Here is a 115343-nt window from a genome sequence, read left to right as displayed (position 1 = left end):
GGTAGAAGTACCAGGTAACAATGCATTTTACTACAAAGATATTAAAGTGAAGAACAACGTATCTTTAGAAGTTCAAACTTCAAACCCATCACATGCTACTGATGACGTAGATCTATATATCTTTGATTCTAAAGGTAACCAGGTAGCTTACTCTGCAGGTGCGACATCTGATGAAAAAGTTTCATTGACTTCTTTACCGGATGATACGTACACAATTGCCATTGAAGGCTATGCAACAATGGATCCGACGACAACTCTTGATCTATCAGTCAATGAGTTTGGCGTACTGTCCCCTGGTGAAAAAGGGAAAGGGAAAGTAGAAGCCAATGCTTCACAAAACCTTAAAGTTGGAAAATCTTTAACTACTGATGTTAAGATTACAACTCCTTCAGAATCAATGAGTTCAATCGGAGCCGTATACCTTTTAGATGCGAAAACGGACGAAGTATTATCACTGCTTCCAATCAAGGTAGACGGTGACATCATCAATGAAGTATCAGGTCAAGACCGTGTCGGAACTGCGATCGAAGTTTCCAAAAAGCTTCATATGGATGGCTTCGCCGATGACCATGAATACAAAACTGTTATCCTTTCAACTGGATACAACTTCCCTGATTCATTATCTGCAGGTCCATTAGCATCCGCAATCGATGCGCCAATCCTACCTGTAGGCAGCAATGGGAAGCTTTCTAAGGAAGTACTGAATGAAATCGAACGTCTTGGTGCAGAAAATGTGTATATCCTTGGTGGAGAAGGTGTCGTATCCAAAGAGGTATTCACACAATTGAACAGCATCTCAATTAATTCTTCTGATATCGAACGCTTAGAAACAGATGGAATGCCAAACCGTTACGGTACAAACCTTGCCATCGTTTCGAAGCTTCAAGAGCTTGGATTCAAAGGAAACGGTGTATTCGTTGCAACTGGTAAGAACTTTGCAGATGCTCTAAGTGCTGCGGCCATTGCCGGTGCGAATGATATGCCAATCGTTTTAACAGATGGAAAAGATTTATCTGCTGAAGCGAAAGCCATTCTTGAAGACGAGAAAGTCTATGTGCTTGGTGGAAAATCAGCTGTTCCTGAAAATGTAGTAGCTCAAGCTAAGAAAGTAGCTGTCGATGTTAAAGTACTTTCTGGTGTGAACCGTTATGGTACACTGGCTGCAATCCTAGGAGAGTTCGCCAATAGCACAGACAAGTTATATGTTGCCAGCGGTAAGAACTTCCCAGACGCGTTATCTGCTGCACCACTTGTAACAGATAACTCAGGATTATTATTACTGACAGATCCAAACGGATTACCGAAAGAAGTAGATGCGTTCTTAACGAAATATCTGTACCAGAACAAAATCACTTCTGTCACTGTACTTGGTGGTAAAGGTGCAGTAGGTGAAGGAGCAAGAGAAGACCTTCAAGGAAAAGTATCAAACTAATAGAGTTTAATAGGGTCACCTGCTATTTATAGCGGGTGGCTTTTTTTTATTTTCTCTACCAAGCACAAGATTCCCCGGGAAGGAAGTCAAGCCTTCTCGATGTTCTCTCTTTCTGGTCTAAAGTTGAAAACCAGATCTACTAAATTCCCTCACCATACAACTCACACTTGATTGACAGAGCCCAGGCAGGAGAGCTATTGGCAAAGAGGGTTGTTTATACTTGTATCTTGCTTAAAAAGTTGATTGCAGCAGAAGGATGGAAGCGCAGCTGAGGAGGACAACCGTCAGCCCCGCGGAAAGCGAGCATCCTGTAGCAGAAATCAACTAATGCTTTCTTATTTAAAATGGCAACAGATGCGAAAAGAAGTTTTTTAATATAAACATAAAGGTCTTTCAGCCTATTATTCTGAAAATTTCTTGAATTCATGGACAGGCCTTCCACCATCTTATATACTTTTTACAGATGATGTAAATGACATTCAACTGAGAGAGGAGTGGCTTAATGAAAATGAGAATAATCACTTCTATTATCTTCTTATTTGGTTGCATCCTGCTTCCAAACGGATTTGCGCAGGCGGATGATGAGAAGAAGGTTCAACTTTTGGTGGTTCACAAGGATCAAAAAGGTGAAGTGTCGACACAGTCTTCGGATACGGAAGAAGGGAAATTAGAAGTCATAGAAGTTCCTGCTAAAGACGTTCCTGGAACTCTATCCAAATTAAATAAAAATAAAAACATAGAATATGCAGAGGTCGATCAGCTCGTCTACACACAAGCTGCCGCGCCAAATGATACATATTTTAATAATCAATCCCAAGACTTTCAGGTAATGAAGGTTTTGGAGGCCTGGGAAAATTACAATCCCATAGAAGAAGTCACCGTGGCGATTGTCGATTCAGGTGTTGATTTGAAACATCCTGAGTTGCGCAGTAGATTAATAGAAGGAAAGAACTTCATTAATGAAGGTGAGCCCCCCGTCGATGCGTCAGGACACGGGACCCATGTTGCTGGTCTTGTAGGGGCTGTGACCAATAACAAGATGGGGATTGCTTCTGTTGCTGAAAAGGTGAAGCTCATGCCTGTCAAAGTGTTTGAGGGTAAGACCACCTATATGTCAACGGTTATTCAAGGCATCCGTTATGCAGCGGACAATGGAGCTGATATCATCAATTTGAGTCTCGGCAGCTATAGTAATATGCAAGCACTAGAGGATGCAATTGATTACGCTGTGGACAAAGGAGCTTTAGTGGTAGGTGCGGCAGGTAACGATGATGAACACGCGGTTCTTTACCCGGCAACTTACCCGGATGTCCTGGCTGTAGGAAGCGTGGATTCTGCAACATTGGCTAAATCGACGTTTTCAAACTTTGGGGCCACAGTAAATGTATCTGCCCCGGGAACGAACATTTTCAGCACATGGATGGGTGGCTATGAGACATTGGATGGTACCAGTATGTCAACAGCCATTGTAAGTTCGATTTCCGCCATGGTTAAACAGCAATACCCTTTTCTAAAAGGTATGCAGGTAAAGGATGTTCTTGAAAACTCCACTACCCCATTACCTGAAGTCGAAAGGCTTGGAACGGGTTTGATCAACGCAGAAAAAGCGCTGAGCTATGTCCAAACAAAAAATCGTCACTACGGACTGACTTCTGTGGAAACAGCTGTAGAAATATCTAAGAATGGCTGGACCTCACTACAGGAAGAAGAGTTGACGATCGATGGCAACAAATTGTATGGATCGTTTGTTGTCTTAGCAAGCGGTGATTCCTTCCCGGATAGTTTAGCAGCTTCCCCGTTGGCATCTCATTTGGATAGTCCGATTCTATTGGTTAAGAACAATCGATTAAGTGAATCCGTCAAGGAAGAACTGAGAAGGTTGAACCCTTCTCATGTTTTGATGATCGGAGGAAAAAATGCCATCTCTCATGAAGTGGAAAATGAGATTAAGAATCTATCAATCGAGACAAAAAGACTATTTGGCGTGGACCGTTATGAAACGGCCGTAGCGATCAATGACGCGATTCCATACACAACCAACAAGGCATTTGTCGTCTCGGGTCAAAACTATCCTGATGCCTTGTCGGTCGCTTCCTATAGTGGCAGTATGCAATATCCTGTACTCTTTGTTGAAAAAGAGAAGGTTCCACAGTCGGTTCGTACGTATATGAAAGAGAATGAAATTTCCAAGACGTACGTGATCGGCGGTCAGGGTATCCTTACAGATAAGATGGTTGATCAATTGCCGGGACATTTTCGAATTTACGGTCTGGATCGTTATGAAACCAATTATAAGGTTCATCAGACGTTCGCTACGGAAGATTCGGATTCAGTCTATTTTGCCACAGGAGGGAAATTTCCCGATGCCCTTAGCATAAGCCCGCTGGCTGCAAGGACCGATAGCCCGGTTGTATTGGTGGATCAGCAACCTAGCCCTTACTTACAAAAATCGATAAATGTATTTTCCAATAGGAACAGTTATCATATTTTAGGTGGACCGGGTGCTTTATCCATAGAAAAAGCATGGGAAATTGATCATTATATGATGAACGAGTGAGATAGAGAGGATTCCTCTCTATCTTTTTTTTGCCAATGAAGGGTTATAGTTTACTAGATACTATGATAAGATGGAATAAAATAACATTAAAAGGGGAACGCAATGAATCTAAAAATGAAGAAGCTTGTATCCGGAATAGCAGCGGTGGCACTTACTGCGACACTGGCGAGTCCGATCAATTCGAAGGCAGCGGGGTATGAAAACCCATCAAAATATGAAATCAATAAACTGTTGACGGAAGCAGCAATGAAGTATGACGTTCCGGCAGAAATCGTGAAGGCAATAGCTGCAGAAGAGAGCGGTTGGAAGCAGTTCACGGCAGATGGAGAACCGAATATTTCGGGTGATGGCGGGATCGGGATCATGCAGGTCACTGATACAGCAGGCTATGACGTTGAACGTTTGAAAAGTGACATCGCCTTCAATATCGAATCAGGTATCAAAATCCTGAACGAAAAGTGGGAGCTTGGTGAGAAAGGCATAACCAACTGGAATCGCTCTACCAGCATCCCTACTGTCGGAGATAATGAGCGAGACGTTATCGAGAACTGGTATTTTGCCCTATTAGCTTACAATGGACAAGTGCAGGAAAATAGTCCGATCAAAATGGCGACAGGTGAAAGGAACTTCGGAAGCTATCAAGAACGGGTGTATGCAGAGCTTGTAAGTGGGAATCCTGGTATTTTCAAGAATGACAGAGTCGAGTTTTCTTTTGCCAAAGAGGATTTTACCTATACAGGAGAGCCAAACTATTATTTATTATTCGATAAGAAACAGTATGAGGTGGATGGTCTTGCCCATACGACAAAACATACGTATCAAGCAGGTGACCTTGTGATTTCTGCGGATGGATCACGTTTTAGAGAACAGCCAACTTCTGAGTCCAAGGAAGTGTCTGCGAAACTTCCAAGCGGTGAAACGGAAGTGCTTGAAATCCTTAAAGGGTTTGAATACGATCAATCCAAGAATCCGAATCACTTCGTCTGGTACAACGTCGAACGTGAAGACAATAAGCAAGAGGCATACGTTGCTTCAAGCGAACTAAATAAGATCGGTGAACGACTTTCAGGGACCGATCGAATCAAGACAGCCGTGGATATTTCACAGGCTGGCTGGGAGCAGGCTGAAACGGTCGTTCTGGCACAAGGATATAACTTCCCGGATGCATTAACGGGTGGCCCGCTTGCTTATAAGAAGGATGCGCCACTCCTATTAACCGACAAAAATAAACTGACTGAATCAACGAAAAGTGAAATCGAACGTTTGAAAGCTTCCAACATCATCATTCTAGGTGGGGAAGGGGCAGTCAGCAAGGGAGTCGAAGATGCTCTTACAGGAATGGGATTAAAAGTTGAACGAATCGGTGGGATCGATCGCTACGAAACAGCACAGCTTATTTCAGAGCACGTAAATCCGAATCCGGATAAAACCATCATTGCTTCAGGCAAGAACTTTCCGGATGCTCTTTCAGTTGCGCCATATGCTTCTGTCAAAGGGTACCCGATCCTTTTAACAGCGAAGGATTCTGTTTCATCTTATACGAGTCAGGCTCTAACTGGAGTGAATAGCACGATCGTTGTCGGAGGGGCAGGAGTCATCAGTGATGGCGTCATGAAAAAGGTGAAAGCTGAGCAGCGGGTAAGCGGAGTGGATCGTTACGAAACGTCCCTTGAGATTGCGAAGAAGCTTCCCCTGGCTAACCCAGAGGAAAAAGCTCTTCTCGCAAGCGGTAAAAACTATCCTGACGCGTTATCGGGATCAGTGTTGGCTGCGAAGCAAAAGGCACCACTTCTTCTATCTAATCCGGAACAACTGCCAACAAGCGTCAACAACTTTATCGCAGCTAAAGAATATAAAGAGTTCTTCCTGCTCGGAGGACCAAGTGCAATGAATGTGGAAGACGAGCTTGGAGATTTATACAAAAAGCTGTATTATTAATATAGTAGACTTCAATACTAAGACTCTATCGATCATCGGTAGAGTCTTTTTCAATTAGATTATTAAACAGAGATTACATTTATGTAAGATTCTATTTTTTTAATCTATTTCATGATAAAATTATTTTTCGTATTGATCTTCGATTTGAAAGGTGAAAAACATACATGAAGACTCGTAATGACTATAGACAGCGGATGAGAAGAAGAAAGCGATTCTTCCGCATATTTCTTGCACTTTCTTTCTTAGGACTAAGCATTGGAACAGCGTATTTTCTCTACCAGTATCAAACCGGAAAAATGAATGCCGGTAAAACACAGGCGGCATCCGAAGAGATTCCTGAGTTTAATGGTAAAAAAGATGAACACGGAAAGATAAATGTGTTACTCCTCGGATCGGATACGAGAGGTGAAGAAAAATCACGTACAGATACGATTATGATTGCTCAATATGATCCTGAAAAAGGTGAGGCCAGATTGGTATCATTGATGAGGGATATGTATGTAGATGTTCCGGAATACGGAAAGTATAAATTGAATACTTCCTATTTCCTTGGAGGGCCAGAGTTACTTCGTCAAACGCTGAAAGAGAACTTCGATATAGATGTACAATATTATGCGTTAATGGACTTTAAAGGATTTCAGAAGGTTGTAGATGCACTGGCACCGGATGGAATCGAAATGAATGTAGAAAAGGAAATGTCCACAAACATTAATGTGACACTGGAACCAGGATTGCAAAAATTGAACGGTAAGGAATTACTGGGCTATGCCCGCTTCCGCCATGACGCGGAGGGAGACTTCGGCCGCGTTAAGCGCCAGCAGGAAGTCATCAATGCTTTAAAAGACGAGATGCTGTCATTAAACGGCGTATCCAAAATCCCTAAACTGATGGGGACAGTCTCACCCTACATCGAAACGAATATCGGATCCATGGACCGCATCAGTCTTGCAAAAGAATTTGTCCTGAATCCGGTTGATAATATCGAAACAATGACAGTACCGATCGACAATTCGTTTGAAAATGCCCGATATGAAGGTGCGGGCGCTGTGCTAGACGTAGACCTGGATGCGAATACTGAAGCTTTAAAAGACTTTTTGAATGGGAAAGAACCAAAGTCGTATGCAGAGTATGTCGAGGAAGAATCATTGAGTGACGATGCCGTGGCTGAGGACTCGACTGGTGTGGAGGATACCTATGAGGACTCGACAGAAACTGAGGATTCTGGTATTTATGAGGACTCTACAGAAGCAGAGGATTCAAGTAGTTACGAGGAATAGAGATTAAAGTTCGAACCCATGGAGTAAGTCATGCTCCGTGGGTTTTTTGTAGGTGTTAAGTATATTGAGGCATCATGCGGGTATCGGTAATGAAAATTCGACACGGAGGATCAATTAATTGAAATAGGGATTGATTAATCATATCGAGGATTGAAAAAGCTGAAGCAGGATCAATTATCGTGAACCGGGATCAATCACCTCCCGATCAGGATCGAATCCCCCGCGACAACCACTCCTTATCCCAAGTTCACCAACTTGATCGGCGTGCAATCTAATCAAATGGCATATTCCCAGCTGAAAAATGGACAATCTTAAGCTAAACGCTTACAAATGAAAGGATTTTATCAAACGCTACTGCTCAATAGGAGAATCCAAGTGTGAAAGTTACGCTTTTTCAGCTACGGGTCATTTACCTGTTAACGGCGGAGGGAGCTTGAGGCAGAAGGGCTTGAAGCGTACGTATGGAAACACAATTCGACACGGAGGATCAATTAATTGAAATAGGGATTGATTAATCATATCGAGGATTGAAAAAGCTGAAACAGGATCATTTATCGTGAATCAGGATCAATCCCCTCCCGATCAGGATCGAATCCCCCGCGACAACCACTCCTCATCCGATATTCAACCCCCGGATCGGCCATCAATCCAATCAAACAGCACATTCCCAGCTGAAAAAGGACAATCTTATGCCAAAACCACTCCAGGATTGAATGAAAACTGGCAAAACGGTCACTATTCTATAGATGGTCTGACAGTTGACGGAGTTTCTAGCTTCAAATTGCGTCGATATCCGTGTACCAGGTACAACTCCCACGAAATGTACCAGGTACAACAGCCTCCAATTGTACCAGGTACAAACAAACTAGCCACTCCATCTCCCCCCAAAAAAAATCCCCTCAATATCATTGAGGGGATTTTTTCAATCGACGCATAACAAGCTCGCGTATACCATTAATATTCAATGCCAGTACCACCGCGCCATAAGCTACGATCCCGACGGCAATTTGCACGATAAATCCGAAGATGCCACCAATGGACAATGCCGGCCAAACAAGAAGCGCCATCACACCAGTCGCAACAAAGATCTTTCCGACCTCCTTGAACGGAAACGTGAGCGGGAAAATCTTCTTCCCGATTAAGGCACTCAACAGTACCGATACCACATATGAAATGATGGTGGCATAGGCTGATCCGAATATACCGTACTCTGGTATCAATAGTAGGTTAAGGACTACATTCAGGGCAGCTGCAGCCAGCACAGGCCAAATCTGAAGCTTCGTATTTTTACCAAGCTGAAAAGCAAGGTCGAAATAGTACATTTTAAAGCCTTGTATAAAGATCGCAAGGGCAATCAGTGAAAAGATTGTCGCTGCTTTTCCCTGATAGGATTCCCCCAGGAAGATCCCGGTAAAGGAGTCGCTCAGCATGATCATTCCCGTTGTCGCCGGGACCGATACAAGTAATAGCAGGGACGTGTTTTCATTCAATTGTTTCTGACATTCTTTGATTCCGCCTGTTTCAAGGGCCTTGACCACAAGTGGGTAAGCGGCCAGGTTGATGATCATCATCAGTAAGAACAGAATTTGTTTGGCAAGGTCGTATGAAACGGCATATATTCCGACAGATGCCTTGTCCATTAACCAGCCTATCAAGTAACGGTCTGTATTCAGGATGATGGCTTCCATCGAAAGAGCTGCAATAAATGGAATGGAATACTTCACGACTTCTTTAATCATGTCCCGGTCAATCAACTTAATGTCAATTAAGTGAAGGTACTTCGGAATAAAGAAGACAATCGACAGGAAGATCCCGATGATCAGTCCAAGGATGATTCCTTCTGCCCCGAACCCGAAGAATTTGATCAGAACGACAGCGGCGATAAGGGATAAAACCACTTTTAAAGCTGTCACAACTCCGAATAGTTTCGACGAAAGCTCTGAACGCAAGTATTCAGTGAATAAGTCGAACATGCTTTGCATGGTGAGTAATCCAATCCCCAGAAACCATAACAGAGCCATTGAATGAAATGGAGTATAGACAATGAAAGCTCCTGTACCCAGGAAAACAGTCAGGATGGTCATGGAAATGAATGTAGCTGTGATCGAGCTGATGAACATGGCTTTCTGATTGCCTTCGTATTTAGGGTTATAGCGGAGCAATCCTAATCTAAGCCAGTGGAACAAGGTAGTGTTCACAAATGTTACAGCCGCAATAACCAGTGCGTATTCACCGTACTCACTTGGTGATAGTAGACGTGTATACAAGGCGATGGCCACAAAGTTGATGATCCCGGGCACACCTTTAGATAGAAAATAGATAAACGTATGTTTAAACATGGAAATACCTCTCTGAACGGACAATTTTTATCACTGTGATTTAACAAAATTTATATAGTTTTTACAAATAAATTCAATTTAATCGCTTTTTATATTATGATAAGAAGTATCAAATCAATTAGTATATTATATCACAAACGATATTATTGAATAGATTTCTTTTGGCAGTCGATTTTTAAGAGCTTGTCAATCATGTCAGCAAGCCAGTAGTAAAAAAGAGAGTGTGGTACCCGAGTTATGAAAGTTTTATTATTAGCACCAGCGAATAATGTACATACGAAGAAATGGCTTGATTACTATAATTCGGTTGGTATCGAGGTCATCAATATTAGCTTAGAGAACCATAAAGACTCTTCTGAACACATCCCTTGGGAGAATGTAAGCAGAGTCTATTTAAATCTGAAATTGAATCACAAGATTTCTTATTTATTTACGGTTTCAAGGCTCAAGAAGATCATCCGACACTATAAGCCTGATCTCATCCATTCCCATTATGCTTCGAGTTACGGATTAATAGGAGCTTTAACAGGGTTCAGTCCTTACATTTTATCGGTATGGGGGTCTGACATCTATGATTTCCCCAAGCGGAACGTGATGAATCGAATCATCCTCCAGTACGCCTTGAGAAAAGCGGACTATATTTGTTCAACGAGTCCAGCACTTGAACAGGAAACAAAAAAATATATAGATGAAAGTAAGCCATTGTCCATTACGCCCTTTGGTGTTGATATTACACAATTTAAACCTAATCCGACGAAGAAGGTTGAAGGGCAATTCAGAATCGGAATTGCTAAAGGAATGGAGCCGAAATATGGCATTGAATATCTACTGAAAGGCTTTAAGCTTTTTCTCGATACACTGGGATCGGAGCGCCAATACGTTGGTCTGCAACTGGCCGGGGACGGACCTTATCTTGCGAAATATATGAAACTGACAGAAGATCTGGGCATTAATGAGAATGTAGAGTTTTTAGGAAGAATCGCTCATGAGGATGTTCCTGATTTTATTTCATCTCTTCATATATTTGTCATTTCTTCCTTAATTGAAAGCTTTGGGGTTTCAGCTGTAGAGGCACAGGCTTGTGGCGTACCCGTTGTCGCAACAGATGTCGGTGGTCTTCCTGAAGTGGTGCTGGATGGAGAAACAGGGTATCTGATCCCCTCTAAGAATCCAGCTGCCTTAGCAGAAAAACTATTATACCTCTATAAGGATTCCTCAGAACGAGAGAAATTAGGGAGAAAAGGCAGGGAACATGTAATCAATCATTATGACTGGGAAGAGAACTCCAAGAGAATGGTAGATCTGTATAATGAAATAATAAAAGTACAAAGATAAATTTCTCTATTGAGGTATGCTACATCATTCTTTTTCAATATATAGTAAAGACACTTTACGATCCTAATATAAGGAGAGTGAGTGTCTTTTTTTGTGTGTTTATGTAAAACTTTACGAAAACATGTCAAAAGTATGTCAACTGTTGCCGATAATAATGGTAGAATAAAGGAAAATTTTAATATAATGGAGGAGAATGCAAAAAAATGAAGAAAAAGATTGCGATGCTTGTTGTTACAATGACGATGTTTCTAGTCATACCGATTCTGGCATCGGCTGAGAAGAATGTAGTCATTGACCCAGGTCACGGTGGTTGGGATTCAGGTACAACAGGATATTCTGGGAGTTCAACTGGTTTTTATGAAAAGCATGCCAATCTGGCAATCTCTGAAAAATTACGGGATAAGCTGAAAGCAGCGGGATTCAACGTGTATATGACTCATAATGATGGTACAAAGTATTTGAGTCTTCAAGAACGTACAGACCTAGCCAATGCATTTGCGAAAGGAAAGAATGATCAAACAGTATTCGTCTCGGTCCATCACAATGCGGCCCCTACAAACCCGTATGTACGTGGATTCGAATCGTATCACTATGATAATAAATATGCCTGGGAAGCGGAATATCCGCCCGATCCCATTCAGGTAGCGTATGGAAGTGAATCCAAGAGATTAGCAGAAACGGTTCACCCGAGTACGGTGAACGCCATCGGTCTGACGGACAAAGGAATGAGAAATAATCAGGCGTTTTATGTGATCCGTAACACGCAGATGCCATCACTCTTATTGGAGATGGGGTATATGTCGAATCCGACAGAGGAAGCCCTGATCAAGACATGGACGTTCCAAAACAATGCCGCAGAAGGTATCAAGGATGGAATTGTCTCCTATTTTAAAGTATATGAAGTTTACAACGCAGACAATAAACGACTTAAGATTTACGAGACGAAAGAAGAAGCGATTCAATATTCCAAGTCTCAATCGAATACATATGTGTTTGATAAGTATCAGCAGAAAAAAGTTTACGAGAATTTAAATGAATATGGTGTCTATCAAAAGGGGAATGAAAAGCTCAAAACCTACCCGATCAAAGAAGATGCCATTCAATATGCAGAGGATTTAGCGAATACAAGAGTAGTAGATGAACATACTGATAAAATCTTATGGTCAAATTATTTACCAAAAAAATATAGTGTTCAAACCGAAGCTGGCAAGAGTTTATGGTCTTATTACGATGTCACAAGTGCAATCGATTACGCTAAATGGAAGGCAACACCTTTAAAAGTAGTTGATATCGATTCAAAAGGAGTCATTTGGTCGAGTATCGATGGGGTTAAAATCAATCGTTTCATTAATGATACAAACTTAATCGGCCTCGATCGAATGGAAACAGCGATTAAGGTTTCCAAAGACCTTTATCCTAACGGTTTCTCAAGTTCCAAAGCGAAAAAAGCCGTAGTACTTGCCACTGCTTATGACTTCGCAGACGCACTTTCAGTAGGGCCTCTGGCAGCTCAATTGGATAACGCTCCTATTCTCTTAACGAATAAGGAACAGCTTCCTTCACAAGTAGAAAAAGAGCTTACGAGATTGAACGCGAAAGAAGTATACATGATAGGTGGTAAAGGAGCCGTTTCGAATGCGGTTCAAGAAAGGTTAGCGAAGCTTGGTATGACGGTTACAAGAGTGGGCGGCGCTGATCGATACGAAACGAACCTTCTTATCAATAAGAAGCTGACGAATGTAAAAGGTGCGTTTGTAGCATCAGGTAAAAATTACGCCGATGCACTGGGTGCTGCACCGATCGCTTCAGCTAATCAATGGGCCATCGTGCTATCCGGCAAGGACAGCATCAATTCTTCCGCACTCACTTACTTGAAAGGAAAGCAAGTGAAGGTTCTGGGTGGAGGAAGTGCCATTTCTTCAACGGTCGAACAATCGATTAAACGCTATTCAACAAATGTTGAAAGACTATCCGGAGCAGACCGGTATAAAACACTTGCAAAGGTTCTGACGAAATTTAAATCAATGATGGGTTCAGACAAATTCATCGTTTCAACGGGAACGAATTACCCTGACGCTCTAACGGCATCTGCGCTATCTGTTAAAACAAAGGCACCGATCGTCTTGGTCGGAGGTTCATTAGATGGTCACTTAGAGGATTTCATCCTTGAATATCAGCCATCCACTGGTGTAAAAGAAGTGATCAAAGTAGGCGGAAAAGTCGATGACAGCATCATTGAAAAAATGAAGAATGTCTTGTATTAAGGAGGATGTCCCATGTTAAACAGTCGTAAAAATGTCTTTCTGGTCGTACTGCTCATCTTGTCTATGACTGTCGTTACGGCATGCAATGCTTCCTCACCGAGTGAGAAAACAACGAAGGAAAAACCGGATACAACTGAGGTTGAAAGCGAAACGTCGAATGAAGATGCCTCTGTAGAAGAAGAAACAGAGGCATCGGCTGAGCAGGAAGAAGAGGCGGTTGAGGACACAGAGGTGCCTTCTGAAGATACTTCTTCAGAAGAAGAAGCGGATGAAGAAGTCAATGATACAACCGAAAAAGAAGAAGTAAACCTGTTGATCCAGCAGCTCAAACCTGAAAAAAACATGGTCAAAACCTTTGAAAATAAGGATTTCAGCTTAACGGAGACCGTAGTGGATCACAATGACACACATGTTCAACGTGTATTTAAAGTAGGGGATATGGTCACTCTTCAAGTTCTGAAATGGGATCAAGATGCCATTCAAGTCGTTTATGAAGAGAGTAATCCGAAGAACCCGAAAGAGAGCATACTGAACGATTTCAATCCGGACAAAGAGGCGAAATCACTGGCAGACATCAATCATACTGGTAAAGGGGACACCACTCGCTGGGAAATCATCAGTGAAAACGAAACAGTTGAAGTTCCCAACGCTACGTACGAAAATGTCGTAGCTGTTCGCAGCACAGTGAAAAACGGAGACGTGAATACCATCAATACCATGTACTACGCTCCGGGGATTGGCATGATCAAAGAAGTTTATGAAGAAACCGGAAATAACGGATATAAAATTGAATCCGTATTGAAAAAGGTAGAAGCACTTTAAACATTCAGAAGGTGCCCTGTAACAAGGGCGCCTTCCTCATTACATATCCCAAGGAGGAAAAACATTGAAGAAGAAGTTACTTTCTATGCTGGTTCTTTCCACAATGGTTACAGGACTAATGGCAGCACCGGTAAATACAAGTGCAGCCGGAGAGCCTATTTCTGTAAAACTTCAGAATTATATCGGAAGTAAGAGTTCACTTCCGTTTACGACAAGCGGCGACTATCAAGTGAAGGGAACATCGATTTTCATCCAGCCCGGGGCTGCCTACACATTCAAGGTTGAGTCCGGGAATCTATCTCTTTACAAAGGTACTACACTAGTGAAAAAATTCGATGGCAACGTGTCCATCATTCCGACGATTACAGAAGCGATGGATCGTTCAATGACGATCAAAGGCAATTACGACAAGAGATACTTAGGTGAAGTGGAGTTCACAGTGGAATCCGGTAAATATGTAAGACCAGTGAATCATATTAATCTGGAAGACTACTTAAAAGGCGTGGTCCCAGCCGAAATGCCTGCTTCCTGGGGCGATAACGGCGGACTGGATGCCTTAAAGGCTCAAGCTGTCGCAGCCAGAACCTTTGTATTGAAAAAAGGAAACTGGACGATTTATGATGGCCAAAGTGATCAAGTGTATAAAGGGTATGATTGGAATCCCCATACTACTCAAGCAGTTAATGAAACTCAAGGTGAAGTTCTGAAAAAAGACGAAGACTATGCCGAAGCATTTTATTCTTCATCGAATGGGGGAAGGGTATTCTCGAATCAAAATGTTTGGGGATCACCTTTAGTTCCATACCTGGAGACGAAGCCGGACATTTATGATGCGAAAATCTCACCACACAGCGATTGGAAGGTCACTCTCTCAAAAGCACAATTCGACACCGACGAATTAGATCTAAAGAAGCCGGAATCCTGGTGGTCGGATGTGAAGGAAGTAGATCAAACAATCATTTCGAACATGAAATCATGGTTGAAAAATAAAAATCATATTGATAATAAGAGTGACATTAAAATAGTAGAGATTAAGAATGTCTCATTTGATATTCCAGATTCCTCTTTCACTTCAACAGATGTATTGAAAGGGAAGGTTTCTTTTACTTATTTTGAGAAAAAAGACAGTGGATTTGTGAAAAATGAAGATGAAACAATCAAGCTGCAAACGAAAACGATTGATGACCGCTCTTATAATATTCGTTTCATGCTGGGGACATCGATTATGAAGAGTCCATATGTTAAGAGCCTGGGCAGCAATGATGAGTCATTCATGATCAATGGCGGAGGTTTCGGCCACGGAATCGGGATGAGCCAATACGGCGCTTACCAAATGTCCAAAGAAGGAAACAACTTCAGAACGATCCTTGGCTACTACTATCCAACCACAACGGTGAATAGAGAACTGGACTTAAACGACTATTCCCACGAGCTTGAAGGAGACGACCGTTACGAAACAAGCGTGAGTGTATCGGATTACGGCTGGGAAAATAAATCGAAGGCCGTTGTCATCGGCCGAGGCGATTTATCGATTGATGCGTTAACAGGAAGTGTACTGGCGAAGAAATTGGATTCACCATTATTGTTAACTACTTCAAAATCGCTTCCGGATACAGTACTGAATGAGATTAAGCGACTTCAACCTGAGGAAGTCTACTTACTGGGTGGAACAAATGCCATCAGCACGAACGTAGAGAATCAGCTGAAAGGCTTATCTGATATCACTCGTATCAGTGGAAAAGAGCGTTACGAGACAGCGGTGAAAGTAGCAGATCAAATTCATAACAACAATGAAATCTTTGTGGTGACAAAAGACGAAAAATCCCCGGATGCCTTGTCGATTGCATCGTATGCAAGCATGATGCAGATCCCGATTTTGTACACGTCAAAAGATACTCTGCATGAAAGCGTTGAAGCTTACATGAAAGAAAATACGATCAATAAGGTAACGATCATCGGTGGTCAGTCTGCTGTTTCTTCTGAAGTAGAGCGCCAATTAACTGCCCTGGCACCGAATGTATCACGTGTGTACGGGTTGGACCGTTACCAAACGAGCTTGACGATTGCAGAAAAATATCGTGATCAGTTTGAAGAGAAGACACTATTCTTCGCACGAGGAGACGTCTTCATTGATGCCCTGCCTGCTTCAGCACTTGCATCGGCAATGAAATCTCCATTGATACTGACACGTAAAGATGCTTTGCCTGACAATGTAGGAAAGTGGCTGGACGAGCGCACGGTCCTGGCCGATACGTACTTCCTGGGTGGTAAAGGGGCGATTGCAGAATCTGTCCGCCGCGACATCCAACAAGCATTTGCAAATTAATTGAATTACGAGGCTGCCATTCTTAGGGATGGCAGTTTTTTTATGGGATCTGAGGTTTTTTTCACTTAATGGCTTTAGGTTATCTTTTTTTAACAGGGAATGTGATTTTAGACAGATTTAAAGTCGATTCGAGTGGTGAACGGATGACTTAAAGGCGTCTTCGAGGGCTGATCGATCCCGTTTTGGAGGTAATTGATCCTGATCCAAGATAATTAATCCCGATTTGGATTGATCAATCCTGAGTATGATTTATTGATCCTAATTTCAAATAATTGATCCTCCGTGTCGAATTTTCTTTAAATATGTACATGATGTGCCCATTCGGCTCAACATTCCACCCAGATGACCAGTGCTAAAAAGAGTAACTTTGGCTTAAATAGATCAATCTTCCAAAAACATGACTATAAAACACGTTTGTAACACATATTTAACATAACGGAATCATAGAGAACTTGCGTGATTTTCCAGTATTGACAAGGGTGACAAAGTGTATCGGGGCAGGGAACAAAGCATTTTCAAATGATGGGTTTTCATGTATAATTTTTTATTGTTGTTTGAATTATCAAGACTTAACAGGGTGCGTCCCCTTTTTACATAAGAAACAAGGAATTTGAAAGAGACGATGGTCCTCATAGGAAAGGAGTTTGTAATGAAAAGACAGTTTGCCGTTCTACTAATTTTGATTACTCTATTCTTAAGCGGCTGCGGTGATCAGCCATTGAAATTCAGAAACCTTCTGGAAGCTGATCAATACATTCGCAATAATATTGAAAACACGGATTGGGCTACCTTTAAATACATGTTGAGTCCGGATAACACAGTGACAGAAACGGACTTCAACTATCTGAAAGAGAAGCTTACATCTCAACGGAAAAGTTATTTTCATACCGAAGCCGTCAATAGGTTCTATCGGTTTAATAAAGAAAATGAATTGGTTTATATGACCGAATGGGAGAAGAAGGACGGAATACTTTTACTGAAGGATATAGATTACATTCAATGAGGCGCTTGACGAAAGCCTTCCATAAACTAAAAAGACAATGAGGAGTTTAGTATGAATTTTTCCACACTCATGAACAAGTATGAGCCGAGGCTGAAGCAAATCATCTTGATTTTAGTGGCCGGATATTTGTTCTTCGCACAGTTCTCTACTCAAGCTAAATACATCAAGCTTCTCCCCGTACCCGTTCCAGCGGTATTGACACTCGGGGTTGGCTCATTATTATTTCTGTATTACTTACTCAATCGAAAACGTTTGACCCAAACCTCAGAGTTTGATAAATACTTAAAACGCTTCCTGATTCTTTTCCTTATCTCATTGGCACTGGCTATTCTTTCTGCCTTTTATACTGCTACAGTCTTGAATAGTGTAGAGTATATGAACTACTTGAAAAGCTCGATGATTACGCGGGTTGCTTATTATCTCAGCTTTTTCATGTTTGTGTACTTTGGCTACCGTTTGCTCGTGAATGAGCCGAAAGATAACGAAAGTATCATCAAAGTCTACCCTTTGTCGATAACATTATTAGTGGCTGTTGCCTTTTGGCAGCTTGCCTATTTCATGTTCAACATTCCATTTCTTAATTTAAATACACGTTCCTTTGTGCATAGTGTGGAAGGAGTGACCCTGTTCGATTTCCGGATCACCTCATTCACAAATGAACCAAGCTATATGGGACCGTTCTTGATCGACCTGATTATTTTGGCATTCCTTTTTGTGAAACGTAAATGGGTGTACGCAGTCGTCGTGGTTATTCCGACTTTATTCATACTGGCCTTTACGTTTTCCGTGAGTGCCTATTTCAATCTGGTACTGGTGATAGGATTTTTAATGGTCTACTTAATGTTCCATCCTAAATTCCCGAAGAAAATACTATGGATGATCCCGTTGGTGGGTATCATCGGGATCGCCGGCCTTTATCTGGTGAACCCGGACCTGCTGGCGAAATTCTTCTCTCCGATTTGGGGAAGAAGAGATAACCTTTTTGATCCGACACAATCAAGCCGGATCTATATGTACGTCATGCCATTCCAGTGGCTGTTCGATCATTCCATCGTATCAGGTCTATTCGGATATGGCCCGGGAGCTTATGAGTTCCTGGCAGGGACCAAGATTGTGCCTCATACCCAAATGAGCCTGGCGATCTCGGCGAACAATATGTTTATTGATGTCCTATTCGAGCAAGGTGTCATCGGACTACTTCTATTACTGGCAGGTTTGATTTCCATCGCCGTATTCCTGTTGAAGAACGGCATGAAGAATATGTACTACTTCATTGCATTAGTGGAGTACTTTCACCTGATGGTCACATCTTTATACAGAGCGGATTATGTTACACCACGATTCTGGGCAGTTCTATTAGTTATCGCCGTGCTAGTGAAAATCGGTGAAATGAAACACAAAGATAGCAAAATGTAACGGAGTGATACAGTTGAGTTCATACAAAATCTTTCTTTCATATCTGATCTTTGTGGTTCTTTTGTTCGGCATCATTGTAGGCGTGAAAACAAAAGAGGTGCAAAAAAGTGAATATAAATCGGTCGGAAACGAATATTCACTCCTGAATTTCGGCTTAGGTGAAAGGTACCAGGAAGTATATAAGGTACTGGAAGATCCTGATTCCAAGGATGAAGTACTGGATGATTCAGAACAGAAGCTTCGCGTTCACTTCACTGGCGGGGAAGCAGACTATCTGATCACATCCAATAAAAAGTTCAAGATTTCTGACACGATCAATGTAGGAGATAACCTGCAAAAGGTTATTGACAACAACTTAGAGCTGGACATGTTTGAATACAAAGCAGATGAAAATGCTGCACAATCGTACGTGTATATGATCATCAAGAAACAAAGTATTGTATTCGAAGTAGAAGAGGGCAAGATTACAAAAATTCTATTAGCCCAAGAAGAAATTCCGATTGTCGAGTTAATAGGTGCTTTAAATGAGGATGTTGCGACGGATGAGTTTTTGGAGTTGACAGACGAAGAGCTACTTAAAAAGTCCGGAACGCTGAGCTTCCGAATCGATTACGAAAAGAACAACCGAAAAGTCCTATCGGATGAATTCCTACAGTACGTGGACGCAGGTCTTCTACCAGAAACGCCTCTTCCAATCGGGTACTCAGAAAAGAACCTGTTCAATAAGTATGGTGATCCTGTTTACATCTTTGAAGGGAAAGGCGATGTTGAATTCTTCTACTATTACAAGGAGTTCAATTCCTTTGTTGGATTGAACGAAGATAAGCGACTAGTGGAAATCAAGTTCCCGGTAAACATTCCGGCAGCTGAATTCGAAAAGATTCACGGAGATCTTGAAAATGAGCTGGACCTCGAACAAAATGAGCTGGAGTTAACGAAAGAAAATGACATGATTACGGAAGTCATTTTAAAAGAGAAGTGATTTCATGAGGTGCACCCGGGGAAGTGGGGTGCATCTTTTTTATTCTGGATTCGCAGATGATTTGCAATAGAATCTGTTGATGGAAACGGTACGGTTGGAGGATAAAAAAAATTCGACATGAAGGATCAATTCATTGAAATTAGGATCAATAAATCAAATTCAGGATTGAAAAGGCCAATAGGGGATTAAATATCGTAGATCAGGATCAATTACTTCCATATAGGATCAATCTATGCTGCGAAAGTTACTCAGACCCGCAGATTTCCCCCTCAAATCGGCCTGCAATCTACCCAAATAGCACATTCCCACCCAAAATGGACAATCTAAATGAAAAATCCATCCAAAACGAACGAAAATCGATTTACTATAAAATACAATCTGGCATCTATCACAAACTAAAAAACGGCAGGCGCCCACAACCGGGCACCTGCCGAAAAATCAAATCAAACAAACACTATTTCTTCTCATACCTGAAAATCTCTCTGAACGCTTTACCGTAATAGCTAAATGGCTCATCTAAATGACGGTACTTTTTTAACGTGAAGAGAGTCAATAGCACCACTGCAGTAGGGGTATTGTACATTCTCTTAAACAAAGGACCTTTTCCGATAAAGGACTTTTCATACAAACGGGTTTGCATCTCAGGCTTCTCATGATTAACGACAACCTTCGGAAAATAGCTGATAGACTTATGATTTCTGGCTAAATCAAATAAGAAGACATTCTCTTCCCCTGAGGGATAGATTGCACCCAAGCCGAATTTCTCGTCGAATTGAATCAGTGAACGCTCGATATTGGCCGTCTGGATAAAGATCTCGATAGAAGACTTCTTCAACAGCTTACCGGTTGTAACCTGTTTCTGCTCTTCTTCGTCATATTCTTTATAGTAAACGCCTTTGATCGGATCATAGATCTGGAAGCAAGCGACATCGGTCTCGAGATTCTCGTTAAAATAATCAATAACAAGCTGGAACGAATCGTCATTATACCAGCAGTCATCATCCGAAAACGTCAGAATGCTTCCCTTGGCATGCTCGATACCAACGTTTCGTGCAAGTGACAACCCTTTGCGATCAATTTCAATATGATTGTATTTAAAGTTAACATCTTTTAAAACGGATGTAATATAATTGTGATTGTCTTGTGATACAATAATGACTTCGAAGTCTTTATATACTTGATTATTAAGACTTTCAAACAATCGTTTCAGTTCCTCTGGTTTCGTTCCAAGAGTTGGTACGATTACACTAATCATTTTCTTCATCCTCACATCTGAAATTACTCGCTATATTATAGCACAATAAACCTGTGAGATTAAGAAATCAACAACATATGGTATAATACTCGTGAAATTTAATGATTTTGACTCAGCGATTGAAACGAACGTTTCGATCGCCATTCAGATTTCTCTTCAAGAGGCGTAAATGAGCCAAAATCTGCAGACACTATTTAAAAAGACTTCGAGGCAGAATAAGAACAATTGATTTACACAAAACTAAGAGGTGAGTTCTTTGAGAGTGAAAAAAGCGATTATCCCGGCTGCGGGTTTAGGTACTAGATTCTTACCAGCAACAAAGGCACAGCCGAAAGAAATGTTACCAATTGTAGACAAACCTACAATTCAATATATTATCGAAGAAGCCGTTCATTCAGGGATAGAGGATATCCTGATTGTAACAGGCCGTGGAAAACGTGCCATCGAAGATCATTTTGACAAGTCTTTAGAGCTTGAAGAAATGCTCGCAATGAAAGAAAAATACGATGAGTTAGAGCAAATCAAACAAATCTCTCATCTTGCGGACATTCACTACATTCGTCAAAAAGAGCCAAAAGGACTTGGACATGCCATCTGGTGTGCCAGAAAATTCATCGGGAACGATCCTTTCGCAGTCTTACTTGGAGACGACATCGTGATCTCTGAGAAACCTTGCCTTAAACAACTGATCGATGAATTCGAAGAAAAAGAATCGAGCATCATCGGCGTACAGGAAGTTCCTGATGAGGACGTATCCAAATATGGTGTCATCGACGTAGAAGACCCTTCGAATGAAGGTCCGCTTTTCAAAGTCAAAGGACTCGTGGAAAAGCCAAAATTGGAAGATGCTCCTTCTAATATGGCGATCATGGGCCGTTACGTACTAACTCCGGATGTTCTTGATATTCTAGGAAACCTGGAGCCGGGTCAAGGAAATGAAATTCAATTGACAGATGCTCTTCAAGAATTAAACACTAAGCAAAATGTTTACGGATATTCTTTTGATGGTAAAAGATATGATATTGGAAACAAATACGGCTTTGTTCAAGCAACAGTAGAGTTTGCTTTAATGAGAGATGACCTTAAAGGTCCATTGAAAAGCTGGTTAAAAGACATCATTTCAGAATGAACAAGGAGAAATTAAGATGAACATTTGTGTAATTGGTACAGGTTATGTAGGACTTGTTTCAGGCGTGTGCTTCAGTGACGCAGGAAATAACGTGACATGCCTGGATATAGACGCTCAAAAAGTAGAGAACCTGAAAAATGGAATCATTCCTATATACGAGCCGGGATTGACCGAATTAGTAGAAAAGAATATCAGCGAAGGCCGCTTATCCTTCACAACGGATTATGCTGATGGGATGAAGGATGCGGATCTCGTCATCATTGCGGTTGGAACTCCTCCAAAGGAAAATGGTGAAGCGAACCTGCAATATATCGAAGCGGCTGCCCGCTCGATTGCAGAGCACCTGCATGACTATAAAGTGATCGTTACGAAGAGTACGGTTCCAGTGGGAACAGGTGCCATGATCAAAAGTGTCATCCAAGATGTTGTCGGACATGACGAATTCGATGTCGCTTCCAACCCTGAATTCCTGCGTGAAGGATCGGCTATTTACGATACGGTGAATATGGAAAGAGCGGTCATCGGTGTGGAATCAGAGAAAGCGGAAGCGATCCTGAAGGAATTACATGCTCCTTTTACCAAGAATATTGTCGTGACAAACATCGAAACATCTGAAATGATCAAATATGCATCCAATGCGTTCCTGGCAACGAAAATCAGCTTCATCAATGAAGTGGCAAACGTATGCGAACTAGTTGGAGCAGATGTGACGAAGGTGGCAGAGGGAATGGGGTATGACCCTCGTATCGGCCCTCAGTTCCTGAACGCAGGAATCGGTTACGGAGGTTCTTGTTTCCCTAAAGATACAAGTGCACTTGTGAAGATTGCGGATCAAGTAGGGTACGATTTCAAGATTGTCAAAGACGTTGAAGAGGTGAATGGTCTCCAGCGATTTAAGGTTGTAGACAAGCTGGTGGAAGCCTTCGATGGCGACCTGAAAGACAAGAAAATTGCCGTCCTTGGTCTTGCATTTAAGCCGAATACAGATGACATGAGGGACGCGCCTTCTGTTGATGTCATTCCGAAGCTGCAAGAGCTTGGAGCGGATATCATCGCTTATGATCGCATTGCAGAGAAAAATGCGAAGACGCTTATTCCGAACCTGCGTACAGGTCAAGATTTATATGAAGTCATTCAAAACTCTGATGCCATCCTCATCTTAACGGAGTGGGATGAAGTGAGAGAGCTTGATTTAGAGAAAGTATCTACGATTGTAGACAGTAAGATCATTGTGGATGGACGTAATATCTTTGATCCGGCTCACATGGAAGAGAACGGATTCTACTATGCGTCAATCGGAAGAAAAACGGTCAAAGCATAACATGATAGGTGGATCCTTCATCAGGGTCCACCTTCAATTGGTAATAAGGATAGATGAGAGGAAGTCATGACATGATACTAGAAATAATCTTTTGGCTGCTGATACTCCTTTCGGTTTATATCTATGCCGGTTATCCGATCCTGCTGAAGCTCATATCAGGAGTTGTCAAAAAGGATCAAATCACGGATACAGGCTATGAACCAAAGGTAACGCTCTTTATCGCAGCGTATAACGAAGAGAAAGTCATCGCTGAAAAAGTACAAAACTCTGTGGATCTTGATTATCCGCAGGACAAGCTTGAAATCATCGTTGTGTCAGATGATTCTTCCGACAGAACGAATGACATCGTCAATGAGTTTGTGGCAAAATATCCGAACGTGAAGTTGAACGTCGTAAAAGGAAGACAAGGGAAGACCGCTGCACTGAACAAGTCCGTCCCTCTGGCAACTGGAGAGGTCCTTGTATTTTCCGATGCGAACTCGCTTTACAATAAGGATGCCGTTCATCATTTAGTGAAGCACTTTAAAGATGAAGAGATCGGTGGAGTTTGTGGAGAGCTTCGTTTGACGAATCCAACCAACTCATCCATCGGAGAGTCAGAGGGTGCTTATTGGAAGTATGAAAAGCTCCTGAAAATGCTTGAGACGGCAACAGGTACGACAATCGTAGCAAATGGTTCAATCTATGCGTTGCGCAAAGAGTTGTTTAAAGAAATGAATCCGAACGTCGGGGATGATATGCAGAACCCGCTGATCATCATCAACCAGCAAAAGAGATTCGTTTATGAACCGAATGCGATTACGATGGAAGAGACATCACCAAAATCATCAGAAGAATTTGGCCGGAAAGTCCGTATCGTAACACGGAGCTTCACAGGAATCATGAGCTACAAGCATGTGTTGAATCCGTTCAGGAATTTCGATTTCTTCTATAAATACATGTCTCATAAATTCTTAAGATGGCTTGTTCCATACTATATGATTGCTATTTTTATCATGAATCTTTTCCTGTTGGATCAACCATTATATCAAGTCATGTTTGGCTTACAATTGGCATTCTATATTCTCGCACTATTAGGCAAAGTGACGAGCAACAAAATAACGTACATTCCTTACTACTTCTGCCTGGTAAACTATGCAGCTTTCCTCGGTACACTGAGAGCAATCTCGGGTAAGAGACAGGCGACATGGACACCAACTAGTAGATAATGGAAACAAAACCCGGTTTGAGACTCTTCAAACCGGGTTTTTTCGCGTGTATACGTATCGTGACCATCTCTAATAATGTCGATTTCAATAATAAAATGTCATACCCTGACTTTATAAGTAAAAGGAAAAGTGTTAAAATTTTATTACAATTATGTAAACGGGGTATAAAGATTATGAATCTAGTAAACAAGTTAAAAGAGGGATTGCTATCCATATGGAAAGACAAGCTTCTGCTCATCTCTGCCATCGGACTTTCCATTAAAGTCGTTTTATTCTATTTATTATTAGGAAAAGGCTTATTCGAAGTGAAAAGCTTATTTGTGACACTTCCGGGCAGTATTTTGATGTTATTTTCTTTTGTGTTTCTGTTTAAGACTTGGTCCAGGAAGACGGCTATCATCGGTCTTAATATCATTGCGACCTTCCTGTTGCTGTCGCAGTTATGGTATATCCGCTATTTTGGAACACCATTATCGTTCTTTGCCTTGCTGCAGACGTCTAATCTATCTGGGTTAGGGCCGAGCATCATGGAACTGATCAACGGGCTGGATGTCCTATTTGTAGTAGATATCATCTTATTGCTTATTCTGACTAAAAAGAAATCATTTTCGATTCCTAAGGTTCAATGGAAAACCTTTATCATACTCTTTCTTGCAGGTTTCAGCATTCTTGCCGTGAAGCCATTGAAGAATCACTATGTTGATGGCACTCCATATGCTCAAATCTTTAAGATCTACGATCGCTATGATTACATATTGAAGTTCAATCCGCTTCAATACAGTGTGCTGGATATGTACCTGTTTTATCAGAACAATCGTTACATTGACTTGAACGAGGAAGAGGAAGCTCTCGTGAAAGATTGGTTCGACAATAAAGATGAATATAGAGAAAAGAGACTGTATTTAAATAATAAGTACGAAGGAGTCGGAGAAGGGAAAAACCTCCTCATTCTCCAATTCGAATCCCTTGAAAATTGGGTGCTGAATAAAAAGGTGAATGGGAAAGAGGTCACCCCCAACTTGAACAAACTGTTGAAGAACAGCATTTATGCTTCCAACTTTTTTCCGCAAACAAAGGGCGGGCGAAGCTCTGATGCGGAGTTTGTTGTGAATACATCCCTGCTGCCGGTAATGGAAGGGAGTACATTCTTCCGATATCCGACGAATGATTACACGACGCTACCCGGTCTATTGAAGGAAAAGGGTTATTCCACCTTTGCTTTTCATGGGGACGAGGGAACGTATTGGAACAGAAGAGAAGCATATCCGCATATCGATATCGACGAATATCATGCCATTGAGGAATTCCATGAAGGCGAAGAAATCGGAATGGGCTTGAGTGATGAAGAATTTTTCCATCAATCGGTTGAATTCTTAAGTAAGAAAGAGCAGCCTTACTATGGCTATCTGATCACGTTAACAAGCCATACGCCGTTCGTGATTCCTGAGCAATTCAGAGGCTTGGAATTTGAAGCGCAATACAGTAACACATCAGCCGCTCACTATCTCCAGTCCATTCATTACACGGATATGGCAGTAGGTAAGCTGTTAGAGGATTTGGAAGCGAAAGACATGCTCGATGACACCATGATAGCCATTTTCGGAGATCACGCAGCCTTCGAAAACAGCTACAAGGATCAAATGATGAAAGAAAATCCTAAGGTTGAGGGGATTGATGAAGAAGGCAGAGTGCCGTTCATCCTCTACAATCCGGGGATGGAATCATTGGAATTAGACAAAGCATATGGTCAAGTCGATATCTATCCTACATTAGCCTATGTAATGGGCATTGAGGAAAAGAAATATGAAGATGTCATAATGGGAAGAAATATGCTTACATCGGACAACAGCTTTGCCGTCATTCCACTCGAGAATATCATTCGTTCAAATCGTGAACTGACAGAGGAACAGAAGGAATACGAATTGAGAGCTCAGCAAGTATCGGATCTCATTATCAGAAGTAATTATTTCGAAGAAAAAGAATAACCACTTAAACACTCCTGTCTATGCGATAGGAGTGTTTTTCTGCTCTGCGATATTCTTCAATTCGTTTGCTCTCATCTCGATGAATGTGTCCATGTACCTTTTTAAAAAGAGGATGTCTGCAAGATTCCCCAACAAGCCAAAAGGAGCCTTATATGTGAAAGTGTCTTTCATTAGTGTGCCATTTTCCTGTTCGTGAAATTCATGGACATGAGTAAAGGATTTAAAAGAACCCTTCACCATCACATCTGTGAACGAATGAGGAGTATCCATTTCGACAATTTGAGCCGTCAATCGCTGTTTGACGCCAAAGTGAACGGCTTCCCATGTGACAAGATCTCCTAACTCTAACAACCCGCTTGTGACGCCTCCAACGGCCCTCTCCTTGGTTCTGGAGGTGGTTTGAGTATGAATCTCCACATTACGGGCTAAATCAAAACAAAGAGGTACAGGAGCGTTTATATAAGTGATATGTCGAATCGTGGGCACTATTGAGTCAACTCCTTTTCTTAATCGTTCATTTTGGACGATTGGTTATTTGAGATAGGGGACGGTCCTTGAGGTATCGAATGCTTATATGAAGAAATTCGACACGGAGGATCAATTAATTGAAATTAGGATCAATTAATCAGATTTAGAATTAAAAAAGCCCAATCAGGATTAATTATCGTAAATCTGGATCAATACTATCCCAATCCGGATCAATTATCCCGCGAAGACCAATTTAACTCGCAGTTTCTTCACCAGAATCGGCCTTCAAACTAATATTAGATCACATTCCCGGCTAAAAAAAGGACAATCTAAAGAAAATCTCCTATTATCAGCCTATTTGAAGTCAATACTGGTCAGTTTCTAATCAGATAAATAAAGAAAACCTTGGATAATCATCCAAGGTTTTCTACTAATCTAGTATTTTCCACGCATAAACGGAAGCGTGTGCTTATCTCTCGCGTAATTTCTTCATCGTATTGATCAAAGGTTTATGTTGACCGATCAATCCAACCACTTCTGCTGTTAACTGAATAATAATCACTAGAACAGCGGAGAATAGAATGGCTCCCCAAAGCGTTGATCGAGTGAATAGGATCGCACATAGTCCGAAGAATGCTCCGATCGCATAAATGATCAGGACCGTCTCTTTATGAGAGAAGCCCATTGCCAGTAAGCGATGGTGTAAATGAGATTTATCAGGTGCTGAGATCTTTTGCTTATTCAGGACACGTCTGATGATAGCAAAGAACGTATCGAAAATTGGTATAGCCAGGATGATAATTGGAACAACTAAACTGAAGATCGTCACACTCTTGAACAATCCAAGCAGCGAGATAATCGAGATGCAATAGCCAAGGAATAATGCTCCTGTATCACCCATGAAAATCTTCGCAGGATTGAAGTTGAAGAATAGAAATCCAATGGTCCCACCAATTAAGATAACGGTAAGGGCAACGACCATATACTGGCCATTCATGGCTGCAAGAGCCATAATGGACGTCATGGCAATAACGGATACTCCGCCTGCCAGTCCATCCAGACCATCGATCAGGTTAATGGCATTGGTGATTCCAACGATCCACAGAATCCCGAACACATAACTGAAATTCCCTAAATATATACGCTCTGCCACGAACGGCAAAGTAATGAAGTCAATTTTAAAGTCGGCAAACACGACGATACAAGCTGCCAGGATTTGTCCAACAAGCTTAGCTTTTGGTGACAGGGTAAAGCGATCATCTAGGATCCCTACGATCAGGATGATTCCACCCCCAAGAATGACCGGCCAAAGGGGCCCGATTAGATCATTCAAATACAACAAGCCAGCTGATGCACCGATGACGATCGATAAGCCGCCCACACGAGGCATGAGTCCTTTGTGAACCTTACGATGGTCTGGTTTATCGACAAAGCCAAATCGCTTGGCGAATTTGATTACGAATGGAGTCACTGCTACAGAAACAACTAAAGAAATAGCAAAAGCAATTACAAAATCAATTAGAGAGTACATTCGTTCACCTCTTTTTCTTCTATGGGCACTCCAATTGTAAGAATACCACATATTTAATGATGTGCAACATTTTTTTTAAGGGAACAATTACTAAAATACGTAGTGGGTATTATGTCAAAAAAAGCAGAGGCTTTCTTAGTTAGACGTCGAATTTTAGTGAAAAGTTTCAAAAAGTAACAAGTTAATTTATTACTACCCATTAACCAGATGAATCTAAACGTTAGGTTGTCCAATTAATTTCACCATTGTAGGCGAAAAACGTGTATTTCTCTATCCGTCTAAAGAGTCATTTTTCCGCGTTACTTCTATACAATTAGTATGAGTTTAATGATGGCTTTGTAAGAAAAAAGATTTTTCCAATGTAAAAATTTTTACGAGTTGATGTCAACAGGCATTTCGAGGTATTCCACATCCCCTTCTAGTATGTCAGCCTGTCCATTTGTCAGCTCGGTCATCCATTCAATGAACGAGGTTTTTTTGGCTTCCTCTACATAGACCTCTACCTCTACGGATTCCAAGTACTGAATGTCCTTCAGTTGATAATGAGAAGACCTCACTTCATTTTCCACTTTTCCTAACCAGGTATAATCGATCGTCGCCTTCATGATCCGCATCAGGCTTCTTTCCACAATACCTGTTGCATTCAAGCCTTCTGAGGTCGCACGGCCATATGCGCGGATAAGTCCCCCGGCACCAAGCTTAATCCCGCCGAAATAACGGGTAACAACGACAACCGTGTCTTTAAGGTCCCGTTTTTTTAATACTTCAAGCATGGGTACACCTGCTGTCCCACTCGGCTCTCCATCGTCATTTGCTTTTTGAATGAGGTTGTGTTCACCGATCATATAGGCGGAACAGTTATGATTCGCATCTCCATGCTTCTTCTTAATGTCAGCGATGAATTCCTGGGCTTCTTCTTCATTTTCCACACGATTTACATAGGTGATGAATCTGGAGCGTTCTATCGTGATTTCATTTTCTCCGAAACCCTTGACGGTATTATAGTGATGTAGCAAAACGGTTTCTCCTTTCAGCTTCCTTATGTATGAATGATGGCGAAATTCGCGTTTAATCTTTGTTTGTATTCAATATCTACTATATATAAAAGTAGAACGGATTGCACATAAATAATTAAAACCCTCCCAATATAAACGGAAAAAAATGGTTCTACATGAAATAATGGTAATACAATGTAATCAAACTTTAATCTCCGACAATATGTGACATGGTATAATGGACGCTGAAAGTAATACTTCAGTTGTTCCAAAGCTCTGAAAGGGAAGTCGAATGGTCTAGATAATTCCCATTCATTCTCTAATGTTCCCAGAGCGAATGATCCCTTGGTAGAGGTATTACATAGGAATATGCCTAGATGAATAAAGGAGTTTTATGATTTTACATGGAATTGATAATAGGTAGATGAGTGGTAGGTCCATGGACATAATGAAATGGCTGAAACTCAAGCTGAAACAACCGATTATTGCTATGTGAATATAGTTTTTCATGAAGCTTTATTCTGGGTTGACTACTATAGTGGAACAAAAGAGGGGTGTACCGTGTCACTTAAAAAAATAGACACCAAGATGTTAGATAGCATCCTGAAAAAGATGGTCGATACGGTTGACGAAAGTAAGGATGAAATCTTCCAGATTGGCGAGCAATGTCGAACTGATTATGAAGATTTGATGAAAGAACTGCTGGAAGTAAAAGAAATGGTCTTGAAAGTGATTGATGAAGGAGATCATCTCCAACAGAAATCGAAGTTTGCCCGACTCAGACTTTCTGAAGTAAGCAAGCATTTTCAAACCTATTCAGAAGATCAGGTAAGAGAAGCGTATGAAAAGGCTCATGACCTGCAAATGAAGCTATCCATGAATAGACAGCAAGAAAAGCAATTGAGAGACCGTCGCGATGAACTGGAAAGACGGTTACACGCACTCGGGGACACGATTGAACGGGCAGAAAATCTTTGCTCGCAAATATCCGTGGTTCTCAATTATTTAAATAGTGACTTACGACAAGTGAATGAGGCACTGGAGGATGCGAAGCAGCGCCAGGATTTCGGCCTTCAAATCATCGAGGCACAAGAGGACGAGCGGAAACGCTTATCCCGTGAGATTCATGATGGCCCTGCACAAATGATGGCCAACGTCTTAATTCGTTCCGATCTGATCGAGCGGGTTTTCCGTGAAAAAAGCACAGACGATGCCATCAAGGAAATTCGCGACCTCAAACGGATGGTCCGCTCAGCCCTGTACGAGGTTCGTCGCATCATTTACGACCTCAGACCAATGGCACTTGATGACCTGGGGTTAATTCCGACCCTCAAAAAATACTTGAGTACAATCGAAGAGTATAACCAGGAGACCTCGATTCAGTTTGTGAATATGGGACTCGATATCAGACTTCCTTCAAAATTCGAAGTCGCTCTATTCCGATTAGTACAAGAAAGCGTCCAGAACGCACTTAAGCACGCTGAAGCGACACATATACAAGTTAAAGTAGAAGTAAAGAAAGACCAAATAACAGTTGTCGTCAAAGACAACGGCAAAGGATTCGATAAAGAGAAACAAAAAACAGGATCCTTTGGCATCATGGGGATGAAAGAACGTGTCGACCTTCTTGAAGGAGACATCACGATTGACTCGAAAGTAGGAACAGGAACGGTCATACTGATTCAGGTTCCGCTTAATACGTAAATTTTTCCAAGGTTTAGGGAGGCGAAAGACATGGCAACAAATATTGTTATCATTGATGATCATCAGCTTTTCAGAGAGGGAGTAAAACGAATCCTGGAATTCGAACCTTCTTTCAACGTAGTAGCAGAAGGCGATGACGGTTCAGAAGCCATGAACCTAGTTGAAACACACGAACCAGATGTTGTCCTGATGGACATCAATATGCCTGAAACAAACGGCGTAGAAGCAACACGTGAACTGATGGACAGATACCCGGATACGAAGGTCATCATCTTATCCATCCACGATGACGAAAACTACGTAAACCATGCGTTGAAAACAGGAGCTCTTGGCTACCTATTAAAAGAAATGGATTCAGACGCTTTGGTTGACGCTGTTAAGATTGTCGCTGATGGCGGTTCATATGTACATCCTAAAGTAACGCATAATCTTGTAACAGAATACAAGCGCCTGGCAAACGCCCAAAATTCAGGTGGATTCCAACAATCTGAGGTTCGCCGCCCGCTTCACCTATTAACACGCCGCGAATGTGAAGTACTGCAGATGCTTGCCGACGGTAAAAGTAACCGCGGTATCGGTGAAGGCCTGTATATCAGTGAGAAAACTGTTAAAAATCATGTAAGTAATATATTACAAAAGATGAATGTGAACGACCGTACTCAGGCAGTGGTAACTGCGATTAAGAACGGTTGGGTGGAAGTACGATAATAGAGAGTTGTGTATTGTTAATTTGTTGTTGAGAGAGCGGTCCTTCTTGGTGAAGGGCCGTTTTTTTGTTTTATAATGTGGTTTCGGATGAGTTTAGGGCTTTAGATTGTCTTTTTTCAGCTTGGAGTGGGATCTTCAGAGGGATTGAAGGCCGGAATAGGGGTGGATTTCCTGATCAAGGATACCCTCGCGAAGGAATTAGTCCCTTTGGATAGTTTTCAATCCAGAATCCGGAAATTCAATCCTTGTTGGAATTTATTGATCCTGAATCAAATTAATTAATCCTTTTTTCTAAGAATTGATCCTCCGTGTCGAATTTTCTTTACGCGTAGACATGCGTTAGGCCGTCCAGTACCACTCTCGATCTGCGGCAACGACAAAGGCTATATAAAAAATCCACTCCCCAACCAGGAAGTGGACCCATCCTAATGCTTTCTCCGAGCAAAATCGACGAACCGAAACATATCCAGCCGGTGGCGTGATTCCGTATACTCAAACAATGTGGCATCCTTCAAATGAACAAAATTCTTCACGACAACCACATGGTCATATCTATCTAAATCAAGATACTTCCGGTCCTCATCCGTACACTCTTCCACGACAATCTCTTTTTTGGCAAAATCGATCGGGAGCTCGAGTTCACCCTCCAGATATTCATAAATCGAGTTCTCGCATATTTCTTTCGTCAACAAAGGGACTTGCTCTTTCAGAAAATAGGATTTGTCCAATATAATTCGCTCCCCGCTGATTTGACGGGAGCGGACGACTTTCCATACTTCCGTGTTTGCAGAAGTCTCGAGCTGGGAAGCAACCTGGTCATCAGCACGCATCAGTCCAAACTCATGCACGGACGTCTCAATCTGATCCCGACCCATGGAGGTCTGCAGCTCTTTAAAGCTCACAAGACCTGAGATCGGAAAGCTCATCCGCGACACATCAAGTACGAGGGACCCTTTTCCCCGCAGCTTTTGAATGAACCCTTTTTGAGCCAATAATGTAAGCGCTTTACGAATCGTCTCACGTGAAGTGGCATACATCACCGAGAGCTCGTTTTCCGATGGCAGGATCGAATTCGCTGTGTAGGTGCCATCCTGTATTTTTTCAGAGAGATCCTCGAAGATTTGTTTGTATTTATTGCTTTTCGTCATAATATCACCTGCTATTATTTTACCATAATTAATAGGAAGAAATGAGATTGAACTTGAGTGTTGTGAATATTTTCAATAGAATGGAGATAGCGCAAATTTTAGAAAAGGGTGAAGAGCATTGTCGAAACAGCATTGGAAGAAAATCATGTTGGGAATTGGCATGAGTACATTACTATTGGGTGCTTGTGGTGCAGACGAAGAGAAGAAGGAAGAGAACACAAACAGTACGGAAGAGGTAAAGCCAAGTGAAGACCCGGCAACAGACGAAGCGGCATCTCTGAATCAAATGACCCAAATCGTTGAGGATGCGAGCGAGCTGAAAGAAGCAGAGGGTATCCCGGAAGAAGAGAAAACGGCGATCAACGCAGCCTTTGATCAATATATCAATGCATTTAACGAAGAAGACTTCGAATCATACATGAGTGTCATCTCGAAGACACCGGTGAATTTCGAATACGCGGACGAAGAGCGCTATGTGAAACAGATCTTTGACTCCGTCGATTCGAAGCGTACGGTGGAAAACGTGAAGATCATCAATTATGCAGCTGGAAAAAAAGCAGACGTTTATGCAGAAATTGAAGCGACAACGAAGGACCCGAATAGCGATAAGGAAGTGACCCGTTCAGGGAAGCAGGTAACCGTATTCCATAAAAAAGAGGATGGATGGAAGGTTGCAGCGATTTTCTTCTTGGCTAGTGAAGGGGAAGAGGAAGCAACGGAATAAGATGAAAGGCTGCGTCAACGCGCAGCCTTTTTTTTATTTCAATCGTTGATAACGGTTGAATAGTTCATCAAGTTCCTGACTAAGTTTCACGGTTTCGGGATATGAGAAACCATGGTATAGTGCAAAATGTTTTAGTTCGAGGCGCTTTGTTTCCATTTCTTGCAAGAGAGTTTGAACTTTGGTTGTGCCGTTCATTGCAGGAACTCCTTTTAGCTTTATTATCCCATAATAGAGAATAAATGTTAACTATGTAGTTTATTTGGTTTACTAATTTATATTCTTCTTGAAAAATTTTGAACGCACCAAGAGTAATATGGTGGCAAAGCTATAGTTGAGAATACTCGAAGCAACCAATGCCATAAACGGCTGGTCGGGTAAGTCTCCTCTTGTGAAAAAGTTAAGGCTAATGATAAATAGGGAGAAGGTACCGCTAAGTATTGTAATGATGGCGAAAAGCAATAACCCTGATCGGATGATCTTTCTTGTAGGCTGTTTACCCTGAACAGTCTCCAGCTTACTGCTTACTTTATTTCGTAAATAATGTCTAATCATAACAGCTACTGCACAAAGTCCATAAACGAAGCCGGCCCAAATAAGTATCGCAGGTAGTTGTGAGCGGAGATCATTCTTTGGTATCCCCCAAAATAGTAAAACCAGCAATGTGATTGTAACCATCAAACCGACGAAAATAGAAAAAAGCAATAATGATGATCGGATGATCTTTAGTGGTATTTGGCTATTCACTTCATTTCCCCTTTAAAAAACTTCATTCGTACGATTAATGAAATTGCACATGTACCGTATATGTAAATCCCCATCATGGAAAGAGGGAGGGCTACACTTGAAATTTGGGCTTTTGGGATGACCCATAGCAATAATACAGTCAACATAACGGTCCCGCTTATCCCAATCAGGATTGGGTACAGTAATAACGCGAATTTTATCGCTTTTTTCATTTTATTGTTCATAAGGATCCTTTCAAATGGTAGTTGTATAGAACAATACCCATAATTTTACTAATGCAATCCTAAAAAAATAACGCTTAGGGACCATGCCCTAAACGTTATTTTACCTTATTTAGTTAATCGATACACGACAGACTCATAGGGACGTAGCGTCACATTCTCATACACGTTCGCCGAATCATCATAATTTGATAGCAGAATCTCGCTTGTCCAGCCGTCCACATTTACCTCACCAGGAAGGTTGAATTTAGACTCATGCCCATAAAAGTTATTCACTACAAGTAACTTCTCATCGTTAACATTGCGTACATACGCAAAGATATCAGGATGATCTTCAAGAATCAGCTGATAGTCCCCGTCCACGATGATGGCATATTCCTTACGGAGGCGGTTCAACTTCTGATAGTGATAGAACACAGAGTTTTCGTCTTTCAGCGCTTGTTCAGCATTGATTTCTTTGTAGTTCTTAGCCACAGGAATCCAAGGAGTGCCACTTGTGAATCCGGCGTTCTCTTCACCATTCCACTGCACAGGCGTTCTTGAATTATCACGTGACTTGTGACGCAGAATCTCTAAAATCTCTTCTTCGGATTTACCTTGCTCTTTTAATATATTGAAGATGTTGATCGACTCAACGTCACGGTATTCATCGATGCTTGTAAACTTAGGGTTTGTCATCCCGAACTCTTCCCCCTGATAGATATAAGGGGTACCCTGCATCATATGGATCGTTGTCGCGAGCATCTTCGCCGATTCGTTACGGTACTCACCGTCATCTCCGTAGCGTGACACGATGCGGGGCTGGTCATGGTTGCACCAGAATAGGGCGTTCCAGCCGCCGCCTTTATGCATTTCACGCTGCCAGGTAGAAAGGATGTCCTTCAGCTTCGGAAAGTCAAAGTCAGCAACCGACCATTTCTCACCGTTAGGGTAATCCACTTTCAGATGGTGAAAATTAAACGTCATGCTGAGTTCGTTGCGGTCAGGATTCGAATATTTGATACAGTGATCGATCGTTGTAGAAGACATTTCTCCAACCGTCATGATGTCATATTGAGAGAAGACTTCCTTGTTCATTTCCTGCATATACTGGTGGACCTTAGGGCCGTCTGTGTAAAACTTGCGTCCGTCTCCAGGTGCGACCGAACCGTCATCATCAGGGAAGTCCTGATCTTTGGAGATCAGATTGATCACGTCCAGGCGGAAGCCGTCGACGCCTTTCTTCAGCCAGAAGTGCATCATATCATATAGCTTCTGGCGGACCTCATCGTTCTCCCAGTTCAAGTCAGCCTGGGTCACGTCAAAGAGGTGAAGGTAGTATTGACCCGTTTCCTCATCATACTGCCAGGCGTTCCCTCCGAACTTAGACTGCCAGTTTGTCGGCTCGGAACCATCCGGCTTGCCGTCTTTCCATATATAGAAGTCACGGTACTCGTTATCCTTCGATTTCCGGGACTCAATGAACCACTGGTTCTCCGTGGATGTATGGTTGATGACGATATCCATGATGATCTTGATTCCACGCTGGTGGGCCTGTTCCAATAGCTCATCGAAATCCTCCATCGTCCCGTACTCATCGTGAATATTGAAATAATCGCTAATGTCGTAACCGTTGTCACGCTGAGGACTCTTATAAATAGGCGTCAACCACACCACATCAATCCCAAGCTCCTTCAAATAATCCAACTTCGCCGTAATTCCCTTAATATCCCCAACGCCATTCCCCGACGTATCATAAAAACTCTTCGGATAAATCTGATACACAACCGACTTCTTCCACCAAGGCTGCTTCATATCTTATACACCATCCTAGATATAATTTTGAGGGACGGACCTCAATCGATCTCACTTATATACAATCATGACCGTCAAACATGATTCTGCTGCGATTTTGCTATCTTTAGGTCCGTCCCCGCATCACGGAAGAGGGACGGACCTCCCACACATATTCCTCTGATTTTTCACTAATGAGACTGGACACTCCCCACTACTGCAAGCTTTGAGAAGGTCCGTCCCTAAACAAAAGGGAGACAACCATCCATTACACACAACCTGAATAGGCTTGTGGATAGAATTGATTTGTCCCCCTTAGTTTAACTTGTATATACAAGTTGTTACAACTGTTTTCTTTTTCTATTTATTAGGCTGCTTCGTTTTTGCTGAATTTTGACCATACCATTGTCAGGACGAATGGTACGACGATACAGATGGCCATTCCGATGAAGAAGGATAGCCAGTATTCAGGAATGATCGATAGAAATCCGGGTAATCCACCTACACCGATGGAGAATGCTTTTGTTCCTGTCATCGCTAACAGGACACCACCGATTGCAGACCCGATTAAGGCACTGATGAATGGGTAGCGGTAGCGTAGGTTAACCCCGAACATCGCGGGTTCGGTAATTCCTAAATAAGCCGAGATGGCAGAAGTACCTGCCAGACCACGAAGTTTTTCGTTTTCTTTCTTCGCGACAAACATCATCGCCAGAGCAGCTGAGCCTTGTGCGATATTCGATAGTGCCAGGATTGGCCATAGGAATGTTCCGCCTTGGCTTCCGACCAGCTGTAAGTCTACTGCAAGGAAAGTATGGTGCATTCCTGTGATAACCATCACCGCATACAGACCACCATATAGCAATCCACCTAACCATGAAGCAGAGTCGAATACCCAAACGACACCGTCTGTTAATAGGTTACCGATAAAGAACGTTACCGGTCCAATCAAGATAAATGAAGCAAACCCAGTAATTAAGAGTGCAACTGGCGCAACTACCAATAGCTTGATGGAATCATGAACTTTCTTATCCAGGAACATTTCGATTTTCGCTAATAGATAGGAAGCGAATAGAATCGGTAGAACCTGTCCTTGATACCCAATCTTGTCGACTTCAAAGCCGAATAAGTTCCATGTAGGAATCTTTTCTGCACTTGCATAAGACCAAGCGTTAAGTAAGTCCGGATGAACAAGCATAAGACCTAATACGATACCGAGTAATGGACTTCCGCCAAAACGCTTGACCGCAGACCAACCAATCAACCCGGGCAGGAACACAAAGGCCGTGTTGGCAATCAAGTTAATGATCGAAGCGAAATCAGCCCATTGCTTATGAACATCAATGACCGATTTCTCATCATAGAAAATCCCCGGCCCGGTCAAAATATTATTCAGACCCATCAACAAACCGGCCGTCACGATCGCAGGCAGAATCGGAATGAAGATATCCGCCAATACCTTGATCGCACGCTGCAATGGATTCAGGTTTTGAGTGGCGGCGTCCTTCACATCCTGCTTGGAAGCCTGCTCAATCCCTGTTTCTTCCGCCAACATTTGATACGCTTTATTTACAAGACCTTGTCCGATGACAACCTGGAACTGACCGTTGGAAGAGAATGAACCTTTCACTAGATCAATTGCCTCTAATCTTTCCTTATCAACCTTTTTCTCATCATTCAATACCAACCGAAGACGAGTCACACAATGAGTGGCCGTGCGGATATTATCCTTGCCGCCAATCGCTTCAATAATTTCCAGAACGTCTTCACGTTTCACGCTCATGAAAATCCCTCCCTTAGTTATGGTGCATGGCAACTCTCGAAAAATGTCGAGAGTTGTCTTGAACCCGCTTTCATTTCTATTAATGGAATTCCCCTAAATAGTATGGGAAAAACGCTTCTCTGTATGCTTTCGTAAAAAACTTCAGATAAAACGAAACGCTTTCATTTAATAGGGGTCTTGTTGTATATACAAGATATAGTTTTATTGTATTCATGTATATACAAGTTGTCAATGGAAAAGTGTAGCGTTTTCATATAGTTTTTAGGGGGAAAATAAATGGAACTGACTCTAATTGAAGTAAAATAGTGAAAGAAGAGGAGTATGTAGCATTAAAAAATGGTTGAGTGGCATTTTATTTTGCATCTTCCTATCCGGATGCTCAGCGAGTCAAACAAACAAGGAGACACCCCCTTCAACCCAGGAAAGTGCCTCCAATTAGAATTTATCCTTTACTACCTCTCTCAACTTTATTCCACATATAATAGGTATAATAAAGTTGAGCCAGATGAATAAGCAAGAAGAAGGACAGAAAGATCCATGTATAGAAAACGTCCAGCCCTATTAATCTTAATAGAATATATAAAATAGGGAGAAGCGGGGTCATCCAAAGAGTTCGAATCATCTTCCTTCTATAAGTGAGTTTGAAGTAAACCAGTTCGAATCCTTTGTCTACCTTTTTGGTATGCCCTTCCCACATATAAAACCTCCTTTCGAGTTATAAATAAGACATCTGCCAAACAAAGCAGATATCTTCCTTCAATCAGTCAATCTAAATAAGTACCTTAATTTAAGGCATCAAACATACCAACTGCAATTACACCAATAATTCCTAATATGATCCACACGATATAGGCGATGAGTACAATCCAGCCCAAAACCTTCCTGCCAGTTATGATCCAGTAGATTCCTAATGTGATGAAACTGAACAGCAGTCCAAGAATCCCCCACAACCATGGATTTTTGTCATGTTTTTTCGCATCCATAAATAAGTAGACAGCAATAATAATATTGAACAAATACATCAAAGCTTCCAAAGTACCCCTCCTAAATAGTTTACACTTATATGTAAATTTACCTGTTTTTTCTAAACGTAAACCATTTTTGACATTTAGTTTGCAAATTCAACGAAAAACGCCAGCTGAATACCAGCTGGCGTGCTTTCTTTCATTCCATTCTTCTTTATCCAGATGCCATCAACTGGCCATCTTCACCTTTTTAACTGGATCCTTCTTCTTCAAGAGTGTCTTATAATTGATCATCGAATAAACCACATAAGATATCCCCAGGCAAATCCCGAATATCAGAACCGCATACAGCAGATATTGAACAATCAATAAAGATTCATTCCCCGTGCTCATCCACTCCATCACGTTATTCCACAACCGCTGCCTGATCAACGGATGCTCATGGATCAAATAAACCCCCAATACATATCCGGATATGAAGTTAATGGGCCTTGATACAAACGTAAGCTTCGAGAAGAAGAGGAACAGCGCAAGTGACATCGCCACAATAACTGGGGAGTTATACGACAACAGCTTAAATGGTAATTCCCATGATTGTAGTAAAACCATGGCAGAAACGGCTCCCAGTAAAATGTAAACGCTTAAATAATAGTGCTTGCTTAAGGAAGACAGGAACTGCCCATGGTGTCTTAAATAGCCCGCCACAAAATAGAGGAAGATGAAATGCACGATGCTATAGCCACCGTTCACCCCGAAGCTCCCCAACGGATGGAAGAGCTGCCATACACAATTGATCATAAATAATAGGAAGAGGAATTTTCCGTAATCCTTCTTTGATAGCTGATTGATTAAGATATTTAAATAAGGTGAAAGCAGAAACAATACGATATACACGGTGATGAACCAGTAGGTGGACAGATACACCGGGAATACCGACCTGATAAAGCTGGTATAGGAACCATCCGTTAATTGTAAAACCGTCAATCCGGCAAAAATAAGAACCGAGAAAATGAACGTTTCCCGTACGACCCTTAACGCTTTGCTCATTTTAAATTGTGACTTGCATAAAAAATACCCGCTAATCAGCACATACACATTGACCCCAACGATACAAAGCACCTTTATGAAATGGAATAAATATTGATTCACCGTGCTTAACTCTGATATCGCAATATATTTTGAAAATCCGTAGGTACCGAAATGCAACAAGACGATCATGACCATCGACAGTACCCTGAGAGATTCAAAGTTTGACAGCCTAATTTTCTCCGCCAATCCAACCCGCCCCTTGTATACATAAATATAAATTCTATTCATTTTAATCTATAAAAATAGTCTTGTCATTCAGAATTTTCTTGATGAAATCAGGGAGTGGGTAATAGGGAGGGACTGCATGAGATTGAATGGTTCATAGGAAAGGTGAGAAATCCAATCATCTTGCGACAAATAGAGAGTAAAGACCTATAAAGCCGTCAACTCAGCGATGGAAGCGCAACCATTTATTTCTAAAGTGCGCGAGGCAGAGGGTTACGCGTTCTTTTGAGCAAATAAGGATATTCACCTATTAAAACGATATGTAATAGCCAAGGGCAGACATAAAACTTTTTAGTTGAGTTACCTATTATGGTAATAAAACCATAAATTACTAAACCCTATTATACTGGGGTTTCTTCCTTATTTTTCTTCAGATAAGAATATTAGCCTATTAAACTATCAGTCTCCTTCCTCCATAATGGACAAGCAACAAAATTCGACATGATCAATAAAGGAGACATTTTTTTGAAGAAAACCATTATTGCCTTTACTACTGCTGCGTTACTTTCGTCCGTTGCTGTCAATTCATCGGAAGCGGCTTCTTACCGCGTACAATCAGGGGATTCCCTTTCGGTGATTGCTTATAAATATGATACATCCGTTTCAAACCTGAAGAGTTGGAATAACCTGACCTCCGACATGATCTATGTAAACCAAGTCCTTGAAGTATCAGCGCCAAGCAGTACTTCTGCTAAAACGTATACGGTTCAATCAGGTGATTATCTGTCAAAAATCGGTGCAAAGTTTGATGTGTATGTCGCTGAACTCCGAGCGTGGAACAATTTAAAGAGTGACGTCATCTATCCTGGTCAAAAGCTGGTTGTTTCATCTGGAAGCACGAGCACTCAGCCACCATCAGGCTCTAGTACCTATACCGTCCAATCCGGAGATACCTTATCCCACATCGCTATCCGTTATGATGTGAGCGTTTCTTCCATCAAGTCATGGAACGGATTAAGCTCCGATAACATCTACGTCGGTCAAAAGCTTTCCATTAAGGGAACGTCTGACGGCGGAACGCAAACTCCATCTTCAAGTGTCGTCGACATTGCGAAGAAATACGTAGGAACTCCATACGCATGGGGCGGAACATCACCATCCGGGTTCGACTGCAGCGGTTTCATCTACTATGTATTCAACCAGGCAGGACAATCGATTGCGCGTACCAACACAGAAGGCTACTACAGCAAATCATCCTTTGTTTCGAGCCCGAAAGCAGGGGACCTGGTATTCTTCGAGAATACGTATAAAGCCGGGATCAGCCATATGGGGATCTACCTAGGAAATGGAGAATTCGTTCACGCTTCAGACAGCGGGGTCACGATTTCGAAGTTGAGCAACACGTATTGGAATCCTAAGTTTGTCGGATATAAGCGATTTAACTAATATTATGGAACGTCCTGCCTTGGCGGGGCGTTTTTGATTTGTGTTATTTCCGAGGAAATTCGACATGGAGGATCAAATAATGGGAAAGAGGATCAATAAATCAGGAACAGGATCAATAAACTTCAAACAGGATCAATAATCCGAAATCGGGATTGAATCCTTCTGAAAGGGGATCAATTCCTCCACCAAGACATGCCCAGCCCGAAACTTCATCCCCAATCCGTTCCACAATTCCCGTAAAGGACCACCACTCCAGCTGAAAAAAGACAATCCTAAACAAAATCCCATCAAAAAGCAGGAATTTCCTCAAAAAAGTAGAATAATTCTATATTCCAATCCAAAAGGAGTGTTTCCTTAACAAATGAATGTAAAAAAACGAATACCTCCCCACAAACTCCTCCAAACCGAAGCCTTACTCAAAAGGCTGCAGCCCCCTGATCACCCGAAACGCCCCCTCATCGAACAGGATTTCAAAAAAAGGAAAGCGGGATACGCAGGGGAACGGTCAGTCGATTATCACTTAAGCTTCCTGACGGATAAAAAATATATGATCTTCAACGACCTCAGTCTGCCAATGGAACCGCATGACTTCCAAATCGATAGCCTGCTGGTCACCCCCTACTATTTACTCCCAATCGAAATAAAAAACATTTCCGGCATCCTTACGATAGACCCCGAATTCAATCAGCTCTCCAAGGAGTTCAATGGAATCGAAACCGGCTATCAAGATCCCATCACACAGGTCAACCGCCAGAAACTGCTCCTTCAGAAGTGGTTCCTGAATAATAAGCTTCCGTGTCCCCCAATCGAATTCCTGGTGGTTTTCAGTCATCCGTCAACGATTCTGAAGATGGCTCCCGGTCATAAACGAATCCCTCCTTACGACAAAATCATCCACGCCCAAAACATCGTGAGAGAAATCAGCAAGTTAAACACACAATACACCCGGGAAGTAATCAACATCAAAAAAGTATAGCGACTCCTACTGAATCAACACAAACCTAAGTATTCATCAATACTCACAACCTATCAGTTAACCGAAACAACATCATAAAAGGGGTACAGTGTGAAAAATGCCTTCATATCATGAACAGGAAGACAGGCATATGGCAATGCCCCAACTGCCACCACTTGTCCAAAACAGCCCACCATAACGCCATTCAGGATTACTTCCTTCTCATCAAACCCACCATTACCAATCGTGAACTGCGAAACTTTCTGAACCTGTCATCACCAAAAACCGGCACAATAATCCTGCAATCCCTCAACCTCAAAAAGGAGGGATCCACCAAAGGCACCGTCTACACCAACATCTATACCTAAAAAAACCGCCCAGGATTCAATATCCTGAACGGTATCCCGCCAAACTCTATTTATTACTATACACACCATCCGCTACCCGATCATACTTCCAATACATCCATCCACCAAGCACCACGCAAGGAATCATGACAACCGCCATTCCTAGAAACGCAGAACCGGGCGAAATATCATACAAGAAACCACCGATAAACGTCAGAATCGCCGTACTCAACCCCATACCCAACGGAGTATACACTCCTTGGGCAGCGGGGATATCCTTGCTCTCCAATTCTTCATAACTCAACCGTATAAAAGCATAATGTGTCAATACGAAGGTTAGAGAGTGAAAGATTTGGGTAAAGATGAATACAGGGGTGCTGGGGAATAGGAACAACAAAGTCCAACGCGTCACAGCAGCCCCTGCTGATATCATAAACATGACTGAAATGCTTCGCCCTTTTAACAAACGATCTGAAAACGCAAAGAACAGAATTTCAGGCAACACGGCAATATTTAAAATCATGCCGATATAAACGGCGCTAACATCTAATTCCTTCAAATAGAGCACACCATAATTATAGTATGAAGCATGTGCCCCACTGAATCAAGACAACAATTACCATGGCCCAGACAAACTTACGGTATTTCAGCAAGCCCCGGTATGAAAGCTTTTCCTGACCACTGGTACCACTCATGGACTCCCACCGAACAACAGATAAATCACTGCCCCCTCGGTAAAAATCGAAGTCAAAAACCCAACTGCAAGCAACGCAACCGTATATCCAATCGATCCCCACGACCGGCTCCGGCCATAATCAATGCCATCTTCCTTCATCATCACAGCCGCCATGCTCTCCACCATCGGAAGCATCATCGGGTAAACAAGGCTGAACAACACCATGCACACCAAAATCATACCAAAGGAATTCATAGGCAGGAACAGTAGCAATGCAACCCTGGAAATCAACACAAGCCACCGAGAAAGTCGACCCAATGAAATCGTCTGACTCAACTTCGGAAACAGGAAAAAGCTTGAAAACGACCGGGCAATCATTCCAACTGCAATCACCGTACTTGCAGCCGAAATAGAAAAGTCCTTACTCTCCACCAGCCACGCTGTCCAATAAGGTATGAAAATTCCCCATGTGAAAATAATCGAAAAGAACTGAACGGACAACCATGTCTGATTTTTCAAATCTATCAAAACTCCCTTTATTTAAACTGGAAATCAATTTACAAACATTGAGTAATTATATAGAAGTTAGATGGGGAATACCAACTTAGCGACCATCTCTTTAGGACCATTGAAAAATATGGAAGGATAACAATTCATTTACAAATACTTGCAGGACATTATGCCTAACGAAGAGAAGTAGTACTACAGAAAAATAGAGATTCCATACAGGGGGAGAACCATGCTGCGAAAAAAATCATTCACCATCATAGTGGGAAGCGTCCTGCTCTTTACGGCCATCGGAGTCTATATTGCAGTAAGCAGTTTGAATAATGCAGGCACAACGGATGATATTAATCAAACAGATGTAGTCTCGACAGCGGGTGTAACCACCACTGCACCTCAAACCAAAACGGGCAAAGAAAATCCATTCGGGGAAAAAGTAAAGACACCGTTAAGTGAAGATCTGATTCAGCAATACATACATGCGATGAGTCACCAAAAGGTAGAAGCAGAGGAAAAATGGTCATTCTTTGAGATAACCGATGAACGTATCGATTACTTGTTAGGGCAATTAGAAATCAATAACTATAAAAGTGAACACACCTATAAAGAAATCTTAACGAGCTGGAAAGAGGGGGATTTCTCTGGTGCCGTCAGTGATCATAATAAGATTTGGAGAATGAGGAACGGGAATATCGGAAGAGCAACAGGGTTGCTGTCGACTAAAGAAGAGAAGAAGTATATCGAAAGCCAGAAGAAAGAGAAGCGATAATAGGGGAGTGAAGATGTATCAGGGGGCACGTCTTTTCTGTGGCTCTACCCTATAAACAGATGGAAAAATGAGCTTGAGGCACCAAACCTCAAGCTCATTCTTGTTCACTCACTAATAAAATATTTCACTTAATAATCAGACCACAATACATGCCCTTATTCACTTGGCTCCTCATGACTATCCACCAGAAACAGAAAGAACATATTATTAAAAATGTTTACAAAACACCAGCCACTCCATAATTTAGCATCCTTATGTTTGTGGAAATTCATAAAAGAATCCTATATAAAGGGCACGTTTCCAGTGGCCTTTATATAGGATTTTTTAAAATGTAGTAAAACTTAAATCATTAAACTACCTCCCAAGCCACCCCCCATCAACAGCCACCAAATGCCCATGCACATAATTCGAAGCCTCCGAAGCTAAATAAACGACGGTACCCTTGAAATCATCCGGTTCTCCCCATCGATCAGCTGGAATCCGATCAAGAATCTGTTTACTTCTGACAGGGTCTTCTATCAGAGCAGTATTCATGTCCGTAGCAATATACCCTGGAACAATCGCGTTTACATTGACACCCTCCTTCGCCCATTCATTGGAGAGGGCTTTCGTGAGTTGTGCCACACCGCCTTTTGCTGCTGCATAGGCTGGAACGGTCAATCCTCCTTGGTAGGAAAGGAGGGAAGCGGTGTTGATGATTTTACCTTCTCCCCGCGCAACCATGTGACGACCTGCCTCCTGACACAATAACCAGACGACTTTTAGATTGATATTCAGCACATTATCCCAATCGGATTCAGGGAAATCAACAGAAGGCGATCGGCGCTGAATGCCGGCATTGTTTACTAAAATATCAATCTTTCCAAATGTCGAGATCACACTGGGAATAGCCGATTTCACTTCTTCTTCCTTTTCAAGATCACATGGTATAATGGAGCACTTTCTACCAAACTGTTCAATTTCTTCCTTCACATCAGTCTGTTCCGGATTTCTTTGAAGTAAGGCAATATCTGCTCCGGCTTCTGCCAGGGCCATTGCCATTGACCGTCCAATACCACGCGTAGCCCCCGTGATGGCGGCTACCTTTCCGGTTAAATCAAATAGATTCTTAGTCATATGTATCTCTCCTTCTGCAATTTCTTCTTTTGTTAGATTGATCACTCAATCAAATTAGGAATAAACGTAACAATCGACGGAAACAGCACGATTAAAACGAGTGAAAAACAAAGCACCAGAACATATGGAATGGCACTTTTCATCGCATGATCGAGATTAACGCCGGCGGAGGAGCATGCCACGAACAGGCAGACACCTACCGGAGGAGTCAGTGTTTCAGTGTTCCAATCGCAATGTTAATGACGATCATAACCCAAATACGGTGGATGAATCCTATGCTTCCTGCGCCCTCATCTTCTCCATCTTCTTCCCGAGAAAGTCTATATGGACTTTATCATTACGGAGCTCAAACATATGGTATGCCCGTTGCATATAGAAAAGGGCTTTTTCCATGTCATCCATCAGCTCATAGTTGTAGCCGATTTGATAATGCAGCTCGCCTATTCCCCAAAGAAGTTCTTCCTCAAAACACCACTTGATCGCCTTTAGGCAATAATTTGTTGACTCTTCCAGTCTGTGACAGCGGGTCAGGACTCTGGCCATATTACAGAATAATTTGGTTTTGATGACCTTTTCTTGTAAATGTGCGGTTGTTTTCATGGCTGTTTCAACTTGGTGATAGTAATCGAGTGCTTCGTCATGGTGATGTAGCGTAGCATGAACCGTACCAATGGTTGACAGGATCTCCATTTCTCTTTCGGACATGGCTTTTTTAGTATGGGCGGTAAGATGGTAAGCTTTATGTAAAAGGGTAAAGGCCGATTCGGTTTCTTTCTTCTCTTCATACAAGTAGATCGCTTTATGCCAGTAGAGTAACTGAAGCTTCTCATTATCTTTATAAAATAGGGGATTCTTTTCCTCGATTTTCACGACATCGATCATCCCTTTGTATTGCCGTGTATCTCTTAAAAATCTTAATTGCTTTTCCACTTCCCTGATATAATCCAGCCTGGGCGTGGTTCCGATTTCAAAGAAATAATTGATGTCGACACCAAGTTTAACAGCAATTTGATACAGAGCCGTGGCACTTGGATAAATGTCTCCTTTTTCAATCCTGCTGATGAGTGCCTGCGTACAGATTCCTTCCGCCAGGTCTCCTTGTGTGAGCCCGACCATCTTCCTCATTTCCTTGATTTTTGTTCCAATTACTGAGTAGTCCATAGTAGCACCTCTTTGGGGTATTCATTATTCTTCTTAGTGTAACATGGGGAGGGGTCTTACTGAGGGGGGGGACCGCCCAATTCTTTCAGGACCGATTCAAAAGTGAATGATTTGAAACCGTGAACTGCCTCCTCATTGTTACAAGGTAAATCCATCAAAACCCCGTCTTTTTCCTGGGGAAGCTGCCTTTTGTATTACGGTGAATTTGTTTATCCTCGAAACCACCTCACTTTACATTTCACATAAAAATGGGGGAGGAAGGATAATTTGAGCCATTGTCCCGGGCATAGAACCTCAGATAATAAAAGGACACTGATTCTATTATTGGAGGAATTTTTTTTGATTAAGCATCGTGAGTTCAAAAGTCTGAACCATCAATTAATAAATGAAATACACCGTTCCGTCAATCAAATTTATCTTCAAAGAAAAGACTGCCTTCTCAGCGAAAAAGGCAGTCTCTGTTGCTCTAGTCTTCGTCAGTACAGAAAAATATTATCCATTCCCTTCCAAAAAGCTCTCAACCACACCATTAAACTTCTCACTATACTCCCAAAACATAAGGTGTCCTCCCAATACCTCCACCGATGCTTTAGGGGCTAGTTTGCTTAGGGTGGAGGTCGCGGCTTCTGCCCAGTGCTCGGCTACAACAAATAGAGTCGCTACAGATTCACTGCTCTCTGCCGCCTCCTCACGATAATCAGAAAATAGCCCCGAAGAAAACAAATTGGCCGCAATATAGTAAGGTGTCTTCAGTGATTGATCGACGATCCAGGTCAATTCTTCTTCCTTCAACTCCCGTTGGACCATGACTCCCTCGGCATAAGCAGAGATGAAATCCCGTTGTCCTTTTGGATTGCGAAGGTAGTTCGTGTAGGCCGCAGCCATCTCATCAAGTTTGCCTTCCACCCAATCCTGATCTTGTTGAACGGATAACGATTTTGGCGGCATATCAATGAAAACAAGTGATTTGATTCCACCCGTGCCGAATTGGCGAATATATTCCCAAACCGTTAAGCACCCGAATGACCAGCCGACAAGCGTTACATTCTCTACCTTTAATTGCTTCAATACCTTTTGTAGATCTGTCCCATGCGTGACATAGTCATTCCCGTGGACCGTCATGGTTGACCGTCCATGGCTTCTGGGATCGACCACAATCGTACGGTGGGTTTTTGAAAAATGTTTGACCTGTTCGGAAAAGACTTCAGTCGTAAAGGTAAACCCCGGAATAAAGACAATGGGCTCCCCACTGCCGGCTTCTTGCACGAATAATTCGATTCCTGGTTCCACTTCAATATAGGTGTTCATGGCTGTCCCCCCTGAATTTTGTTAATTTGTTTCTACATTATATTCGTCAAGACGTTGTTTCATATCGGAAATGATTGAAGAATAAAGAATACACTGTTCTAATAATCGAGAATTTCTAAAAAATATTTTTTATAGGGTGTCCTTTTTCACTCTTCCAACCTATTTAAAACATGAATAGATCAGAAGGGTGGAAGAGAAGATGAAATCAGGATGTCAGGTAGTGGATCAAATCGGTGAATTGGAGATCGTGGGGAATATCGTTCCTCATTTATGGTATAAGAACATCACATTTACAAGTGGGAAGGCTCATTTTGTAGCGATTGCGCTTCTCGCGGATATCGTGTATTGGTACAGACCGACGATGATCAGGGATGACAGCGGACTGATCAGTGGGGCCAGGACGAAATTCAAGGGGGATATGCTTCAGAAGAGCTATCAGGCCTTTGCCGATATATACGGATTTACGAAGCGGCAGGTGAAGGATGCCATCGACTTTCTGGTGGAACATCATCTTCTGGTCCGGGAGTTCAGGACGATTTCGTCTTCGAGTATCATCTTGAGCAATGTGATGTGCAGCCGGTTGCTGAGAATGTCAAACGGGTGATGAATGAACGGTGTAACGTGTCTGAGCTTGTTTCCATTTGCCCGCCTGTTACGCCTGAACGTACCACGTCATCCCCTTCGAATGATGGCCAGTCCCATCAGGAAGAGGGGACGTATACAGAGAGTACTTCAAAGAATCCTTCAGAAAATCGTGAACAACAACAAAGCGTGGGTGAGTGTCCGCTCTCCTTTTTCAAAGACAATGGATTCGGCAGACTGGGTTCTTATATTCAAGAGAAAATCAAAACCTGGTGTGAAAATCTTTCCGAGAGCCTCGTCGTCGAAGCGATGAAGCGAGCGGTTGAGCAAGGGAAGCAGTACTGGAGCTATGTGGACGCGATCCTGGTGAAGTGGGAGCAACTGAACGTTCGGGATGTGAAGGATGCGAGGGCGAAAGAGTTTCAGTTCATGTTCGAGAAAGTTCATAAGAGGAAATTGCATAGTGCCGGGAGAAGGCCGATCCGAACGGAAAAGCTGCCGGAGTGGTTCACGGACGAGAGAGAGGAAGTACAGGGAAATGATGAGGAGTTTGAAGCGGAGAAGGCAAAGTTGATGGCGGAGCTTGAAGAGTATCGGGAGCGTAGGGGTTTGGTCATGTAAAGCAATCATGAATGAAAAAAGAATGTTCTATGGTGTCCTTCTGTACCGGATTCTTGTATTTAATGGGGGAAGGAGGAGATGTAAATGGGACATACAGTATGTGTGGAGAATGATGTGGTGGATCATCAGGTGTTTCAATAGCCGGATTTTGCCTCATAGAAAGAAACGAGAAAAAATTCAATTGTGTTATATTAGTACCAGTACTAGCTATTCAAAGGTTGAAAGAGGTACATAAAAAATGAAGAAACTCGCATTAATATTTATGGCCATTTTTCTTTCAGCTCCCATATCTGCTTTACTATCAGTAGGAGCTGATTATTTGTTCACTGAACCAGTTAAACTTCAAGGTTATAATTATAATCCTCCAATTTTGGCAACGGTAGTGGTTGTAGCTTTATATGAAATTCCGGTTTATATTATCGTCGGCATCCCCGTTACTTACCTTATTGACTTTCTTGTTCTAAAGATTTCGCCTCATTCACATCGTTTTAAAGAGTATGTAACCCTTCTAATTAGTTACTCAATAGCCTCTTTAATTTTCTCCTTTTATTTATTAAATAATGATTTTGAAGGGTATTTTACGGTTATCATTCCTGTTTTTACCTATTTTCATATTTTATGGTGTCTGCGAGCTAGATATGGGGATTGAGTGGAAGGTGAAACTGGGGCGGTTCTCACGGAAGAAATTTGTATGAACGTATTCATTTTTCAGTGTAAGAGTACACCGGTTCTTCATTGGAATTTTCGATTCCTGGTTCACTTGTTTCGAAAGTATATTCCTCATTCATATCGGAAATTAGGGAGCGTCGAGAAGGTTCTACCGTTTCTATTCTCAACTTGTTAAACAGGGAATGGAAAAAACACAAGAAAGAGGCCGGCTGCCCGGGCCTCTTATGACTTACTTCAATTTAATTTGGACCGAATTACTGTCCTGCGTATGAATGGTTTTCGGATTCCTCTTTTGCAAAGCGGTCCTTTTAACCGAGCTGGTCACATTTTGTAACATATCACCCACGTCATGAACGGACTCAAGTAAAGGATCAACGGCTTTCATTTTTCCTTTTACATCATCCGAAATCTGGTTGGCTGTATGAATCAATTCTTCTGCTTCCTCTGTCACTCCGTTCACGGCTTTCCTGGCGTCAGACAGCGTCTTTTCCGTTTCAGCAAGGGTTGTCATTACTTTTCTTAATGTCATAATTAAATAGATGACGAGAACGGAGAACGCGACGGCTGCAATAACAGCACTCCACTCAAGCATTGAGACCAACTCCTTTCGATTACTCTAAATCTATGGGAATGGGGGCACGGATATTCCTTTTCCTGGGACATGGGGACAGACACTATTACACAAAAAGTGAGGATGACGAGAGAATTCATTGTACTCGTATTCTTTTGTTCTGGGACAGGGACCTGTCCCTTTGTCCCTTCTCAGCAAATATTAAATAGGGGGGATTCAGATTGGAATCCTACATTGTCAAAATCGAATTAGAAGAGTCCAATCCGTTAATATGGAGAAGGGTGATCTTGCCAGCAGGAGCGACATATAAGAGGCTTCATGATATTATCCAGAACGTGACTAATTTTCTGAGTGGTTATCCTCATGAAGGATATCACCTTTTTGAATTCGACCTGACGGAGGATCAAAAGACTGTCACGGATAATGAAGAAGCTTACCTAGAGCATCAGCATTATAAGAAGAACAAGGCCATGTATGAAGAACGGCTGAAGTCGATACCACATGAAATGCTGGAATTTGAGAAAAATGATCAGGAAAGATTAAAGGTAGAAGTCCGCAAACCCACTGGTTTAAAGATCGATGAGTATCTGGAAAAGCATAAGGAAATCAGGTATTCCTATGATTTTGGTGATGGTTGGCATTTTACTGTAAAGCTTGAGCGGATTGTCGACGATTACTATTTTGGCTTTCCAACTCTTCTTGATGGAGCGGAAACAGCACCACCTGAAGATGTTGGTGGTATACATGGGTTCTATGAATTTCTTGATGCTTATCGTGATGAGAAGCATCCTGAGCATGAGAACATGAAGTCATGGGCTAAATCAGTATATTTCAGGGAATATGATCTTGTGTGGATCAATCAAAAACTCAAAGGGCTTAATTATAAGAAGACTGAGTGGGATAAGATTAACCATGAAAACTACAAAATCATTGAGGATAAATATCGGAAGAGCTAGATTTTTGGGATGGGACGGGGACAGGCACCCACAGTAAACAAATCGGGCTGGATTGAGATTGAATCGATGCTCAAAGGATCCCATTCTGACTTTTTTGTTTGAAAACCAAGGAAAAGTTTGCGGATTTTTAGCTGAGGTGGGATTTTGAGAGTTACATGGGTACATATAGCGGCCAGAAATGATGGTGAGGGTGTCTCTGCTTAAGAATTAACCCTGATCGGACTATTTTTGAACCTCTTTTCGGATTATTGATCCTCTTTTCGATTTATTAATCCTCTTTTTAAATAATTGATCTTACTTGTCGAATTTCCTTTAGGTAGTCAAATAAACTGGATTACTTTTTAACTTAGATGTTATCTTTCTCAGTAATCGAAGAGTCTTTAAGGAGCCTGTGCTCTAAAACTATCATTTTAAGTAGAAACGAGTGGGACTCATCCCCTCGTTTTTAATTTGGTTCTGAAGCCATGAGCCCCTTGTGAATAATAGATTCTTCGTGGGATCCGGCCCCTTGTCCTCCGAAAGAATGGGTCAAAAGTTATGTTTGTAATTAAAATGTAATATTAACCCAAATACATAGTATAATAGACTTGTTGTAAAAATAACCCAAATACTAAGGAGGCAAAATGTGGGGAAAATTCTAAGCAGTCTAAGTATGATTACGATGTTGTTATTATCTGTATGTACAGGGGGAACGGTGAAAGCTGCTTCTGTACAGGGAGATACTTTGGAGAATGCGGAACCAATCAATCTTGACCATGAGTATGAAGGAACACTGGAATCGACTGAGGATGTAGACTTTTACCGTTTTACCCTCGATAAGACTGGAAATACGGTTATTCAATTTAATCGAGTGGAAGGCGCTACGTGGGGTGTGGAAATCACCGATGAAAATGGTGACCCTTATACACATTTCAGTACTAGATTTCATTCAGGGGTCACGGGTGCTGAAGAGGTGAATATCAGCTTGCCTGCGGGGGAATATTTTATCAAGGTGAGCACAGACTATCATAAATCCCCGGGGGTCCCATATACGTTCATGGTCCAGCAAACCCAAAACGATTATTATGAAAAAGAATTCAATGACAAAATGGAAGCAGCATCTTCCATGCAATTGAACAAAACCTACAAAGGTCACATACAAACATATGATGACAAAGATTATTTTACATTTACCTTAGATCGTACCGAGAGAATTGCTTTCAGTATAGCGAGGGATAATGAAGGATCATGGAATGCCCTTCTTGTGGATGAGAACGGGAAGGAATATGTCAACCTGGATACAGACGTCCATTTTGCCGAGTATGGTCCGGATGTAGAACGGCTGGAGCTTCCTGCTGGAACGTACTATGTGAGATTGGAAAACAATTGGGGTACCCCGAATATGCCCTATGCGTTTAAAGTTCAGGAGTTAACAGACAGGATACAGGGAGCGAAGCGCTACGACACAGCAGTGGAGATTTCAAAGCAGGGCTTCAAAACCTCTGACACGGTTGTGTTGGTCTCAGGGAATGACTTTCCAGATGCCCTTGCAGGTGGTCCACTGGCTTATTATCACAATGCCCCGATTCTATTGACGGATAAGGAAAAACTTCCGATTGCCACCTGGAGGGAGGTTCAACGACTCAAAGCGAAGAACGTAATCATCCTAGGTGGTGAGGGAGCCGTTTCCAATCATGTTGTGGAAGAATTGGAGTACCTGGATATTTCTGTGAAACGAATCGGTGGGGATAACCGTTACGAGACAGCTGCGTATGTGGCGAAAGAAATACCCTCGACAAAAGCTGTGGTCGCAAACGGTAAAAACTTCCCTGATGCCCTGGCTGTAGCACCATACGCTTCAAAGAATAGCATCCCGATTTTATTGACTGAAAAAGCTTCGTTACCGGATGCGACGAAAAAAGCACTTGCAGGGAAGGCAAATACCATCATTGTGGGTGCGGCAGGAGCGGTCAGTGAGTCAATAGAGACTCAACTCCCAAGTCCGGTTCGCTACGGTGGAATAAATCGCTATGAAACAGCGAAGTTGATTGTTGAAAACCTGGCACTGGGGAAAAACACGGGATATGTTGCGACAGGAAAGAACTTCCCTGATGCCCTTGCAGGATCTGTGCTGGCAGCAAAAAATAACTCGCCTATTTTGTTGGTCAGCTATACCTCTATACCAAGTCCGACCAAATCCCTCTTGATGGATTATTCTCATTACATGGTATGGGGTGGACCGGGAGCAATCACCGAAAACGTTGTGAAGGAATTGGATACGAATTTGATACAAATTAAATAACATAAAAAGGAAGGACAGGGATATCCTGTGCTTCCTTTTTATCTCTGCCTTTGTTTATTTCATCCCATCTGCAATCGCTCCGAAATCTCATTAATCTTAGTTATAAGAAACGCTATATACACCTTATCTTCCCTTATTTCAAACATATGCAAGGCATGTTTGAAATAAGGAAGGGCTTTTTCATAGTCACCGATCAACTCATAGTTGTAGCCTATCTGATAATGGAATTCGCCCAATCCTCATAGAAGTTCTTCTTCGAAACACAATTTGATGGCCTCGACGCAATAGGCGATTGAATCCACGAGTTCTCCTATTCGTGTCAGCACTCTGGAAATATTGTAAAATAACCGGGCTTTAATGGACTTATCATGTACTAACTTAGTCGTGTGCAAGGCTGTTTCCACTTGCTTAGTGAGGGGGCCAATCCTTCCTTCACCGCACTGCGCAACCTGAAGGAGCTGTCCCTGAGAATTCAGGAGGAAAAAGGGAATACCATTAAAGCGATAAGTAACTTTAGTGAATTAACAGAATGTGGAATTCCTTTTAAATTCAGAAAGAACATCATGAGGTACAGGAGTGCTCTTATAAGATGGAAGAGTTCTTCTGGAATTCTACGGATGATGAAGGGAAAACCATACCGGATGGTCAGTACTATTACGGATATACGAGTATGTTGAATTATGAGGGGGCTGAACCGCAAGTGACCAAGATCCCGATAAAAGTAGATTCCGAGGCTCCTAAAGTAGAAGACATCAAGGTGGAAGAGTTGCCGGGTGGAAACTACCATATCAGCTGGGATCTAACAGAAGACACAGGCACCGGTCCTCTTGGCAGCCCCTGCTTTGGGTGAACGGAAAGTCCCAACGGGTTCAAGATGGGGCATCAGAGTACATTTCCAACGTTAAGCCTGAGCTGGTCACCATCTCTGCCATAGATAATACCCGGAATGTGGGAGTTGCGTACCAGGGGGATGAAACGTATTTAAACGCTGAACCCCTTATTAACTATTTAGGCATCAACAACGCTTCAAGCGTAAGTGGAACCAAGCCGCTGCGTCTGATGCTCTTCGGATGCAAACGCCTCGATTGGCATTTGGAAATTACCGATGCACAGGGGGAACGCTTGAAGAAGCAGACATCTATAATGAACATTCCATTTATAACCTTCCGTGGGTTCCGGATAGTGATTATCCAGATGGGGACTACTACGTGAAGGTTACAATGCAGGATGAGAGTAGATTGACGCTGTCGTCTGAGCCGAGGAAATTCACGGTTAAGCGTTAGATTGTGGGACTGGTGGACAGGCACCGTGTCCCAATAAGTGTTCGAGACGAGGGGGGTGATCCCCTCGTCTTTATTTGGGGTCTGGGATCAGCGACCTGGGCACCCACACTAAACAGGGGAGCGCAGGGACGGTTCTATTGCTTCTATTAAAGGAAGCAGAAGAACCGTCCCCCTGCTTCCCCTAAACCCTACCAAAATCCGATTGACGACTACCCGCTATCCCATTATAGTACTTATATAACGTCTATTTAGCGACAATTTAAAATTGTCAAAAAACAAAGGGGTTTACAAGGGGGATTTAGGATGAAGAAGAAGGAAATGTCTTTTGGGTTGACGATCATTCCGCTCCTCGTCATGATCACGGTCATGGCCATTACGATCGTGGTGTTGGAGCAGGGGCCGCACATCCCGCTTATCATTGGGACAACTACGGCAGCGCTTGTTGCCTGGTTTGCCGGTTTCAAGTGGAAAGAGATTGAGGAGGCGATGTATAAGGGGATCCGCCTTGCGCTTCCGGCCGTTGTCATCATCATGCTGGTCGGACTGACGATCGGTGCCTGGATTGGAGGGGGCGTTGTGGCAACAATGATTTATTACGGGTTGAAAATGATCACACCGTCCCTTTTTCTGCTATCCATTGCGGTAATCTGTGCGATTGTCTCCCTTGCCATTGGGAGCTCATGGTCAACAATGGGGACCATTGGGGTGGCAGGCATGGGAATCGGGATGAGTATGGGGATCCCAGCGCCGATGATAGCCGGTGCCATCATCTCAGGGGCTTATTTCGGTGATAAAATGTCGCCGTTGTCGGATACGACGAATCTTGCTTCGGGTTTAACCAACACCAATCTGTTTGTACATATCCGCCATATGCTGTATACGACCATTCCCGGATTTGTCATCGCCCTTCTAGTATATGCCTATCTCGGTAGGGATTTTGGAAAGAACGGGGTCGATACGGCAGAAATCGAGAAAACGATCGGCGTTCTGCAGGACAGCTTTGTCGTTTCACCTTTCCTTTTAATTGTGCCGCTTCTTGTCATTGTGCTCGTAGCGCGAAAGGTTCCAGCCATCCCGGCCTTGATAGTGGGAATCATCCTTGGGGTCGGAGCACAGGTATTTATTCAGGGTGATTCGTTTGCAGATGCGGTTTCAGCCCTGCAAAGCGGCTATGTGATTGAAACGGGGAATACGATGGTGGATGATTTATTTTCCCGGGGCGGTCTTGATTCGATGATGTACACAGTATCCATGACGATCGTTGCCATGACCTTCGGGGGGATCCTCGAGCATACGGGCATGCTGTCGGCGATTGTCAATCAGATCCTGAAGGTGACCAAAACAGCGAAGGGTCTTGTAGCATCCACTGTCGTTTCGTGCTTTGCCACCAATGCTTCCTGTTCAGAACAGTATATTTCGGTAGTCGTTCCTTCCCGGATGTATGCCAATGCTTATAAAGAAAAAGGACTGCATTCGAAGAATTTGTCCCGGGCTCTGGAGGATGGCGGGACGCTGACGTCGGTTTTCATCCCATGGAATACGTGCGGGGTGTTCATATTAGGAACTCTCGGTGTTCATGCATTTGAATACGCCCCTTATGCGGTACTGAATTTCGTTGTGCCGGTCATTTCCATTATCTACGCATTCACCGGCTTCACCATTGAAAAGCTGAGTGAGACGGAAATGAAGGCAGCGGATCAGGAGGATGCGACGATTTCCTCCTGATGTGCTCAATAGATGGGGAAGGTCAATTCATAGATGGCCCGGGGCCTTCCCTGGGAATAGGTCATTTCTTCTCCGGTGATTTTGGCTGCCCCGTTGTCGACCAGCTTCTTTAAGATCCGTTCCGATGAGCGCCGTGTGATTTGAAGGTAATCCGACAGCTCTGCAGCCGTGAACTCCCGGGAGGAACGGGATTGTTGGAATTGAATGAGCTTGGACAAATTGGCAGGGCTCATTTTCAATTGTTTCGCTAGTGACAGTGAGTTGGGATGATTATTCTTTAATTGTTGCTTTCTCGATTGTGCAGGGTAAGGACCGGACAGTTCTTTTTCTTCATTTAAGATAAAAGCGCAGCTTTCGGCCTTGTTCTGTTCTGCAAATGACAGGGCTGCCTCTGCGTTTGCCCTTGCCTGTTGTGCGGTGTCTCCATAACCGAATCCAATATGAATACTGTACCCACGCTTGAACAAAGTGGTGAACTCTTCCATTTCCAGGAAAGCCTCGATGCTTCCCCTATTGCTGTAGATTATATAGGAATCTTCCTCACTCTGGAGATTCCCTTTCATCAGGCGGGCCAGGGATTCAAGAGGAAGATGGTTTCTTTCATCATGTAAGGAAATAGTGGCAGCTGCGATTGTGGCTGCTTTTCGTTTAGACAGCTCGGCTTGTGAAACTGCTTCATGGATTGTACGTATAAGCGACTTTGTTGGATCAATCATTCTCATACAGGGAATATTCAATTGAATCAGCTGATCATACACCGCATGGATGCTCGTCAAGGCAAGCTCTGTCTCACCTGCTTCATACAGGTGTCTGTGAAATTCCGTAAATTCTCTGATGTCGAAGTGGTGGGGAAGACGTTCCTTGCAGTCCATCACATGGCGGGGCGGATTCTTGAGATGCAGGTCCGATGCAACGTGATCGATGATGGAGGTATCCATCAGATCAATCGATACCCTCTGGGGCTGTATCCCGTGATGGTACAGGATATATAATAAAGAGGTGACCAATGCAGTTTCATCCTGCTCAAGGTAAAGAACAGGTATGGTAATGGAGTTCCATGCCTCTTTTGAAAAAAAGTATGGCAGCGCCCCGGAAAATAATAGCGCATCGCATGGAGTGATCGATGTCAGCAGCTTGCTTGCTTCCGTGGGTTCTGTGTAGACGTAGGGAATCATGTCAATGTCGGGAAGGTCAGGCGCAATGGCAGTTGTCACATGATGGGTGAAATCCTTTGAACCGACCAGGGCGATTTTCGTTTTCATAGGTTCTCCTTTCCTTAATAACGACTATATAACGACATTATACCAATCCCAGCGAAAAGATGTTAGAAGAATAGGAGTGAGTTTGATATGATCATAAAGAAAATCAATTTGTATGCCATAAGACTTCCGCTTAAACAGCCTTTCATTGTCAGTTATCATACGTACGATGACATGCCTTCCATTATCGCCGAGTTGGAGACGGATGAGGGGATCATCGGGTATGGCGAATCCGTTGCTGATGAGCATGTGACCGGGGAGACATGGGAAAGTACCTTCCAGGTGCTCAAATATACGCTTGCCCCGGCATTGATCGGCCGCGACCCTTTTCAGATCGAGAAGATCCATGAACTGATGGATCAAGCGATCTACAACGCTCCTGCTGCTAAGTCGGCCATCGATATCGCCTGTTACGACATAATGGGAAAAGCATTGGACCAGCCGGTTTATCAGCTGTTGGGCGGACGCTACCATGAAGCGTTTCCCTTGACCCACGTGTTAAGTATAACAGAGCCGGCGCAAATGGCAGAGGAAGCGGCCAGGATGATTGAAGCGGGTTTCGCATCACTTAAGATGAAGGTCGGGACAGCTATCGACCAGGATATTGAGCGGATCAGGGCGGTCCGGGAACGAGTGGGCCATGATGTGCCGATCCGGGTAGACGTGAACCAGGGATGGATGAACAGCAGTCGTACTTTGAAGGCCATTCGCTTTCTTGAAGAACTGGGTATCGATTGGCTCGAGCAGCCTGTAGCAGCTGATGATATCGAAGGCATGGTCAGGATCAAGTCGATGACCACTCTCCCTCTGATGATTGACGAAGGTTTAAAGGGAACACGTGAGATGCGTGATATCATCCAAAAGCAGGCAGCGGATAAAGTGAATATTAAATTGATGAAATGCGGTGGAATCTATCCTGCAGTCAAACTCACTCATATGGCCGAGATGGCGGGGATGGAATGCCAGGTAGGGTCGATGGTGGAATCATCTATCGCGTCTGCGGCTGGATTCCACGTCGCGTTTTCCAAAAAAGCGATCACGAGTGTAGAATTGACTGGTCCGATTAAGTTTTCCAAGGATATCGGGGATCTTCAATATGATATTCCATTCATCCGCCTGAAGGGAAAATCGGGACTTGGGGTGAAAGTGGATAAAGGGATATTGAAAGAATTGACCCGTTATACAAGTGACATAGAGTAAGGAGAGGGAAAGGATGGAGCAACTATTCGAAGGCGTTTTGGAAAAGACAGACGAACCTTATACAGTGCGTGTGTTGGGGAGGGAGAATTTACGGCAAATACTCGATCTGCAGGAGACCGTGGTGGAGGAGCTCAATGAAAAAATCGTCTCTTCAGCCCCTGAGTCAAGAGGAATTCATTTATATCTTGGAGGGGAATGGACTGATGATTGGAGCCTTCACAGGGAGTGGACTCATCGCTTTCCGCGCTTTGTTGATCCCTCCCATAGATGATGAGCATCTTGGCCATGATATCGGGTTGGCCGCTGAGGAGCTTCCACAGGTCATCTATCAGGAAATATCGGTCGTACATCCGGTGTACAGAGGGAACCGCCTCCAGCAGACATTGGCGTACCTGATCATGGATGAATTGAAGAACCTTGACCAGACCTTCGCCTATGTCGCCTGCACTGTCGCTCCCTTCAATATTCCAAGCATGAAAGACAAATTCAAACAAGGCATGCAAATCAAAGCCCTGAAACACAAATACAACCAGCAACTGCGCTACATCTTCGTCAAACGACTTGATGGCAAAGGTGATAGAGAGATTTACAAAGTGGAGATAGTACCGATAGCTGATGTCTGGAAACAGCAGGAAATGCTAAAAGCCGGATGGCGTGGAATATCACTCGAATCAGATGACAGTGTTGTATACGGGAAGGGATAAGCAGATGCGAAGGAAGCACCGGGACGGTTCTCGTGCTTCCTTTTTTGAACAATTAATTTGTTGAATCCAAGAGATGAATCTTATTACTTTCATCTATTAATCTTGAAGTGATTGTTTCATCATCAATTCCCGATTCATAAGGAGTTCTCTCCTTCACACTTATGAGGGAGAGAACTCCTTATAGCACCTATCATATGAATCTTCTCCTCCAGCTTCTCATAAATTCGTTCTCAGATTGACAAATAAATAGACTGCAATATTTAAAGATTTACTGTTCATACTTTACAACATTCTCCAAATCAATTGCTTCCTCATACCTTCTCGACTAAATTAAATCTAATCCAACTGCTTTTCTCAACTAATGTAAGCGCTAACAAGTTTAGGAATAGTAGTTTTTAATTTATGAAGGTGGTGAATGTGAACGAGGCAACAAAAGGATTGATCCATTGATAACAGGAGGTCGAGTGGAAGAATGAAGAATGGTTATAAGAGAATTGTTGGTAGTCTCATGTTTCTTATGTTGTTTTTATTTCCTATGGCAGTAATGGCGGAAGGCCCCACTTCTTCTCATTGGTATCCGGAAGGGCTTCTAGAATGGTCTCCTGATCAGGATCCGGACGCAGCCTACAACAGGTCCATGGTTCCTCTGGCGAATCGGGTAGAGTCAAGTGAAGGTACCGACTCTGCACGTGTTGTAGCTTTATCTGCTTTGAACCCTCATACGAGTGGAGTACCTTCTCAAGGAGGAGAGGCGTTTTATGCGAACACATTTGCCTTTTGGCAATATGTAGACGTGATGGTGTACTGGGCAGGTTCTTCTGGAGAAGGAATCATCGTGCCCCCGAGTGCGGATGTAATCGATGCTTCTCACCGTAACGGGGTACCGATTTTAGGAAACGTCTTTTTCCCGCCAAAAGTGTATGGCGGAAAAGAAGAGTGGGTCGATCAAATGTTGACACAGCGGGAAGATGGGTCGTTCCCGGCTGCTGACAAGTTGCTTGAAGTAGCAGAATATTATGGGTTTGACGGCTGGTTTATTAATCAGGAGACCGAGGGTGGTGACGAGGAACAAGCTGAGAAGATGCAAGAGTTTCTTATCTACCTTCAGGATCATAAGTCAAAGGACTTTGAGATTATGTGGTATGATTCCATGGTGAAATCAGGCGAAATAGATTGGCAGAACTATTTAACGGATAAGAATACGTATTTTCTGCAAGATGAGGGCCAGCGTGTATCCGACAGTATGTTCCTGAATTTCTGGTGGAGGGGTGAAAGTCAAGAACGCTCGTATGAGAAGGCATTGGAAATTGGACGATCACCATACGATTTGTATTCAGGAATAGATGTGGAAGCAAATGGGACAGAGACCTCTGTCAATTGGGACAACCTATTCAGGGAGGACGGTTCTCCTTGGACATCTCTTGGTATTTATCGACCTGATTGGGCATTTAAATCGTCAAGTGAGATGAACGAGTTTTATCAAAAAGAAGAAGCGTTTTGGACAGGGGATCCTGAAGTGAATTGGCCTGGAATTTCAAGTCATTTTTCTGAAAAGACAACGATTCAGTCCCTTCCATTCACGACGAACTTTAATACGGGAAGTGGAGAATTCTTTGCCGTTGACGGAGAAAAGTTATCTGAACGGGAGTGGAATAACCGAAGTCTCCAAGACATTTTACCGACTTGGCGTTGGAAAGTGGAAGGTGAAGGCGAATTATTGAATCCAACCTTTGATTGGAGTACGTCATACTATGGTGGAAGCTCATTGAAAGTTCAAGGCACGCGTGATGAGAATAGCAAGACGACTCTGTCTCTCTATCAAACAGATGTGGAGATTACCAAAGACACAGAGTTTTCAATTACGTATAAAACGGATGAAAAGAAACCAGAGATGGACATACAACTAGACTTTGATCATGATAAGACTTCCTTGATGAGAGTGAAAAAGAAGAGTCACGGGGATTGGGTCACACAAACGTTTAAGCTAAAGAAATATAAGGGACGTCAACTTTCCTCCGTTTCTCTTCATTTCGATAATGTAAAAGAACCTGCGGATTATGAAATCCATATTGGAGAAATGAAGATTTACAATGACAAGGATGAAAAAGATAAGCCTCACAAGCCAACAGGGCTTAAGGTTTCTCAACTCGATTTTATAGATGGTTTATATGCAGATGTCAGGCTGTCATGGAATAAAGTAGATAAAGTTAAACATTATGAGGTGTACAGAATTCATTCAGATAGTTCAAAAGAATGGGTAGGGTCAACTCCAAACCATGTCCTTGCTTTAAATGATATAAAAAGAGATGGAAAAGAAGTGGCTACTTCTTTTGAGGTGGTATCAGTTAGTGAGGAGCTTGTAAAAGGAAAAGGCAGTGTCGTCACGTTGGATTGGCCAGCCTATCCAAAGCCGGAAGCAGACTTTCGGGTCGATCAAACGGTTATACGCCCAGGTGATAAAGTACAATTCTTTAGTGAAGCTTCAGAAGTCACGGAAGAGTGGGAATGGCAATTCGAAGGTGGCCAGCCGGCGGTTAGTTCAGAGGAGAACCCTGTTGTTCAATATCTCGAGGAGGGGTTATTTTCAGTTACGTTGACGGCTCGGAATACCTCAGGCGAAGATGTCATGACGAAACAAGCTTATATTTTCGTCTCTGAAGACGCAGTTGCGATTGAAAATGTTGCCTTGAATAAAGCAACTGAATCAAGTGGTGCCTGTGCTCCGAGTGAAGGAGCGGATAAGGCTGTTGATGGGGTAGTGGAGAATAACAGTAAATGGTGTGCGCTTGGTACGGATCAGTGGATGGTGGTGGATTTAGAGGATACGTATCATTTATCCAAATTCATCGTGAAACATGCTGAAGCAGGAGGAGAAGCTCCGGCGTTTAACACGAAATCCTTTGTTATAGAGACAAGTATGGATGGAGAAACGTGGGAAGAGAACGCAAGCGTGGATGATAATCAGGCCTCTGTGACCGAGCATACGATACCCGTGACAGAAGCTCGCTTCGTTCGTTTATCGATAAACGAACCTACTCAAACAGGGGATCAGGCTGCAAGGATTTTTGAACTGGAGGTTCATGGATATTAAATATTTTGCTAATATTGAATAGAATTTTGCCAAAATCGGCTGTCGGTTTTGGCTTTTTTTATAGAAGGCTACTGGGAACTGGTAGTCAATAAGATGTAAAGTGATTGGGGAAGATAATGACAAGAAGGTGGAGTGAAGCGATCATTCGGAATATGCTACTGCGGATGATCGATTGTCAGTCAATGAAAGAAGATTGAACACTATTTCGTACTTGATAGAACCTACATTATGTAAGACAATCAATTGGGAAGAGTTAATGAGCCTTAAGATTGATGAAATGGTTATCAATGAGATAAGAGATCGGAGCTCAAAAGAATCACTGGATCGTTGATAAGATTAGTGAAATCGTACAAGTACATACTATAAGTGAACATTAGGAGGCAACCATGAACCAACCACTATTTCTACAACCCGTATTCCAAGAAAGAATTTGGGGAGGTACGACGCTGAAAGACCAATTCAATTACGACATTCCCTTTGATATCACTGGAGAATGCTGGGCCATATCCGGCCACCCGAATGGACAGAGCACAGTAGTCAACGGTGAGTTTGCCGGAAAGACGATTGGCGAGCTTTGGAACGAGCATCGTGAGTTATTTGGGAACCATTCTTCACCGGTGTTTCCATTACTGACGAAAATTTTGGACGCAAACGCAGATCTTTCTGTGCAGGTGCACCCGGATGATCCCTATGCGAAAGAACATGAAAACGGTGAACTGGGTAAAACCGAGTGCTGGTACATCATCGATTGTGATGAAGATGCCGAAATGATTTTTGGACATACAGCTCAAACGAAGGAAGAGTTTGTATCGATGATTGAAAAAGGCGAGTGGAATGACCTGCTGCGACGCATCCCTGTTAAGCCTGGTGACTTCTTCTATGTCCCAAGCGGCACCATCCATGCCCTTTGTAAAGGAACATTGGTGTTAGAAACACAGCAAAGTTCGGATACGACGTATCGTGTGTATGATTATGACCGTAAGGATGGAGAAGGGAATACCCGTGAACTTCATATCGACAAGTCGATTGAAGTGACGACCATTCCACACAAAGCTGAGGCAGTTGAACCTGTTGTGGAAAAACGTGAAGGGGTAGAGTCAACGAAGTTTGTGGAAGCAGAGTATTTCACGGTATACAAATGGAAAGTCGATGGACATGCAGCATTTGTGCAAGACCAGCCATTCCAGCTGGCAAGTGTATTAGATGGAAATGGGGTACTGAAGGTCCAGGGAGAAGAGTATTCTCTTACAAAAGGAGATCATTTCATACTACCGGCGGATGTTGAGACATTTGAGATTGAGGGACAGGTTGAGTTGATTGTTTCTCATGTTTGATTGATTAGTAGAAAGGCGCAGAGCTTAGGAGCTTTGCGCTTTTTTACTTTCCTTTTATAGTGTTTAGTTGGGAACCACCCGTCCACAAAAAAGTGTCATTTTTAAAGTTTTCATGCGTTTATTAAAGGAGTTGGAGTGAACATATTCCAACTCCTTTTTATTCTATATATGATGGCTTTAAGAAGTAATGTAAGCGATTTCTAGAGAGGGTGTTAATGATGGAATTTCCTGATGGTTTTTTATGGGGAGCGGCTTCTTCAGGACCCCAGATGGAGGGAGCTGGAAGTAGTGCAGGAAAGGCTCAAAATGTTTGGGATTATTGGTTTCAGAAGGAACCTGAACGATTCTTTCAGAAGATAGGACCGGAAGAGACTTCAGGCTTTTATGCTCACTATAAAGAAGACATCGTCACGATGAAGCAAATGGGCTTTAATTCCTTTCGAACTTCAATAGCCTGGTCCCGGTTATTGCCAGATGGCGTTCAAGTGAATGAAAAGGCCGTTGCCTTTTACAGGGATGTATTTAAGCGGCTTAACGAAAGTGGCATTAAGCCCATTGTCAATTTGTTTCATTTCGACATGCCCCTCCGGTTGTACGAGAAAGGCGGTTGGGACAATCGGGAAGTGGTGGATGAATTTGAGTTTTACACTAAGGTGGCATTTGAACGATTCGGGGACCTTGTAGCGGATTGGGTCACGTTCAATGAACCCATTGTACCCATAGAGATGGGTTATTTAAATGACAAGCATCTGCCGGGCGTGTTCGATCTCAATCGAGCCTTTCAGGCAGGCTTTCATACGTTGATGGCTCATGTGAAGGCAGTGAGGGCATTTAAGGATAGGAACCATCGGGGGAAAATAGGGATTATTTTGAACTTAACGCCAAGCTATCCCCGCTCAGATAACCCTAAGGATGTGGAAGCAGCGAAGTGGGCCGATGTGTTGTATAATCGGAGCTTTTTAGATCCGGTTGTGAAGGGGGAGTTCCCGGAAGAGTTGTTGTCCTTTATAGAACAAGAACAGATTCACGTCCGTTCTTTTCCTGGAGACTCCCGACTATTAAAAGAATCCCCCGTGGACTTTCTTGGTGTTAATTATTATCAACCACGAAGGGTAAAGGAAGGGTCACCAGCTTCTACAAATACACTTGATCACTATTTCGAACCTTATCAATGGGACGGAGCTAAAATGAATCCACATCGCGGCTGGGAAATATACGAAAAAGGCATGTATGATATTGCCCTGACGATAAGAGACCGGTATGGCAACATCCCCTGGTACATAGCTGAGAATGGAATGGGAGTGGAAGGTGAAGCAAGGTTTAGAGATTCATCAGGGATGATTCAGGATTCTTACCGGATTGAGTTCATGAGCAATCATCTAAAGTGGCTTCACAAAGGAATCGAAGAAGGGTCAAATTGTTATGGGTATCATGTATGGACCTTCATTGATAACTGGTCATGGCTCAATGAGTACAAAAATAGGTATGGCCTCGTTGAACTGGATTTGGAGACCGGGAGAAGGCATAAGAAAAAAAGTGCAGACTGGTTTAAGGCACTTGCCGAATCAAATCAGCTTCCGGATTTAGGGTGAGATGATATGGAGTATTTATTAACCATTGATATAGGCGGCACCTATATAAAGCTTGCGCTGATTTCTATTACAGGTCAGCTGGTTGAGAAAGAAGAAGTATCAACCCCTCAATCAATAGAAAAATTTAGTGATGTGATCGATCAGTATTATAAGCGTATGAAGAGGAATTATTCTTTGATTGGCATAAGCATTAGCAGCCCGGGAAGTGTGACGGACACTGGACATGTCTTAGGATACAGTGCTGTGCCATTTATACATGAGCATAATGTCAAACAGTTGCTCAGTAAGAGATATGGTTTGCCGGTTTCCATGGAGAATGACGCCAATTGTGCGGCCCTTTCAGAGCTTTGGAAAGGGGCGGCAAGAGAATGTGAAACGTTCGCCTGTATCGTATGTGGTACGGGAATAGGTGGGGCTCTTATCATGAACAAGAAACTCTTCAAGGGAGCCAATCTTCATGGAGGCGAATTTGGATACTCGATTTTAGCAAGTGACATTCATGAAAATGTTTATGAGACATGGAGTGAGCTGGGTTCGTCCGCTGCCATTTCAAGAAGACTGAAGCATCAAGCCCCTTATGACGATGGATGGACAGGGCCGCTGGTATTTGAACAAGCCGGGAAGAACCATGAAGGAGCTCAGAAATCATTAGATTCCTTTTTTTATACTCTGGCGATCGGAATCTTCAACATCCAGTACATAGTGGATCCCGAGAAGATTTTGGTAGGGGGAGGCATCACCAGACAGCCTGATTTTTTAGAGGAGCTGGAATCCAGAATGGACAAGATATTGGATGCAAAGCCTATTGCTAAAGTACGGCCATCCATCTCGTTGTGTCACTATCTGGATGAAGCTCAATTAGTGGGGGCTGCTTATGTGTGGTTGGAAGAATACAGAAAGGATGATCTTCGTGTTTAGTCGACTGGGTGATTTGTTTACAGATGCGAGCCTATGGATTTGGAAGACGATTCAACTCAATCTTTCTTGGTTCTTACACATTGTAATGGGTGGTGTTGTATTGGGAATCTTCCCCGCAACCGTTTCTTTATTTGCCATTACGAGAAAGTGGTTACAAGGTGGCCGGGATGAACCTTTCTTCAGGGAATACCATCACTATTACAAAAAGAATTTTTGGAAGGTTAACAGTCTGGGCTGGATCTATTCAAGTGTTGGTCTATTCTTATGGATCGATCTTTATCTTGTGACCCAACTAAAGGGTATCATTGCTTTATTCAGCACGGTGCTCATTTTATTCATACTAATCCTGTATGTATTTTCATTTCTATATTTATTCCCCTATTACGTACATTTTGATCAGTCGTTTAAGCATTACCTGTACCAGCCGTTTATTATGACGATCATCAGCTTTAAACAGAATCTTATCCTCTCCATCGGTTTAACGATGGTAGGTTACCTGATCTATCAAGTGCCTGGGCTAATTCCCTTTGCCCTGGGTGTCATGCCAGCTTATTGGGTGATGAAAGTATCGATGAATCGCTATAAACAATTGCAAGTCGAAATGATTGGAGGAAAGTCATGATGGAAAACAAAACCGCTCATATTATTTCTCATTCCCATTGGGATCGGGAATGGTACATGTCACTTGAAGAACACCGTTATTACTTAGTCAAGCTATTTGATGATCTATTAGAGCAATTGGCACAAGATCCGGGTTTCCACAGTTTTCACCTGGATGGACAAACGATTATGGTTGATGACTACCTGCAAGTCCGTCCTGATAAAGGAGAAGAAGTGAAACGATATATTCGTGAAGGACGTTTGATCATTGGTCCGTGGTATATCTTACAGGATGCATTTCTTACAAGTTCTGAAGCGAATGTAAGGAATTTGCTTTACGGGATGAAAGATACGAAGAAACTTGGGCAAGAAGGTACGCTGGGGTATTTTCCTGATACGTTCGGCATTTACGGACAGGCACCACAATTATTACAACAAGCCCATATAGATGTTGCAGCCTTCGGAAGAGGGGTGACACCGACAGGGTTTAATAATCAGGTACATCATGGTGATGAGTTCTCTTCGCCTTATTCAGAAATGAAGTGGGAGGCTCCTGACGGCTCGAATGTATTAGGGATCTTATTTGCCAATTGGTATTCCAATGGAAATGAAATTCCAGCCGGTAAAGCGGAGGCTGAAGCCTTTTGGGAAAAGAAACTTGCAGATGCTGAGAAGTTTGCTTCAACTTCCCAATTACTATTTATGAATGGTTGTGACCATCAACCTTTGCAAAGGGATATTGTGAAAGCCATTGGGACGGCCAATGAGCTCATTCCGAACGTCACATTCAAGCACTCGAGTTTCAAGGAATATATAGATGAGGTGAAAAAAGAACTGCCGGATGAGCTTCAAACCATTCGTGGAGAACTCAGGAACCAAAAAACCGATGGATGGTCGACCCTTGTGAACACGGCTTCTGCGAGAATCTATTTAAAGCAGGCGAACGACCGCTGTCAGACTCTGTTGGAGAGAGTATTCGAGCCAATGGGTCTCCTGGTAGAAGACAAAAAACTTCACCGTGATTTTGGGGAGTTTTATTGGAAGATGCTGATGGAGAATCATCCTCATGACAGTATTTGTGGATGCAGTGTAGATGGCGTCCATCGGGAAATGGAGACCCGTTTCGAGAAGGTTGAGAAGGGGGCTATGAGATATGTTACGGAGCAAGCGCGCGAAATTGCATCCGGTATCTCCACGACACATCATAATCCCGACGCGATTCCGCTTATCCTGTTTTTCACGGATGGAAAGCCTTCTACACGGGTCATTCGGGAAAAAGTGATGGTTCAGAAAATCTATTTCGATGAATTGGATTTTCGTCAGATTCCGAACAAGTTAGAAAGCATTCCACTCCCTTCGTTTGTCATTGAGAGAGGGGATGGTTCAATGATCCCTGTTCATGTGAAAGAAAAGGGCATTTCATTCGGTTACGATCTCCCGGGAGATGGATTCAGAAAACCTTATTATGCGAAGGAAATAGACATAACATTTGCAATAGAATCCCCTATTCATATTGGTTATGAAACGTGTTATTTGGTACCTGGAGAAGATACGCCTCCTGAGGAGAACCTTATGTGGCACCAATCAGAACAAAAGCTTGAAAATGAGCATATCTGCGTAACCGTTCATGAGAACGTCACCTATTCACTCTTAGACAAACAAACGGGCTTCCATTATGAAAACCTTGGTATGTATGAGGACGTGGGGGATATCGGAAACGAGTATATGTTCAAAGCAAGCAGTGATGGTATCGCCTTCACGACAAAACAGCAAACCTCTACCGTGAACCTTGTAGAAAATAGCCCGTATCGTGCATCCATTGAGATTGAGTCCAGGATTTCTGTCCCGAAGCAAGCCGATGAACAATTAGACATTGAGCGGAGAGACCTGGTCTGGCACCCTGATCGTCAAGCGGGACGGCATGAGGAAGAAGTGTTGCTGACCTTTAAAACCCTGCTCATCCTCGAAAAGGGTTCTAAAGGGCTGAAGGTCGAAGTGACAATAGACAATCAAGCAAAAGACCATCGCTTGCGTGCGTTGTTTCCTGTTGGAAAAGGGAATCAGTATCACTTTGCCGATAGTGTGTTTGAAGTGGTAAAGCGTCCAAATCAACCGGAAAGCCAGTGGATCAATCCGACGTTTGATCACCATATGCAAAGGTTTGTCAGCTTGAATGACCATGAGAAGGGACTGACGATTGCTGGGAAGGGTCTTCATGAATATGAAATCGTCGACGGAAAATCCATTGCGGTCACATTGCTCCGATCCGTTGGGGAGCTCGGGGATTGGGGGGTGTTTGAAACACCGGAAGCTCAGTGCCTTGGCCTACATAAAGCAGAATTTATGGTGATCCCCCATCGTGGAAATGTCATAGAGTCACGTGCTTTCAATGAAGCGTATCACTATCCGTTGACTCCGACTGTTGTTCAAGTAGAACAAGGAGAAGGAAGAAATGAAAAGACTAGCAATCTATTTAAATGGTCGGGTGTTGCTTTAGTCTTGACTGCGTGCAAGCCGGCGGAGGAAGGAATGGGAATCATCGTAAGATGGTTTAACCCGACGGATGAACCCCAGGAACTGAGTGTAGAGGGAGATGAAGTCTATCTTTCTACGATTCTAGAAGAAAAGAAAGAATGTCTAGGACACGGAAACGTGGAGAGGACCATCCGCCCTAAAGAAATTATCACTGTTTTAATTCAAATTGACGAGGAGTGATTGACCATGAGTGAAAAAGTAGTACCAGCGTCTTTTCAAACGATTATGAATAAAGTGAAGTCGGCCTATAGCCATGATCCGGAAGTCTATGAGTTATTCGAAAATTGCTTCTTGAATACGTACCAAACAACATTGAAAAAGGATGAGGATGGAACCTTTGTGATAACGGGTGACATCCCAGCCATGTGGCTCCGGGATTCATCGGCCCAGGTACGCCCCTATTTGGTTCTTGCGAAAGAAGATGCGGAGATTGCCGCTATGCTGAAAGGGGTCATCGAACGCCAATGGAAGTACATTCTTCTAGACCCTTATGCGAATGCCTTCAATCAAACGGCTGACAATCAAGGGCATCAGGTTGACCGTACGGAGATGACCCCTTGGATCTGGGAGCGTAAATACGAAGTGGACTCCCTGTGCTATCCGATTCAATTGACGTACCTTTATTGGAAGGCGACAGGTGATGGGAGCGTATTGAATGACCGACTAAGAGAAGTGCTGACGGTCATCCATGATGTATGGAAAGTGGAGCAGGATCACGAGGAGGAATCTCCGTATCTCTTTGAACGGGAGAACTGCCGCGTATCGGATACTCTTCTGAGGGAGGGGAAAGGTGGATATTCCGTGAAGACAGGTATGACTTGGTCGGGATTCCGTCCTAGTGATGATGCTTGCTTGTATGGTTATCTAGTGCCTGCCAATATGTTCGCTGTTGTGGTACTGGGGTATGCGAAGGAAATGCTGGAGGAAATGAAGGAGGACAAGCTCGCCGGTCAAATGGAGCAGCTTTCTGTTGAAATCAAGAAGGGTATCGAGACTTTCGCTAAAGTGAACCATCCGGTCTTCGGGGAAATCTATGCTTACGAAACCGATGGGGACGGACAGTACAATCTGATGGATGACGCCAACGTACCAAGCCTTTTGGCCATCCCGTACCTAGGATATACAGATCCTTATGATGAAACGTATGTAAATACCCGGAAGTTCATTCTAAGCCGACACAACCCTTACTTCTATGAAGGGAAAAAGGCGGAAGGAATCGGAAGCCCCCACACACCTGATCATTATATCTGGCATATCAGCCTGGCCATTCAGGGAATGACGGCGACTTCTAAAGAGGAAAAAGGAAGGATCCTCGAGATGTTCAAGAATACTCACGCATCTACCCTTTACATGCACGAAGGATTCGATGCCGATTGTCCGGAAGAGTTCACTCGCTCTTGGTTTGCGTGGGCCAATTCCATGTTTAGTGAATTCATTCTAAGTGAAGTCGGAATCTTCGTACCGGAAAGTCCATTTGGGCTTCTGAATCAATAAAATATTTTTGAATGGAGGCTCCATATGTTTTATCCTATCCAAAAGCTAGAAAACCGAGTGAACGAGTTGGATCGCCTGCGTTACCGGGATATAAGGGGCATTGACTCTTTCAAACTTCATGAGCCCCAAAAAGGGAAAGAGAACATTTTCCCTGAAGGATATTCAGATCAAAAGATGAACGTAAACGATACCTGGTCAGGAAGGGACAAATATCTTTGGTTGAATACGATTCTTTCTATCCCGGAAGAATGGGAAGGGAAGAAGCCTGTTCTCTACCTCGATCTCGGAAGGACAGGAGGGGGGAACAACTCAGGATTCGAGTCCCTCCTCTATGTGAATGAAAAGCCGTTCCAAGGGGTCGATTCCAATCATAAAGAAGTTATCCTGCCTTCAGAGGACTCCCTTGATATTTCCATTCAGCTTTGGTCCGGCCTAGAGGGGGGCGGTCAGCCTGCTAACCAGTATTACCGGTTAAAGGAAGCCTGGTGGGGATACTTGGATGAGAAGGTGGATGACCTGTATTTCAAATCCAAAGCGATACTGGATTCTATTAAACAACAAGATGAGCACGACCCTAATCGTTCCATCGTTTTGGCCATCCTCAACCGGGCATTCCATGAGATCGACTGGTCGGAAAGTGGAAGCGAGTCCATTTATCATAGCCTTTATGCTGCCCGTTCTGTTCTATTACATGAAATGAAGAACCTTCCTAAGTATTCGGATGTAACCATACATGCCACCGGTCATTCCCATATCGATCTTGCCTGGCTGTGGCGTACAAAACATACGAAGGAAAAGGCAAGGAGAACGTTCTACACAGTCCTTCGATTGATGGAACTTTACCCTGACTACACTTTCCTGCAAAGCCAGCCTCAACTTTACGAATGGGTGAAGGAGGAAGATCCGGAATTGTTCGCAGCGATCAAAGCGAAGGTTGCGGATGGTCAGTGGGAAGTGGAGGGCTCCATGTGGGTGGAAGCCGACTGTAATATTCCATCCGGAGAATCCTTCGTACGTCAGCTTCTATACGGTAAAAGGTTTTTTGAGAAAGAGTTCAATAAGAAGACCCGGACCTTATGGCTTCCTGATGTATTCGGCTACAGTTGGTCCCTCCCGCAAATATTAAGGAAATCTGGCATTGATACATTCATGACGACGAAGATCAGTTGGAATCAATACAACCGGATGCCCCATGATACGTTCCAGTGGAGAGGAATTGACGGTTCCGAAATCCTGACCCATTTCATTACGACGCCTGAACCGGGAAGACCTGCCGACTCATGGTTCTATACGTATAACGGGCTGATCACGGCTGAAACCGTTAAAGGCATTTGGGAAAAGTACCGTGATAAAGACCTGAATAAAGAACTGCTTCTAGCATATGGATACGGAGACGGAGGCGGCGGTGTCAATCGTGAAATGATCGAAATGAAGCGCCATCTCGACACCGTTCCAAGCATGCCGTCCGTTAAGTCCGTCAATGCCCGGAACTATTTCGAGAAGCTTCATGATACAGTTGGGAAATCCGATCAGTACACCCATACGTGGGACGGGGAATTATATTTGGAATATCACAGAGGTACCTACACAAGCCATGCGAAGATGAAAGAGATGAATCGGAAACTTGAATACGGGTACCGTGAAGCGGAACTCCTCTCTTCCTGGAACGGTGCTGTGAATGGATGGGATCACTATCCCCAGGAGCTCCTTGAAAAGGGGTGGAAGATGATCCTACTAAACCAATTCCACGACATTATCCCGGGTTCTTCAATTACGGAAGTATACGAAGATGCACACCAAGATTATGAAAAAGCGTCTGGAATCAAGGAAACAATTATAACCTCTCAAGAGAATCATATCTTCGATGGGGATAAACATTGGTCATTTCTACATCCCCATCAATATACATCATCGGTCCTGGTCACCGTGCCTGAATCCAATGGTGTTTATGAGCTGGATGGAGTAGAGGTCGATGCCCAGACTCTGTCTAATGGTGATACCCTCGTCCTGATACCTGAAACGAAACCGTTCTCCTATCACACGATCAGTGTGGCAGAGAAGGGGGAGAAGGAAAAAAGGATGTTGAGTAACATTGACTTGAATGAAAGAAGATGGGAAACACCGTTTTATCGCATCCGATGGAATACAGATGGTCACATCACAAGTCTCTTCGATAAAGAAGAGGGACGGGAGATGATTCAGGCGGGAGCAACAGGCAATGTGCTGAAGCTCTACGAAGACAAGCCACTCGCCCACGATGCCTGGGACATTGACCTTTATTATGTGGAGAAATCGACTCCTATTGATTTACTCGAGGAGTGTACTATACTTGAAAATGGACCATTAAAAACAACCGTAGCATTTACATGGAAAACTCCTAAAATGGAAATTTTCCAGAGAATGCACTGTTATTCTCATACAAAACGCATCGACTTCGAGACGGATATCAATTGGACGGCCAGACAGCAGCTTCTCAAAGTGGAGTTTCCAGTTAGCATCCGATCCACCGAAGCCATTTACGATATCCAGTTCGGAAACGTCAAACGCCCAACCCACTGGAACACTTCTTGGGATATGGCGAGATTCGAGTCGGTGGGTCATAAATGGGCGGCACTCACCGAACCTTATTATGGGATCAGTTTAATGAACGATAGTAAGTATGGCTACTCGATTAAAGATAATGTCCTGGGCCTTTCTTTACTAAAAGGCCCCGTATATCCAGATCCCAAGGCTGATATAGGGCATCATCATTTCACCTATTCACTGTATCCTTTCGCTGGGCAAACGTCCAAGCATGAGATAGAACGGGAAGCCACTTACCTGAACACACCTCTTCGGATCGTCCGGGGAGAAGCCCGAACCGGGTTCCAGGAACCCCTACTGTCTATTTCCGGGCATGGCGTCATCATCGACACGGTGAAAAAGGCGGAAGACCGTGAATCCTTGATTGTCCGTCTTCATGAAATGGAAGGTGCACGCTCATCCGTCACCATCACCAGCTCATTGCCGTTAGGTGCATGGAGGGAAATCAATCTTATGGAAGATGAAAGCATCACGGATTTCAATGATATCCCATTATGTTTGACATTCAATCCTTATGAAATCAAGACGATTGAAATCGTTATAAAGGGGCAGAACTCTGAGCGCCCCTATTGGACTGAACCGGGGTTATGAGCAGATCTTTCTGCCTGACAGGCTTGCCTCCAAAAAGGAGTTCACCATTTTGATAGAATCGCAGGTGAAGTACAGGGAACAGGTGCGTCCAGGCTTCTGTTCCCCCTTTTACCTTACGTTAGGGGATTCATAAATGAAAGCGTTCCTATTTTTCAAACGAATCAGCAAGAGAATGTTTTATAGGGTGTTTTTAACTTATTCCCTCATTATTTTCCTTACCATGTCCACCTTGTTTGTCTTTCTATCAGAATATTATTCTGACTTTATCGTTCAACGTGAAATTGATAGACAAGAAGCGGTGATCGATGAGATCAAATCTGAAATACATGCTAAGCATCAATTCGTTAGTCAAGGTATTCGTCAGCTTTACCAGGAAGAGCGGTTAATTGAAGATTTGGCTTTTGCTTTACAGCATGACTACCAAGAATATATTGGGTATCGTTTAGATAAATTCTCGAGCAGTGATTCCTTTGTTCCTTATAATTTTGATATTTATGTAAAGAACTATTTCTCCAGAGATTCAGAGTCCATCGCATTGCGTGTTCGAAATGAAAATTTAGGAACAGAGTATATGTATTTGTTCGATCATGGTAGGTGGAATCAACATAATCAATCTAAAGAAGACAGTAGCTTTATGTTAGAAAACCAACCCCTTCCAAAGGATAAGTATGACGTGCCAAAGGATATGTATGTCGTGGAAGAACAAATAAACGATCCCGTTTCTATGGATCGATTGGGAAAAGTCATGGTCTATTTCAGTTATGAAAATTTAGATCGATTATTATCATTGAAAGATACCCCTTCTAAGGGCATCTTTCTTATCACAGATATGAACAAACGACTCTATTATTCTAATGGGAATGCTCCTGAACGACTTCTTAGGGACTTATCTTATAGTGCTGTTCAAAAGAAAGTGAATTTGGATGAGCGCTATTATATTCAATCCTCCATCGAGCCCACAAGTCAGCTTATGGTCACTGCCGTAATTTCAGAGAAGGAAATGGCTCAGCTCCTTACGTATAAATTAACGATTTTTTCTATTATTGTATTGTTGACGGTTTTGTCTATTGCCCTTCCTTACATCGCATTACGAGGATACTCTAAACGGGTGGATGAGATTCTTAATAAGATGAGGGAAGTACAAGAAGGAAACTTATCGGCACGTATTATAACAGCCAATGTAGATGATGATCTTACAGATATATCCCATACTATTAATGAAACATTGGATGATTTAAATGATTACATAGATAGAGTCTACCTATCCAGGCTGAAACAAAGAGAAGCTGAATTGGCGAATCTTCAAGCACAGATTAATCCTCATTTCTTATACAACACACTGGAAGCCATACGAATGAAATCATTAGCCGAGGGTGGACGGACATCTGCCAAAATGATTGTCCAATTAGCTCAGTTATTTCGATATTCCTTGAAAACAGAAGACTTGGTTACGGTTGAGAACGAAATCAACCATGCACAACAATATATTGAATTATTTAAAATCCGATTTCAAAATCAGTTAATCGACAACTTTAATGTAGAAGAAAAAATCAGGGACTACTATACGCCTTCATTTATATTGCAGCCCTTGATTGAAAACTTCTTATTGCATGGCTTCAGGAGAGATAGCGAAACTAACCAATTAACGGTCACCATTTATGAGGAGAACGATATCCTTATCATAGAGATTGAAGACAATGGAATGGGCATTGAACATAAAAAGTTGGAAGATATCAAATCAAGATTGAAACAGGAAGAAGGAACTTCCGATTCAATCGGACTGGGAAATGTTAACAGGCGTATTCAATTAAAGTATGGTCCCGATTATGGTGTGGAGATAAGAAGTGTACCCAATGTCAAAACTTCCGTCACGGTTAAATTACCGCTAATAAGTGAGGTGTAGAAAGTGATTAGAGTCATGCTGGTTGATGATGAACCACTTATTCTAGAAGGATTGAAGTATATACTCGATTGGGAAGACATCGGATTTACCATTGTGGCTACAGCGAAGAATGGAATGGAAGCATTAGAACTGTCCAGGGAAATTGAGTTTGATGTATTAATCACTGATATTAAAATGCCCGAACTAACCGGCCTGGAGTTGATAGAGAGGTTAAGTAAGGAAAAAGAGTCGATCAAGTCCATTATTCTTTCAGGTTTTCAAGAATTCGACTTGGTGAAAAAAGGTCTGAAGCTTGGTATTGAAAATTATCTATTAAAGCCCATTAATGACGATGAGCTCTTATCTACCATCCTTCATTTGAAAGAGAAAATAGATCGTATATCACTAGAAGAAGAGTCTATCCTTATTCTCCGCGATCATTCCATTTGGAGATGGCTGATGAGGAAAATGACGGAGAATGAGTTTAAAGAAAGGATCTCGTTGTACCCCGGGGTCAATATTCAAACACCTCTTCGTCTAGGTTTGTTAAAAACAGAATTGGAAGATGCGATACACCTGCAGAATACGATCGAGGAAGAAACGAGTACATTGGCGATCACTACACCTTCAGGGGACGTTCTTCTCATTTGGGCTGAGGAGTCTTTTGAAGAAGAGAAAGCGGTGGTCTCCTCGATAGTGGAGCATGTATGTAACGGGAGAGAACACGTTGTTGTCTTGAGTAGAAGAGTAGATCGAATCGATGATGCCCAGAAAGTGTACCGGGAGTTAGAAATGGCGTGTGAATTGAAGATGCTGCTGCCGGATCAAGATCATCGTATAGCAGAGGAAATGCATTTGAAATCACCATCGGATAAGCAGACCATTAACTACCTGAAACCAGATATTCTGGAGCACTTAGCTAATCAGGAATATGATGCTGTACGGGAATATTTAAGTGGGGTCTTTACTCAGCTTGAGAAGGATAGAGACGTATTCGTGATAAAAAGCATCATGCTGGAATACTTCTTTCAGATGAAAAACAAGTTTCTGATTTCCTTGGAGTATACCCAATATGTTCAATTAATCCATCAAATCCTGTACCTGCATGGTAAGGAAGACGCCCTTTCCATCATGGATCAATGCATAAGGTACATAGAACATGATGAAAGTGGAGAAGAGGGGAAGAGTCCAATTATTCAAACGGTTCTTACCTATATCCATCAGAACTACTCAGAAGACATGTCCTTGAAAACACTCGGCCATCGTTTTCACATCAATCCCATCTATTTAGGACAATTATTTCAAAAGGAAGTCAAAGACTCTTTCACCAAATACCTTAACCACCTTAGAATTGACCGGGCTAAGAAACTCTTAATGAATTCACATGAGAAAGCGGGACATATCGGCAAAAAAGTAGGGTATACGGATGCTACTTATTTCTATAAGCAGTTTAAAAAATACGAACATGCAACCCCTTCCGAGTGGAGAAAACAACACTCACAAGCATGAAAAAAGTCTCTTTGATTAAGAGGCTTTTTTTGATAGTTTCCTGAAAATAATGGTAATTTCAATGATTGTATTTATTTTGACCAGTAAATCTAAGATATCTCAACTATTTATCATGTAAGGGTTTTCATATAATTGAATTATAGAGATCAGAAGGGAGGAGAAGCATGAGCAGAGTCAATCGATTTGTTAAAAATGTGTACGATAACCGAATATGGCTGTTAATGATTTTACCAGGGTTTATATGGCTCATCGTCATGAAATATATTCCCATGTTTGGGCAGATCATTGCATTTAAGAACTTTCGGTTTCATCCTGATGGCTTTTTTGCCAGCGTATTTCACAGTGAATGGGTGGGATTTGAAAATTTCAAGTTCTTGTTCAGTACAAATGATGCATTTGTCATAACGAGAAATACCCTACTCTATAACATCCTATTTATCATAGTCGGATTGATATTATCCGTAGCCGTAGCCATTATTTTAAGTGAAATAACGAAGCAGAAATTAGCCAAAATCTATCAGACTGGAATGTTGTTTCCTCATTTCTTATCGTGGGTGGTAGTCAGTTACTTTGTATTCGCCTTTCTTAGTGTAGACAAGGGATTATTTAATAGTGTGCTGGGCTTCTTTAATATAGAGCCCGTTTCTTGGTATAACGAACCGCAATATTGGCCTTATTTCATCACAGTAATTAGCCAGTGGAAAGGTGTAGGATTTAGCAGTATTGTGTATCTTGCTGCCATTGTCGGTATTGATAGGACGCATTATGAAGCGGCGATGATTGATGGAGCAAATAAGTGGCAGCAGATTCGTCACGTTACCATTCCTATGATCATGCCACTCATTGTGATATTAACGATACTGAATATTGGCAGCATCTTCAGCGCCGATTTCGGATTGTTCTATCAAATCCCTCGTGACTCGGGACCTCTTTACTCTGTAACGAATGTTATCGATACATATGTTTACCGGGGATTGATGACAATGGGGGATATAGGAATGAGTACAGCGGCTGGTTTATACCAAGCGACCGTTGGGTTTATATTAATTCTAATAACTAACTATATTGTGAGAAAGATTGATGAAGATAATGCCTTGTTCTAAGAAAATACCTTAGAGAGAAAGGAGAGTACTAGATGGAGACATCTACTAATGTCACGACGAGTTACCAGAAGGAAGCGGATAAGAAACAAACGAAGAAAAAAACGTATAACCCTTATGGATTTTCAGGAAAGACGAGCATCTTTATGCATCTATTGCTTGGTACCTTCGCCTTTCTATGTATCTTTCCATTTTTATATGTGATCATCATTTCGCTTAGTAATGAACAATCATTAGCGGAAAATGGTTATCAGCTTATTCCGGAACAGTGGAGTTTTGAAGCATATAAGTATTTATGGGAAATGAAAGCACAGGTCGTGAGAGCATATGGTGTAACCATTTTGGTTACAGTATTAGGTACTTTCATCAGCGTGACGGTTATTGCATTGTACGCCTATGCTATATCGAGAAAACAGTTTATATTCAGAAAGCAATTCACCTTTATCGCTTTTTTCACGATGCTATTTAGCGGAGGAATGGTTCCATTCTACATCGTGATGACACAATTTCTGGACTTGAAGAATTCGATGTGGGCCCTAATTCTTCCAATGGCTGTTAATGCTTTCTATATCATTATTATGAGAACGTTTTTCCTTAGATCCGTACCTGAAGCAATCCTTGAATCCGCCCGCATCGACGGAGCAGGAGAGTGGAGGATATTTCTAACCATTGTTCTGCCGTTATCGGTTCCGGGTATAGCAACCATTGCACTATTCAATACCCTTGCCTATTGGAACGATTGGTTTAACGCTCTCCTCTTCATTGACGATCCGAACTTGATACCATTGCAATCGCTATTAATGCGAATTGAGAACAATATGGATTTTATAAAACAGAATGCCATGCTATCAAACCAAAATAGTTCCATCTTAGAATCGATTCCACAAGATTCAGCCAGAATGGCGATGGTGGTTATTGCTACTCTTCCGATTGCTTTATCGTATCCTTTCTTTCAAAAGTACTTTATTAAAGGCTTGACTATTGGAGGAGTAAAGGATTGATCGTATTCATTGAAGGAGCGAATTCCTTTTTTGATAGAACCAAATCAATTAAACGAACTGAGGGATGGAAATGAAAAAAGTAGGGGTACTTTCACTTGTATTGGTGATGCTTATGGGGATACTGGCAGCATGTAGCGGGAAAAGTTCAAGCGGGGAAACATCAGGTGACTCCACGGAGGATCATGTTACACTGACCTGGTATTTAATCGGAACTCCTCAAAAAGATGTTGACGATGTCATGAAAGAGGTTAACAAGTACACGAAGGAAAAGATCAACACGTCTATCGACCTTAAACTCCTTGATTGGGGAGAGTATAATGATCGGATGCAGGTTATTACAACTTCTGGAGAAGAGTATGATATTGCCTTCACAAGCTCCTGGGCCAACAATTACGCATTAAATGCAAGAAGGGGAGCATTTGTTGGATTGAATGAATTAATGGATGAATACGGGAAAGACATGAAGAAGCTAATTGATCCGGCATTCCTTGAGGGTGCTAAGATTGATGGAGAACTTTATGCAGTACCAACGAATAAAGAAGTAGGTCAGCAAGCCGTACTTTCCTTTAATAATGAACTGGTAAAAAAACATGGACTAGATATTTCAAAAGTGAACTCAATTGAAGACCTGGAGCCGCTGCTTGCTGTTATTAAAGAAAAAGAAAAGAATGTAACACCCATTGCAACATTTGATGCATATCTTCCTTTCGACTCCATCCTTCAAGAGGAGTTACCATTTGCATTCCGTTTAGATGGAAACACTGATGAGGTTGTGAACAAATACGAAGAAGATATTACGATGGAAACGTTAAAAACGATGCATGAATACTATAAAAAAGGCTATATCCAAAAAGATGCAGCAACAAGCACAGACTCATGGCCACTGGAAACGGCTAACTGGTTCGTACGTAAAGAGATTTATCAACCATACGCAGAAGACATCTGGTCCAGATCAGCAGGATATGAAATCGTGACTAGAGAACTTCATGAACCGTATATCTTTAATAACTCAGTTACGGGCTCCATGCAAGCCATTTCAGCTACTTCTAAACATCCTGAAAGAGCCATGATGTTCCTGAATCTATTAAACTCCGACGAATATTTAAGAAATTTGCTTGATAAAGGAATCGAAGGGGTTCACTATGAAGAGAACGAAGATGGAACAATTAAAGACTTGCCTGCTCGTGTTGAAAACTATAACATGCCGAGCTTTGCTATCGGGAATCAGCTGATCCTTAAACTTTACGAAGATGACCCGGCAGACAAATGGGAGGCATTTGAAAAATTCAATGAAAGCGCAAAATCGTCTCCGGCACTTGGTTTCTATTTTGACTCTAATCCAGTTAGAACAGAAATTGCAGCAATCTCAAATGTCACTAGTGAATTCTCTCCTGCATTGTTAAAAGGTGCTGTAGATCCTGAAGAATATTTACCTGCTTTCAATAAAAAGCTAGACGAAGCCGGAATGCAAAAAGTATTGGATGAAATTCAAAAGCAATATGATGAGTGGAAGAAGGAACAATAGGAGCGCGAGAGGACAGCTCTCCTTTGTATCATTACAGGATTAGCTACCAAGGGAAATAATTTGAAGAAGGGTTCAGACAAGTGTGAACCCTTCTTTCAATTGGAGGGAGATACATGTTATATGGTGCAATAGAAGCCGGTGGAACCAAATTTGTTTGTGCCGTCGGAAATGAGAAGGGAGAAATCATAAGCAAGAAGGTCTTTCCTACTCAAGATCCTGAGACTACATTAGGTAACGTCTACTCTTATTTTTCTAATTACACTTTAACGTCGATTGGAGTAGGCTGTTTTGGACCAATAGAATTAAATAAGAACAAGGACAGTTACGGGGAAATTTTAAATACTCCAAAACATCTGTGGAAGAATTTCAATATCCATCAAGCCCTCTCACGTCACTTTTCTGTTCCTGTTTTTGTTGATACAGATGTGAATGCAGCTGCATTGGGGGAATTTCATTCAGGAGCTGCTCAAGAGTCTGACAGTTGTTTATATATAACCGTGGGTACGGGTATTGGGGCTGGATTTGTACAAAATGGTAAAGTGTCAAAGGGACTTTTCAATACCGAAATGGGCCACATTTATGTACCAAGGCACTCACAAGATTCCTTTGATGGCAGCTGTCACTATCACGGAGATTGTTTAGAAGGCCTGGCTTCTGGTACGGCTATACATACCCGATACGGAAAGAAAGGGGACGAGCTGGAAGAGATGCAAGCAGTTTGGGAACTTGAGGCATATTATCTTGCCCAAGCCATCGTAAACTACATCTTGATCCTCGCCCCAGAAAAAATCATTTTGGGTGGCGGAGTCATGAAGCAAACCATTTTATACCCACTCATTCGAGGGGAAGTAGCAAAACTTCTTAATCAATATGTCAATATTGACGACTTTGAACAGTATATTGTGCCTCCTGAATTGAATGACAATCAGGGAGTGATGGGATCGCTGTTTTTAGCCAGGGAAGGTGTACTAAAAACATGTAAATAAATATGGGAAAGTTGCTGAAAAGACCTTAACGAATGATCGATGTTGTTGAGGTCTTTTACATTTTATATGTTTCTCCACGACAATATGAATAATTGAGGTTATTGAGATTGCATTTTTATTATTTAGTCGAGTGTTATTTTTAAATACGCAACCTTCCTTTGTTTGGATTTAAACAAACGTTTGATTAATAATTGGAAACCCTTAGACCAAAGGAAGAATCCAACTAAACAATTGTTTAATGATCACTTCATCACTTTCTTCAAATAAAACTCAAAAATCAAATCAATCAAGATCACCATCGTAGACCGTGGCGTCAAATCATACCCGGCAAACTGTACTTTTTGTACATCGGCGCTAATGGCGTTCCTGGTGAGTTTGGCCAGTGTGCTGTCTGCTGAATTGGTGATTGCCAGGGAGTCGGCATTCTTATAACGGATCTTCTCGGCTGCCCCGACAATGGTTTTCGTCTCTCCACTGGATGAGATGAAGACGATGAGATCGTCTTGCTGAACCATATTGGGGAGCAGGTCGATGATATGTGATTCATATACGTAAGACGTTGGCTTGTTAACCTGCATAAACAGCTTGCTAAAGTATTCCCCTGCCATCTTCGTTAACCCCACAGCTACAATCATCACTCGATTCGATTGTAAAAGCTGTTGGCTGATTTTTTCTAACTCTTCCACTCGTAAAGACTCCAGTGTTCGATTCGTATCCTGGCGATAACGATCGAGCATGTTTTCAGCCGGCCCCACGTTTTCATCGATGCTCTTTAGGTTAAACTTGAATTCAGAGAAGCCCCCAAGCCCAAGCTTATGACACATACGAATGATGGTAGTGGTGCTGACGCTATTGCTTTCGGCCATGGCGGTCAGAGATTGATTCTTTGCTGTCTCCAAATTCTCCTCCACATAATAAAGAACATGTTTTTCCGCGTATGTAAGCTCCCCGATATGGGAAGAAAATCGATCCAATACTTTCCCCATAGAATACTCCTTTGTAAACCGTTTCATTGTTTATCATTCATTATATCACTGATTGCTATACTCTTTTACCTGCCCCACTCATGATAAGGCTTTCATTCTGTACAATTGTACGCTGGATGTACAAAAGACCTTATGGTTTCTGTGTTATAACTACATTGTAAGGGATTTCACAGAAAATGATATTTACTAATAGAGAGGTGAACCTCATGGAATTAAGAAAAATGACAGATGAACAGTTGGTCATATTTGATATTGAATCAAACTCAAAACGAGAGATTCTTGAGACGCTTGTAGATGCGTTATATAAACAGGATGTTTTAACGTCTAAAGAAGATTTTTTACAAGCTGTACTGGAGAGGGAGAAGATCTCTCCAACAGGGTTAGAAGCGGGGCTTGCGATCCCCCACGGGAAAAGCTCAGCTGTAAAGAAAGCGAAATTTGCCGTCGCCAGACTTCGAAACGGCATCGATACATGGGAAAGCATTGATCCGACGAACAAAGTCAAGCTTGTATTCCTGCTTGCCATACCGGATGCGGAAGCCGGATCCACCCATTTAAGTGTCCTTTCTGAACTGAGTACACGACTGATGGACAAGGGCTATATCGATAACTTGATGAACGCTTCTTCACCTTCAGAGTTTCTATCATTATTAGATCAGAAGGAAGAGGTAGTCGAGGCTCCTCAAGAATATACCAAAACGGTACTGGCCATCACTGCCTGTGCAGCGGGTATCGCCCACACGTATATGTCTGCAGAGGCATTGGAGAAAGCAGGACGTGAGATGGGTGTCCGTGTTCTTACAGAGAAACAGGGTGCGAACGGGATTGAAGATGAGCACCGGGGGGCGATTTTGAAAGAAGCGGATGCCGTTGTTTTTGCTACCGATATTGCTCCTAAGAATAAGGAACGTTTCGCTGGGAAGCCATACGTTCAAACACGTGTAGCAGAACCGTTGAAGCATGCCAAGGAGATCATTAACCGGGCGTTGACGAACCCGGATGGAACCGTTTCAGGGGACAGTGGTGAAGAAGAGGTTTCTACTGGAGGTAATAAGCAGGGACTTCTGTCTGAGATCACTCAGGCGGTCATGACCGGGATTTCTTATATGATTCCTGTCCTTGTCGCAGCCGGTCTGATGATGGGGATTGCGAAGCTCTCTGCCATGCCGATGGGTCTCGTAGATCAAATTCATGATATTAAGTATGCGACTCACTCAAATGAACTATTGGTGATCCTTCATCACCTTGATAAATTCGGCGGCATGATCTTTAAGTTCATGTATCCAATCTTCGGGGCTTTCGTGGCTTATTCAATTGCCGACAGAGTTGGACTCGTTTCCGGATTTATTGGAGGGGTATTTGCAGCAGGACTTCACTATACGTTCTGGGGAATCGAAGGTGGAATTCCATCAGGTTTCCTAGGGGCACTGATCCTTGGATTAACGGCTGGATATGTCTCTAAATTCTTAAATGAAAGAATTAAACTAAATAAAAATTTAATCGCAATGAAACCGATGTTAATCATTCCTGCGATTTCTGTATTAACGATTTTCTTCCTAAATTTCTACATTGTTGATCCCGTTTTCGGCGGACTTAATGCACTTCTAAGTGAGTGGATCACAGCGGCTCAAGGGGCAGGGAATGTAGTGCTCGCAAGTATCATCGCTGCTGCCACTGCCTTTGACTTAGGTGGACCGATCAACAAAGCAGCCGGAGCTATTGCCATCGGACTTGCAGCTGATCAGATCTATCCGTTGACAGCACGTGTATTGGCGATCGTTATCCCGCCGATCGGTTTGGGACTTGCGACGGTTATCGATAAATATGTAGTAGGTCGCCGTGTGTTCGATGCGAACCTGCGAGTGGCAGGGAATACGTCTTTATTACTTGGATTTATCGCCATCAGTGAGGGAGCGATTCCATTCATGCTCCGTAACCCGCTGATCACGATACCGATCAATATCATCGGGGCTATTTTAGGATCCGTAACGGCAGTCGTACTTGGGGCCGTTCAGTGGTATCCACTTCCGGCTGTCTGGGGATGGCCACTCGTTGAAAATATTTGGGCTTACCTCATTGGACTTCTGGTAGGGGTATTGTTCATCGCTTTCGCAAACATTTTCATCCGCTTTGCAATCTTGAAAAAGAACGAAAAATAATCACAAAAAGGGGGCTGGGTCTTTATGGACCCGGAACCCTTTACCTATTATTTGGAGGGAACATCCATGAAAAAGCGCGTTTATGTCGTACCTCATTCCCACTGGGATCGTGAATGGTATTTTACAATAGAAGATTCGAATGTATTACTTGCAGAAAACCTGGACCATCTCTTAGATGTTCTTGAAACAGATCAAGACTATACGGGCTATGTATTCGATGCCCAGGCAAGCATTGTGGAGGAGTATTTGAAGGTCCGTCCTGAAAACAGGGACCGCTTGAAGCAGCTTGTGGAAATGAAGCAGCTGTTTATCGGACCTTGGTATACGCAGACCGATTCCCTGCTTGTGAATAAAGAATCCATCATCCGTAACCTGTTATACGGAACCAAGATTTCGAAGAGTTTCGGTCACAGTATGAATTGTGGTTACCTGCCTGATATTTTTGGACAGAATCAGTATCTTCCTTCAATCTTCAAAGGATTCGATATCGATAACAGCGTCCTTCAGCGAGGAATTTACACCGATCAATTGAAAGGTGATTTGAATTTCAAGTGGAAATCTCCTGACGGTGAAACCGTGCATGCCAACAACATTTATTTCGGATATGGACCGGGGAAATTCCTTGAAGCTACAGAGGAGTATAAGGAAGAACGACTGTTTCCGATTCTGGAGAAGCTGGCTGATATGAATCAGAATAGTGACCATCTCCTTCTCCCGGCAGGCGGGGATCAGGTGCTTGTGCGTGAGCATTTCCCTGAGACCATTAAGCAGCTGAATGAAAGCTCAGAGGACTATGAGTTTGTCCTTTCCGACTATGAGACCTTTATGAAGGATGCATGGGAGAACGAGGCGGATTTTACAAATGTGATTGAAGGCGAATTGACGGCGACCCAGAAGTCCCGTATTCATAACACAATCCGTTCCCAGCGCTATGATATTAAGAAAGCAAATTATGAAGTCGAACATAAGATTTTGAATGTATTGGAGCCATTGGCGGTCATCGGTCAATCCTTGGGCCTTCGTTATCCCCAGGCATGGCTGGACGGAATGTGGAAGGAACTCTTCGATGTCCATGCCCACGACAGTATCGGCGGGTGTAACTCCGATGATACCAATCGTGATATCGTTCAACGGCTTGAAAAGGTGAACCGTATTGCAGATGGGCTCCTGAATATCTTGAAGAAACAAATGACTGAAGCGATCAGCAAGAAGCTCGGTAATGACTCCGTTTTTGTATTCTTCAACACGAATGCGTCTGAATTTTCCGGAACGGTGGAGGCTGTCCTGTTTACAAAGTCTGATCAATTCAACGTGAAGGACCTTAATGGAGAGCTTGTTGATATGGAAGCCGTTGACCAGGAATATATAAGCGGCGGTAAGAAAATTGTCGTGACAGCTGAAGGCGAAAAGCAGGTAGAGGTACCGGGTTATTACCGCACCGTCGTAATGGCAGATTTGAAAGATGTTGCCGGGTTAGGGTACGAGACATATATGGTTGAAGAGCTCAGCGAAGGTATGAAAAGGCTTGAAGACAGCGAAAGTCGGACGATTGAAAATGAACATGTGAAAGTTGAATTTGTGGAAGGTAATCTGACCCTGACTGAGAAAGGTAAGGGCAAAGTGATTACCAATCTGCTTCGATTTGAAAATGTCGGTGATGCAGGAGATTCCTATGATTTCTCACCTTTGGAAGATGATCAGCCTCTTTGGTTAGAAAATGGAGAGCTGCTTTCTGTAGAAGCAGGTGAGCTTTCACAGAAAATCATGGTGAAGCATGAGGCCCTTGTACCAGGGAATCTGGAGGACCGCCAGGCGGAAATCAACAGCGAACCATTGGTGGTCATCTCGACTCTTGAGCTTCGAAAAAATGAAAAGTTCGTCCGGGTTCAGCATACAATCGAGAATGCTGTTGAGGATCACCGTGTACGCGTTCTATTGAATACAGGGACAAACAAACCTCAGACTTCCTTTGCCGATCAGGGCTTTGGGCTGATTGAGCGAAGTGTGGACAATCCGTATATGAAGGATTGGAAAGAGAATGGTTTTGCGGAAGCACCGGTACCGATTTATTCCCTTGAAAACTTTGCAGGGGTATCGACTGATTCCCATACTTTTGCGGCCGTAACAAGAGGGATCAAGGAATATGAAGTGCTTGAAAACTCAGGTGAACTCGCCCTTACTCTATTTAGAAGCGTCGGGTTGTTAGGGAAAGATGATCTCATGTGGCGTCCGGGAAGAGCATCGGGCATTAACAATAAAGTCGTTTATACCCCTGATGCGCAGATGAAGCAGAAGATGGTGTTTGAGTACGGGATTTATGTAGGGGATGCAGAGCCTGTGGAGATGTTCGGGCTGACGGATCATTATGTTGCTCGACATGCTTCTTATCAGAAACAAAGCTTGAATACGTTTGAAGAGCGGTTGGAGCGTTTTGAGATTCCTTATCCGGTTAAGGAGATGGATGACAAGGTTTCATTGTTGGAAATGGACAATATTTCTGTTGTGATGAGCAGCTCCAAGCGTGCCTATGATGACAAGTCGATTGTTGTTCGCTTGTTCAACCCGACTGAATCCGTTCAGACCGTGAAAGTAGACCATGAATTCAGCAACGTTTCCATCACGAATCTGGCGGAGGAATTCCATAAAGAGGCGGGTACGGCGATCACTGTCAATCCGAAGAGCCACCTCACATTAAAACTATCTTAAGAAGGTGAAATCATGACAAAGCAAGAATTAGTAAGAAATGTGGAAGAGAGATTAAAGACGATTTACGGGGAAGATTTCAAAGAGGAGTTCCTGACTTCTTTTACAGGGCTAGTGGATAAATGGAGTCGTCATTCCTGGGAAAGCGCAGCACCTGTGTCTGAAGAAAACGTTTATCTGATCACGTATGGTGACAGCATTTACGAAGAGGGCAAGCCCACACTTGCTTCTCTTCGCACCTTCTTAAATGAAAAGGTGAAGGGTTCGATTACGGACGTTCACTTGCTGCCGATGTTTCCTTATACATCCGATGATGGTTTCTCAGTCGTGGACTACCGTCAAGTGGACCCGAAACTCGGGGATTGGACGAACATTGAAGAACTGGCTCAGGATTATCGCTTGATGTTTGATTTTGTTGCCAATCATATTTCGAAATCCAGTGCGTGGTTTCAAGGTTATATCAATGGTGAAGAGAGATACAAGGAATATTTTGTTCCAAAGGATCCTTCTTTTGATCCAAGTGTAGTCGTTCGTCCCCGCACATCGCCTTTGTATCATGAATACGAAGGACGTGACGGCGTGAAAACGGCTTGGACGACCTTTAGTGAAGACCAGGTTGATTTGAACTTCCGCCATTTTCCGGTATTAAAGGAAACGACGGATATTTTACTTGAGTATGCAAGCAAGGGCGGAACAAGCATCCGATTGGATGCCATCGGGTTCATTTGGAAGGAATCAGGCACAACCTCCATCCATCTGCCCCAGGCACATGAAATCATCAAGCTGTGGAGAGAGGTCATGGACTTCTTTAAGCCGAATACCCAGATCATTACGGAAACGAATGTACCGCATAAAGAAAACATCAGCTATTTCGGTGATGGGACCGATGAAGCCAATATGGTCTATCAATTCTCCCTGCCTCCATTGGTGCTGTTTTCACTGACGACTCACAATGGTGAAAAGCTGACGGAATGGGCGAAAACGATTGATACCGTTTCGGATACTGCGACCTATTTCAACTTTCTGGCGAGTCATGATGGAATCGGGATGCGTCCGACTGAAGGGATCCTGACAGAGAACGAGAAACACCTGCTTGTGAATAAAGTGAAAGAAAACGGCGGTCGTGTTTCGTATAAAGCCAATAGTGATGGCAGCCAGTCTGTTTATGAGTTGAACATCAACTATTCAGCAGCGTTGGTCAACCAAGGTGAGGATACGACAGAAGAACTGGAAGTGAAGAAGATGTTGGCCGCACATTCCATCTTGTTATCGTTTGTGGGAGTTCCGGCCATTTACTATCATTCCTTACTGGGCTCTCATAACGATGAAGCGGGTGTAGAGTCGTCAGGCATCAACCGCAGGATCAATCGTGAGAAGCTGGAGCTGGGAAGCATCCTTGAGGAATTAGAAACGGATTCTCGTCGCAAAGGAATCTTTGAAGGCTTACAGGAAATGATTTCGATCCGACAGAAGGAATCTGCTTTTTCTCCTTATGCAGGGCAGGAAGTACTTGAACTGGGTGCCAATCTATTCGGACTGAAGCGTTTCAATCAAGAAACAGGAGAGAGCATCACGTTTATTGTCAATCTGGATGTTGCTTCAGTAGCTGTAACACCTCCCCACCCGGGCTTCGATTTACAGAGCGGGAAAGAAGTAAGTGGAGAAGTTGAATTAACCCCTTATGAATTCATGTGGGTAAAACAATAGATCAATACAGGTGCCAGTCGCTTTCTTAGGCTTCTGGCACCTTTTCATAGGAGCGTGTGTGAAATGAATTTTTTAATAGCTTCTGATTCCTATAAGGATTCATTATCAGCTTTTGAAGTGGGGGAAGCGGCTCGGAAGGGGATCCTTTCTGTTATGCCATCAGCTCGTGTTGAGAACTCCCCCATGGCAGATGGTGGAGAGGGGACCTTGGATGCCCTGCTCACATGTCTGGATGGAGAAGAGAAGGAAGTCCCGGTACATGATCCGTTAATGAACACTGTTCTTGCGCGTTATGTTGTTCTTAATGGAGATACAGCGTTTATTGAAAGTGCAAGCAGCAGTGGACTTCCCCTAGTACCGTTTGAGAAGCGGGACCCAATGAAGTCGAATACGTATGGTTTGGGTGAACAGATCAAGGATGCCATCATGAACGGATATCGCAACATTGTCATTTCCCTTGGCGGGAGTGCTACGAACGACGGGGGAGTCGGGATGCTCCAGGCATTGGGGTGGACATTTTATGATGAGGATGGAGTAGAGCTTGGAGTGGAAGGAAATCCATTGCTTAGGGCGGCTTCGTTTTCTGATCATGAGCGGTTACCCGGACTGGTGCAATGCTCGTTCACGATTGCGAGCGATGTCACCAACCCTTTCTATGGAGAGAAAGGTGCTGCCCATATTTTTGGAAGGCAGAAGGGTGCCACTTCTGAAGGGATAATAGAACTGGATGCCGGTTTGATGAGGCTCGCTTCCTTATTTAGTGAAGTGTATGGGATCGACGTACAAGGTGTACCTGGCTCTGGAGCTGCCGGAGGACTTGGTGGAGGTATTGTAGCGGCTTTAAACGGCGTTCTTCAATCCGGAGTGGATACGATTATTGAGCTTACCAAGTTAGAGGAGAAAGTGATGAATGCTGATATCGTCTTCACTGGTGAAGGAAGCTTGGATCAGCAATCACTGATGGGGAAAGTGCCCGTTGGGGTTGCAAAGCTTTCGAAGAAGCACGGTAAGAAAGTCATCGGGATCGCGGGTCGGATCGATACGGATTTGGCAGAGGTAAATCAGCATCTGGATGCTGTTTTCTCGATTCAGACAGAGTGCCGGTCTTTGGAGGAAGCGTTAAGGAGTGAAGTGACGAGTGAGCAGATCCGGGTGACGGTGGAGCAGATTGTACGGATATTAAGATAATGGAAGGGCGAGGGAACTAGAACCTCGCCCTATTTTTATATAGGAAAAGAGAATTCCAGCATCGAGTTTACATTTCTATAAGCAAAAAGTATCATAAGGTAGATAATCGTCTCAAACATTAAGAAGGTGAAAATATGAATGAGAGACAAAACGAAATCTTGCGTATGCTTATAGATCAATCCAATCATTACATACTAGTAAGGAACATTACCGATCAAGTACAGTGCTCTGAAAAGACGGTGCGAAACGATTTGAAAGCGATCCAACATTATTTAGAAGGTATTTCTTCTGCTGAACTAATTCGAAAACCTGGACTGGGTGTCTGTTTGGAACTGAATGAAGAGGATGAAAAAAAGCTGTATGGTCTCCTTCACTCCACTGATGCGACATTGAGTTACCAGGAGGATGAAAGAAGGGTCATTCAAATAGCCTATCATCTACTGATGGATACTACCCCGGTCACATCCCAGGAATTTATGAGCCGCTTTTACGTGAGTAAGGCCATTATAAAAAGAGATATAGAAAAAATTGAAACATGGTTAAAGCGCTTTGATATTACGTTAGGTACCAGGCAAAAGGTGGGCTTGACCTTAGAAGGCACAGAAAAGAATAAGCGCTCAGCACTGTCCCGTTTATCGGAAATGGTCAATCATCCAGCACTTATTCATGATTTCATGAAGGATCAATTTACATCTGCAGAATTCAAGGTTGTAAATACGGAGCTGAAAGAAGTGCAGCGGAAATATGCGCTGCGTTTTACCGACGAAAGCTTTGAACGGATTGTCCTTCATACTCTTCTTATGATCAAGAGGGCCAAACTGGGACAAGTCATTTCTATATCAGAGGAAGAGCGTCTTTTTCTACTAAAGAAAACCGAGTATCGTTGGGCTGTTGATTTCTCAGAGAAGCTTGAACCTTTCTTCTCCATTCGTTTTCCAGATAAAGAAAAGGCATACCTGACCCTTCATTTCCTTGGAGGGAAATATCGATCTCAGAAGGACACCTTAAACCAAAGCTCTCAAGATGACAATCCTGTTCTCTTAAAGGTGATGAGTATGCTAGTGGATCGGGTATCCCAATCTACGAACATCGATTTTAAGAAAGACCGGGAATTGTGGGAAGGATTAAACGTTCATTTGCTTTCTACACTTAATCGTTTGGAACATGGACTGCCTGTCTCGAATGTCATGTTACATGAAATCAAGAAAATGTATCCTTATATGTTTGATCAAATGATGCTTTCGTTAGGGGATATTAATCAATCATTAGCCCTTAATATTCCCGAAGAAGAAGCGGCTTATTTAACCTTACACTTTCAATCTTCACTCGAGAGAATCAAAAATCAACATCTATCCACAACAAAAGTTGTACTCGTTTGTCATATGGGTATCGGTATGTCTCAATTATTGCGTACGAAAATTGAACGGAAATTCTACTCTGTGCACGTTTTAGGAAGTATTGCTAAGTCTGAATTACAGGATTTCCTTTGTAAGCAAGAAGTGGACCTGGTGATCAGCACCATTTCCTTGCCGGAAATCAAAGTTCCTCACATCGTCGTTTCACCTTTATTGGAAAATAGTGATGAAGAACGTCTCGAGCAGTGGCTAAAGCAGACTAAACGCTCTCTAAAACAATCCCTTGAGGAATCTATCTTATTAAAATATACCAATCCATTTGTGGTGTTTCTTCAACAAGATGAAACGAGCAAATATGAGATCATAAAGAAGCTCGCTGCCTCTCTCTACTCAAAAGGCTACGTGGAGAAGGAATATATCGAAAGCACTATGATAAGGGAGAGAATGTCAGCTACCGCCATCGGTGCAGGGATAGCCATCCCTCATGGACACCCTGACTTGATCAAGCAATCAGCGATTGGTATTGCGACCTTAAAGGAACCTATTGAATGGGGAGTAGAAAAAGTATCATTAGTCTTTCTATTGGCAGTGAATAATGAAGAGCAGAAAGAAGTGAAACACCTATTTAGCGAAATTTCATCTTTAAGTGAAGATCCCAGGAAGGTTCAATCTTTGATTGTGCAGCAGGATATCATGAACTTTCTTTCTGTGTTCAAGAATGAAAGAAGTAAAGCGAATTGGCTTTACTTCTTATTTTTTGCTTTTTACCGGAGCTCCGGTAAAAGAATGGTCTTTTTGTTTCAGCTTTTCATTGTATAGTGATTGTAAGCGATTACGAAAAAGGAGAATGAGAGATGAAACTACTAGCCATTACATCTTGTCCCAATGGTATTGCCCATACTTATATGGCTGCTGAAAATCTGGAAAAAGCAGCAAAACAGTTGGGGATCCAGTTAAAAGTAGAGACCCAGGGTTCCATCGGGGTAGAAAATGAGTTCACTGAAAAAGATATACAAGAAGCTGACGGTATTATCATTGCTGCTGATAAAACCGTAAACAAAGAGCGGTTCAATGGAAAGAAGGTATTAGTAGCAGGAGTGCAGGATGGCATTCGTAAACCGGAGCAGTTGCTTAAGAAAGTAATGAGTGGCGATGTTCCTGTCTATCACTCTACTTCCGGAGAAAAGAAACAGGCGGAGAAGAAAGAAAACCCAATCTACCGCCACTTAATGAATGGCGTATCGTATATGATCCCGTTCATTGTGATTGGTGGATTATTGATTGCCGTTGCCTTGACGATGGGTGGTGTGAAAACGCCGGGTGGCCTTGTCATACCAGAAGATTCATTCTGGAAAAGTATTGAAGCGATCGGCGGAGCATCATTCACGTTCATGGTCCCTATCCTGGCAGGGTTCATCGCGTATAGTATTGCAGACAGGCCAGGACTTGCACCGGGTATCGTCGGTGGATACATTGCAGCGAATGGAAGTTTCTATGGAAGTGAAGCCGGTGCAGGGTTCATCGGTGGTATCATAGCTGGTTTCCTGGCGGGGTACGTTGCCCTTTATATTAAAAAGATTAAAGTTCCTAAAGCCATTCAACCAATCATGCCGATTATCATTATACCGGTGTTGGCATCCTTAATTGTCGGATTGGCATTTGTATTTATAATTGGTGCACCAGTCGCTCAAACATTTGAAGTACTAACAGGCTGGCTGGCAGGTATGCAAGGGACAAGTTCTATCTTACTTGCCCTCATACTGGGCGCCATGATCTCCTTCGATATGGGAGGTCCGGTGAACAAAGTTGCCTTCCTCTTCGGTTCTGCCATGATTGCAGAAGGAAACTATGAAATTATGGGACCGATAGCCGTTGCCATCTGTATTCCGCCAATCGGAATGGGACTGGCCACTTTCATTGGCAAAAAGAAATTCCAGGCATCTGAAAGAGAAACAGGAAAAGCAGCATTTACAATGGGCTTGTTCGGTATTACAGAAGGAGCAATCCCATTTGCGGCACAGGATCCACTCCGTGTCATTCCTAGTATCATGGTCGGTTCCATGACAGGATCCGTCATCGCGATGCTTGGTCATGTAGGAGACCGGGTGGCTCATGGAGGTCCGATTGTTGCCGTTCTTGGTGCTGTGGATAACATATTGATGTTCTTTGTTGCTGTTATTGCTGGTGCGGTTGTCACCGCATTAGTGGTAAATCTATTAAAGAAGGATGTTGATACTGCTGGTCAAGGGGAAGTGAGTGAGGATGAGGCGGCTATCTCTCAAGAAATACCTGAAGAGTTGACTCAAAAAGAAATAGTGGAAATAAACAAATTAACGGATATAACTAATTTAGATCTGATAGATGTAGAATTGAAAGGTTCTACAAGGGATGATGTTATTGATGAAATGATTGATAAGTTAGATAAAGAGGGCATTATCGCTTCACCCACCGATTTTAAGCAAGCTATCCTAGACCGAGAAGAAGAGAGTACGACAGGGATTGGAATGAATATTGCTATCCCTCATGGAAAGTCTGATTCGGTTAGAAAACCAAGTGTTGTTTTTGGAATCAAGAAAGAGGGCGTAGATTGGAAGAGCCTGGATGGTTCAGATGCCAAGTTGATCTTCATGATTGCCGTTCCGAAAAATAGTGAAGGTAACGAACATCTGAAAATCTTACAATTACTTTCTCGCCAGCTCATGGACCAGGATTATCGAAATCGATTGTTGAATGCTGGCACAGAAGAAGAAGCTTATAAATTACTAGACATGATTGAATAGAAGGATTTTCTCCATATTAAAAGAATCAGCGTATTGAATTTATGAAACTCAACTTTATTGTTAAAGTTGAGTTTCTTTTTTGAAATGTTTTAATTGGATGGAAGAGAGAAAGGAAAGCATTACGATACTACAATTCACATAAAAATAGATTTTATCATGTGGAGGACTACTCACATAAAGAGGGATTGCCTGGAATGTTTCCTCGATTTTATCAGAAAGACAACCTTTCTATACGTTGGAAATTCGATTATAGTAATTGTAAGAGTTTTCGGAATGAAGTCATGAGTAGGGAGGAGTAATATATAATGATAGGAGCAATTGAAGCAGGAGGAACCAAGTTTGTCTGTGGGGTAGGTGACAAGGATGGAAATATATATGAACGTGTAACAATTCCAACCACCACTCCTGATGAAACGTTGAAGCATGTCCATTCCTTTTTTCAGAATAAGAAGATTAGCGCATTAGGTGTAGGTTCTTTCGGGCCGGTTGATCTTGATCGTTCAAGCTCTACATACGGTTATATAACAAGCACTCCAAAAAAGAAATGGAATCATGTGAACCTGATTGGAGAGCTTAAGAAACACTTTTCTGTTCCAATTGGATTTGATACAGATGTGAATGCTGCAGCACTTGGGGAAAGCCAATGGGGAGCTGCTAAAGGCCTAGATAGCTGTATTTATATTACAGTTGGAACGGGAATTGGTGTTGGTGCACTGGCCGAAGGGAAACTCATACACGGGTTGACTCATCCTGAAATGGGTCATATCCTCATTCGAAGACATCCTGAGGATCATTATGAAGGAAACTGTCCGTACCATGGTGATTGCCTGGAAGGACTTGCCGCTGGTCCCGCCATTGAAAAAAGGTGGGGGAAGAAAGCTTATGATTTAAGCGATGAGAGATTGGCTTGGAATATGGAGGCATACTACCTCGCCCAAGCTATTGCCCAGTATATACTGATCTTATCTCCGAAACGAGTCATTCTAGGAGGAGGAGTCATGAAGCAGGAACAATTGTTTCCACTAATTCATCATCACGTCAGAACGATCCTAGGTGAATACATTCAGCATGAACAAATCCTTGATAGAATAGATGAATATATTGTTCCTCCAGGTTTAGGGGATAACGCTGGATTGGCAGGAGCAATCGGTTTGGTTTCCAAACTCTAAGACAATATAAAAGAATAAAATCAGGAAGGTCGATCTCTTTGATAGTATAGAGATCGATCTTATTTGTGGTGGGTATTTTCCCAATTTTTATCGAAGATTTTTATTGTATAATCAGGTTAACAGGAGCAGGAGAAAAATTTACCGAAATATTTTTCAGAATATTGACTTATTTAAAAATATTAAATATAATGAACTCATAATTATGAAACCGGTTCGACTAAATGGTTATAATAATTGATTTATTCACACGGTTTCAGTCATAAATCCTGTTGAAACAGAATATTTTTTTTTATTACTAATGAAACCGGTTCGATTGAAAAGGAGACTTGTATGACAACGATAGGTGATGTTGCAAGAGAAGCAGGTGTTTCAAAAAGCACCGTTTCCAATGTATTTAGTAAAAAACGCCCGATAAGTGTAGAGGTTACCAATCGGGTATTAGAGGTTGCAAATCGATTAAATTATGTTCCCAACCATATGGCACGTAGCTTAGCTACGAAAAAGACGATGATCATCGGTCTTAAAATGCCTACTTACACAGAGTATGAACTGAGTAGCTTTGAAACCAAAATCATTAATAGTGTCGTCAAAAAGTGTTCAGAAAACGGCTACCGTGTTCTATTAGACAGAATAGTGGAAGAAGACGAAATGAACTTTGTTTCCAATGATCCTGTTGATGGCGTCATCCTCTTGAATCCATTGGATGAAGACCAGAGAATTCTGAAGTATAAAGCTTCTAAAACACCTTTTGTCATTATTGGAAGACCTAATGATCGAAATGGTGATACGAAATATGTAGATAATAACAACACAGAAATGGTGAAGGAGGTAGGGGAGTATTTAATTGGACTAGGCCACAAGGAAATCTTATTCTTAAATGCCTCCTTACATATGACGGTTGCTGAGGATCGGCAATCAGGATTAAGACAGGCCTATGATAATTATTCTCTCCCATTTAATGAAGAGGATGTCATTTATTTTGATCCTTCACATTATAAAGATGGTTCGCAATATGGCTATTTAAGTTTACTAGAAAACTATCAGAAGAAAAATTATACCGCTATTATTGCTGATACTGATCGTGTAGCTCTGGGTGTCATAAGAGCAGCAAGAGAGCTGGAAATAGATATTCCAAACGATGTCTCCTTAGTTGCTTTAAGTAATAATGAGACACTTGCCCATGAGATCACTCCTAGATTAACCAGTATGGAGTTACAGCCAGAAAAATTGGGGGAAGAAGCAGCCAATATTTTAATGAGTACACTCAATCATGAGTTATCACCAAAATATAAGATGGTTCCAGCTAAGCTTGTAAAAAGAGATTCTTGCAAGGGAAACAGGGAAGGACTTATTCAGACACTTGAAGGGGGGAGATAGGGAGAACGGGTTGGAGAAGGGGTTTGTTTCATAATCGTCAAAATGTAAGCGTTTTAAAACGGTTGATAGGACAAGGGGGAAAACAATGAAAAGAGTATTGTTATGTGTAGTTGCCATTTTACTAGTGCTAGCTGGATGTCAATCAACAACCGGGAGTTCTACAGAAGAGAAAATGACCGTCAATCCGCCTGATCGCGATTTAGTTGCTGAGGGGCTACCTGCGTTTAATCAGAAGGTAGCAGATCTACCAAAGACTGATTTGGAAATTTGGTTGGCCGCTGATTATGCAAACACAGCACCGATCACTGACGCCATTGAAGAATTTAAAGAAGTGTACCCTAATATCTCGGTTAAAACAGTTGGGATTGAATGGGGAGACATGAGTAATAAGGTGAAGTTGGCCGTTTCAAGTGGTGCTGTTCCAGATATGGCCCATGCTCATGCGTTTGCGATGGGTGCTCAGGGTCTGGCTGAACCACTTGATGATTTATGGGAAGAATGGGGAGCAGAGGATCAAATCGTTCCAGGGGGAATTCAGGATACCGAATGGAAAGGTGTTAAGTATGGGGTACCAATTGATGTAAACACAACTATCTATCTGTATAATAAGAAAATTTTTAAAGAGAACGGGATTACAGAACCACCCAAAACGTTAGACGAATTAGTGGAAGTTTCAAAGAAATTAACCAAAAAAGATGGTTCTCAATATGGAATCGTTACGAGTGCCAGTGGTTGGAGTTTCTTTGGAAATGTTATAGCAGCAGGTACAAACAACCTGAAATTTAATGGGGACGAAGTTACAGCGAACCTGAACGATCCTAAGATCGTGGAAACGATGGAGAAGTACACTGGGTTGGCTACAGAGGATAAATCATCTCCGGTTCCTCCGCCTCAACAGCGTCAAACGGACCACCCGGTTGCTATGTTTGGAACAGGAAGAGCGATTTCCTTTATTTCAGGACCATGGGATATCGCGAGAATCAAGAATGAATTCCCTGATGCGTATAACGATTTAGCAACAGCTCCTTTACCAGGAGACGAAAAAGGATCCGTTCTAGGTGGGGGAAGCCTGTTTGTTCCTAAGGGATCAAAAAATAAAGTCGCATCATTTGAACTGATGAAATGGTTTATTTCTGATAAATACGGTATTCGTTTAGCGAAAGAAGAAGGTCGTCATCCGGTGAAAACTCACTTGTATGAAGATGAGTTTTATAATGATCCTTTATTAAAGCCATATGTTGAAACACTACAATATGCACAACCCTACAAGCTTGAAGCATTCCCGGAAGCCAACGATGCTTGGGGCAAGGCCTTGCGTGCTGTGTTTGACGGTGCTGATTCACAAGAGGTATTGGATGATGCGCAGAAGATCGCAGAAAGAGAGATTGAAAATTCGAATTAAATTAGACATTACAGGGTGAGTAGGAAAAGGTATGTGTGGACATACCTTTTCCTTATAAGGGAGTGAAAAGGATGAAAACAGAGACTGTTCATGAATACAATTCGGTCATTAAACCGAAAAAGGAAATGCATAAGCTTAAAGACCATATTGGCTCTTATTTATTTGTTTTACCTGCCTTGACATTTTTAACTTTGTTTTCGATAGTGCCCATCATCTACTTGGTCTGGTTAAGCTTTCATGAGTATAGATTGCCTAATCCCGCCATATTTAATGGGTTAGAAAATTATATCCGTATGTTTCAGGATGCGTTATTTATCAAAAGTATAGGGAACACCTTGATCTATACTGCAGGCTCAATGGCAATCGGATTAAGCGGTGCTATTGCAGTAGCCGTTCTGTTGAACCGAAAGCTAAAGGGGATCCGCTTTTTTAAAGTGTTTTATTTTTTACCTACAATTACCTCAGAAGTTATTACTGCCATGATCTTCTTATGGGTATTCGATAATAATCTTGGAATATTAAATTACATATTAAAAGTTTCAGGTGTAGAGTCTCCTCCTGCCTGGCTGTTACAACCTACAACGGCCATGATTATTCTGATCCTCATTGGTGCATGGAGAGGGACGGCCTACAATATCCCTATATTCCTTGCAGCCCTTCAAGCGGTTCCTCAATCCTTATATGAAGCAGCCCGCATTGATGGAGCAAACTCCTGGAAGCAATTTGTTCATATTACTCTGCCATCCATCATGCATATCTTAGTCTACTGTATGGTCATGTCAGTCATCGGATCCTTCCAGGTTGTGGCAGTGGTAGACATCCTGACAAATGGTGGACCGATGGATAGTACGATGGTTGTCATTAAACATATTTGGCAGCAATCCTTTGAGTTTAACTATGTCGGATATGGTGCAGCCCTATCATTTGTATTATTCCCATTCTTATTAGGTGTTACATGGCTTCAATTAAGACTATCATCCGGAAAGGATAAAAAATGATGAAAAAGTCGAAAATGATTCGAAATATCCTATTGTACGTTATGCTCTCGATTGTCTTAATGATCTTTCTAGGTCCTTATATATGGATGTTTATGACCTCGGTAAAAACGCAGGGTGAGGTGATGGCCTGGCCGCCTAAGATCATCCCTACCGAGTTCTATTGGGAGAATTTCCTGAGAATTTGGCAGGAAACCAATTTGCCTAGAGCCTTTTTTAACAGTTTTGTTGTTGCTGTACTAGCCACAGCAATCAATGTATTTCTATCATCCTTAGCTGCATTTGCTTTTGCACGGCTTCGCTTCCCGGGTAGGGATAGACTGTTTATGCTAGTGCTGGCGACGATGATGATTCCGACAGGATTAATGGTGGTTCCATTGTTCTTCATGATGAAAAATGTCCCGTTTGCGGGTCCTGATGGGTTGCTGGATTCATATGCCGGACTCATCCTCCCTTTTGCGGTGACAGGGTTTGCCATATTTCTTATGAGACAGAATTTCCTTGCCATTCCACGGGAATTGGATGAGCAAGCTACGATTGATGGATGTTCAAAATTTCAAATTTATTGGAAAATCATCCTTCCGTTAAATAAACCTGCGATTGCTTTGGTCACCATTTTCAGCTTTCTCAGTCATTGGAATGAGTATTTATGGCCGTTAACAATTGCCAGATCCCAGGAAATGTATACGATCCAAATTGCCTTGAAAGCATTCCAGGGTCAATACAACATCGATTGGCCGTTAATTATGGCAGGAGCGACAACGGCTGCACTTCCGATGATCGTTTTATACTTTATTCTTCAGCCGTTATTTGAACAAGGTTTAGGCGGACTTGGCTCGGGGGGGAAAGAAACGTGAGAAGTGACAAACAGTTGACATTGACTGAAACCATTGATCATTCCCGTCAAGGAGAGTATCTGACCTTGCCTTTTTCAATCGATGACGATATGGAGGAAATTAAGATTGAGTTGGATTATACAGACAAAGAATCAAATGTCATCGATCTGGGAGTGGAAGATCCCAATGGCTTCAGAGGTTGGAGCGGTGGAGCAAGAAAGGAAATTTTCCTACGAGAGGATCGTGCCACTCCAGGCTATAACTTAGGGGCGTTACCTGAAGGCGATTGGGGAGTTATCTTAAACGCCTACAAGGTTGCAAAGGTTTGTACTGTAACAGTCAAGATTACATGTATCCGAAGTGAAAACAGATGGTATAAGGGAGATTTGCATCTCCATACCAATCATAGTGATGGTGCTTATACCGTTTCAGAGGTGGTTGAAAACATCCGATTGGCTGGTTTAGAATTTCTTGCCTTAACTGATCATAATACATTCAGTCAGAATATTCAGTATCCAATAGTTGAAGACATCGCGATTATTCCCGGGGTGGAACTGACGACGAACAAAGGTCATGCCAATTTCTATGGTGTGCAACAGCCTTTTCATGATTTCCGTTGCCAATCAAAAGAGGATGTACAGGATAAAATGGATGAGGGAATGAGCAACGGTTCCTTTTACTCCATTAATCATCCCCACTGCCAGTATTGCCCTTGGGAATGGGGGTTGGAACATTTTGATGTAAGGATGGTAGAAATCTGGAATGGTCCCTGGAGTGAGGCCAATCAACAAACGTTGGACTGGTGGGATAGTGAGCTGAAGCAAGGAAAAAAGGTGGTCGCAATTGGGGGAAGTGATACGCACCGGGAGCATGAGAGAATAAAGTATGGAGTTCCTACCACTTGGTTACATGCCTTGCGTCACTCTCCTGATAAGTTAACAGCGGCCATGAAGTCAGGAAGGGCATGTATTGCCAGGACGCCGGACTCCCCGTGGGTTGAAATCAAAACGATGAACACTTGCCCGGAAGGAAGTGGCCGAGGAGAGAACAATCTACAAGCCATTCCGTTAGAGGTCGAGTTTAAAGACAAAGTAAAAGGCATCATGAAAGTGATTACCGATCAAGGCACCATCATCAATGAGCCGATCGAATCAAAGAAAGTCTTCTATTTTGACCGTATTCCCAGTGACAGCAGGTATGTTCGTGTTGAGGTTTGGGATCTGCACATAGAAGAGCCGATTGTGATTAGTAACCCGATTTATTTTCACTAGTTTCCAAAGTGACCAGATTAGAAGGGGGAACCGCCTCGTGAATAATCACACATTAAAGGGCGTTATTGATAAAAAGTATGTAGAGAAAAGCTGTTCTCGACTGATTATGGGGACAGCTCATTTATATGAATATGAGAGCAAGGAGCAAGCTTTTTCTGTATTGGATGAGTATGTGAATTTAGGTGGCAACATGTTCGACACCGCTCATCAATATATCGACAGTGAGTCTATTTTAGGAGAATGGCTGGAGAAGGCAGGTCGACGAAATAAGCTGTTTATCATGACAAAAGGGGCCCATCCCGATGATGGGGAACCTGGTCCGCGTGTAACGCCTAGAGCAATAAACAAGGATCTCATGGAAAGTCTCGAACGACTTCGAACCGATTACATCGATTTTTATGCGCTGCATCGAGATGATGAAACGGTTGAAGTGGGAGAGATCATCGAAGCCTTAAATGAACACCTCAATGCAGGGCGTATTCATGCGATCGGCGCATCAAATTGGACTCACCTGCGCATTCAGGAAGCGAATGATTATGCCGCAGAACACGGATTGATCGGATTTACCTTCAATAGCCCGAATCTGAGTCTGGCAAAGTGCAATGAACCCAGATGGCCTGGTTGTGTATCGGTCAATGATAAGATGCTGGATTGGCATACGGGCACGCAAATGCCCCTCTTTTCATGGTCTTCTCAAGCAGGAGGGTTTTTCAGCGGTCGATTCTCCCCTGACGTTCAAGATAACGAAGAAATGGTGAGAGTCTATTATCATGAAGAGAACTGGGAGCGTTACAAGCGTGCACAGAAGTTGGCAGAGTTAAAAGGGGCGACTCCTATTCAAATCGCTCTGGCCTATGTACTCAATCAACCGTTCTCAACAGGTGCGATCATCGGTCCTCAAACTAAGGAAGAACTGGTATCTTCCATTGCAGGTTCTAACATAACCCTTACGTCAAATGAAATGAACTGGTTAAATCTCAAGCAAGGACGAAAGGAAGAGGAAATCCATGAAGCATAAGTTTGCAGCTCAATTGTATACCCTACGAAATGAACTAAGCCTGGACTTTCCAGGAGTGTTATGGAAATTAAAAGACATGGGGTGGGAAGCTGTACAGATCGATGGTTTATTTGGTTATTCAGCACAAGAAATTTCCCATGTCATGAAGCAGGCAGGGCTAAAAACAGCCGGTATGCATGTGCCGTTGTTTCGATTGATAAATGAATTTGAACAGGTGCTTGAGGAAGCAAGGCTCTTTGAAACAAAAGAAATCATTTGCCCCTATTTAGAGGAAGATATGAGAAATGCAGAAGGGTATATTCAGGCTAAGAATGAGTTGATTCAAATTTCACGAAAGGCTGCTCCTCTGGGGTTTCGTATTGGCTATCATAATCATGATTTTGAATTTATGACGACTATTGATGGCGAAAACGCACTCGACTATATTCTTGCTCCTGAAGTTGGGGTCTCTATATTCCCGGAAATTGATACCTATTGGGTGAAAAAAGCCGGCTTAGATCCCCTTGGTTATATCAAGCCATATTCCTCTCGTATGCCGATTTTGCATCTTAAAGACATGAGTAATAATGATCGAAAGGATTTTGTTGAGATTGGAGAAGGGTGTATTGATTTTCTTCCTATACTTAACTGGGGTGAACAAAACGGTGTTCAGTGGTATGCAGTGGAACAGGATGAGTGTTCAGGGAATCCACTCGACAGTCTTGAATTAAGCTTGAAGAATTTAATGGATATGACATCCAATCACTTGCCCAATTAGAAATGACCAGAGGTGAACAGACATGAAGGATATCGAAGTGGTACATGTAATTTTCAAGACGCATTTAGATCTTGGATTTACGGACCTTGAAGAAAATGTAACAAATCAATACATGAATTCCTATATTCCAAAGGCCATACAGTTAAGTGAAGAGCTTGCCCATGAAGGGGGAGACGCTCAGTTTGTCTGGACGACAGGTTCCTGGCTCATTCATGAATATTTAAAACGAGCTGACGAACAGCAGGTAAAGAAAATGGAAGAGGCGATTGATAACGGATACGTCTCTTGGCATGGTTTACCGTTTACAACCCATACCGAATTGATGGATCGTCATCTCCTGGAACATGCGTTGTCTATCTCAAAGAACCTGGACCAGAGATTTGGGAAGCAGACCATCTCTTCCAAAATGACCGACGTGCCTGGTCATACAAATGCGATGGTATCGTCTTTAGCGAAAAATGGAATTGAATATTTACATTTAGGTGTGAACCCGGCATCAAAAGTACCGAACGTCCCGACTTTATTTTGCTGGAAAGGAAACAATGGATCAGAAGTGATTGTCAATTATGCTGATAATTATGGTGATGTCCTCAAGATAGACGGTATCAATGAAGTCATGGTATTCGCACATACAGGGGATAATTGTGGACCACCTTCCATAGAAGAAATCAAACATGAATTTCGCCAACTGGCCAAGAAGTTTCCCAATGCCGTAATCAAAGCTTCAACAATGGATGAATTTGCTGTGAAACTTAGAACCGTCAAACATCGATTACCTGTTGTTCACGAAGAGATCGGAGACACTTGGATCCATGGTGCCGGTACGGACCCTAAGAAAATATCTCATTATCGCGAACTTCTCAGACTACGGAATAAGTGGCTAAATCAAGGCAGAATAGAAGAAAGCAGCAAGGAATATAAGGATTTTTCAGATGCATTATTGTTAATACCTGAACATACATGGGGACTTGATGAAAAGAAGTACCTTAATGATTACAAGAACTATTCGAAACGGGACTTCCAACGGGCTCGAAAACAAAATCGCATCTCAAAGGATGTTGTGCCTGATAAATATAGTTACATAGGGTCGTTTGCTATGCATGAATTTGATGGCATGTCAGAGCAGTTATTTTCAACTACCTGGGAGGAAAGAAGTTATCGGCTATTTGAGCGTTCCTGGAAAGAGCAACGAGCTTATTTACAAAAAGCGGTTGCCTGTCTATCAGAAGATAAGCAGAAAGAAGTAGAAGAGGCATTTCATTTACTTACGCCTAAACGTGTTGAAGGAGTGGAAGGGGATACACTCGATTTAGACTCGGTCTATAAGTTAGGTTCGTTTGAGGCGGCATTTTCTACGGATGGTTCAATTACTACATTAATTGATGCTTCTGGTAAGGAATGGGCCGACGAGCATCATCCATTAGGGGTCATCACTTATGAAACGTTTGGTGTTGAAAACTATCACACATGGTTCCAGCAATATGTCGTCAATATTGGGGAAACCTATAGATGGTCTGAGGCGGACCAGGGAAAACCTGGGATGGAACTAGTCACCCCCACTCCAAAACAGGAAAAGTATAAACCCAAAGTGGAATCGATTCGAAAAGTGGCAGATGGAGAGATAGATTGTGTGAATGTAAGGTTGAGACTGCCAGATCGGGCGGTAGTAGATTTTGGTGCACCAAAAGTGATGGAACTTTCATATCTTTTCAGTCAAACAGAATCGGTTATTGAGATTGAATTAAATTGGTTTGATAAAGATGCAAACCGATTGCCGGAAGGAATCTGGTTTTCGTTTACCCCAATGGTTGATAATCCTAATCTATGGAAAATAGACAAAATTGGAGAGTGGGTATCACCTTTAGAAGTAGTGAAAAATGGAAATCGTAATCTTCACGCCATACAAACAGGTGTAGCCTATCATGGTGCAGACGGCCAGGTTTTGATTGAATCAAAGGATGCCCCATTGGTCTCACCGGGTAAATCAAGGTTACTCGAACTCGACAACACCTTCCCACCTCTAGATAAAGGTTTTCACTTTAATTTATACAACAATGTGTGGGGAACTAATTTTCCCATGTGGTACGAAGAGGATGCCAAGTTCAGATTCTTAATTAAACTGTAGTTTTACCAGTCTATTAATCTAACCACTTATAAAAGGGGAATAGGACAATGACAACAACAAAACTGACGATTGGCGTTATCGGCGCAGGAAGAATCGGAAAATTACATGCTGAAAACCTGGTTCGTCACCCTAATGTGCACCTTAAAATGGTTTCAGATATTCATACGGAACCCCTTGTTGATTGGGCAGCCTCAATCGGAGTGGCAAGGATCACGAATGATTATAAAGAAGTATTGGAAGACGATGAAATCGATGCTGTCTTTATTTGCTCACCTACGAATACACATACAAGCCTTATTAAGGCTGCAGCCAGAGCGAAAAAACATATTTTCTGTGAGAAACCGATTTGCTTTGACATAGAAGAGTCGGAGAAAGCGTTAAAGGTTGTCCATGATGAAGGTGTTTTCCTTCAAGTAGGGTTCAATCGCCGATTTGATCATAACTTTAAAAGGGCATTCGAACTCGTTCAAGGCGGTTCCGTTGGTACCCCTCAGATTGTGAAAATTACCTCCCGTGATCCCGATCCGCCTTCCGAGCAATACATCCAATCCTCAGGTGGTATGTTTATGGATATGAGCATCCATGATTTTGATATGGCCCGATATATGAGTGGCAGTGAGATAACGGAAGTATTCGTCCATGGAGTAAGCCTGATTGATCCGGTCTTCTCTGAAAATGGTGACATTGATACAGCGATCATCTCCTTGAAGTTTGCGAATGGAGCGGTGGGAGTCATCGATAATAGTAGAAAAGCCGTTTATGGATATGACCAAAGAATAGAAGTTTTTGGTTCAAAAGGGTCTGTCACTGTGCATAATGATTATCCAACGACAGTGGAAGTGAGTACTGAAACAGGTGTCCATCGGGATAAACCAAAATATTTCTTCCTCGAACGTTATAAGAGTTCCTACATAGATGAAATCGAATCCTTCATTCAATCGATTTGTCAAGGAAGACCCGTTATGTGCGATGGAAATGATGGGTTGCAAGCGGAGCGCATTGCAAGAGCAGCCAAGGAGTCATTTGTTACGGGTAGAAGTGTGAAGATCGAGCCAATGGTTCCCATTCAGTAGTCGTTTAGAAGATGTAAATTATTCAGGAGGTGTAATGTCATGAAAACGATTCGATTAACGATGGCGCAGGCCTTGATTAAATTCCTGGATCAACAGTATGTCGAGATAGATCAAATGGAAAACAAGTTCTTCAAAGGGGTGTTCGGTATCTTTGGTCATGGCAATGTGACCGGTATTGGTGAAGCGTTGGAACAAGAGAGTCATGAATTGACCTTTATCCAGGGGAAGAACGAACAAGGGATGGTTCATGCTGCTACTGCTTATTCCAAGCAGAAAAACAGGCTGGAAACCTTTGCTTGTACGACCTCTATCGGTCCTGGTGCATTGAATATGATCACGGCAGCCGGAACTGCGACTGCCAATCGCATCCCTGTTCTATTACTTCCTGGCGATACCTTTTCCTGCCGGCAGCCGGATCCCGTTCTTCAGCAAATTGAACATCCGATGGACTACACGGTGTCAGCGAATGATGCCTTCAAGGCTGTCAGTAAATATTGGGATCGTATTTCGCGGCCGGAACAGCTGATGACCGCAGCTCTGCATGCTATGCGTGTCCTAACAGATCCGGCAGAAACGGGAGCAGTCACTCTTTGCCTTCCACAAGATGTTCAAAGTGAAGCCTATGATTATCCCGTTGATTTCTTTCAAAAGAGAGTCCATTTTATAGAACGTAAGCCATCATCATCTTCAGCCATCCAGCGGGCGGCCGATTTGATACGGTCGAAAAAGAATCCAATGATCATCGCTGGAGGCGGTGTTCATTACTCATTAGCGACTAAGGAGCTGATCGGATTCGCAGAGCATTTCCACTTCCCCGTTGCTGAAACGCAAGCAGGAAAAAGTGCCCTTCCTTGGGATCACCCATTAAATGTCGGGGCGATTGGTGTCACAGGTTCATCTTCCGCTAACCGTTTAGCCAAAGAGGCTGATTTGGTCATTGCTGTCGGTACTAGATTAGGAGACTTTGCAACGGCATCGAAACAAGCATTTCAGCATCCCGGGGTTGAACTACTCAGCATCAATGTCAATCCTATGGATGCCATGAAGATGAATGGTATGTCCATTGTGGCAGATGCAAAGGAAGCCTTGACTTCATTAACAAACGAATTATCAACGTTGTCCTATCAATCCCAGCATGACATGGAACGAATTTCTTCCTTGAACTTGGAGTGGAAACATGAAGTAGACCGTTTATTTACGGATGATCATCCTGACGGCTTGTCCCAGTCGAGAGTGATCGGTGAGTTACATGAACTTCTTGGGAAAGAATCTGTGATTGTGGGTGCTGCAGGCAGTCTCCCTGGAGATCTGCATCGAGTATGGAGAAGCCATTCTTCAAAGGACTATCACCTGGAATATGGCTTTTCCTGTATGGGTTACGAAGTTTCCGGTGCATTCGGGGTAAAGCTTGCCGAACCAACCAAAGAAGTATATGCCATGTGCGGAGATGGAAGCTTTTTGATGCTGCATTCAGAACTCGTAACAAGCCTGCAGGAAGGAAAGAAAATAAACATACTATTATTTGATAATCATGGGTATCAATGTATTCATAATTTACAGCGCGGACAAGGCAGCGATGGCTTTGGAAATGAATTCAGATATCGTTCTAGTGATAATGGTCAATTAACAGGACGATATATGCCGATTGACTTCGCTGCGTATGCAGGGGCACTTGGTGTGAATACCTATTCTGTTTCAACAATGGAAGAACTTCAACAAGCCATTGGCAAAGCAAAAAAAGCAACCTCATCAACTCTTATCCATATGAACATTGTTCCTGGTACGAATACAGATGGATATGATTCATGGTGGAGAGTGGATGTTGCCGAGGTTTCAAAAAGTGAAAAAGTAAAGAAGGCTCATAAAGAAATGAAAGCAAATATTGAGCTGGCCAAAAAATACTGATGGGATACCGATTAATGAAATAAGGGAGATGGTAGCCATGACGGAACCTATTAAATTGGGGATTTCTGCTATAAATTGGGCAAATGAAGATGTGATTTCATTGGGAGACCAATATTCAGGTGAAACCATCCTCTCTGAGATGGCGTCATTGGGGTTTACGGGGACAGAAATGAGCAGGAAATTTCCACAGGAAGCAGACCAATTAAAATCTTTCCTATCAAGTAAAAGGATGGAACTCGCATCTCAATGGAAGGGTGTATTGTTTTCGGATCATAGAAGGCATACTGAGGAACTTGAGTCATTTACACAACATGTCGGCTTTTTGAAGGAAATGGGGTGTAAGACGGTTGTCACTTGTGATATCGGAGGATCGACCATTGGGGATCCGCGACGAGGTCCAGATAAGAAAGATGTTAGAAAATGGTCTGATAAAGAATGGGAGTCCCTCGTTACAGGACTTGAAAAAGCAGGGGGAATATGTGAGAAGCAAGGACTCCATCTCGTTTATCACCATCATATGGGAACAAATGTAGAGACGCGGGATCAGATCGATCGTCTTATGAAAGGAACAAATCCTGATCTCGTTCATTTGTTATTTGATAGTGGGCATGCCTATTATGCAGGAGCAGATCCATTGTCTTTACTGAAAGCTTATAAAGACCGCGTCAAACATGTTCATTTAAAGGATATCCGCCAAGAGGTGTTGAACAGGGTTAGAAAAGAGGGGATGGAATTTAAATCATCTGTTCTCGAAAATGTGTTTACTGTACCTGGGGATGGAGTCATTCCGTTTAAGCCAATGATCGAAGAGCTGAAGGCTACGGATTATCGTGGTTGGGTGATTGTGGAAGCTGAGCAAAATCCAGATGAGAAAAACCCTTACGAGCATGCCAAACGTTCCAAACAGTATCTTGATCGTATCTGGAATGAAATAGATGAAACACAGAAATGAAAGGAGTAGAAAATGTCTAAATTAGTCGTACCAAGTAACAAACCCAATCACAGAGGCCAGGTCATGGAGATCACTCCTGAAAGTGCCGGTTGGGAATATGTCGGATTTGAAGTGTATTCTTTAGAACAAGGGGAAGAATGGAACATCTCCACTGAAAAAAACGAAGTATGTGTCGTTTTTTTATCAGGAATGGCGGATGTGAAAACAGCGGAATGTTCATGGGACAACATTGGTGAAAGGATGAGTATCTTTGAGAAAATCCCACCATATGCAGTGTATGCCCCTCCAAGAGATCAATTAACGATAAAAGCAATCACCACACTCGAATTTGCCCTTTGCAAGGCACCAGGAAAAGGAAACTACGATGCGAGACTTATTCACCCTACCGATGTCGGGGTAGAAATACGAGGCTCAGGTCACATGAAACGATTCATCCATAATATATTGCCTGAACAGAAAGAAGCGGATCGTCTACTTGTTGTGGAAGTATTTACACCAGGGGGGAATTGGTCAAGTTATCCCCCTCACAAACATGATGAAAATAATCTACCATCGGAGTCTTACTTAGAGGAAACATACTATCACAGAGTAAACCCGGAGAATGGTTTTATGATTCAAAGGGTCTATACAGATGATCGAGATTTGGACGAAACCATGACCGTGAAAAATGGTGATGCCGTACTTGTTCCAAAAGGGTATCATCCTGTGAGTGCCCCTCCAGGATATGAGGGATATTACTTAAATGTCATGGCAGGTCCGGTCCGTACATGGAAGTTTCGGAATGACCCAAGCCATGAATGGCTTTTAAAGACTCATCAATAATGGAATCCATACTGAATAGAAAGGAAGGTAGAAATCCATGACACAATTATCCTTTGATACTACTAAACCATTTGATTTTATCGGCATTGGTAGATTATGTATCGATTTAAATGCGAATGAAATCCACCGCCCAATGGAAGAGACCCTAACCTTTACAAAATACGTCGGGGGATCACCCGCCAATATATCAATCGGGATGGCGAGATTAGGGATGAAGACAGGTTTTATCGGGAGAGTTGCCGATGACCAAATGGGAAGATTCATCGAACAATATCTTAATAAAAATAAGATAGATACCACAAGTGTCATAACAGATACGAAGCATAGTGTGACAGGTCTTGCCTTCACTGAAATTAAAAGTCCTTCCGATTGCAGTATATTGATGTATCGGGATAATGTGGCAGATTTAAATTTAGCACCTCAGGATATTAAGGAAGAGTATATAAAGAATTCCAAAGCCTTATTGATTTCAGGTACGGCTTTATCCAAGAGTCCTTCCAGAGAAGCGGTTTTCACAGCTCTTCATTATGCAAGAAAGCACGGAACCGTGGTCATTTTCGATATTGATTACCGGCCATATTCATGGACATCAGAAGATGAGACGGCCATTTATTATAAGCTTGTTGCAGAGAAGAGCGATGTGATTATTGGGACGCGGGATGAATTCAATCTGATGGAACGTTTTGATAACACGGAAGAATCAAGTGACTGGTCGACAGCGAAAGCCTGGTTCAAGCATGAAGCAGAAATAGTTGTCATCAAGCATGGAGATAAGGGATCGATTGCTTATACAAAGGATGGGCAGTCATTTGAGAGTCCCATTTTCCCTGCGAATGTCATCAAAACGTTTGGAGCTGGGGATTCGTATGCAGCCGGCTTTATATATGGGTTAATGAATGGGTGGACACTTCCTGAATCCATGGAGTTTGGAAGCGCCGCCGCCGCGATTGTCATCTCCAGTCACAGCTGTTCCGATGCCATGCCGACAGCGGACCAAGTGAAAGGTTATATTCATGATTGTAAAAGTGGGAAACATTCCAATCGAAAAGAAGGTGTAAAGAGATGAGTTTAGAAACAAAAGTGGAAACGATTAAAAACTTCATAGGAGGCAAATGGATCGATTCGTCTTCTTCTTCATCCATCCCTGTTCCTAACCCTGCAACAGAGGAAGTGATGGCTTTTGTTCCCCTTTCTACAAAGGAAGAAGTCGACCAGGCGGTGCAAACGGCATCCATCGCCTTCGAAACATGGAGTGAAACGCCTGTCCCAAAAAGAGCGCGAATCTTATTTAAGTATCAACAGCTATTGATTGACCATTGGGATGAACTGGCTACTCTGATTACGAAGGAAAATGGAAAAAATTATAAAGAAGCATACGGAGAAGTACAAAGAGGGATTGAATGTGTAGAATTTGCTGCCGGTGCCCCTACACTGATGATGGGCAAGCAGCTTCCAGATATCGCGACCAATATGGAATCCGGGATGTATCGATATCCTGTCGGGGTTGTGGGTGGAATTACCCCATTCAATTTCCCAATGATGGTTCCATGCTGGATGTTCCCTTTAGCGATTGCATGTGGAAACACATTTGTCTTAAAGCCGTCTGAACGAACTCCTTTATTAGCTAATCGATTAGCGGAGTTGTTTCACCAAGCAGGATTACCGGAAGGGGTTCTGAATATCGTTCACGGTGCACATGATGTAGTCAATGGGTTGTTGGACCATCCCGGGGTACCCGCCATTTCATTTGTTGGATCACAACCTGTTGCCGAGTATGTATACAAGAGCGCATCGGCGAATGGAAAACGAGTCCAAGCGTTAGCCGGAGCTAAAAATCACAGTATTGTGATGCCGGATGCGAAAGTAGAAGAAGCATCGAGACAAATTATCAATGCAGCTTTCGGTTCAGCAGGGGAAAGGTGTATGGCATGCTCGGTCGTTGTAGCGGTTGATAGTATAGCGGATACATTGATTGAGAAATTGGTAGAGAAAGCAAATGAGATCCAAATGGGAGACGGTTTAGATGAATCAGTCTTTTTAGGACCTGTCATCCGTAAGGAACATTTAGAACGAACGGTACAATACATTGAATCAGGAGAAAGTGAAGGGGCCTTATTACTAAGAGATGGTCGCAATGAAGCATGCGAGAAAGGATATTTTGTCGGACCAACCATTTTCGATAAAGTGACTCCGGATATGAAAATATGGAAGGAAGAAATTTTCGCACCTGTCCTATCCATTGTGAGAGTAAAAGATTTAAAAGAGGCAATAGAGGTGGCGAATCAATCGGAATTCGGAAATGGAGCATGCTTGTTCACTCAGGATGGCAGCAATGTTCGATATTTTAGAGAAAAAATACAAGCTGGGATGCTCGGAATTAACATAGGAGTCCCTGCACCCATGGCATTTTTTCCTTTCTCTGGATGGAAAAATTCATTTTATGGAGATCTTCACGCAAATGGCTCGGATGGTGTGGAGTTTTATACTAAGCGGAAAATGGTTACTGCTAGTTGGACGTACTAACTTTCCCAATTAATTTAAACAAGAAAAGGATGCTGCTAAGGTAGCATCCTTTTCTTGTTTGAATTAATGCTTAAATGACTAGAGTAAAAAGAAAGTTCGTTTCGGAGCATTATTCCACCAAAAAAATAAAAAATGGAGAACATATTCACAAAAGCGCTTTCATATGCTAGGATAGAAACTAATAGGGGAACCTATTCTCGGAAAGGGGGAGAATACGCTCGTTGAATTCCAGATTGAAAGAATGCGTGATGACGAGTCATTATCTACGCACAGATCAACTTTACTTCACCTATGAATACAAGAGGGGTCAAAGCAATGTAGTAGATTTACTGTTTGTTCAGGATGGAATGGATTATGTTGAACTTGGCGATATCCAACAAGCCCTGGAAGAAATTCTTGAAAACTCGGAATCCATTCATCTATTTTTGGTTCTTGTGCCACCTCCAAACTCTGAAGAACGCTATCATCTTTATCATCCGCAGGGAGAGCGGCATGAGTCGTACATTCGATTTTTCCAGGATGAACTTCAGGCGAGTGTTCGCCGCCATTTTGAAAATGACGATAAGGAAATTTGTAAGGTTGGTTTGTTAGGGGATTCCCTTGGAGCTGCGGTTAGTGTGAGTATAGCTTCTGATTCTCCCAAATCATGGTCTCACTTACTTTTGCAATCCGGTGCTTTTACAGCTAATCACGTCATTAAAATTCAAAATATTCAAAAAGTTAATTGGCAAGTTTACCAGGTTGTCGGCCTGCAAGAAG

The 115343-nt window shown here is 42.6% G+C and carries 91 protein-coding genes and 2 pseudogenes (2 of these 93 only partly in view); 68 read left to right on the top strand and 25 right to left on the bottom strand.

Annotated features, from left to right (window positions below; genetic code table 11):
- A protein-coding gene (locus tag ACXAF2_RS10490) for a cell wall-binding repeat-containing protein (protein WP_475138554.1) crosses the window boundary here: on the top strand, positions 1 to 1432 show its end. Its footprint begins 2792 nt before the window's first position; only the last 1432 of its 4224 coding nucleotides appear in the window; its start codon lies off the left edge, out of view; it ends in the stop codon at positions 1430 to 1432.
- A gap of 214 nt (positions 1433 to 1646) precedes the next feature.
- On the opposite strand, the gene ACXAF2_RS10485 is transcribed toward ACXAF2_RS10490, so the two are convergent.
- Positions 1647 to 1859 carry a hypothetical protein gene (locus tag ACXAF2_RS10485; protein ID WP_475138553.1) on the bottom strand — a complete coding sequence of 71 codons (213 nt, stop codon included), beginning with the start codon at positions 1857 to 1859 and terminating at the stop codon, positions 1647 to 1649.
- Between the two features lie 75 nt (positions 1860 to 1934).
- Between ACXAF2_RS10485 and ACXAF2_RS10480 the strand changes: the two genes are divergently transcribed.
- The 4 genes from ACXAF2_RS10480 to ACXAF2_RS10465 all read left to right on the top strand — a co-directional run bounded on the left by ACXAF2_RS10480 (position 1935) and on the right by ACXAF2_RS10465 (position 8141).
- Positions 1935 to 3989: a S8 family serine peptidase gene (locus ACXAF2_RS10480; protein WP_475138551.1), complete on the top strand. Its 2055-nt coding sequence runs from the start codon at positions 1935 to 1937 to the stop codon at positions 3987 to 3989.
- A 102-nt stretch (positions 3990 to 4091) separates the two neighbouring features.
- Positions 4092 to 5927 (top strand): cell wall-binding repeat-containing protein, encoded by a 1836-nt coding sequence (locus tag ACXAF2_RS10475; RefSeq protein ID WP_475138550.1) that lies wholly within the window; start codon positions 4092 to 4094, stop codon positions 5925 to 5927.
- A 164-nt stretch (positions 5928 to 6091) separates the two neighbouring features.
- Entirely contained in the window at positions 6092 to 7204 is a 1113-nt protein-coding gene (locus tag ACXAF2_RS10470) for an LCP family protein (RefSeq protein ID WP_475138548.1), read from the top strand.
- 556 nt (positions 7205 to 7760) lie between these two features.
- Positions 7761 to 8141: a hypothetical protein gene (locus ACXAF2_RS10465; RefSeq protein ID WP_475138546.1), complete on the top strand. Its 381-nt coding sequence runs from the start codon at positions 7761 to 7763 to the stop codon at positions 8139 to 8141.
- Here ACXAF2_RS10465 and ACXAF2_RS10460 read toward each other — a convergent pair.
- Entirely contained in the window at positions 8110 to 9543 is a 1434-nt protein-coding gene (locus ACXAF2_RS10460; protein WP_475138545.1) for an oligosaccharide flippase family protein, read from the bottom strand. The genes ACXAF2_RS10465 and ACXAF2_RS10460 overlap by 32 nt on opposite strands.
- A 237-nt stretch (positions 9544 to 9780) precedes the next feature.
- Between ACXAF2_RS10460 and ACXAF2_RS10455 the strand changes: the two genes are divergently transcribed.
- The 7 genes from ACXAF2_RS10455 to ACXAF2_RS10425 all read left to right on the top strand — a co-directional run bounded on the left by ACXAF2_RS10455 (position 9781) and on the right by ACXAF2_RS10425 (position 19691).
- The gene (locus ACXAF2_RS10455; protein ID WP_475138543.1) at positions 9781 to 10878 is read left to right on the top strand and encodes a glycosyltransferase; all 1098 of its coding nucleotides are present in this window, start codon (positions 9781 to 9783) and stop codon (positions 10876 to 10878) included.
- A 203-nt stretch (positions 10879 to 11081) separates the two neighbouring features.
- Positions 11082 to 13142, top strand: a complete 2061-nt coding sequence (locus ACXAF2_RS10450; protein ID WP_475138542.1) for a cell wall-binding repeat-containing protein — start codon at positions 11082 to 11084, stop codon at positions 13140 to 13142.
- A 12-nt stretch (positions 13143 to 13154) separates the two neighbouring features.
- Positions 13155 to 13964 (top strand): hypothetical protein, encoded by an 810-nt coding sequence (locus ACXAF2_RS10445; protein WP_475138540.1) that lies wholly within the window; start codon positions 13155 to 13157, stop codon positions 13962 to 13964.
- 64 nt (positions 13965 to 14028) lie between these two features.
- The gene (locus tag ACXAF2_RS10440; protein ID WP_475138539.1) at positions 14029 to 16290 is read left to right on the top strand and encodes a SpoIID/LytB domain-containing protein; all 2262 of its coding nucleotides are present in this window, start codon (positions 14029 to 14031) and stop codon (positions 16288 to 16290) included.
- A gap of 649 nt (positions 16291 to 16939) precedes the next feature.
- Positions 16940 to 17293, top strand: coding sequence for a hypothetical protein (locus tag ACXAF2_RS10435; RefSeq protein WP_475138537.1), 354 nt, complete (start codon positions 16940 to 16942; stop codon positions 17291 to 17293).
- 51 nt (positions 17294 to 17344) lie between these two features.
- On the top strand, positions 17345 to 18709 hold the full coding sequence (locus tag ACXAF2_RS10430; protein ID WP_475138535.1) for an O-antigen ligase family protein: 1365 nt from the start codon (positions 17345 to 17347) through the stop codon (positions 18707 to 18709).
- 13 nt (positions 18710 to 18722) lie between these two features.
- Positions 18723 to 19691 carry a hypothetical protein gene (locus ACXAF2_RS10425; RefSeq protein ID WP_475138533.1) on the top strand — a complete coding sequence of 323 codons (969 nt, stop codon included), beginning with the start codon at positions 18723 to 18725 and terminating at the stop codon, positions 19689 to 19691.
- A gap of 454 nt (positions 19692 to 20145) precedes the next feature.
- Here ACXAF2_RS10425 and ACXAF2_RS10420 read toward each other — a convergent pair whose 3' ends face one another.
- Entirely contained in the window at positions 20146 to 20946 is an 801-nt protein-coding gene (locus tag ACXAF2_RS10420) for a glycosyltransferase family 2 protein (RefSeq protein ID WP_148996417.1), read from the bottom strand.
- Positions 20947 to 21202: 256 nt separating this feature from the next.
- On the opposite strand from ACXAF2_RS10420, the gene galU reads away from it, so the two are divergent.
- From galU to ACXAF2_RS10400, 4 genes are all read left to right on the top strand, one after another.
- Positions 21203 to 22075, top strand: coding sequence for a UTP--glucose-1-phosphate uridylyltransferase GalU (gene galU, locus ACXAF2_RS10415; protein WP_475138532.1), 873 nt, complete (start codon positions 21203 to 21205; stop codon positions 22073 to 22075).
- Between the two features lie 16 nt (positions 22076 to 22091).
- Entirely contained in the window at positions 22092 to 23396 is a 1305-nt protein-coding gene (locus tag ACXAF2_RS10410; RefSeq protein WP_475138530.1) for a UDP-glucose dehydrogenase family protein, read from the top strand.
- 71 nt (positions 23397 to 23467) lie between these two features.
- Positions 23468 to 24604 (top strand): glycosyltransferase family 2 protein, encoded by a 1137-nt coding sequence (locus ACXAF2_RS10405; protein ID WP_475138529.1) that lies wholly within the window; start codon positions 23468 to 23470, stop codon positions 24602 to 24604.
- Between the two features lie 173 nt (positions 24605 to 24777).
- Complete coding sequence (locus ACXAF2_RS10400; protein ID WP_475138527.1) at positions 24778 to 26589, top strand: LTA synthase family protein; 1812 nt, start codon at positions 24778 to 24780, stop codon at positions 26587 to 26589.
- 18 nt (positions 26590 to 26607) lie between these two features.
- On the opposite strand, the gene ACXAF2_RS10395 is transcribed toward ACXAF2_RS10400, so the two are convergent.
- From ACXAF2_RS10395 to ACXAF2_RS10385, 3 genes are all read right to left on the bottom strand, one after another.
- Positions 26608 to 27075, bottom strand: a complete 468-nt coding sequence (locus ACXAF2_RS10395; RefSeq protein WP_475138526.1) for an SRPBCC family protein — start codon at positions 27073 to 27075, stop codon at positions 26608 to 26610.
- Positions 27076 to 27526: 451 nt separating this feature from the next.
- On the bottom strand, positions 27527 to 28588 hold the full coding sequence (locus ACXAF2_RS10390) for a glycosyltransferase family 4 protein (RefSeq protein WP_475138524.1): 1062 nt from the start codon (positions 28586 to 28588) through the stop codon (positions 27527 to 27529).
- Between the two features lie 371 nt (positions 28589 to 28959).
- On the bottom strand, positions 28960 to 29604 hold the full coding sequence (locus ACXAF2_RS10385; RefSeq protein WP_475138523.1) for a YigZ family protein: 645 nt from the start codon (positions 29602 to 29604) through the stop codon (positions 28960 to 28962).
- Between the two features lie 540 nt (positions 29605 to 30144).
- Here ACXAF2_RS10385 and ACXAF2_RS10380 point away from each other — a divergent pair.
- Both ACXAF2_RS10380 and ACXAF2_RS10375 read left to right on the top strand, forming a co-directional pair.
- Positions 30145 to 31287: a sensor histidine kinase gene (locus tag ACXAF2_RS10380; RefSeq protein ID WP_475139174.1), complete on the top strand. Its 1143-nt coding sequence runs from the start codon at positions 30145 to 30147 to the stop codon at positions 31285 to 31287.
- Positions 31288 to 31317: 30 nt separating this feature from the next.
- A complete protein-coding gene (locus ACXAF2_RS10375) occupies positions 31318 to 31995 on the top strand; it encodes a response regulator transcription factor (RefSeq protein ID WP_475138521.1) in 678 nt (225 codons plus the stop codon).
- A gap of 425 nt (positions 31996 to 32420) precedes the next feature.
- Here ACXAF2_RS10375 and treR read toward each other — a convergent pair whose 3' ends face one another.
- Positions 32421 to 33143, bottom strand: coding sequence for a trehalose operon repressor (treR, locus tag ACXAF2_RS10370; protein ID WP_475138519.1), 723 nt, complete (start codon positions 33141 to 33143; stop codon positions 32421 to 32423).
- A 118-nt stretch (positions 33144 to 33261) separates the two neighbouring features.
- Here treR and ACXAF2_RS10365 point away from each other — a divergent pair, with 118 nt between their 5' ends.
- On the top strand, positions 33262 to 33867 hold the full coding sequence (locus ACXAF2_RS10365) for a Cif family virulence factor (RefSeq protein WP_475138517.1): 606 nt from the start codon (positions 33262 to 33264) through the stop codon (positions 33865 to 33867).
- A 33-nt stretch (positions 33868 to 33900) separates the two neighbouring features.
- Here ACXAF2_RS10365 and ACXAF2_RS10360 read toward each other — a convergent pair whose 3' ends face one another.
- From ACXAF2_RS10360 to ACXAF2_RS10325, 8 genes are all read right to left on the bottom strand, one after another.
- Positions 33901 to 34062, bottom strand: a complete 162-nt coding sequence (locus ACXAF2_RS10360) for an aspartyl-phosphate phosphatase Spo0E family protein (RefSeq protein ID WP_475138515.1) — start codon at positions 34060 to 34062, stop codon at positions 33901 to 33903.
- A gap of 72 nt (positions 34063 to 34134) precedes the next feature.
- Positions 34135 to 34611 carry a hypothetical protein gene (locus ACXAF2_RS10355; protein WP_475138512.1) on the bottom strand — a complete coding sequence of 159 codons (477 nt, stop codon included), beginning with the start codon at positions 34609 to 34611 and terminating at the stop codon, positions 34135 to 34137.
- Positions 34608 to 34835 carry a hypothetical protein gene (locus ACXAF2_RS10350; RefSeq protein WP_475138510.1) on the bottom strand — a complete coding sequence of 76 codons (228 nt, stop codon included), beginning with the start codon at positions 34833 to 34835 and terminating at the stop codon, positions 34608 to 34610. The genes ACXAF2_RS10355 and ACXAF2_RS10350 overlap by 4 nt, the downstream gene beginning before the upstream one ends.
- A 105-nt stretch (positions 34836 to 34940) precedes the next feature.
- Positions 34941 to 36626, bottom strand: a complete 1686-nt coding sequence (gene treC / locus ACXAF2_RS10345; RefSeq protein WP_475138508.1) for an alpha,alpha-phosphotrehalase — start codon at positions 36624 to 36626, stop codon at positions 34941 to 34943.
- A 346-nt stretch (positions 36627 to 36972) separates the two neighbouring features.
- Positions 36973 to 38388 (bottom strand): PTS system trehalose-specific EIIBC component, encoded by a 1416-nt coding sequence (treP, locus tag ACXAF2_RS10340; RefSeq protein ID WP_475138506.1) that lies wholly within the window; start codon positions 38386 to 38388, stop codon positions 36973 to 36975.
- Between the two features lie 442 nt (positions 38389 to 38830).
- Complete coding sequence (locus ACXAF2_RS10335; protein ID WP_475138505.1) at positions 38831 to 39085, bottom strand: hypothetical protein; 255 nt, start codon at positions 39083 to 39085, stop codon at positions 38831 to 38833.
- Between the two features lie 85 nt (positions 39086 to 39170).
- A complete protein-coding gene (locus ACXAF2_RS10330) occupies positions 39171 to 39422 on the bottom strand; it encodes a hypothetical protein (RefSeq protein ID WP_475138503.1) in 252 nt (83 codons plus the stop codon).
- Positions 39423 to 39581: 159 nt separating this feature from the next.
- Complete coding sequence (locus ACXAF2_RS10325) at positions 39582 to 40628, bottom strand: acyltransferase (protein WP_475138501.1); 1047 nt, start codon at positions 40626 to 40628, stop codon at positions 39582 to 39584.
- 504 nt (positions 40629 to 41132) lie between these two features.
- On the opposite strand from ACXAF2_RS10325, the gene ACXAF2_RS10320 reads away from it, so the two are divergent.
- Positions 41133 to 42053 carry a C40 family peptidase gene (locus ACXAF2_RS10320; protein WP_475138499.1) on the top strand — a complete coding sequence of 307 codons (921 nt, stop codon included), beginning with the start codon at positions 41133 to 41135 and terminating at the stop codon, positions 42051 to 42053.
- A 112-nt stretch (positions 42054 to 42165) separates the two neighbouring features.
- Here ACXAF2_RS10320 and ACXAF2_RS10315 read toward each other — a convergent pair whose 3' ends face one another.
- The gene (locus ACXAF2_RS10315) at positions 42166 to 42333 is read right to left on the bottom strand and encodes a hypothetical protein (RefSeq protein WP_475138497.1); all 168 of its coding nucleotides are present in this window, start codon (positions 42331 to 42333) and stop codon (positions 42166 to 42168) included.
- 81 nt (positions 42334 to 42414) lie between these two features.
- Here ACXAF2_RS10315 and ACXAF2_RS10310 point away from each other — a divergent pair, with 81 nt between their 5' ends.
- Positions 42415 to 43029, top strand: coding sequence for a nuclease-related domain-containing protein (locus ACXAF2_RS10310; protein ID WP_475138496.1), 615 nt, complete (start codon positions 42415 to 42417; stop codon positions 43027 to 43029).
- 393 nt (positions 43030 to 43422) lie between these two features.
- Here the strand turns inward: ACXAF2_RS10310 and ACXAF2_RS10305 are convergent.
- Positions 43423 to 43935 (bottom strand): annotated as a pseudogene (locus ACXAF2_RS10305) (MFS transporter); the annotation flags it as partial.
- A 111-nt stretch (positions 43936 to 44046) separates the two neighbouring features.
- Positions 44047 to 44550, bottom strand: a complete 504-nt coding sequence (locus tag ACXAF2_RS10300) for an MFS transporter (protein ID WP_475138494.1) — start codon at positions 44548 to 44550, stop codon at positions 44047 to 44049.
- A 220-nt stretch (positions 44551 to 44770) separates the two neighbouring features.
- Here ACXAF2_RS10300 and ACXAF2_RS10295 point away from each other — a divergent pair, with 220 nt between their 5' ends.
- On the top strand, positions 44771 to 45304 hold the full coding sequence (locus ACXAF2_RS10295; protein ID WP_475138492.1) for a DUF6241 domain-containing protein: 534 nt from the start codon (positions 44771 to 44773) through the stop codon (positions 45302 to 45304).
- Positions 45305 to 45658: 354 nt separating this feature from the next.
- Here ACXAF2_RS10295 and ACXAF2_RS10290 read toward each other — a convergent pair whose 3' ends face one another.
- The 4 genes from ACXAF2_RS10290 to ACXAF2_RS10275 form a co-directional block, all read right to left on the bottom strand.
- On the bottom strand, positions 45659 to 46420 hold the full coding sequence (locus ACXAF2_RS10290) for an SDR family oxidoreductase (protein WP_475138490.1): 762 nt from the start codon (positions 46418 to 46420) through the stop codon (positions 45659 to 45661).
- A gap of 41 nt (positions 46421 to 46461) precedes the next feature.
- A complete protein-coding gene (locus ACXAF2_RS10285) occupies positions 46462 to 46632 on the bottom strand; it encodes a TRAP transporter large permease subunit (RefSeq protein ID WP_475139172.1) in 171 nt (56 codons plus the stop codon).
- 61 nt (positions 46633 to 46693) lie between these two features.
- Positions 46694 to 47581, bottom strand: coding sequence for a helix-turn-helix domain-containing protein (locus ACXAF2_RS10280; protein ID WP_475138488.1), 888 nt, complete (start codon positions 47579 to 47581; stop codon positions 46694 to 46696).
- Positions 47582 to 48073: 492 nt separating this feature from the next.
- Positions 48074 to 48889, bottom strand: a complete 816-nt coding sequence (locus tag ACXAF2_RS10275; protein ID WP_475138487.1) for an alpha/beta fold hydrolase — start codon at positions 48887 to 48889, stop codon at positions 48074 to 48076.
- Between the two features lie 199 nt (positions 48890 to 49088).
- On the opposite strand from ACXAF2_RS10275, the gene ACXAF2_RS10270 reads away from it, so the two are divergent.
- The 3 genes from ACXAF2_RS10270 to ACXAF2_RS10260 all read left to right on the top strand — a co-directional run bounded on the left by ACXAF2_RS10270 (position 49089) and on the right by ACXAF2_RS10260 (position 50741).
- Positions 49089 to 49493, top strand: a complete 405-nt coding sequence (locus ACXAF2_RS10270; protein WP_475138484.1) for a hypothetical protein — start codon at positions 49089 to 49091, stop codon at positions 49491 to 49493.
- Positions 49493 to 50092, top strand: coding sequence for a DnaD domain-containing protein (locus ACXAF2_RS10265; protein WP_475139170.1), 600 nt, complete (start codon positions 49493 to 49495; stop codon positions 50090 to 50092). Before ACXAF2_RS10270 ends, ACXAF2_RS10265 begins: the two co-directional genes overlap by 1 nt.
- A gap of 238 nt (positions 50093 to 50330) precedes the next feature.
- Positions 50331 to 50741: a hypothetical protein gene (locus ACXAF2_RS10260; RefSeq protein WP_475138482.1), complete on the top strand. Its 411-nt coding sequence runs from the start codon at positions 50331 to 50333 to the stop codon at positions 50739 to 50741.
- Positions 50742 to 50990: 249 nt separating this feature from the next.
- Here the strand turns inward: ACXAF2_RS10260 and ACXAF2_RS10255 are convergent, their stop codons facing one another.
- The gene (locus ACXAF2_RS10255) at positions 50991 to 51353 is read right to left on the bottom strand and encodes a DUF948 domain-containing protein (protein WP_315635513.1); all 363 of its coding nucleotides are present in this window, start codon (positions 51351 to 51353) and stop codon (positions 50991 to 50993) included.
- Between the two features lie 200 nt (positions 51354 to 51553).
- Here ACXAF2_RS10255 and ACXAF2_RS10250 point away from each other — a divergent pair, with 200 nt between their 5' ends.
- The 5 genes from ACXAF2_RS10250 (at position 51554) to nhaC (ending at position 57577) form a co-directional block, all read left to right on the top strand.
- Positions 51554 to 52288: a plasmid pRiA4b ORF-3 family protein gene (locus ACXAF2_RS10250; RefSeq protein WP_475138480.1), complete on the top strand. Its 735-nt coding sequence runs from the start codon at positions 51554 to 51556 to the stop codon at positions 52286 to 52288.
- Positions 52289 to 52913: 625 nt separating this feature from the next.
- Positions 52914 to 54569 (top strand): cell wall-binding repeat-containing protein, encoded by a 1656-nt coding sequence (locus ACXAF2_RS10245; RefSeq protein WP_475138478.1) that lies wholly within the window; start codon positions 52914 to 52916, stop codon positions 54567 to 54569.
- 589 nt (positions 54570 to 55158) lie between these two features.
- Positions 55159 to 55419, top strand: coding sequence for a hypothetical protein (locus ACXAF2_RS10240; RefSeq protein ID WP_475138476.1), 261 nt, complete (start codon positions 55159 to 55161; stop codon positions 55417 to 55419).
- Entirely contained in the window at positions 55416 to 55781 is a 366-nt protein-coding gene (locus ACXAF2_RS10235) for a hypothetical protein (RefSeq protein WP_475138475.1), read from the top strand. Before ACXAF2_RS10240 ends, ACXAF2_RS10235 begins: the two co-directional genes overlap by 4 nt.
- 374 nt (positions 55782 to 56155) lie before the next feature.
- Entirely contained in the window at positions 56156 to 57577 is a 1422-nt protein-coding gene (gene nhaC / locus ACXAF2_RS10230; RefSeq protein WP_475138473.1) for a Na+/H+ antiporter NhaC, read from the top strand.
- Positions 57578 to 57582: 5 nt separating this feature from the next.
- Here the strand turns inward: nhaC and ACXAF2_RS10225 are convergent, their stop codons facing one another.
- Positions 57583 to 58839: a transcriptional regulator gene (locus tag ACXAF2_RS10225; RefSeq protein WP_475138471.1), complete on the bottom strand. Its 1257-nt coding sequence runs from the start codon at positions 58837 to 58839 to the stop codon at positions 57583 to 57585.
- Between the two features lie 87 nt (positions 58840 to 58926).
- Here ACXAF2_RS10225 and ACXAF2_RS10220 point away from each other — a divergent pair, with 87 nt between their 5' ends.
- From ACXAF2_RS10220 to ACXAF2_RS10145, 16 genes and pseudogenes are all read left to right on the top strand, one after another.
- Positions 58927 to 60036, top strand: coding sequence for a mandelate racemase/muconate lactonizing enzyme family protein (locus tag ACXAF2_RS10220; protein ID WP_475138470.1), 1110 nt, complete (start codon positions 58927 to 58929; stop codon positions 60034 to 60036).
- A gap of 13 nt (positions 60037 to 60049) precedes the next feature.
- A pseudogene (locus ACXAF2_RS10215) lies at positions 60050 to 60740 on the top strand (GNAT family N-acetyltransferase).
- 472 nt (positions 60741 to 61212) lie between these two features.
- On the top strand, positions 61213 to 63831 hold the full coding sequence (locus ACXAF2_RS10210; RefSeq protein WP_475138468.1) for an endo-beta-N-acetylglucosaminidase: 2619 nt from the start codon (positions 61213 to 61215) through the stop codon (positions 63829 to 63831).
- Between the two features lie 386 nt (positions 63832 to 64217).
- Complete coding sequence (manA, locus tag ACXAF2_RS10205) at positions 64218 to 65165, top strand: mannose-6-phosphate isomerase, class I (RefSeq protein ID WP_475138466.1); 948 nt, start codon at positions 64218 to 64220, stop codon at positions 65163 to 65165.
- 215 nt (positions 65166 to 65380) lie between these two features.
- Positions 65381 to 66757 carry a glycoside hydrolase family 1 protein gene (locus tag ACXAF2_RS10200; protein WP_475138464.1) on the top strand — a complete coding sequence of 459 codons (1377 nt, stop codon included), beginning with the start codon at positions 65381 to 65383 and terminating at the stop codon, positions 66755 to 66757.
- Between the two features lie 6 nt (positions 66758 to 66763).
- On the top strand, positions 66764 to 67675 hold the full coding sequence (locus ACXAF2_RS10195) for an ROK family protein (RefSeq protein ID WP_475138462.1): 912 nt from the start codon (positions 66764 to 66766) through the stop codon (positions 67673 to 67675).
- Positions 67668 to 68297, top strand: coding sequence for a YesL family protein (locus ACXAF2_RS10190; RefSeq protein WP_475138460.1), 630 nt, complete (start codon positions 67668 to 67670; stop codon positions 68295 to 68297). Before ACXAF2_RS10195 ends, ACXAF2_RS10190 begins: the two co-directional genes overlap by 8 nt.
- Positions 68294 to 70990, top strand: a complete 2697-nt coding sequence (locus ACXAF2_RS10185) for an alpha-mannosidase (RefSeq protein WP_475138458.1) — start codon at positions 68294 to 68296, stop codon at positions 70988 to 70990. The genes ACXAF2_RS10190 and ACXAF2_RS10185 overlap by 4 nt, the downstream gene beginning before the upstream one ends.
- 6 nt (positions 70991 to 70996) lie before the next feature.
- On the top strand, positions 70997 to 72304 hold the full coding sequence (locus ACXAF2_RS10180) for a glycoside hydrolase family 125 protein (RefSeq protein WP_475138456.1): 1308 nt from the start codon (positions 70997 to 70999) through the stop codon (positions 72302 to 72304).
- A 24-nt stretch (positions 72305 to 72328) separates the two neighbouring features.
- On the top strand, positions 72329 to 75478 hold the full coding sequence (locus ACXAF2_RS10175; RefSeq protein WP_475138455.1) for an alpha-mannosidase: 3150 nt from the start codon (positions 72329 to 72331) through the stop codon (positions 75476 to 75478).
- 133 nt (positions 75479 to 75611) lie between these two features.
- Complete coding sequence (locus ACXAF2_RS10170; protein ID WP_475138453.1) at positions 75612 to 77381, top strand: sensor histidine kinase; 1770 nt, start codon at positions 75612 to 75614, stop codon at positions 77379 to 77381.
- Positions 77382 to 77384: 3 nt separating this feature from the next.
- Positions 77385 to 78869 carry a response regulator transcription factor gene (locus ACXAF2_RS10165; protein WP_475138451.1) on the top strand — a complete coding sequence of 495 codons (1485 nt, stop codon included), beginning with the start codon at positions 77385 to 77387 and terminating at the stop codon, positions 78867 to 78869.
- A gap of 164 nt (positions 78870 to 79033) precedes the next feature.
- Complete coding sequence (locus ACXAF2_RS10160; RefSeq protein WP_148970459.1) at positions 79034 to 79972, top strand: ABC transporter permease; 939 nt, start codon at positions 79034 to 79036, stop codon at positions 79970 to 79972.
- Positions 79973 to 80004: 32 nt separating this feature from the next.
- Positions 80005 to 80970, top strand: a complete 966-nt coding sequence (locus tag ACXAF2_RS10155) for a carbohydrate ABC transporter permease (protein ID WP_432653494.1) — start codon at positions 80005 to 80007, stop codon at positions 80968 to 80970.
- Positions 80971 to 81040: 70 nt separating this feature from the next.
- Positions 81041 to 82495 carry an ABC transporter substrate-binding protein gene (locus ACXAF2_RS10150; RefSeq protein WP_475138449.1) on the top strand — a complete coding sequence of 485 codons (1455 nt, stop codon included), beginning with the start codon at positions 81041 to 81043 and terminating at the stop codon, positions 82493 to 82495.
- A gap of 113 nt (positions 82496 to 82608) precedes the next feature.
- Positions 82609 to 83481: an ROK family protein gene (locus tag ACXAF2_RS10145; protein WP_475138447.1), complete on the top strand. Its 873-nt coding sequence runs from the start codon at positions 82609 to 82611 to the stop codon at positions 83479 to 83481.
- Between the two features lie 242 nt (positions 83482 to 83723).
- Here ACXAF2_RS10145 and ACXAF2_RS10140 read toward each other — a convergent pair whose 3' ends face one another.
- Positions 83724 to 84467 carry a MurR/RpiR family transcriptional regulator gene (locus tag ACXAF2_RS10140; protein WP_475138446.1) on the bottom strand — a complete coding sequence of 248 codons (744 nt, stop codon included), beginning with the start codon at positions 84465 to 84467 and terminating at the stop codon, positions 83724 to 83726.
- 206 nt (positions 84468 to 84673) lie between these two features.
- On the opposite strand from ACXAF2_RS10140, the gene ACXAF2_RS10135 reads away from it, so the two are divergent.
- From ACXAF2_RS10135 to ACXAF2_RS10030, 22 genes are all read left to right on the top strand, one after another.
- Positions 84674 to 86626: a fructose-specific PTS transporter subunit EIIC gene (locus tag ACXAF2_RS10135; RefSeq protein ID WP_475138444.1), complete on the top strand. Its 1953-nt coding sequence runs from the start codon at positions 84674 to 84676 to the stop codon at positions 86624 to 86626.
- Between the two features lie 66 nt (positions 86627 to 86692).
- Positions 86693 to 89332, top strand: coding sequence for a glycoside hydrolase family 38 N-terminal domain-containing protein (locus tag ACXAF2_RS10130; RefSeq protein WP_475138443.1), 2640 nt, complete (start codon positions 86693 to 86695; stop codon positions 89330 to 89332).
- Between the two features lie 12 nt (positions 89333 to 89344).
- The gene (locus ACXAF2_RS10125) at positions 89345 to 91036 is read left to right on the top strand and encodes a sugar phosphorylase (RefSeq protein ID WP_475138441.1); all 1692 of its coding nucleotides are present in this window, start codon (positions 89345 to 89347) and stop codon (positions 91034 to 91036) included.
- A gap of 63 nt (positions 91037 to 91099) precedes the next feature.
- Complete coding sequence (locus ACXAF2_RS10120) at positions 91100 to 92224, top strand: glycerate kinase family protein (protein ID WP_475138440.1); 1125 nt, start codon at positions 91100 to 91102, stop codon at positions 92222 to 92224.
- Between the two features lie 134 nt (positions 92225 to 92358).
- A complete protein-coding gene (locus tag ACXAF2_RS10115) occupies positions 92359 to 94398 on the top strand; it encodes a BglG family transcription antiterminator (RefSeq protein WP_475138438.1) in 2040 nt (679 codons plus the stop codon).
- A 35-nt stretch (positions 94399 to 94433) separates the two neighbouring features.
- Positions 94434 to 96359, top strand: coding sequence for a fructose-specific PTS transporter subunit EIIC (locus ACXAF2_RS10110; protein ID WP_475138436.1), 1926 nt, complete (start codon positions 94434 to 94436; stop codon positions 96357 to 96359).
- A 302-nt stretch (positions 96360 to 96661) separates the two neighbouring features.
- On the top strand, positions 96662 to 97528 hold the full coding sequence (locus ACXAF2_RS10105) for an ROK family protein (protein ID WP_475139169.1): 867 nt from the start codon (positions 96662 to 96664) through the stop codon (positions 97526 to 97528).
- Between the two features lie 330 nt (positions 97529 to 97858).
- On the top strand, positions 97859 to 98905 hold the full coding sequence (locus ACXAF2_RS10100; RefSeq protein ID WP_475138435.1) for a LacI family DNA-binding transcriptional regulator: 1047 nt from the start codon (positions 97859 to 97861) through the stop codon (positions 98903 to 98905).
- A gap of 85 nt (positions 98906 to 98990) precedes the next feature.
- A complete protein-coding gene (locus ACXAF2_RS10095; RefSeq protein ID WP_475138433.1) occupies positions 98991 to 100307 on the top strand; it encodes an extracellular solute-binding protein in 1317 nt (438 codons plus the stop codon).
- A 71-nt stretch (positions 100308 to 100378) separates the two neighbouring features.
- Entirely contained in the window at positions 100379 to 101305 is a 927-nt protein-coding gene (locus ACXAF2_RS10090; protein WP_475138432.1) for a carbohydrate ABC transporter permease, read from the top strand.
- Positions 101305 to 102159, top strand: coding sequence for a carbohydrate ABC transporter permease (locus tag ACXAF2_RS10085; RefSeq protein WP_475138430.1), 855 nt, complete (start codon positions 101305 to 101307; stop codon positions 102157 to 102159). Before ACXAF2_RS10090 ends, ACXAF2_RS10085 begins: the two co-directional genes overlap by 1 nt.
- Positions 102156 to 103409, top strand: coding sequence for a CehA/McbA family metallohydrolase (locus ACXAF2_RS10080; RefSeq protein WP_475138429.1), 1254 nt, complete (start codon positions 102156 to 102158; stop codon positions 103407 to 103409). Before ACXAF2_RS10085 ends, ACXAF2_RS10080 begins: the two co-directional genes overlap by 4 nt.
- A gap of 37 nt (positions 103410 to 103446) precedes the next feature.
- Complete coding sequence (locus ACXAF2_RS10075) at positions 103447 to 104427, top strand: aldo/keto reductase (protein ID WP_475138427.1); 981 nt, start codon at positions 103447 to 103449, stop codon at positions 104425 to 104427.
- Positions 104417 to 105184, top strand: a complete 768-nt coding sequence (locus ACXAF2_RS10070; RefSeq protein WP_475138425.1) for a sugar phosphate isomerase/epimerase family protein — start codon at positions 104417 to 104419, stop codon at positions 105182 to 105184. Before ACXAF2_RS10075 ends, ACXAF2_RS10070 begins: the two co-directional genes overlap by 11 nt.
- A 22-nt stretch (positions 105185 to 105206) precedes the next feature.
- Positions 105207 to 107309 (top strand): DUF5054 domain-containing protein, encoded by a 2103-nt coding sequence (locus ACXAF2_RS10065; RefSeq protein WP_475138423.1) that lies wholly within the window; start codon positions 105207 to 105209, stop codon positions 107307 to 107309.
- Positions 107310 to 107356: 47 nt separating this feature from the next.
- Positions 107357 to 108382: an inositol 2-dehydrogenase gene (gene iolG / locus ACXAF2_RS10060; protein WP_475138421.1), complete on the top strand. Its 1026-nt coding sequence runs from the start codon at positions 107357 to 107359 to the stop codon at positions 108380 to 108382.
- A 39-nt stretch (positions 108383 to 108421) separates the two neighbouring features.
- Positions 108422 to 110287, top strand: coding sequence for a 3D-(3,5/4)-trihydroxycyclohexane-1,2-dione acylhydrolase (decyclizing) (gene iolD / locus ACXAF2_RS10055; protein WP_475138419.1), 1866 nt, complete (start codon positions 108422 to 108424; stop codon positions 110285 to 110287).
- Positions 110288 to 110324: 37 nt separating this feature from the next.
- Positions 110325 to 111239: a myo-inosose-2 dehydratase gene (iolE, locus tag ACXAF2_RS10050; RefSeq protein ID WP_475138417.1), complete on the top strand. Its 915-nt coding sequence runs from the start codon at positions 110325 to 110327 to the stop codon at positions 111237 to 111239.
- A 12-nt stretch (positions 111240 to 111251) separates the two neighbouring features.
- Entirely contained in the window at positions 111252 to 112061 is an 810-nt protein-coding gene (gene iolB, locus ACXAF2_RS10045) for a 5-deoxy-glucuronate isomerase (protein ID WP_475138416.1), read from the top strand.
- A 37-nt stretch (positions 112062 to 112098) separates the two neighbouring features.
- Entirely contained in the window at positions 112099 to 113127 is a 1029-nt protein-coding gene (gene iolC / locus ACXAF2_RS10040; RefSeq protein ID WP_475138414.1) for a 5-dehydro-2-deoxygluconokinase, read from the top strand.
- Positions 113124 to 114584: a CoA-acylating methylmalonate-semialdehyde dehydrogenase gene (locus tag ACXAF2_RS10035; RefSeq protein WP_475138413.1), complete on the top strand. Its 1461-nt coding sequence runs from the start codon at positions 113124 to 113126 to the stop codon at positions 114582 to 114584. The genes iolC and ACXAF2_RS10035 overlap by 4 nt, the downstream gene beginning before the upstream one ends.
- Positions 114585 to 114805: 221 nt before the next feature.
- Positions 114806 to 115343 carry the 5' portion of an alpha/beta hydrolase-fold protein gene (locus ACXAF2_RS10030; protein WP_475138411.1) on the top strand. It continues 215 nt past the right edge of the window, so only the first 538 of its 753 coding nucleotides appear in the window; the start codon lies at positions 114806 to 114808; its stop codon lies off the right edge, out of view.

This window comes from Rossellomorea sp. ABR4_004 (assembly GCF_056159585.1).
The sequence above is the reverse complement of the archived record's forward strand: the minus strand, read 5'-3'. Positions and strand labels throughout refer to the sequence as shown.

What these genes read in the sequence shown, in the direction of transcription:
- ACXAF2_RS10485 (WP_475138553.1), bottom strand. Translation starts at nt 1,859, where the DNA reads ATGAATTCAAGAAATTTTCAGAATAATAGGCTGAAAGACCTTTATGTT.
- ACXAF2_RS10480 (WP_475138551.1), top strand. Translation starts at nt 1,935, where the DNA reads ATGAAAATGAGAATAATCACTTCTATTATCTTCTTATTTGGTTGCATC.
- ACXAF2_RS10475 (WP_475138550.1), top strand. Translation starts at nt 4,092, where the DNA reads ATGAATCTAAAAATGAAGAAGCTTGTATCCGGAATAGCAGCGGTGGCA.
- ACXAF2_RS10470 (WP_475138548.1), top strand. Translation starts at nt 6,092, where the DNA reads ATGAAGACTCGTAATGACTATAGACAGCGGATGAGAAGAAGAAAGCGA.
- ACXAF2_RS10460 (WP_475138545.1), bottom strand. Translation starts at nt 9,543, where the DNA reads ATGTTTAAACATACGTTTATCTATTTTCTATCTAAAGGTGTGCCCGGG.
- ACXAF2_RS10455 (WP_475138543.1), top strand. Translation starts at nt 9,781, where the DNA reads ATGAAAGTTTTATTATTAGCACCAGCGAATAATGTACATACGAAGAAA.
- ACXAF2_RS10450 (WP_475138542.1), top strand. Translation starts at nt 11,082, where the DNA reads ATGAAGAAAAAGATTGCGATGCTTGTTGTTACAATGACGATGTTTCTA.
- ACXAF2_RS10445 (WP_475138540.1), top strand. Translation starts at nt 13,155, where the DNA reads ATGTTAAACAGTCGTAAAAATGTCTTTCTGGTCGTACTGCTCATCTTG.
- ACXAF2_RS10435 (WP_475138537.1), top strand. Translation starts at nt 16,940, where the DNA reads ATGAAAAGACAGTTTGCCGTTCTACTAATTTTGATTACTCTATTCTTA.
- ACXAF2_RS10430 (WP_475138535.1), top strand. Translation starts at nt 17,345, where the DNA reads ATGAATTTTTCCACACTCATGAACAAGTATGAGCCGAGGCTGAAGCAA.
- ACXAF2_RS10420 (WP_148996417.1), bottom strand. Translation starts at nt 20,946, where the DNA reads ATGATTAGTGTAATCGTACCAACTCTTGGAACGAAACCAGAGGAACTG.
- ACXAF2_RS10410 (WP_475138530.1), top strand. Translation starts at nt 22,092, where the DNA reads ATGAACATTTGTGTAATTGGTACAGGTTATGTAGGACTTGTTTCAGGC.
- ACXAF2_RS10405 (WP_475138529.1), top strand. Translation starts at nt 23,468, where the DNA reads ATGATACTAGAAATAATCTTTTGGCTGCTGATACTCCTTTCGGTTTAT.
- ACXAF2_RS10400 (WP_475138527.1), top strand. Translation starts at nt 24,778, where the DNA reads ATGAATCTAGTAAACAAGTTAAAAGAGGGATTGCTATCCATATGGAAA.
- ACXAF2_RS10390 (WP_475138524.1), bottom strand. Translation starts at nt 28,588, where the DNA reads ATGTACTCTCTAATTGATTTTGTAATTGCTTTTGCTATTTCTTTAGTT.
- ACXAF2_RS10375 (WP_475138521.1), top strand. Translation starts at nt 31,318, where the DNA reads ATGGCAACAAATATTGTTATCATTGATGATCATCAGCTTTTCAGAGAG.
- treR (WP_475138519.1), bottom strand. Translation starts at nt 33,143, where the DNA reads ATGACGAAAAGCAATAAATACAAACAAATCTTCGAGGATCTCTCTGAA.
- ACXAF2_RS10360 (WP_475138515.1), bottom strand. Translation starts at nt 34,062, where the DNA reads ATGAACGGCACAACCAAAGTTCAAACTCTCTTGCAAGAAATGGAAACA.
- ACXAF2_RS10350 (WP_475138510.1), bottom strand. Translation starts at nt 34,835, where the DNA reads ATGAACAATAAAATGAAAAAAGCGATAAAATTCGCGTTATTACTGTAC.
- treC (WP_475138508.1), bottom strand. Translation starts at nt 36,626, where the DNA reads ATGAAGCAGCCTTGGTGGAAGAAGTCGGTTGTGTATCAGATTTATCCG.
- treP (WP_475138506.1), bottom strand. Translation starts at nt 38,388, where the DNA reads ATGAGCGTGAAACGTGAAGACGTTCTGGAAATTATTGAAGCGATTGGC.
- ACXAF2_RS10335 (WP_475138505.1), bottom strand. Translation starts at nt 39,085, where the DNA reads ATGTGGGAAGGGCATACCAAAAAGGTAGACAAAGGATTCGAACTGGTT.
- ACXAF2_RS10310 (WP_475138496.1), top strand. Translation starts at nt 42,415, where the DNA reads ATGAATGTAAAAAAACGAATACCTCCCCACAAACTCCTCCAAACCGAA.
- ACXAF2_RS10295 (WP_475138492.1), top strand. Translation starts at nt 44,771, where the DNA reads ATGCTGCGAAAAAAATCATTCACCATCATAGTGGGAAGCGTCCTGCTC.
- ACXAF2_RS10290 (WP_475138490.1), bottom strand. Translation starts at nt 46,420, where the DNA reads ATGACTAAGAATCTATTTGATTTAACCGGAAAGGTAGCCGCCATCACG.
- ACXAF2_RS10280 (WP_475138488.1), bottom strand. Translation starts at nt 47,581, where the DNA reads ATGGACTACTCAGTAATTGGAACAAAAATCAAGGAAATGAGGAAGATG.
- ACXAF2_RS10275 (WP_475138487.1), bottom strand. Translation starts at nt 48,889, where the DNA reads ATGAACACCTATATTGAAGTGGAACCAGGAATCGAATTATTCGTGCAA.
- ACXAF2_RS10270 (WP_475138484.1), top strand. Translation starts at nt 49,089, where the DNA reads ATGAAATCAGGATGTCAGGTAGTGGATCAAATCGGTGAATTGGAGATC.
- ACXAF2_RS10265 (WP_475139170.1), top strand. Translation starts at nt 49,493, where the DNA reads ATGAATGAACGGTGTAACGTGTCTGAGCTTGTTTCCATTTGCCCGCCT.
- ACXAF2_RS10260 (WP_475138482.1), top strand. Translation starts at nt 50,331, where the DNA reads ATGAAGAAACTCGCATTAATATTTATGGCCATTTTTCTTTCAGCTCCC.
- ACXAF2_RS10255 (WP_315635513.1), bottom strand. Translation starts at nt 51,353, where the DNA reads ATGCTTGAGTGGAGTGCTGTTATTGCAGCCGTCGCGTTCTCCGTTCTC.
- ACXAF2_RS10240 (WP_475138476.1), top strand. Translation starts at nt 55,159, where the DNA reads ATGGAAGAGTTCTTCTGGAATTCTACGGATGATGAAGGGAAAACCATA.
- nhaC (WP_475138473.1), top strand. Translation starts at nt 56,156, where the DNA reads ATGAAGAAGAAGGAAATGTCTTTTGGGTTGACGATCATTCCGCTCCTC.
- ACXAF2_RS10225 (WP_475138471.1), bottom strand. Translation starts at nt 58,839, where the DNA reads ATGAAAACGAAAATCGCCCTGGTCGGTTCAAAGGATTTCACCCATCAT.
- ACXAF2_RS10220 (WP_475138470.1), top strand. Translation starts at nt 58,927, where the DNA reads ATGATCATAAAGAAAATCAATTTGTATGCCATAAGACTTCCGCTTAAA.
- ACXAF2_RS10210 (WP_475138468.1), top strand. Translation starts at nt 61,213, where the DNA reads ATGAAGAATGGTTATAAGAGAATTGTTGGTAGTCTCATGTTTCTTATG.
- manA (WP_475138466.1), top strand. Translation starts at nt 64,218, where the DNA reads ATGAACCAACCACTATTTCTACAACCCGTATTCCAAGAAAGAATTTGG.
- ACXAF2_RS10200 (WP_475138464.1), top strand. Translation starts at nt 65,381, where the DNA reads ATGATGGAATTTCCTGATGGTTTTTTATGGGGAGCGGCTTCTTCAGGA.
- ACXAF2_RS10195 (WP_475138462.1), top strand. Translation starts at nt 66,764, where the DNA reads ATGGAGTATTTATTAACCATTGATATAGGCGGCACCTATATAAAGCTT.
- ACXAF2_RS10185 (WP_475138458.1), top strand. Translation starts at nt 68,294, where the DNA reads ATGATGGAAAACAAAACCGCTCATATTATTTCTCATTCCCATTGGGAT.
- ACXAF2_RS10180 (WP_475138456.1), top strand. Translation starts at nt 70,997, where the DNA reads ATGAGTGAAAAAGTAGTACCAGCGTCTTTTCAAACGATTATGAATAAA.
- ACXAF2_RS10175 (WP_475138455.1), top strand. Translation starts at nt 72,329, where the DNA reads ATGTTTTATCCTATCCAAAAGCTAGAAAACCGAGTGAACGAGTTGGAT.
- ACXAF2_RS10170 (WP_475138453.1), top strand. Translation starts at nt 75,612, where the DNA reads ATGAAAGCGTTCCTATTTTTCAAACGAATCAGCAAGAGAATGTTTTAT.
- ACXAF2_RS10160 (WP_148970459.1), top strand. Translation starts at nt 79,034, where the DNA reads ATGAGCAGAGTCAATCGATTTGTTAAAAATGTGTACGATAACCGAATA.
- ACXAF2_RS10155 (WP_432653494.1), top strand. Translation starts at nt 80,005, where the DNA reads ATGGAGACATCTACTAATGTCACGACGAGTTACCAGAAGGAAGCGGAT.
- ACXAF2_RS10150 (WP_475138449.1), top strand. Translation starts at nt 81,041, where the DNA reads ATGAAAAAAGTAGGGGTACTTTCACTTGTATTGGTGATGCTTATGGGG.
- ACXAF2_RS10145 (WP_475138447.1), top strand. Translation starts at nt 82,609, where the DNA reads ATGTTATATGGTGCAATAGAAGCCGGTGGAACCAAATTTGTTTGTGCC.
- ACXAF2_RS10140 (WP_475138446.1), bottom strand. Translation starts at nt 84,467, where the DNA reads ATGGGGAAAGTATTGGATCGATTTTCTTCCCATATCGGGGAGCTTACA.
- ACXAF2_RS10135 (WP_475138444.1), top strand. Translation starts at nt 84,674, where the DNA reads ATGGAATTAAGAAAAATGACAGATGAACAGTTGGTCATATTTGATATT.
- ACXAF2_RS10130 (WP_475138443.1), top strand. Translation starts at nt 86,693, where the DNA reads ATGAAAAAGCGCGTTTATGTCGTACCTCATTCCCACTGGGATCGTGAA.
- ACXAF2_RS10125 (WP_475138441.1), top strand. Translation starts at nt 89,345, where the DNA reads ATGACAAAGCAAGAATTAGTAAGAAATGTGGAAGAGAGATTAAAGACG.
- ACXAF2_RS10120 (WP_475138440.1), top strand. Translation starts at nt 91,100, where the DNA reads ATGAATTTTTTAATAGCTTCTGATTCCTATAAGGATTCATTATCAGCT.
- ACXAF2_RS10115 (WP_475138438.1), top strand. Translation starts at nt 92,359, where the DNA reads ATGAATGAGAGACAAAACGAAATCTTGCGTATGCTTATAGATCAATCC.
- ACXAF2_RS10110 (WP_475138436.1), top strand. Translation starts at nt 94,434, where the DNA reads ATGAAACTACTAGCCATTACATCTTGTCCCAATGGTATTGCCCATACT.
- ACXAF2_RS10100 (WP_475138435.1), top strand. Translation starts at nt 97,859, where the DNA reads ATGACAACGATAGGTGATGTTGCAAGAGAAGCAGGTGTTTCAAAAAGC.
- ACXAF2_RS10095 (WP_475138433.1), top strand. Translation starts at nt 98,991, where the DNA reads ATGAAAAGAGTATTGTTATGTGTAGTTGCCATTTTACTAGTGCTAGCT.
- ACXAF2_RS10090 (WP_475138432.1), top strand. Translation starts at nt 100,379, where the DNA reads ATGAAAACAGAGACTGTTCATGAATACAATTCGGTCATTAAACCGAAA.
- ACXAF2_RS10085 (WP_475138430.1), top strand. Translation starts at nt 101,305, where the DNA reads ATGAAAAAGTCGAAAATGATTCGAAATATCCTATTGTACGTTATGCTC.
- ACXAF2_RS10070 (WP_475138425.1), top strand. Translation starts at nt 104,417, where the DNA reads ATGAAGCATAAGTTTGCAGCTCAATTGTATACCCTACGAAATGAACTA.
- ACXAF2_RS10065 (WP_475138423.1), top strand. Translation starts at nt 105,207, where the DNA reads ATGAAGGATATCGAAGTGGTACATGTAATTTTCAAGACGCATTTAGAT.
- iolG (WP_475138421.1), top strand. Translation starts at nt 107,357, where the DNA reads ATGACAACAACAAAACTGACGATTGGCGTTATCGGCGCAGGAAGAATC.
- iolD (WP_475138419.1), top strand. Translation starts at nt 108,422, where the DNA reads ATGAAAACGATTCGATTAACGATGGCGCAGGCCTTGATTAAATTCCTG.
- iolE (WP_475138417.1), top strand. Translation starts at nt 110,325, where the DNA reads ATGACGGAACCTATTAAATTGGGGATTTCTGCTATAAATTGGGCAAAT.
- iolB (WP_475138416.1), top strand. Translation starts at nt 111,252, where the DNA reads ATGTCTAAATTAGTCGTACCAAGTAACAAACCCAATCACAGAGGCCAG.
- iolC (WP_475138414.1), top strand. Translation starts at nt 112,099, where the DNA reads ATGACACAATTATCCTTTGATACTACTAAACCATTTGATTTTATCGGC.
- ACXAF2_RS10035 (WP_475138413.1), top strand. Translation starts at nt 113,124, where the DNA reads ATGAGTTTAGAAACAAAAGTGGAAACGATTAAAAACTTCATAGGAGGC.